Here is a 112,070-nt window from a genome sequence, read left to right as displayed (position 1 = left end):
GTGCAGCTTTTCGCGCGCGGAGTTGAGTTCCCGCGTCCGCGTGGCGTCCCGCTGGAGGCGGAAGCCGGCGTTGATCAGCTGCAGGCCGATCGCGACGGCGTCGTCGAGCGCGGTCGTCCGGTAGGCGGCCAGCTCGGCGACCGCCACGCTCGGCGGCGGCGGCGTGGCGGGGATGTCGCCTTGGAGCCCCGCCACGGCGATGTCCCGCAGCCGCCGCGACAGCCCGGAGGCCCATTCGGTGCCGGGTTCGGCCAGCGCGTACCGCCGCGCGGCGACGCGCACCAGCTCGGCGGCGTCCTCGGCGGTCCGCCGCTCGCGGTAGGCGGCGGCGATCCGCGCGTCGACCAGGCACCCGGGACCGCCGCGCAGGCCAAGGGCGGCGAGCGAGACCCGGGTGTCGCGCGCGCGGACCACGGCGTCGTTGTGCCGGGTCAGGTCGTCCAGCTCGGCGCTGATCGACTGGCTCATCACGGTGTTGACGACCTTGGCCATCGCGTTCGAAAGCAGCGGCGGGTTCGCGGAATCGCAGCCGGCGGCGTCGGTTTCGCCTTCGCCGGTGGGCACGACGTAGAGCAGCAGCCGCCGGACATCGGCGTGCGACGTGCGCTCGAAGATCTCGCGCAGGGCGGGCCGCAGCGGCTTGTTGAGCAGCACGCCGCCGTCGGTGAGCCAGTGCGAGCGGGTCAGCTCGGTGTACGGCGTCATGTCCGGGTGCAGCCGGTCGGTGCCCTCGGTGCCGATCGGCATCCGCGACAGCTCGAACGCACCGGGGAAGGACGCGGTGGAGCGGGCCGCCAGCGCCAGCGGCCCCTCCACGCCGACCGTCCACTGTGTACCACAGAACCGGAAGAGCATCCGGTGTTCGGTGTCCCGCACCAGGTTCCCGAGCGCGTCGTCGAACCGGGTGGTCTCGCCGTCGATCATGGTGCCGGTGAGCAGCACGGTGATGTCGGGATCGTCCTCCGGCGGCACGCCTGCGGCGGTGATCCGCCGCAGCGCTTTCTCGAGGTCGCCGAGCAGGACGCGGTCCCCGTCGAGCACCGATCGCGGGTGTGCCTCGTCGGCGTCCCGCACGAGGTTTTCCAGCGAGCCGGTGGTGATCCAGGTGTTCCGGAGGACCTGCGGAGTGGAGCCGAAGGCCTCGGCCAGGCCCAGGCAGGCGGCGTTGATGCCACCGGCGCTGGTCCCGGTGAGGACGTCGATCGAGACGCTCGCCCGCAGCAGGTCGAGCAGGGTGCGGTAGACCCCGCCGCCGCTCCGGTCCCGCGACTGCCGCAGCAGCTGCGACGTCTCGGTGGCGACCCCGCCCATCCAGATGGCCAGGCTGGCCCCGCCGACCATGGTCATCGCGAGCCGGATTTCCTGGTGCCACGGTTCCGCGGTCTCGGCCATGGGAGTCTCCCGGCGAATCGGTCTTCCTGACGCAAAGTAGAGGCGGCAGGTGACGACGGGGATACGTCCGCGGGTACGGCCGTTCGGGTGGACTTGTACGCCCGCTCGGCCGCCCGAGGCGGCCGCCACCTCGCCGAGGCGCGGCTTCGCCTAAGCCGCCAGGTGCTCCAGGACCAGCACCTGAGCCTCACCGACCGCGAAGCCCAGCACCGCGCCCGTCGCGATCAGGATCCACTCGTCCTGCTCGAACGCCGGGCGCAGCAGCCTCTCGAACTCCTTCGGGGACAGCTCCTTCATCTTCGACACCAGCACGTTCCGGATGTCCATCGCGTCCGTCGCGTAGTCCTCGATGTACCGCATCGTCTCTGGGAGGCGGGACATGATCTGGGACGCGATCGCCAGTTTCATGTCCTGGTACTTGCGGCTGCCCACCGCGAACACCAGCAGCGGCTTCACCCGGCGGCCCAGCTCCCGGTCCAGCTGGCGCTGGATCAGCGCCAGCACCCGGTCCGACAGCGGCCCGTGCAGGATCGCCTCGATCACGTTGTGCGGCGTGATGATCTCCTTCGCGATCAGCGACCCGTAGGCCTCCGCGACCTCCGCCCGCCGCTTCAGGAACAGCCCCTGCCACTGGACGCCGAAGTACCGGCGCGGCTCGATCGGGTAGAAGATCATCCGCAGGGCCAGCCAGTCCGTGAACCAGCCGGTGAACAGGCCGAACACCGGCATGATCGGCGGGAACTTGAACAGCACCCAGGCCACCATCTGGACCACGCCGATCGCACCGCCGAACACCAGGCCGGAGCGGGCGATGAACTTGAACTCCTCGGCGCCCGCCTCCTGGAAGATGCGGTTCAGCAGCCGCTTGTCCTTGACCAGGCTGGTGACCACCATGCCCTTCAGGTCGAACACGCTGTCCACATCGGACTTGATGAGGTCGAGCACCGCCGCGACCATCCGGGGTGACTCGTGCTGGACGCGCTCGATCACCAGCCGCTGGACGCGGACCGGGAGGGATTCCCACAGGCCCGGCTGGTAGTGGCCCGCCACCTCGCGGACGATGTCCTCAACGCCCGCCAGCAGCGGCTTCTCGATCTCCTTCGCGATCCGCCCGGCGTCCAGCCGCGCCACCACCTCGGCCGGCTTGATCAGCTGCTCGGTCATCGTGTCGCAGGCGATGCTCGCCATCCGGGCCGCGCGCTTCGGGACGATGCCCTGCCAGCCCAGGAACGGCTTGACGCCGACGAACTCCACCGGCTGGAACATCATCCGGATCGCGACCAGCTTGGTGCCGTAGCCGATCAGCGCCGCGACGACCGGGATCGAGACGTAGAGGGGCCAGTGCTGCGCGAAGTCGGCGACGATGCCGCCGAGGAAGGCCCCCATCCGGCTATCCGAGACTCGGGTCGCAGGCCTGCCAGAACTGCGCGCCGAGGCGCGAAACGTGGATCGTGCGCCGGACGAACTTCGCGCGCCGGACGTGCTTTTCCGCCTCGCGCACCGTCTCGTCGGTCAGCAGGATTTCGTACTGCGTCTCCAGCGACGGCACCTCTTCGTCGAGGTCGACCAGGCCGAGCCCGATCAGCCGGGTGACGTAGCCGGGCACCTGGTCGGGCAGGGACACCCCGGCCGCCTTGCCGACCGTCGAGGCGTTGCGCAGCACGACCCGGCCGTTGCCGCCGAGGCCGGTGCGCTCGACGACGTCGACAGCGGGGAACGGCGAGCCGTCCGACAGCGCGGAGAGGATCCGGGCTTCGTCCGGGGTCAGCTGGCGCAGGATGACCGCGTAGAAGTATTCGCGGGCGCGCTCGCGGCCGAAGCCGATGGAGTGGTTGAGCAGCTCGGCCATCGCCGCGCGCAGCGGCTCGGCGTGGTTGTCGCGCACCGGCACGAGCGTGACGCCCGCTTCGCGGGGTGCCGTCGCGCGGTGCATCGCGGACGCCGCGGTGAGCGCCGCGTGGTACGGGTCGTCGACCTCGTCGAGCCGGCGGCGCAGCTCGGTCAGCAGCTGGCGCTCGACCTCGCGCACCCCGCGTTCGGCGGTCTCGACGCCGGGGAGCTTGCGGCCGAGCGCGATGCCGGTGCGCGCGGCCCAGCCCGCCAGCTGACCGGCGCGGCGGGCCAGGCCGGCCACGTCGTCCACGGCCCCCCGGCCGTTCGGTCGCTCTGCGTCCACGGCCCTGCTCCCCTCTGCTTACGCGCCGATGCTACCTGCGGGTAGGCCGAATGGAGGTGTGACTTGCGTGTTGGATGGAGGCCATGAGTCCGACGCGCTGGGGCCCGCCGATCGACGTTCTCCCGTACTTCTCCAAGGAAGAACAGGCACTGATGACGCTGCTCGGCGCCCTCACCGACGAGGACTGGACGCGGCCGACCATGTGCGCCGGCTGGACGGTCAAGGACGTCGCCGCCCACCTTCTGGGTGACAAGGTCGGCCGGTTGTCCCGGGGCCGGGACGGGCACGCCGCGGATGCCCCCCGTCCGGGTGAAGCCTTCCCGCGGTTCATCGACCGGATCAACGAGGAGTGGGTCGTCGCGTGCCGCCGGCTCTCGACCGACGTCCTGCTCACGATGCTGTACGAGTTCATGGGCCAGACGACCGAGTACTGGGCGCAGCTGGACCTCGACGCCTTTGGCGGGCCCGTGAGCTGGGCCGGCGACGAGCCCGCGCCGCGCTGGCTCGACGCGGCCCGCGACTATTCGGAGTTCTGGGTGCACCACGTGCAGATCCGCGAGGCACTGGAGCACACGCCGCTGGAGGCGGAGTACGCCGAGCCGATCGCGGACACGTTCGTCCGCGCGCTGCCGCACACCCTGCGTGACGTCGATGCCCGCGTCGGCAAGCAGGTCGGCTACACGGTGACCGGCCAGGGCCGGTGGTACGCGCGCCGCGAGCGCGACGGCTGGGTCCTGGACCGCGGCGCGCCGCCGTCCCGCACCCCGCTGGCCACGGTGACGACGGACCTGGACACGTTCTGGCGCCTCTGCACCCGCAACACCACCAGCACCGACGGCGTCCGCACCACCGGCGACGAAAACGTTTGCGCCCAGCTGCTGACAATGACCGCCATCATCGTCTGACGGGCACTTTCACGTGAAAGTGACCCGGAGGTGGTTACTCCGGAACACTTTCACGTGAAAGTGGCGCGTCAGCGGCGGCGGGCTTGCTTTCGCAGCTGGAGGATGCGGGCGCCGCCGATCAGCGCGACCAGGGCCGCTCCGCCGATGGCCGAGAACAGCATGGCGATGGCCAGCGGCAGGCTGCCTTCGGCGCCGAAGAAGCGGACCGTCGCCGGGGCGAGGTTCTGCAGGATGAAGATCAGCAGCACGACCAGCACGAGCAGGCCGGCGATGACCGCGACCCAGGTGCCGCTGATCCGGGTCGGGCGGGCCTTGCCCGCCGGTTTGGCGGACGCCGGGCGCACCGGCGTCGCCTCCTCCGCGCCCGGCCGGACGTCGCCGGCGCGCAGCTCGGCGGGCTCCAGGGCGCCTTCGGGCAGGTCGTGGTGGGTGGGACCGGTGGGGCGGTCGGCCGCGCCCCCGCGCGCGTGCGTCATGTGCCCAGTGTCCGTCCGGTGCGCGGGGAGCGCCGCCTCAAACCCCCTAACGGGCGAAACCGTCGACCTCCCGCAGTACGCGCAGCGTGTTCCGGCCGGCCAGTTTCGCGCAGTCGTCCTCACTCCACCCGCGCTCGAGCAGCGCCGCGAACAGCACCGGGTACTTGGACGTGTCCTCCAGGCCCTCCGGCAGCGAGCCGACGCCGTCGTAGTCGCCGCCGAGGCCGATGTGGTCGATGCCGGCGACCTCGCGGGCGTGCTCGACGTGCGCGACGACGTCCTCGACGGTGGCCAGCGGCTTCGGCGGGCCGTCCCACTCCTGGACGAACTTCCCGCGCAGCGTCAGGTTCCGGTACTCCAGCCCGGCCTCGGCCATCGCGGCCTCGAGCTGTTCGTTCCAGGCGGCGACCTTCGGCGAGACGAACGCGGGCACGAAGGTGATCATCGCGACGCCGCCGTTGCCGGGCAGCATGGCCAGGACGTCGTCCGGGATGTTGCGGGGGTGGTCGTTCACCGCGATGCAGGAGGAGTGGCTGAAGATCACCGGCACCGAGCTGATCCCGATCGCCGCCCGCATCGTCGACGGCGCGACGTGCGAGAGGTCGACCATCATCCCGATCTTGTTCATCTCGCGCACGACGTCGCGGCCGAACTCGGTGAGCCCGCCGTGGGCCGGCTCGTCGGTGCCCGCGTCGGCCCAGGTGGTGTTGAAGTTGTGCGTCAGCGTCATGTACCGGACGCCGAGGCGGCGCAGGATCCGCAGCACGCCGATCGACTCGGCGATGCTGTGGCCGCCCTCGGCCCCGAGCAGCGACGCGATCCGGCCGTCGGCGAACGCGGCCTCGGCCTCGTCCGCGGTAGTGACCAGCCGTAGCCGGTCCGGGTAGCGCTCGACCAGCTGGTGGACGACCTCCACCTGCTCCAGAACGGCGGTGACGGCACTGTGGCCCTCGAACTCACAGGGCACGTACACCGACCAGAACTGCATGCCCAGCTTCCCGTCGGCGAGCTTCGGGAAGTCGGTGTGCAGCGCGGGCTGCCGCACGGTCAGGTCGAGCGACGCGACCGCCTCGACCGGGTTCGGGCCACCGTGCTGCCGCAGCTCCCACGGCAGGTCGTTGTGCCCGTCGGCGAGGATGACCGCGTCCAGCAGTTTCGTAGCACGCTGTAGTGCCTCGTTAGTCATCGCCCGATCGTAGGGTGGTCCGGTATACGGACCGTACAAACGCCGCGGCGGGCCCGACGGAACCTCTCGCCCGGAAGATACCGCGGTAGGCTGTCGCGGTGACTCCGGATCCGAAGACCGACGACGACGAGATCGTCACCTGGTGGGGCCTGGTCATCGAGGGCTACCTGGCCACGCAGGACAAGCTGATGGGCGAGATCGCCGACCGCTTCGGCCTCGCGCCCGCGTCGTTCGACATCCTCCTGCGGCTGGTCCGCTCGCCCGAGCACCGGATGCCGATGACCCGCCTGGCCACGGAGGCGGCGCTGTCCAGCGGCGGCTTCACGAAGGTGGCCGACCGCCTGGTCGCGGCCGACCTGATCTGCCGCGTCCCGAGCCCGGACGACCGCCGCGTGACGTTCGCGTCGCTGACCGACCACGGGCTCGAGGTGGCGAACAAGGCGCGGGCCGCGGCGGCGGACATCCTGCGCCGGATCGTGCTGGCCCCGCTGGGCGACGACGCGGCGCAGCTCGCCGGGGCGATGCGGACGCTGCGCGAGTTCAACGGCTGACCGAAGGGGCCCTCCGGAGGAGGGCCCCTTCGCGCTCAGCTCGCCGTCGGCTGCGCTTCCCGGACGACGGCGTCCCGCAGCCGCAGCAGCTTCTCCAACCGGGCCCTGGTCTCGGTGACCGGGCACGGCAGGTGCAGGAACAGCCGGATGCCGTCGGCGCCGTCGACGCGCCAGGTGTGCACGTCGAAGGTCAACCTGCCCACCTCCGGGTGGTCGATCTCCTTGCGCTTCAGCCGGGAATCCAGCACCTCGTGGCTGCGCCACAACGCGGCGAAGCGCTCGCTGCGCGAGCACAGCGAAGCGACCAGCCTGCTGAACCCCGGGTCGTTGTAGCGCGCCGCCGCGGCCGCGCGGAACTGCGCGACCGCCTCGCGCGCGACCCGGTCCGGGTCCGGGTAGCGCGACCACACCCGCTCGCTCGTGAAGAAGCTGACCAGCAGGTTGCGGTCGTCCTCCTCGATCCCGAAGGCCGCGCGCGCCGCGGCGTTGGAGTCGAGCAGGTTCCACAGGTCGTCGACGACCAGCGCCGGGTTCGGCAGCCATTCGTCGACGACCCGGCCGGTGTCCAGGCCCAGCGCCTCCGCGCCGGCGCGAGCGCCCGGTCCGTCCTGTCCCGGGCTGATCCCCAGCAGCTGGTACAGGTAGCGGACTTCGGAGCGGTCGAGGCGCAGCGCCCGCCCGATCGCGCGGGCGACGTTCTCCGAGACGTTGATGTCCCGGCCCTGTTCCAGCCAGGCGTACCAGGACGTCCCGATCCCGGCGACGACGGCGACCTCTTCCCGCCGCAGTCCCGGCGTCCGCCGCTTTCCGGACGAAACGGACAATCCAATGTCCGCGGGCGACAAACGTGATCTCCTCGTCCGCAGGAAATGCGCCAGTTCCATACGATTACGACTAGAACCCCCAGATTTAGTCATGGCCTCATGATAAGTGAGGCAATTCCCCTGTCAAGAAAAAGCGCGTGCGGTGACGGCGCACATACCGGAAGTAGAACAAATCGCACCGAAAGGTATTCACGCGATCGATACGTTTTGAAAGATCTTCCAACAAGAACCGCCGGAACCCACGAATCGTCAAATTTTGAATCAAATCACGCGACTGTGAATGATCTTCACCTTGTCCGGAGCGTCGTGACGCCCCAGAGCACCAGCGCGGCCGACGCGAAAACGGCGCCCGCCGCGCAGACCGCGAGCCAGCCACCCGCCGAATAGGCCGCGCCGGCGACCGCGGAACCCGCCGCGCCGCCGAGGAAGTAGGTGCCGGTGTAGGCCATCGTGATCCGGCTGCGCGCTTCCGGGCGCAGCGCGTAGACCGTGCTCAGGTTCACCACCTGCACGCCCTGCACGCCCAGGTCCAGCACGATCACCCCGGCCACCAGCGACCCGAGCGCGCCGCCGCCGTCGAGGGCCATCAGGCCCCACGCGAGCAGCACGGCCAGCAGCAGCGCCCCGGTCGTCCGGCGTTCCCAGCCCCGGTCGGTGAACCGGCCCGTGACGCGGGCGGCGTACGCCCCGACCGCGCCGAGCAACCCGAACGCGCCGATCATCGCCTCGCCGTAGTGGTACGGCGGGCCGGCGAGCAGGAACGCCGTCGTGGCCCAGAACGCGCTGAACCCGGCGAAGGTCAGGAACCCGTAGGCGCACCGCAGGCGCAGCAACGGTTCCTCGCGCACGATGGCCACGACCGAGTGCAGGAGCCTGCCGTAGCCGAGCCGGTCGCCGACCGGCACCGCGGGCAGTTTCCGGTGCAGCAGCACCGCCAGCACGACCATCAGCACCGCGGCGGCCGCGTAGACCGCGCGCCAGCTGCCCGTCCACTGCGCCACCAGTCCGCCGCCGGTGCGCGCCAGCAGGACACCCACCAGCACCCCGCTCATCACCCGCCCGGTCACGCCACCGCGCTGGTCCGGCGTGGCGAGCGTGGCGGCGAACGCGACCATGATCGGCGCGACCACCGCGCTGACCGCCAGCACCCCGGACACCACGGTCAGCACCGCGATCGAGGGAGCCACCGCCGACACCGCCTGGATCACCGCGACGATCGAGATCAGCACGACGATCAGCTTCCGGCGATCGGCGATGTCGGCCAGCGGGACCACGAACACGAGGCCGGCGGCGTAGCAGGCGGTCGTGACCGTGACGATCAGCGAAGCCGTGCCGCTGCTGCTGCGGAATTCGGCGGCGATGGCGGTGAGCAGCGGCTGGACGTAGTAGATGTTGGCCACCGCGAGCCCCGCGGCGACCGCGAACAGCGTGACCATCGCCCGCGGCATGCCGTCGCCGGGGCGCATCGCGGTGCGGGCGGACGGGCTCGGCGTGGCCACTACGGGCGACCTCCCGGTGTGTCGGCGGTTCCGGCGAGTCTTCCGCCGCGGCGGGGCGCGTGCCAGACCGCGTCCTTCCCCCGGACCGCCGGTACCAGTACCGGCAGGACCAGGCTCAGCGCGGCGCGCGCCGCGCCCGGCGGCTGATCGCGCAGGTCAGCCGGGCCGTGCAGGTGCGGCGGCCGGCGTCGTCGGTGATGACGATTTCGTAGGTGGCACTGGATCTTCCCTCGTGCAACGGCGTCGCGACCCCGCGCACCGTGCCCGAAGCGACCCAGCGGTGGTGGGTGCAGGACAGGTCCAGCCCGACCGCCTGGCCGTCCGGGCCGGCGTGCTGCCAGGCCGCGAACGAGCCCAGCGTCTCGGCGAACGCGGCGTTCGCGCCGCCGTGCATGATCCCGACCGGCTGGCGGTTGCCCGACACCGGCATGGTGCCGACCACCCGGCCCGGGCGGCACTCGCCGATCACGATCCCCAGTTTCGCGATCAGCTGACCGGCCTGGTCATCCGCGGGAATCGCGCGCACCGGGAATTCTGCGTTGCTCATGTGACCTCCGGGAAACTTTTGTGAAACCCATTCATCGACCGCTGCGACGCTTTTCAGGCTAAGCCGGTTCCCCGGCGGGACCGCCGGTTCCTGTCGGCCACATCACAGTGGTGGTGGCAGTACCCGCATACCCTTGTGCGTACCAAGCGACGCAGGCAAACCGGCGGCCTGCCGTGTTAGGTTTCCGGCATCCAGCCGCCGTTGATGTCGGTTCTCCCCCTCCGGCCACGCTGATCCTTTTCTTTCGCCACACTCTTTTCGATCGGACGTATCCATGACTGAAATCGCGCTGCGCGAAACCGTCGACGACTACCTGGGCCCCGGCGCCAAGCGGTTCTTCTCGGCCGGCTACCGGCGCGTCGGCTACACCTTCGGGCCCGTGGTGGCCGACGTGCGGAGCACGCACGACACGGCCGTCACCACGCACGTCGGGCTGTCCTACCCCGCCGACTGGTCGAAGAAGCTGACCGGCGCCGACCTGCGGCCGCACCTGAGCACGATCGACGCGATCCTGCTCGGTGTCCAGCTCGCGGAAGTGTGCGTGGTGCGGACGTTCCGCCTCGATGCCGCCGCGCACCGCGCGCTGTGGATCCGCAAGGTCCGGATCCGCGCCGGCCAGCGCCCGGAGGAGGACCTGACCGAGCTGCCGCTGGCCGGACGGCTGACCGGGACCGGCACGGGCACGGTGCTGCCCGCGGTGTCCGTGGTGGACGCCCAGGTCGGCGCGATGCGGGTGCGCTGCGAAGTCGAGCACGCCGGCGGCCCGGCGCACCCGGGGCACAGCCTGCTGCCGGGCGTCGACGCGCTGCTCGGCCCGGCCAAGAACCGGTACTACGGAACGGGATTCACCCGGGGTGACCACCGCATCGGCGAGCTGGCGCTGGACGGGCTGTCCGCGAACGCGCGCGTCGACCTGACCGACGCGGGGGCCACCCAGGGCGCCGAGGCCGCCTACGGCCCGGCCCCGACGATGGTCGACGCCTTCGCCACCGGCCTGCAGCTGGCCCAGATCCTGCTCTACGAGCTCGACGGCATGCACCGCCGGGACAGCAACACGCTCTGGATGCGCAGCACCACGCTGACCACCGACAGTCCACACCGGACGTTCCGGCCGGGGCTGCGGCTGCACACCCGGCTGGAGAACGCCCGGCTCGTCGAGATGAACGACGGCGTCTGGCGCACCGCGGACATCCACACCGAACTCGGCGGGGTCGCTTTCACCTGCGCCGTCACCCACGCGCTGCCGCACGGCAGCTGAACAGGAGATCCGATGAAACTGGCCATTTCCGGCACCTATTCGTCCGGCAAGACCCTCACCTCGTACGCGCTCGCGCACTACGTCGACATCCCGCGCACCCGCGCCCGCACGATGCGGGAGCTGCTGCCGGTCGCCGTGCCGGGCAAGACCCTCGAACAGTGCACCGGGGCCGAGCTGATCCAGCTCATCGTGCGCCGGCACGTCGAGCGCTGCGTGCACGAGAGCCACCTGACCAAGGGCTTCGTCTCCGACGGCTCGTCGCTGCAGGAATGGCTCTACGGCGCCGTGCGGGTGATCGTCGGCATCAACCCGAACGACTCGGTGCACCTGTCCGACGTCGAGGCCGTCGAGCGGACGCCCGAGATGGCCTTCTTCGACGAGGTCATGGGCGAGCTCGGCAAGGCGATCAAGGACCACGTCAAGCAGACCTACGACGCGTTCGTGCACCTGCCCAACGAGCTGGAGCTGGCCAAGGACGGCCACCGGCCGGTGAACGAGCGGTTCCGCCGGCTGGCCGACGAGGGCATCGCGGCGGCGATCGACGAGCTGGGCATCCCGCGGCACGTCGTCGGCGGCACGCTGCCGGAGCGGCTGAACCAGATCGTCGACCTGTTCGGCTTCGCGCCGGTGATGACGGTCGACGAGGCCATCGGACGGGCCCAGGAGGAGTATCGCGCGGTCGACATGACGATCGAGTCCGACCGCGCCTGGGCCGTCACCGCGGCGTCGTGAGCGCCACGACTCGCGCGGCCGTGCTGACCGGGCTCGGCTCGACCGTGCCGGACCAGGTGGTCACCAACGCGATGCTGGCGTCCCGGATGGACACCTCCGACGAGTGGATCCGGTCGCGGACCGGGATCCGGGAGCGCCGCGTCGTCGAGCCCGGCACGGCGACCGGCGACCTGGCCACCGAGGCCGGACGGCGGGCGCTGAAGTCGGCCGGGGTCGACGCGGTGGACGCGCTGGTGCTGGCCACCACGACCCCGGACCACACGTGCCCGGCGACGGGACCGGCGGTGGCCGACCGGCTCGGGCTGGGCACGATCCCCGCCTACGACGTCGCCGCGGTGTGCTCGGGCTTCCTGTACGCGCTGGCCACGGCGGCCGGGCTGATCGCGCTCGGCACCGCGGACCGGGTACTGGTGGTCGCGGCCGAGGCGTTCACCACGATCATCGACCCGGCCGACCGCACCACCGCGCCGATCTTCGGCGACGGTGCCGGCGCGGTGGTCCTGGAGGCAGGCGACGCGGCCCAGCGCGGCGCGTTGCTGGGCTTCGACCTCGGCAGCGACGGCGCACTGGCCGACCTGATCATCGTGCCGGCCGGCGGCTCGCGGCGGCGGACGTCGGCCGACCCGGCCGAGTACTTCATGAAGATGCGGGGCCGCACGGTGTTCACCAACGCCGTGCTGCGGATGGCGTCCTCGTCGCGGGCGGCGCTGGCCCGCACCGGCTGGAAGCCCGGCGACGTCGACCGGCTGGTCGGGCACCAGGCGAACGTCCGCATCCTGCGCGCGGTCGCCGAAGAGCTCGGCCTGCCCGCCGAACGCGCCTTCGTCGACGTCGACAAGTACGGCAACACCGCCGCCGCGTCCATCCCGCTCGCGCTGGACGACGCCGCGAGCTCCGGGCTGCTCACCGCGGGCGACCGCGTCCTGCTCACCGCGTTCGGCGGTGGTGCCAGCTGGGGCGCGGTGACGCTCGAGTGGCCCGACCTGTCCTGACCCACCGATACCGGAGGAACCCGTGGAAACCACCGTCAACGCCCGTGTCATCCAGCTGCTGGCCGACAAGGCCGAACTGCCGGTCGAGGAGCTGGCCGCCCACCGCACGCTCGAGGAGATCGGCCTGGATTCGCTGCACCTGATGGAGATCGCGCTCTGGGTGCAGCGCGAGTACGGCGCGGTCGTGCCGGAAGGCGACCTGCACCACGAACTGACCGTCGGCGAGGCGCTCGCTTACCTCGACGAGAAGACCGCTGCGGTTCGATGAACCACCGGCTGGCGTTCTTCGACGTCGACGGGACGCTCCTGACCGTCACGAGCCTGTTCCGGTTCCTCGCCTACGACTGCGCGGTGCGCGGTGAGCCGGAGTCCTACGTGGACTTCATGGCGGAGCTGGACCGGCTGAAGGCGGCGGGCGCGTCCCGCGTCGAGGCCAACCGGGCGTTCTTCGGGGCGTTCGCCGGCCGGTCGGTGGCCGACCTGGTCACCGGCGGCCGGCGCTGGTTCGAGCTCGAACGGTCGTTCGGCGGGCTGTTCGACCCGCGCGTGCTCACGATGCTGCGCGCGCACTCGGCCGGCGGCGACCTGGTCGTGCTGCTGTCCGGCTCGTTCGCGCCGTGCCTCGGCCCGATCGCCCGGCTCACCGGCGCGGACGTCGTGGTGTGCACCGAGCCCGAAATCCACGACGGCCGCTACACCGGGCGCGTGGCCGACCCGATGGTCGGCCCGCGCAAGGCCGAGGCCGCCGCGGCGATCGCCGCCGGGCACGGGATCGACCCGGCGGACTGCTTTTCCTACGGCGACGACGCCTCCGACCTGGCGGTGCTCGAGCTCACCGGCTGCCCGGTCGTCGTCGGCGACGACCCGGTGCTGGCCGAGCGGGCCCGGCGGCTGGGCTGGCGGCGGATCCCGTCGTTGCCGATCGCCGACCGCCCGCTCTTCGGGGGTCCGGGTGGCGAGGCCCCCGGCACCAGGGCGAAGCACCGAATGTCACAGCCGCTCTTCGGCGTTCCCGCACTCTCCAGGAGGTAGACCACTCATGAAGGTCGTGCAGACCACCGCCGCCGGCGAGCCGGACGTGCTCGTCCTGTCCGATATGGACAAACCGGCTCCCGTCCCGACCGAGGTGCTGGTGCGGGTGCACGCCGCCGGCGTCAACCCGGTGGACTGGAAGATCCGCGGCGGGATCTTCCCCACCGGCGCGCTCGGCGCGCACCCGTTCGTGCAGGGCTGGGACGTCGCCGGCGTCGTCGAAGCCGGTCCGCGCGTGACCCGGTTCGCCCCCGGTGACGAGGTCTTCGGGCTGCTCTGGTTCCCGCGCGAAGCCGGGGGCTACGGCGAGTACGTCACCGCACCCGCCCGGCAGTTCGCGCACAAGCCCGCGGGGCTGAGCTTCACCGAGGCCGCCGGCCTGCCGATGGCCGGCCTGACCGCCTGGCAGACGCTGGTCGACGTGGCCGGCGTCAAGGCGGGCGACCGGGTGCTGGTCACCGCCGCCGCGGGCGGGGTCGGCCACCTGGCCGCGCAGATCGCGCACGCGCGCGGCGCGGTCGTCACCGGCACGGCCACTGCGGCGAAGCACGAGTTCCTGGCCTCGGTCGGCGTCGACGAGGCCGTCGACTACACCGCCGTCGAGGTCCGTGCGGCCGTGCGCGACCAGGACGTCGTGCTCGACCTGCTCGGCGGCGACCACACGCTCGGCCTGCTCGACACGCTCCGGCCGGGCGGGTTGCTGATCCTCACCATCGGCCAGGTCAGCGCCGAGGTCACCGCGGCCGCCGCCGAGCGCGGCGTGCGCGTCAGCCCGTTCCTCGTCGAGCCCGACGGCGCCGGGCTGACCGAGCTGGCCCGTCTGGTGGACCGGGGCGAGCTGCGCGTGCACCTCGACCACGTGCTGCCGCTGTCCGACGCCGTCAAGGCGCACGAGCTCGGGGAAACCGGGCGCACCACCGGAAAGATCGTCCTGCAGGTCACCGAACCCGAGAAGGAGTTCTGACGTGTCAACCTCCGTGTCCGCGCGGCGGGCCAGTCCGGCGATCACGCTCGTCGCCGTCTGTGTCGCTTGTGGACTGCTGCCCGCGTCGCTGACCGGGACGTCGATCGCGCTGCCGGACATCGGCACCGACCTCGGCGTCTCGCTGGTCAGCGTCCAGTGGATCGTCAACGCCTACAACCTGACCTTCGCCAGCGTCATGCTCGCCACCGGCGCGCTCGCGGACCTGCTGGGCCGCAAGCGGATGTTCGGCATCGGGCTGGCCGGGTTCGTCGCCTGCACCGCGGCGGCCGGCGCCGTCTCGGACATCGTCGTGCTGGACGTCCTGCGCGGCGCCGCGGGCATCGCGGCCGCCATGGTGCTCACCGCCGCGTCCGCGATGCTGGCGCAGGCGTTCGACGGCCCCGCCCGGATGAAGGCGTTCGGCTGGCTCGGCTCGTCGTTCGGCCTCGGCCTGGCGCTGGGCCCGTCGACGTCCGGGATCCTGGTCGACCTGTGGGGCTGGCGTGCGGTGTTCTTCACGCACGCGCTCATCGCCGCCGCCGTCGCGCTCGCGCTGCCGAAGCTCGCCGAATCGCGCAACCCGGACGCCACCGGCGTCGACTGGCTCGGCACCACGACGTTCAGCGGCAGCCTGTTCGCGCTGACCCTGGCCCTGGTCGAAGGACCGCAGCTGGGCTGGGCCGCGCCCACCGTGCTGGCGCTCTACGCCGCCTGCGTGGTGCTGCTGATCGCGTTCGTGGTCGCCGAAAGCCGCCAGGAGCGGCCGATGTTCGACCTGAGCCTGTTCCGGCAGCCCCGGTTCGTCGCGGTCTGCCTGATGCCGGTGCTGCTGGCCTTCGGGTTCGTCTGCCTGCTCGTGTTCCTCCCGTCGTTCTTCATCGGCATCACCGGGATGAGCGCGCAGCGGGCCGGGTTGACCATGCTGCTGCTGACCGTGCCGGTGCTGGTGTTCCCGGTGGTGGCCGGCACGGTGAGCAAGACCGTGCCGCCGCGCGTGCTGCTCGGCGCCAGCCTGCTGCTGGTCGCCGGCGGGGCCGCGTGGCTGACCACGATCGACCGGACGTCGGGCGTCGGCACGCTGCTCGGCCCGCTGCTGGTGATCGGCACCGGCGTCGGCATCTCGTTCGGCCTGCTGGACGGCGCCGCGGTCAGCACCGTGCCCGCGTCCCGTGCCGGCATGGCCGCCGGGATGTTCAACACCATGCGGCTGACCGGCGAGGCCGTCGCCATCGCCGGGATGGGTTCCCTGCTGGTGACCCTGACCCGCGGTGGGCTGACCGGCGATCCCGGCCGGTACGCGGCCGCGGGTGACGCCGGCACCGTCGCCAACAAGGCCGCACAGGGGCAGATCGCCGAGCTGGCCACGGCCCTGCCCGCCGGCCAGCGCGCGGCCTTCACCGACTTCGTGTCCGGCTCCTACACCACGGCGTTCCACACCGTGCTGTGGCTGCTGGCCGCGGTCTGCGCGCTCGGCGCGCCCGCCATCGTGTGGATGCTGCGCGACCGTACGTCCACTGTGGACGAACTGGCCCCCGTGACCCCCTGACCCGAGGAGCGAACCATGGCAGAGGAACTGCCGGTCCTGATCGTCGGCGGCGGCCCGGTCGGGCTGACCGCCGCGGCCGAGCTGGCCCGGCGCGACATCCCGGTGCGGCTCGTCGACAAGGCGAGCGAGCCCAGCCCGCTCACCAAGGCCCTGATGGTGTGGCCGCGCACCCTGGAGGTGCTGCGGCTGCTGGGCGGCGGCGAGCACATCGAGACCTACGGCCTGCCCATCGACGCTTTCCGCTACTACTCCGAGAACAAGCAGATCTGCCGGATCGGCTTCGGCCCGCGGACCCGGCCGTCGGTCATCACCCAGCCCGACGTCGAGACGCTGCTGCGCAAGTCGCTGGCCGACGCGGGCGGCACCACCGAGTGGGCGACCACGCTCACCGGCCTGCGCCAGGACGGCGACGGCGTCGAGGTCACCCTGGCGGGGCCGGACGGCCGCGAGGAGCTCGCGCGGTTCTCCTACGTCCTGGGCACCGACGGCGCGACCAGCACGGTGCGCAAGCAGATCGGCCTGGAGTTCCAGGGCAGCACGTACGAGAACGTCTTCATCCTGGCCGACAGCTCCATCGAAGGCGACCTGCAGCGTGACGCCGTGCACTACTACTGCTCGTCGCGCGGGGTCATGGTGCTCGTCCCGCTCTACAACGGCCGGTTCCGGGTGTTCACCGCCGGGCCGCCCGGGATGCGCCCGGAGGACCTGACCCCGGCCGTGCTGCAGGACTTCCTGGACAAGCGCGGGCCCGGTGGCCTGCGGCTGTACGACATCGACTGGCTGACGACGTTCAGCATCCACGCCCGGCACGCCGAGAAGTTCCACGTGGGCCGGGTGTTCCTGGCCGGCGACTCGGCGCACGTGCACAGCCCGGCGGGTGGGCAGGGCCTCAACACCGGGGTCACCGACGCGCACAACCTGGCCTGGAAGCTGGCGCTGGTGCACCGCGGGCACGCCGGCCGGGGGCTGCTCGACAGCTACGGGGTGGAACGGGCGTCCGTCGCCTCGGCGGTCGTCAAGCAGGCCGAGGCGCAGACCAAGGCGTGGCTGCTGAAGAAGCGCTGGCAGATCGCCGCGCGCGACGTCTCGGCGGGGCTCGCCGAGCGGCTCGGCCTGTTCGACCGCTACTACGCGCCGTGGCTGGCCGGCCTGACCAACCACTACCCGGCCGGGGCCGCGGTGGCGGGCCCGGTCGACAAGCGCACCCGGCCCTCGTCCGTCCTCAGTGGACATCTGCTGCCGGACGAGCCGGTCCGGTACGAGGGCACGGTCTCCGCCCTGCGGTCCGTCATGCCCATCGACCGGTACACGCTGCTGGTCAGCCGGACCGAGGACACGCCGGAGCTCCGTGCCCTGCTGGCGTCCCACCGCGACCTGCTCACGCTGCGGGTGCTGCACGCGGACGGGTCGCTCACCGAGGACTTCACCCCTCCGCCCCCGGGTCCGGGCAAGCTGTGGCGTCCCAAACCCTTCACCGCCCTGGTGCGGCCCGACCACTACGTCGCCGCCGTCGGCGTGTCCACCGTGCGGGCCCACCTGTCCGCCATCACCACCTGAGGAGATCCCCTGTGTCCACCCCCACCACCGTCCGCGACACGGCGGCGACGATCGGCGAGTTCTTCACCCGCTTCGGCAACGGCGACCGGCCGGGCATGCTGGAGCTGTTCGCCGCGGACGTCGACTTCGTCGTCGCGGGCGCCGAAGAGATCGTGCCCTGGGCCGGGAAGCAGCCGTCCCTCGCCGGGGTCGAGGAGTTCCTGCGGATCGCGCTCGAGGACATCAGCACGGAGAAGTTCGACATCGCCAAGATCCTCGTCGACGGCGAGGACGGCGTGGTCCTGGGCGAGTTCGCGCACCGGATCCACCGCACGGGCAAGGTGTTCGCGAGCACGTTCGCGCTGCACGTCCGCGTCCGTGACGGGCTGATCGCGAAGTACCACATGTTCGAGGACAGCCACCGGGCCGCGCTCGCCTGGCAGGACTAGCCCGTCGTGAGTGGTGAGGGCGGTGGGAACCGCCCTTACCACTCACGACCGCTGGAATCAGGCTTCTTCGGACTTCACCCGATCGGGCTGTTCCGCCGAGGGCGCCGTCCACATCGCCAGCAGCTCCAGCGCCGAGGCCGCCGGGCTGGCCGGCTCGGGGCTGAACGCCACCAGCCGCTGGCCGGTCTCGCCGGGCAGGTCGAAGTTCTCGAAGCGCAGGGTCAGCTCGCCGACCACCGGGTGGCGGAACCGCTTGCTCCCGTGCGTCCGCTGCTTGACGTCCCGCCCGGCCCACAGCGTCCGGAACTGCTCGCTCTTCATCATCAGCTCGCCGAGCAGCGTCGCCAGCACCTCGTCGTCGTCGTGGTGGCTGGTCGCCAGGCGCAGGGTGCCGACCGTCGCGCGGGCGACGTCCTGCCAGTCGACGAACCGCTCCTTGCTGTCGGCGTCCAGGAACCCGAACCGGGCGAGGTTGCGCTCCCGCGGCGGCACGGCGGCGAAGTCGAAGAACAGCGCGGCGGCCAGCTGATTCCAGGCCAGCACGTCCATCCGGTGGTTGATGACCATCGCCGGCACCCGGTCCATCATGTCCAGCAGCTGGACCAGCTCGGTGCGGATCCGCTCGGGCCGCGGCGAGCGCGCGGACGGCCGCGGGCGGGCCAGCCCTTCGAGGTACCGGCGCTCGTCGCCGTCCAGCTGCAGCGCGCGGGCGAGCGCGTCGAGCACCGCCTCCGACGGCCGCGCCGCGCGTCCCTGCTCGAGCCGGACGTAGTACTCGACGCTGATCCCGGCGAGCGAAGCGACCTCCTCACGGCGCAGGCCGGCGACGCGGCGGCGGGGGCCGGCCTCGATGCCGGACCGGCCGGGATCGATCCTGGCCCGCCGCGACTTGAGGAACCGGCCCAGCTCGTTCTGCTCGCTCATCCCCCCAGTGTGCAGCACCGATGCGGTCCCGAGCGTGGTCCTGCGGGTACCAGTAACGCCGGTCCGGGGGTCGAACCGGGATCTGGCCGGGCCCGCCGGGCGCCGCCAGGCTGGGTCCAGCAGACCGACCAGACCTTCGAAAGGTGCACCCACCATGTGCCACAGCACGGACAGCCGCCCGCCCGCACTGGAGAACCCGGGCGAGGTCGCCCAGGACGGGATGCTCGAGCTCACCTCGGCGGACGGCACGGCGTTCTCCGCGTTCCAGGCGATCCCGGCCGAGCCCAACGGCGTCAACATCGTGATCCTGCCGGACATCCGCGGCACGCACCCGTACTACCAGGCGCTGGCCAACCGGTTCGCCCAGGCGGGCTACACCACCGCGGCCATCGACTACTACGGCCGGACCGCGGGCGTCGGCGTGCGCGACGACCAGTTCGACTGGAAGCAGTACCTGCCGTCGGTCCAGCCGGACGAGGTCGCCGCCGACGTCAAGGCGGCCGCCGAGCACCTCACGAAGTTCAACACCGGCCCGGTGTTCACCGTCGGCTTCTGCTTCGGCGGCGGCCAGTCCTGGCGGCTGTCCGCGAGCGACCTCGGCGTGACCGGCGTGATCGGCTTCTACGGCCTGCCGAAGCTGGTCAACGACGTCGTCGACGACATCTCCGCCCCCCTCCTGCTGCTGCTCGCCGGGTCCGACGTGGCGACGTCGCAGGAGGAGTTCGACGCCTTCGCCGCCTCCCTGGACAAGGCGGGCAAGACCTACGACATGCACGTCTACGAAGGCGCCCCGCACTCGTTCTTCGACGCGGCCTACGACGAGTGGCAGGAGGCGTGCGACGACGCCTGGAGCCGCATGGTGGGCTTCATCGAGAAGCACAGCGCGAAGGTCCCCGCCTGATGCAGCGGTCGGAGCGGTTCGAACGCGGGGCGGCGCGGCTGGCCGAGATGGGCGGCGACATCGAGGACATCGTCGCGCCGCTGGCCGACGTGGCCCCCGACCTGGCGACCTACGTCGGCGAGTTCGCGTTCGGCGACCTCTACACCCGTCCCGGCCTCGACCTGCGGCAGCGGCAGCTGGTCACCATCGCCGCGCTGGTCACGCTGGGTGACACCGAACGGCAGCTCCGGTTCCACACGAAGGCGGCGCTGAACGTCGGCGTCACGCCGTCGGAAATCGTCGAGACCGTGATCCACCTGCTCGCCTTCGCGGGCAACCCACGCGTGTTCAACGCCATGCTCACCGTCAAGGGCGTGTTCGCCGAACGCGGGCTGCTGCCCGTCGGGTGAGCGAAGGGGCTCCCGGCCGTCCCCTCGCGGGCGGGAGCCCCTTCCGTTGAAACACGGCACGAGGTCCTAGGCCAGGCCCGGCATCAGCTTGACCGCGTTGCCCCCGAGGACGCCGCTCAGGACGTCCTCGGGCAGGCCCAGCCCGAGCAGCGCCCGCACGTTCTTCGCCACGCCCGGCACGCCGGGCCAGTCCGTCCCGAAGACGAACTTCCCGGCCAGCCGCGGGAAGTCGAACCGCCGGTAGTACTCCGGCAGCTTCTTCGGCGGCAGCCCGGCGAGGTCGAGCCAGACGTTGTCGCGGGCCAGCGCGAGGAACGCAGCCACGTCGTACCACCAGCCGCGACCACCGTGGGCGAAGACGAACTGCAGGGCCGGGAAGTCCTCGACCACGTCCGACAGCAGTTCGGGGTTGCCGAAACTCGTGCGGGAGCCCGGGAAGCTGGACGTGCCGGAGTGGAGGATCACCGGCACCCCGCGTTCGAGGCACAGCTGGTAGACCGGGTACAGCTCCTTGTCCGCCGGCGAGAACGCGCCGTGCACCGGGTGGATCTTCAGCGCCACCGCCCCCAGATCCAGCTGCCGCGCCACCTCCGCCGCCGCCGGGTGGTGCAGGTACGGGTTGACGTTCGCCACGAGCCGGAACCGCGCCGGGTTGTGCTCGACCAGCGACAGGTTGTCCTCGATCGGCTGGATGCCGGTCGCCCGCGGGCTGTACTCGCAGAACAGCAGGACCCGGTCGACGCCTTCGGACTCCATCAGCTCGTCCATCGCCGCCGGGATCACTTCCCCCGCGGCGGAGTACACCGAACGCCACGGGTACGCCCCGGCGAAGTCGTGCGCCCACTGCAGCCACGCGGGTTTCAGCGTCGGCAGCCGCGGCGCGTGGACGTGGGCGTCGACCACGAAGTGCCCGTCGATCACGAGCTGGGCACCGTCCGCAGCACGTCGCGGACCTGCTCGCGGATCACGTTCCGGCGGATCTTGCCGGTCGCCGTCTTCGGCAGCTCGGCCAGCTCGACCACCCCGCGCGGGCGCTTGAACGCGGCGAGCCCCTCGCGGCAGAACTCGATCAGCTCGTCCCGGTCCACCGCGAACCCGGGGGCGGGCACCACGCAGGCGACGGGTTTGTCGAGGCCGTCGGCGTCCGGCGCGGCGACGACCGCCACCTCGGCCACCGCCGGGTGCTGCCGCAGCCGTTCCTCCACTTCGGACGGTGACACCCAGATCCCGCCGGCCTTCAGCATGTCCCCGAACCGGCCCAGGCAGCTGTAGGTGCCGTCCTCGTTGCGGACGTAGCTGTCGCCGGTCCGCAGCCACTCGCCCTGGAAGACGAGCTTCGTCGCGTCGTAGCGGGCCCAGTAGCCGGTCGCCGTCGACGGCCCGGCCACGAACAGCTCGCCCGGCTTTCCGGCGGCGGCGATCACCGCCCCGGCCTCGTCGCGGAGCTGCACCGAGTACCCGGGAACCGGGACGCCGGTGCTGCCCGGCCGCACCGAACCGGGCTGGTTCGACAGGAAGATGTGCAGCGCCTCGGTCGACCCGATGCCGTCGAGGATTTCCAGCCCGAAGCGGGCTCGGAACCGTTCGAACAGCGACGCGGGCAGCGGCTCGCCGGCCGAAACCGCGTGCCGCACCGAGGAAAACGAGTCGTCCGGGACATCGCTGGCGAGCAACGCCGCGTAGAACGTCGGGACCGCGAAGAACAGGGACGGCTGCTCCTCGCGAGCGCGTCTCGCGAACAGCGCGGGCGTCGGCCGCGAAGGCTCGAGCAGCGTCGTGCCGCCCGCGCCGAGCGGGAAGAAACACGAGTTTCCCAGCCCGTAGGCGAAGAACAGCTTCGGCACGGACAGGAACCGGTCCGCCGACGTCGTGGCCAACACACCACGCGCGTAGGTCTCGCAGACCGCGCGGATGCTCGCGTGCCGGTGCATCGCGCCCTTCGGCTGCCCGGTCGTCCCCGACGTGTACAGCCACAGCGCGGGCGAGTCCTCCCACGTCCGTCCGCCGGGGAACGCTCCGGCCAGCGACGCCCAGTCGTGCGTCCGGACACCGAACCCGGCGCCGTCGCAGCGGTCGAGCACGACGTCGGTGACCTCGGGCGCCAGCTCCAGCGCGGTCACCGCCTGCCCGGCGAACTCCCCGGACACGCACAGCACGCGGGCCCGCGAGTCGGCCAGCACCTGGCCCAGCTCCGGCCCGGTGACCATGGTCGACACCGGGACGGCGACCGCGCCGGCCAGCATCGCGCCGAGGATGCCGGTGAGCAGCTCGACGTCGTCGACCATGCAGAACATGACCCGTTCTTCGGGCCGCACGCCGAGTTCGAGCAGGCCGCCGGCGACGCGCCGGGACTCCGCCGCGAGCTCGGCGTAGGTGAGCGAGCGGCGGGGCGAGACGACCGCGGTCGCGTCCGGGCGCCCGGCCTGCAGCAGGTACTCCGCGGCATTGAACGCTGTCGCCACCAGGCCTCCTACGTGAGGTACACGTACTCGTAGTCGATGGGCTTCCCGTTGATGCCCTGCCGCGGCGGCGCCACCCAGCTCGCGATCTTCCCCCGCTCGTACACCGGGCGCATCAGCGAGCGGACGAACGTGAGGTCTTCGGTCGTGGGCAGCCACTTGCGTTTGCCCGCCTCCCAGGTCGCCTCGTCGACGATGGTGCCGTCGGGAGTGACGTGGTGGCCGGAGTTTATGCCCACTTCGCGGTTGAAGCCAGGGTGCGGCAAGCGGAACGCGAAGTCGATGCCGGCGTCGGAGAGGATCTTGTTCCAGCGCTTCACGCCGGTCTGGCAGTCGGCCACGTACTCGCTGCGCAGGTCGAGGTTCAGCAGCAGGATCGCCTGCATCTCCTCGGTGGTCCAGGTGCCGTCGCCGTTCGGCCGCTCCAGCGTGCGGGCGTCTTCGGTGAGCTTGTGGTCGTCCTTGCGGCGGGTCTCCTGCCAGCGGCCCTTGAGCCCGGCGGTGTAGTAGTTCGCCGCGTTCGTCGACGTCTCGCTGCCGAACAGGTCCAGGGACACCGTGTAGTGGAAGTTGATGTACTTCTGGATGACGTCCAGCGGGATGCCGCCGTGCGGGCCGATGTCGTACGTGTCGTGCTCGCGGATCAGCTCGGCGCTGCGGGTCACCACGCGGTCGACGCCGGTGGTGCCGACCATCATGTGGTGCGCTTCCTCCTTGAGCATGAACTCGCAGGTGCGCGAGAGCGGGTCGAAGGAGCTCTCCTTGAGCGTGCCGAGCTGGTACTTCCCGTCGCGGTCGGTGAAGTAGGTGAACATGTAGAACGCCAGCCAGTCGGCGGTTTCCTCGTTGAAGGCACCGAGGATGCGGGGCGCGTCCGGGCTGCCGGAGTTGCGCAGCAGGAGCCCTTCGGCCTCGTCCCGGCCTTCGCGGCCGAAGTAGGCGTGCAGCAGGTACACCATCGCCCACAGGTGCCGGCCTTCTTCGACGTTGACCTGGAAGAGGTTCCGCAGGTCGTACAGGCTCGGCGCGGTCAGGCCGAGGAGTTTCTGCTGCTCGACCGACGCCGGTTCGGTGTCGCCCTGGATGACGATCAGCCGCTGCAGGTCGGCGCGGTATTCGCCGGGCACCTGCTGCCAGACCGGCTCGCCCTGGTGCTCGCCGAAGGCGATCCGGCGGTCGGGGTCGCGTTCGGCGAGGAAGATGCCCCAGCGGTAGTCGGGGACGTTGACGTGGTCGAAGTGCGCCCAGCCCTCGCGGCCCACGCTGACGGCGGTGCGCAGGTAGACGCCCTGGGTCTCCAGCGTCGGGCCCATCTCGGCCCACCAGTGCATGAACTTCGGCTGCCAGCCCTCCAGGGCCCGCTGCAGCCTGCGGTCCTCGGAGAGGTTGACGTTGTTCGGGATCTTGGCGTCGTAGTCGATTTTCTCGGGCATTTTGCGCTAGACCCGCTTCCTGTCGAAGACGGCCTTCTGTCCCGTACCGTAGCGGCGCAGCGCGCCTTCCGGTCCGGATGCGTTCGGCCGGGTGAAAATCCAGTTCTGCCAAGCCGCCAGCCGGCCGAAGATCTTGGTCTCGATGGTCTCGGGACCGACGAACCGGTGGTTGGCCTCCATCCCGGTGAGCGCGTCCGGGGAGAGCGACGCGCGGCCTTCGAGGGCGATCCGGATCTCGTCCTCCCAGTCGAGGTCGTCCGGGGCGTCGGTGACCAGGCCGAGTTCGAGGGCTTCGGCGGGGCTGAGCTCGCGGTTCTTTTCGCGGGTGAGCCAGGCGAGGTGGTCGTCGTCGCCGTAGAAGCGCGCCTGGAGGCGGGTCAGGCCGTTGCCCATCGGGAAGGCGCCGAAGTTGGCGTCGGTGAGCTGAAGGGACGCTCGAAGCGGACTGTGCTCATTGTCGATCGGCGGGCCGTCCAGGATGTACTGGCGGTCCGCGGCCAGCGCGATTTCCAGCAGTGCGCCGGTGAAGCAGCTGCCCGGTTCGATGAGCGCGATCAGGCTGCGGCTGGTGACGTCGAGGCGCTTGAGGGTGCGCTTGAAGTAGTGCGTGATCTCGTTGGCGAGCCAGTCCTTCTGCCCCAGTACGGCCTGCTCGTGCGCCAGGACCTTCGCGGGGTCGCCCTGGGTGCGCAGGATCCACGTCCCGGCTTCGACCTCGTTGGTGCGCAGCCGCAGGATGGCGTCGTCGAGCTCGCGGGTCATGGCGAGGAACCAGCCGTCCGCGCCCTCTTCGTGCAGGTCGCCGGGGTCGTTCTCCGGGCCGTTGACGGTGATCGTGGCCTGATCCCCGGCCACGTCGATGTCGACATAGCGATGCTGGAGCGGCGTCAGCTCGATGCCCTGATCAGCCGGCTTTTCGGAGGCGTGCGCGAGGTCCCGCGCCTTCTCCAGGACCTTCTCGCGGAAGCCCTGGCGGGGCACCAGTTCGTCGACCAGGCGCCAGTCGACCGCCGTCCGGCCCTTGACGCCGTCCGGGCGCGTGGCGAAGACGTCGGCGAGGTCCCGGCGCACGCGGCGCTTGTCGACGACCCGGGTGAGGCCGCCGGTGCCGGGCAGCACGCCGAGCAGCGGAACCTCCGGCAGCGCGACGGTCGAGGAGTTGTCGTCGATCAGGAAGATCTTCTCGCAGGCCAGCGCGATCTCGTAGCCACCGCCGGCGCAGGTGCCGTTCACCGCGGCCACGTAGACTTGGCCGGAGTGCTCGGTGGCGTCCTCCATACCGTTGCGGGTCTCGTTGGTGAACTTGCAGAAGTTGACCTTCCAGTGGTGCTCCGACGCGGCGAGCATGCGGATGTTCGCTCCGGCGCAGAACACCTTCTCCTTCGCGCTGGTCACGATGACCACGCGGACCTCGGGGTGCTCGAACCGCAGCCGCTGCGTGGCGTCGTAGAGCTCGATGTCGACGCCGAGGTCGTAGGAGTTGAGCTTGAGCTCGTACCCCGGGACCAGCCCACCCTGCTCGTCGACGTCCAGCTCCAGCCAGGCCACCTCCTCGTCGATCCGCAGGCGCCAGTGGCGGTACTCGTCCGGACGGCGTTCGAAGACAACCGGTGTGGTGGTGGTCACTCTTCGAGTGTCTACACCAGTCAGACGGACGTCAATGTTGTGTAGAAACTTGATCTCGGCCGCTCACCCGGTTGAGCGTGGTCCACGCCCAGGTGAGGAACACCCACAGGGCCAGCCCGGCGGCGGCGTCGGTGAAGATCGTCGCGAACCAGAACGCGGGAATCTGCGGCACACCGGTCAGAAAATGGCCCAGCGTGACCATCCCGGCCAGCGAGTAGCCCAAGAGGAACGCCAGCGCCCGCTCGTACCGCCCCTGGGTGTACGCGCGGTAGCCGAGCCAGCCGAACGCCGTCAACACCACCCAGGTGACGGCCACGACGATGCCGCCGACGAGCGGCGTGATCCCCTCCAGCTGCGGATAGTCCGCGTACCGGACGGCGTTGTGGGCGTAGTGGATCCCCGTGCTGAGCAGCGAGAAGCCGAGGATCACGCGAAGCGGTGCCAGTCCCTTGTCCATCACGCCCCCCATTTGATAGATCGCTCTAGCGACCATACCTCCTGGGCACTTTCACGTGAAAGTGCCCACGGGGGCACTTTCACGTGAAAGTGACGGTCAGGCGAGGTCGATGCGGTGCTGGGTCACCGGGTAACCCGCCTTCGCGAAGGCTTTGGCCATCGGGACGTTGCCGACGTCGGTGCCCGCGACGATCCGGTCCGCGCCGTAGCCGACGAGGTCGTGCGTGGCCTCGACCAGGAGGTCGTACGCGTAACCGTGGCCTCGGTGCTCCGGCACCACGGCCACGTAGCCGACCACCGGGTCGTAGACGTTCCGGCTCGGCAGGACGAGGCCGACCAGCTCGCCTTCGCGCGTGTACGCCAGCCGCCACCAGTCCCGTGGCGCCGGCATCCACTTCATGATGTCGAGGTCCTCCTGCGCGGCCGCGTCGAGACCGTGCTCCTCGACGGCCTTCCGCACGTGCGCGTCGAGGCTGCCGACGTGCACGCGCTTGAAGACGTCGAGGATGACGCTGTCGTCGGGCTCCGGCCGGAACTCGAGCCGTCCGGGCTTCTCCGGCAGGCCGTTCTCCGGCGTCCAGCGGAAGCGGTAGCGCTCGACCAGCTTGCGGTAGCCCGCCCGCTCGGCCGCCTGGACCCGGCGGCCGACCTCGGCCGCGACGTCCGGATCGTCCTGCCACGCCGGTGGGGTGTGCAGCGAGTACTCGGCGCGCAGCGGCGCGGTCTTCAGCAGCTCGACGGCCGCGTCGAAGTCGGTGAAGTCGAACCAGTCCAGGGCGACCGGGTCTTCGTCGCCGGCCTTGGCCCACCAGGCGGCGCGGGCCACGACGACGTCGTCGCGCAGGGCGATCCAGACGCGCTCGGGCGGGTACTCGCCCCGCCTCGCCATCTCGACGAAGTCGTCACCGAGCAGCTTGCGGCCGACGAGACCGCGGTCGGGCAGGGAGGTGAACAGTGCTTCTTCGCCCGCTTCGAGCGGGCGCACGACCAGATCGGTCATGGAAATCCTTCCGGGAGTACGCGCTCCCGGTCAGGCAGCCGGCACCCTCGCTGCGAGGTGGGAGCGCGTGATCGGTTGCGTGATCATCGGTCCCACCTCCTTTCGCTGGTCAAGGTGCCTGCACGCGACCCTAGGGGTTGCACCCGCGGGGATCAACGTATTTTCCGCGGGCTCACGCCGCGGCGGTTGCCCCGCCGACCGGGAACCGCACGCCGGTGAGGTCTTCCGAGACGGCCCAAAGACGTTGCTGCGCGGTCAGGTCGTAGGAGTCCGGGCTGGAGGCGACCAGCTTCGGGTAGCCGCGCCGCTCGGCCAGACCGCTGGGCCCGTAGTACTGCCCGCCGAGAACCGACGGGTCGGTGGCGGCCCGCAGGGTGGGCAGCGCGCCCGCCGTCGCGGGCTGGGTGAGCACCGGAGCGAGCCAGGTGAGCAGCCGCCGGACGACGGCCGGGCTGTTGCGGGCCAGTTCGGTGTCGGAGATACCGGGGTGTGCGGCCACGGCGACGGTGGTGCCGTGCGCGGCGAGCCTGCGCTGCAGCTCGTAGGTGAACATCAGGTTGGCGAGTTTCGACTGGCCGTAGGCCGCGATCCGGCTGTAGGAACGCTCCCACTGCAGGTCGTCGAAGTGAATGGCGGCGTTGATGCGGTGGCCGGTGCTGCTGACCGTGACGACCCGGGAGCCGGGCACGGGCAGCAGCCGGTCGAGCAGCAGCCCGGTGAGCGCGAAGTGGCCCAGGTGGTTGGTGCCGAACTGCAGCTCGAAGCCGTCGCGGGTGGTCTGCTTCGGCGTGTACATCACGCCGGCGTTGTTGATCAGCAGGTCGATCCGCGGGTGGGCGGCACGCAGGGCGGCCGCGGCGGCCCGGATCGATTCCAGCGAGGTCAGGTCCAGCTCCCGCACGGAGACGTCGCCGTCGATCCGGGCCGCGGCCAGCCTGCCCTTTCCGGTGTCCCGCACGGCCAGCACGACCGTGGCCCCGCGCTCCGCGAGCCGCCGGGCGGTCTCGAACCCCAGCCCGGTGTTGGCGCCGGTGATCACGGCCACGCGGCCGTCCTGGCGCGGGATCTGCTGCTCGGTCCAGTTCATCGAAGGCTCCCTAATGTACCGCCGGTAACTTGTGCTCGGGACGGTAATGTACCGCCGGTACACTGTCAAGGTACCGGCGGTACACGAGCTAGGGTCGACGGCATGACGTTCCAGCGGGCGCGCACCGAAGAGCAGCGGGAGGTCCGGCGCCGGGCGATCCTGGAGACGACCTCCGCGATGCTCGACGAGATGCCGGTGGCCGAGGTGACCCTGAACGAGCTGAGCCGGCGGGTCGGCCTGGCCAAGACGGCGGTCCTGCGCTATTTCGAGTCCCGCGAGGCGGTGCTGCTCGACCTGATGGACGACCGGACGGCGACCTGGCTGGCCGGACTGGAACAGGAACTGGGCCGCGGCGTCGACCCCAGCCGTCCCCCGGAGGAACGAGCCGAACAGACGGCCGACGTGCTCAGCCGGTCGCTCGCCGCGCAGACGGTGCTCTGCGACCTCTACGGCGCACAGGGCGGCGTGCTCGAACACAACGTCTCGGTCGAAGTGGTCCGCCGGCACAAGCGGGCCTCGCTGCGCAACCTCGCGGTGATGGCCGGCCTCGTCCGGCGGTACCTGCCCGAGGTCGACGGCCACGCCGAGCAGCTCTGCCTGACCGCCCTGCTGGTGGCCGGCGCGCTGTCCGCCTACACCTCGCCGCCGCCGAGCCTGCTGGCCGTCTACGAGTCGGAGCCGGCACTGGCGGTCCACCGCATCGAGTTGCGGCCGGCGCTGCGGCTCGCGATCATCACGTCGCTCGTGGGGCTCCTGCCACGCCCTTGAGAGCGGGTCCGCGCGCGATGATCAACGTATCTTCTGCAGCACCACGCGCGTGCTCAGCCGCGGTTCGGCGTAGGAGTGCGACGCCGCCACGACGTACTCGCCCGCGATGTGCCGCCAGCCGTCGCGCCAGACTTCGGCCGACCGCGAGGCGATGGCGATGTCGGCCTCCACGACCTCACCGGGCCCGGCTTCGACGCTCGCGAAGCCGGCCAGCCAGCGGTGCGGCCGGTCGCCGCGCTCGGTCGGGGCGAGGTAGATCTGGACGACTTCGCGCCCCTTGCGCGTGCCCGTGTTGCGTACGCGGACCCGGACGCGTGCACCGCCTTCTTCGTCCGGGTCGACGTCGAGTTCTTCGTACTCCCACGTCGTGTAGCCCTGGCCCTCTCCGAACCAGTACGCGGGTTGCCGCCCTGCGCGGGCCCAAGCGCCGTAGCCGATGTACACGCCTTCGCCGTACTCGAGCACGCCTTCCTTCGGCGTCACGTCCGTGACCGGCGCGTCTTCCAGCTTCGCCGGCCAGGTCGTCGGCAGGCGGCCGCCGGGTTCTTCGCGGCCGAAGAGGACGTCGGCGAGCGCGTCGCCGCCGGCCTGGCCGGGGAACCAGGTGAGGAGCACCGCGGCGACGTCGTCACGCCACGGCATCTCGACCGGGGAGCCCGCGTTGACGACCACGACGGTGTTGCGGTTCGCCGCGGCGACCCGCGTGACGAGTTCGTCCTGGCGGCCGGGCAGGGCGAGCGACGTCCGGTCGAAGCCTTCGCTTTCGACCTCGGCGGTCGTGCCGACCACGACGACAGCGACCTCGGACTTCGCCGCCAGGGCCACGGCTTCTTCGAGGCCGGCGTCCGGGTCGAGGACCGGGCCGCGGTGGCCGAGCGCGAAGGTGACCCAGGCGAAGGTGCCCCTGGCGAACTCCGCCATCTCCGAGGGGATCCAGTAGGTCAGGCTGACGTCGACCGGTTCACCCGCGGTGAGTTCGACCTCCCGCCGCTGCTCGTGGACCTGCATGACGGACGTGAAGATGTCCCCGCCCTCCGGCAGGTTCACGCCGTCGAAGACGGTCTGGCCCGCGACGACGAGCCGGAGGTCGCCGGGACCGGTGACGCCGAAGGTGTGCGTGCCGCTGGCGTCCGGGAGGAACGTGCCGGCGATCTCGACCGACGCGAGCGTGCCGGCGTCGAGGCCGGCCGGCAGTTCACCGATCCAGTCGATCCTGGCGCTGCGCAAGGGAAATTCGGCCAGCCGGGTGCCGTCGGCGGCGCGGGCCGTCGCGCGGAGCCGGAAATTGTCGGTGGCGGCCGGTAACGTCGTGCGCGGATCGGCACCGGGGGCGTAGGCGAGTTCGGTGCCCGCGGGAACGGCCGCTTTCAGGCCGTCGAGAGGGGAGGCGATGTGGTCGGGGAACACGGTGGCACTGCCACCGCCGAGGATCTTCGGGTCCGCGGCGAGCGCGCCGATGAGCGCGATGCTCTGCGGGTTCCGCAGGGGCAGCACGCCGGTTTCGTTGCGGAGCAGCACGAACGACCGGTGCGCGACCTCGCGCGCGACCGCGTCACCGTCCACAGGGGACGTTGTCGGCGCGGGCCCGCCGCCGAGCGCGCCGGTCCGGTGCGCGAGCAGGAGCACGCGGCGGGCCATGGCGTCGACCACGGCTTCGTCGACCTCGCCGCCGCGAACGGCTTCGGCGAGCCGTTCGCCGAACACCGTGCGGGGGCCGGGCATGGCCACGTCGAGGCCGCCGTTGGCGGAGGCGACGGTGTCGCGCGCGGCCAGCCAGTCGGAGACGACGAAGCCGTCGAAGCCCCATTCGCCGCGGAGCACGCCGTTGACCAGTTCGGCGTGCTGGGTCATCGTGGTGCCGTTGACGCTGTTGTAGGCGGCCATGATCCCCCACGGCTTCGCCCGCCGGACGATGAGTTCGAACGGCGCGAGGTAGAGCTCGCGCAGGGCGCGCTCGCCGAGGCGCACGTCGACGGTGAAGCGTTCGGTCTCGAAGTCGTTGGCGACGAAGTGCTTGACCGTGACGGCGACCCCGCCGTCCTGCACGCCGGTGACGTAGCCGGCGCCGATCGACCCGGTGAGGAGGGGGTCTTCGGAGTAGCACTCGAAGTGCCGGCCGCCCAGTGGCGAGCGGTGGAGGTTGACCGTGGGGGCGAGCAGCACGTGCACGCCCTTGCGCCGGGCTTCCTGCGCGAGCAGCCGTCCGGCCTTGACGGCCAGGCGCGGGTCCCAGCTCGCGGCGAGCGCGGTCGGGCTGGGCAGGGTCACCGAGGGGTCGTCCGGGCTCCAATGCGTCCCGCGGACGCCGACCGGGCCGTCGGAGAGGACCAGCGACGCGAGCCCGATCCGCGGCAGCGCGGGGAGGGACCAGACGTCCTGGCCGGCGAGCAGGTTCACCTTGGCGTCCAGGTCGAGTTCGGCCAGCAGTGCCTCGACGTCGAAGCTCATGCGCATCCTCCGCGATCGGTCCTGCCGTCACCTTACCTGGCGACGAGTAGCGAACGTTATGTTTCCGTGACGCTCTCTGCCGTAGGCTCGGGATCATGACCCGGGCCAGGGGCGCCGACCGCCGAGCCAGCATCGTCCGAGCGGCGTTCGAGGTGATCGCCGAGCGCGGCTACCGAGGCACGTCCCTCGCCGCGGTCGCCGAGCGCGTCGGCCTGACGCAGCAGGGGCTGATGCACTACTTCCCCACCAAGGAAGACCTGCTGACGGCGGTGCTGGAAACCCGCGACGAGTGGGACCTGCTGCACTTCGGCCACGCCCGGCCGGGCGACCCCTCGGCCATTTCGGTGAGCCAGCTGGCCGACCTGGTCGACTACAACGCCACGCGGCCCGGGATCGTCCAGACGTACACGGTGCTGTCGGCGGACAGCGTCACGGAGGACCACCCGGCCCGCAAGTACTTCCAGGACCGCTACGCCCGGGTACGGGCGGGCATGGCCCAGATGCTGGAGCGCCACCGCGACGAGCTCCCTCCGGGAACCACCCCGGAGCAGCTGGCCCCCCTGGCCATCGCCACCCTGGACGGCCTCCAGCTGCAGTGGCTCCTCGACCCGGAGGAAGTCGACATGTCGGCCGGGTTCCGCACGTTCCTGGCCCTGCTGGGCGTGAAGCCGGACTGACGGTCAGCGCATCCCCACACTCTGCCGCTCGATCTCGATCAACGCGCCGCCGACCCGCGCGTGCCACCGACTCGCTCGGCAAGCCGCCGGCCCCCACCGCCCGCCCCCACGGCCGCAGGCCGGACTGACGGTCAGCGCATCCCCACACTCTGCCGCTCGACCTCGATCAACCCGACCACCCGCTCCTGCTCCCGCGGGTACGGCCCACCGGTGTACTTGGCCGCGATCCGGTCCACGATCTCCCAGGCGGCCTCACCCTCGATCCACTCGGCGACCCGGCCACGGATGATCACCGGCTCGAACGGGTTGTCCACGGGGGTCAGCGAAAGCGCGACACGCGGGTCGCGGCGCAGGTTGCGGGCCTTGCGGGAGTCCGGGCCGGTCAGGATGGCGATGCGGTCGCCCTCCGGGTCGACCCAGACCGGCACCGAATGCGGTGCGCCGTCGGGCAGGACCGTGGCCAGGTGAGCGGTGACCGTGGTGGCGAGGATGCGGCGGACGTCGGCGTCGAGCATGGTCGGCTCCTTGCTGGGGTTGGAGGTTCAGGCGACGGAGTAGTGGAGGTGGGTGACGCCGGGCGCGGCCACGGCCTCGACCAGGCTCAGCCGCACCTGCGAAGGCAACTCCCGGAAGAACGACCGGCCGCCGCCGAGCAGGACCGGGACCTGGTGGAGCACGATTTCGTCCACCAAGCCCGCCCGCAGCGCCGAAGCCAGGACGCCGCCGCCCATGAGGCCGACATCCTTGCCGCCGGCCGCTTCGCGGGCCGCCGCGATCGCGTCCTCGACGTTGCCGACGAGGGTCTGCCGCTCGGTCAGTTCCGGCGCGGGCCGGTGGCTGACCAGGAACAGCGGGACACCCGGGTGCGGGCTGCCGCCGCCGAAGTGCTCCGAGTCTTCGTAGGTGTTGCGGCCCGCCACGATCGCGCCCACGCGGCCGGCGAGCGAGTCGAAGACCCGGGCGCTCGGCTCGCTGAGCTTGAAGAAGTCGAAGACCCGGCTCGGGGTGTCCCCGTCGGAGTACCAGTCGAAGAGCGTCCCGCCGTCGCCGAGGCCCTGGCCGGGGCGGGCGCCGCGGCCGGTGATGTACCCGTCGACCGACACGGCGTGGGCACTGAAGACCTTGCTCATCACGGCTTTCCCTTCTGGGTTCCTTCAGGAGACTCCAGAACCGTAGCAGGTCAAGTTCCTTAAGGGAACCCTGACTGCTAAACTCGGCTCATGCAGCGCACGAACTTCAGCGAACTGGCCGCGTGCTCGATCGCGCGCACGCTCGACGTCATCGGCGAACCGTGGTCACCGCTGATCCTGCGGGACGTCTGGGTCGGGGTGAGCCGGTTCGAGCAGCTCCAAGCCGACCTCGGCATCTCGCGCAAGGTCCTCACCGAACGGCTGAACCACCTGGTCGACACCGGCATCCTCGAGCGCCGCCCGTACGACCGCCGTCCGCGCTACGAGTACGTGCTGACCGAGAAGGGCACCGATCTGGTCGACATGCTGATGGTGATGACGCGCTGGGGCGACAAGTGGCTGGCGGGCGAGGCGGGCCCGCCGGTGCTCTACCGCCACCACGCGTGCGGCGAAATCACCAGCGTCGACCTGCGCTGCACCCACTGCGGCGAGCCGATGCACGCCAACGACGTCGACACACTGGCCGGCCCCGGCGCCACCCGCTGACTACGACAGCCGCGGCTGAGCCACCACCGCACGCAAGCGCGACAACGTCCGCAGCGTCGTCTCCAGGTCCGCCACCGGCACCTCGGCCGCGATTTCCTCCGCCCACGCGACCTGCGCCTCCCCCAAGGCCCGCAGCGCCGCGCGCGCCCGGCGCGTCAACGACAGCAGCGGCGCCCGCGCGTCGGCCGGGTTCGGCAGGCGGTCCAGCATTCCGTTGCGCAACAAGCGGTTCACCGTCTCCTGCACGCTCTGCCGGCGCAACCCGCGGCGGCGCGCCACCTCGGCGGCCGTCGCCGGGCCGTCCTCGAGGAAGCCGAGGACCTGCCACTGCGCCGCGGTCAGCCCGACCGGCTCCGTCAGCGCGTCACCCGCGGCGAGGAACCCGCCGTTGCAGGCGAAAACCGCGTCGATCACGCGGGTGAACGTCTCGGCTCGGTGCGACCGCATGGGTGCTAGTCTCGCACATCGACAGGCACCTGTCGAAATGGAGACGACCATGGACATGCCCCGCCTCGGTCCCGCGCACGACGCGCTGCGGGCGTTCGTCGGTGACTGGACCGGCACCGAGGAGCTCGCCGCCTCGCCGTGGGCGCCGGCCTCCACCGCGCACGCGGACTGCGAATACCGGTTGGCGCTCAACGGTTTCGCCGTGGTCCAGCACTACCGGCAACGCCGCGCCGACGGGTCGGAGTTCCTCGGCCACAACGTCTTCACCGCCGATCCGGCCACCGGCGAGACGCTCTGGTACGGCTTCGACAGCTACGGTTTCCCGCCGGAGTCGCCCGCCCGCGGCGGCTGGACCGGCGCGACGCTGACCCTGGAGAAGCACACCGCGCGCGGGGTCGCCCGGCACCGGCTCACCCCGGAGGGCGCGGCGCTGACGCACGAGATCGACGTCCGGATGGGTGAAAACCCGGATTACCGCCCGTTTCTGCGCGCGCGGTACACCCGGAAGGACCAGTAACCGCGCCGAAACTGTCGGACCCCCGGAGTACAGCTGGGGGTGTGTCCGGAACCGCAGCTCCGCCCCCGCTGATCGGGGTCGAGAACGTCAAGATGCCCGAGTGGGCCCGCGTCGACGAACGCGTGGCCGCCGCGGGCTTCGGCCAAGCCGTGCGCACGCTGCCCACGGCGATCTCGGTCGTGCTGCGGCTGGCGTGGCGGACATCGCCGCGGCTGACGCTGCTGGCCGCCGTCGTGCACGTCGTTTCCGGCTGCGTCACGGCGTTCGGGCTGCTCGCCACCGCGAACGTCTTCACCGCGTTGCTCGAGCAAGGCCCGACGCCGGAACGCGTGCTGCAGTCGCTGCCGGCGATCGCGGTCGTCACCGGGTCGTACGCGGCGCGCGCGGTGCTGGACGCGGCGGTCGCCGCCGTCGAGGGCGCGCTGCGGCCGCGGGTCACCGCGGCGGCGGACGACGCGGTGACGGCCGCGGTCGTGCGCGTCGGGCTGATCGCGTTCGAGGACGCGGACTTCCGGGAACTGGCCCGGCAGGGTGCCCGGTTCGGGGTGCGGGCCATCGAGACGAGCCTGCGGCGGCTGGCCGACCTGACGTCGTCGGTGATCTCGCTGGCGGCGGCGATGATCACGGCGGGGCTGCTCAACCCGTGGCTGGCCCCGGTGCTGCTGCTCGCCGCGGCGGCCGACGGCTGGGCCGCCGCGCGCGTCGCGAAGCTGAACTACCGGCACTTCGTGGACACCGTGGGGCGCAACATCCGCAAGTCGGTCGTCGAAGAGGTGGCCACCTGGCGCTCGATGGCCCTCGAACGGCACGCGCTGACGCTGCAGGAGCCGTTGCTCGGCGAGTACCGGCGCATCTCGCGCAGCCTCACGCGCGAGGAGATCCGGCTGGCGCACCGCAGCAACCTGGTGCGCACCAGCGGGCGGGCGGCGGCCGGGCTCGGCACGGCCGTCGCGTACCTGGTGCTCGGCTGGCTGCTCTACACCGGCGGGATGGAGCTGGCGCTGGCCGGCACGGCGGTGCTGGCGATGCGCACGGCGTCGACGGCGTTGTCCAACACCATGCGCGCGGTCAACTCGCTGTACGAGGACTCCTTCTACATCGGGTTCTACAACCAGCTGCTGGCGGAGTCGCGCAAGCGGCAACCGCCGCCGTCGTCGGTGACCGCGCCCGCCGACCCGGCCGAGATCCGGCTGGACGGCGTCACGTTCACCTACCCGGGCCGCGACAGCCCGGCGCTGCGGGACATCTCGGTGACGATCCGGCGCGGCGAGGTGGTCGCGCTGGTCGGCGAGAACGGCTCGGGCAAGACCACCCTCGGCAAGCTGCTCACCGGGCTCTACCCGCCGGACGAGGGCACGGTCCGCTGGGACGACGTCGACCTGGCCCAGGCCGACCCGGCCTCGGTGCACGCGAACATCGCGGTGATCGCCCAGGAGCCGGCGGAGTGGCCGATGACCGCGGCGAACAACATCACGGTCGGCCGCCTCGGCCGCCCCGACCCCGGCGGGCAGGCGTGGCGCGAAGCCGTCGGCTACTCGGGCGCGGACGAGGTGATCGGCTCCCTGCCGGCCAAGGAGAACACGGTCCTGTCCAAGAAGTTCGACGAGGGCCACGACCTGTCGGGCGGCCAGTGGCAGCGCATGGGCATCGCCCGCGGCATCTACCGGGACGCCTCGGTACTGGTGGCCGACGAGCCGACGGCGGCCCTCGACGCCCGCGCGGAAGCCCGGGTGTTCGCCGGGCTCCAGCACGCGAGCCGTTCGGGCCGCGGCCGCCGCACGACGGTCCTGGTGACCCACCGCCTGGCCAACATCCGGTCGGCGGACCGCATCCTGGTGCTGGAGAAGGGAAGGCTGATCGAGCAAGGCACCCACGACGAGCTGATCCGCGCGGGCGGCGTCTACCACGAGCTGTACGAGATCCAGGCCCGCGCCTACCGAACCGACCCACCCTGATCGCGCCCACCCGCCCCTGCCCCCGGCGCCCGCGCCCGCGCCCCGCAGCAGTGAGCAGACGGTCGGCCCGCGCACCCGGCAGTCGGCCCGCGCACCCAGCAAGTCGGCCCGCCGACCCCGCAAGTACGCGAGTTCACCGGTCCGGTCCGCGTCACTCGCGTGATCAGAGGCGCATCTCACGTGATTGAAGGGTCAACTCGCGTGATCAGAGGGTCAACTCGCGTGACTGGAGGGTCAACTCGCGTGATCAGAGGGTCAACTCGCGTGACTGGAGGGGCATCTCGCGTGACTGGAGGGGCGGGACGTTAGGTGGCGAGGGTCAGGGAGCCCAGGTGGGAGAAGTGGGCGGCGACCCTGGAGCCGGGGTGGAGGGGGACCGCGTCCGTCATGCCGCCGGTCAGGACGAGCCAGCCCGGCTCCAAGGCCAGGCCCCGGGCCGAAAGGGCGTTCGCCGCCAGGGCCAGTGCCTCCGCCGGGTGGCCCTGGACCGCCGCGCCCGTGGCCGTGTCCACGATCTGGCCGTCGACCTCCAGGAGGGCCGCCTCGAGCGAAAGATCCAGCGCGGCCGGGGGAAGGCCCACCGGGCCCAGGCTGAAGTACGCCGACGAGCCGTTGTCCGCGACGGCGTCCGGGAGCGTGAAGCGGTAGTCCGCGTACCGGCTGTCGATGACCTCGATGCCGCCGTACACGTGGTCGACCGCGGCCAGTGCCGTCGCCGCCGTCACGCCCGGGCCCGCCAGGCGGCGGCCCAGCACGAAGACCAGTTCCGGCTCCGCGCGCGGGTGGATCAACGTCTCGTGCGGCACCGGCGCGCCCGCCGGCAGCACCATCGCGTCCGTCAGCCAGGCCAGCAACGGCGAGCCGATGCCCATCCGCTGCTGCTTGGCCCGGGACGTCAGGCCCAGCTTCACCCCGATCAGCGTCTCGCCGCGGGCCCGGCGCTGCCGCAGGGCCTCGTCCTGGATCGCGTACGCCGTGTCGACGTCCAACCCCGGCCAGTCGGCCGAGAGCGGTGCTCGCTCCGAAACCGTTCCCAACAGAGAGGCGGCTGCCTCGCGCACGTTCATGCGTCCTCCGGAGAAGCGGGAGCGAAGACCGCGGTGACACTGCCGACGCCGGCGATCGTCGTGACGATCGTGTCGCCCGGCGACACTGGGATCGCCCGGGTCATCGACCCCGGCAGCACGACGTGGCCGGGCTCCAGGGTGACGCCCAGGGGCCCCACCGTGTTCGCCAGCCAGACCAGCGAGTTCACCGGCGATCCGAGGACGGCGCCGCCCGCGCCCGTCGCCGCCACCGAACCGTTCCGGTAGAGCACGCAGCCGGCCAGCCGCAGATCCACCGAACCCGGCGAAGCCGGGCTGCTGCCCAGCACCACCCCGCCGGACGACGCGTTGTCCGCGATCGTGTCGAACAGGGAGATCTGCCAGTCCTGGATGCGGGAGTCGACGATCTCCAGCGACGGCAGCACGAACTCGACCGCCCGGACCGCGTCGGCGACCGTCACACCGGGGCCGCGCAGGGCCGAGCCCAGCACGAACGCGATCTCCGGCTCGATCCGCGGCTGCAGGAACGCCGACGTCGGGATCGGCTGGTGCTCCAGGTGGAACATGCTGCCGGTGAGGTGCCCGTAGTCGGGCTGGTCGACGCCCATCTGCCGCTGCATCGCCGCCGACGCGAGGCCGACCTTGTGCCCGCGGACGGCGTCCCCGCCCTCGACCCAGTGCCGCACCTGCTCCTGCTGGATCCGGTACGCGTCCTCGACGCCCGCGCCCGGGTACGTCTTGACCAGCGGCTCGATCGGCTCGCGCCGGGCGTAGGCCCGCGCCAGCGCGGCGGCGGCCTCCTGCACCTTGCTGACGTCCACCCCCGAGACTCTGCCGGGTGCGCTCCGCCCGCACAAGCACGAACGTTCCACCCAGCGGAACTCTCGCCCGACAATCTCTTGCGCGCGAGATAAACCGGGCGTAGCGTGGAGGACATCACCACGAAGGGACGTGAGGGACATGGCACCGACCCCCGCCGAGGTCGCCAAGCTCGCCGAGATCCGCGACGAACTGCGCGAGCGCCACCTGCGCCCGGCCGCCGAACGCCCGGCGACGAACGGGCGCGGCATCCACCACACCGCGCTGATCGCCAGTGACGTCGAGCGGACCATCGAGTTCTACCAGGACATCCTCGGCTTCCCGCTCACCGAGCTGATCGAAAACCGCGACTACCCCGGCTCCAGCCACTTCTTCTTCGACGTCGGCAACGGCAACGCGGTCGCCTTCTTCGACCTGCCCGGTCTGGACCTCGGCCCGTACGCGGAAGTCCTCGGTGGACTGCACCACCTGGCCCTCTCCGTCACCCCCGATCGGTGGAGCGCGATCAGGGACAAGCTGGACGAAGCCGGCGTGCAGTACCTGCTGGAGAGCGGGACCTCCCTCTACCTGTCCGATCCGGACGGTGCCCGCGTCGAGCTGATCTCCGACCCGCTCGGCGAGATGTACGGCGAGAAGATCGGCTGAAAGCGTGGTCCGGGCGTCGCGCGCCAACTAGCCTGTGCGCGACGCCTGGAGGTCCGATGTCCGACTGGTCCCTCTCCCGCGCGAAGGCGCGGCTCGATCACCGCGAGCGGCTCGACGAACTGACCGCGCGCACCCGGTTCGAGGTGCGGCTGCACCTGAACGAGCCGGTCACGAACGGCGCCTACGACGAGCTCACGAGCATCTTCGCGATCGGTCACGGCGAATGCGCCGCCCTCCTCCAGCACCACCGGCTGCTGCCGTGGTGGGAGCGCGCGCTGCTGTTCCGCTACGCGCGGCGCATGCACGGCAAGGCGATCACCCGCAGCGTCGGCGTGGTCCCGGCCGAGGTGGCGCCGCAGGCGGCCCGCGCGTTCGGCGCCGAAATCGCCGAGCTCGCCCCCGGCTCCGGCGACACCGGCGCGAAGTACGACCTGCAGGGCCGCGGCCTGCTGACCGTGTTCCGGATCGCCGTCGGCGCCAAGGGCGCGATCTGGGCCGACCGCCACGAGGTCGCGACGACGGCCGCGCGCAACATCCTGACCTGCGCCGCGACCTTCGCCCGGCGGAAGCCGTGGCACGTCCTGTGGCCGGTCTACCGCGTGCGCGGCCTGCGGCTCTGGAAGCTTTGACGCCCGCCCGGCGTTCCACCGGTATGAACGCAGAGGAGATCCTCGCCGGTGCGAACACCATCGCCGTCGTCGGACTGAGCCGCGATCCGGCCAAGGCCGCCCACGGCGTCCCCGCCGTCCTGCAGGCCCACGGCTTCCGGATCATCCCGGTGCACCCGACCGCGACCGAGCTGCTCGGCGAGAAGGTGTACCGGTCGCTGAAGGACATCCCGGAGCCGGTGGACCTCGTCGACGTCTTCCGGCCGTCCGCCGAGGCGCCGGGCATCGCCCGCGAAGCCGTCGAGATCGGCGCCAAAGCACTGTGGCTGCAGCAGGGCATCGTCTCCGCCGAAGCGCGCCGCATCGCCGAAGAAGGCGGCCTCGCCTACGTCGAGAACCGCTGCACCGCCGTCGTCCGCGCGACCGCCGCGATCTCGAAGAGCTAGCCGGACGCTCCGAAGTGGACGATGCGGTGGTTGCCGGTCTCGGCGACCCAGACCCCGCCCGTGCCGTCGTCGGCCATGTCCCGCGGTGAGCTGATCGGCTCGGCCGTGCCGGGCAGCGCGGCGCCCGTGCGGATGTCGAACCGGGCCACGCGCCCGGTGTCGTCGACCAGCAACCGGCCGGCCTGGTCCAGCGCGACCCCGCGGGGCCGGACCAGGCCGCCGAATTCGCGCACGAACCCGCCCCGCCACGAGAACTGCACCACGCGGCGGTTGCCGGTGTCGGCGACGTAGACGTTGCCCGCCGCGTCGACCGCCACCCCTTCGGGCGCCTTGAGCCGTCCGGCCAGGACGCGCACGAGCGCGCCGTCGCGGGTGAACGCCTGGACGCGGTCGTTGCCGGTGTCGGCCACCCACACGCGGCCGCGCGTGTCGACGGCGATCCCCGACGGCGCGCGGAACTGCCCCGGCCCGGCGCCGGGTCCGCCGAACGCCCGTGGGAGCGCGGCGACTTCACTGCTGGTCACGGCACCAGGATCACCGGCCGCGAACCGCGGCGGCCAGCTCCTGGACGAGTGTTCAGCGACTGTTCCGCCCCCGCTCACCAGCTCCACCGGGAGCACGCCCGCCGGTCGAGGAAGCTGTACGCGGGCAGCGGCCCGAGCCAGTCGGCCTGGACGCCGTCGCCGCGCGCGAGCCCGGCGACGGTGTCCCGGACGACGAGCAGGTCACCGAGCCCGACCAGGAACGCCCAGCGCTCGTCGGCGCTCTCGCCCGCCGGCAGCGCCACGGAGTCGCGCGCCCGCTCGGCGACCCGGGACAGCAGCACGTCCGAACGGGCCGCCCGCCACGCGGACCCGGGTTCGGTGAACCGCAGGCAGACGTGCACCTCGGCCAGGCCGTCCAGCCGGTCGAGGTCGGCGCGGTAGGTCTCGGCGGACGGCGCGAGCACCTCGGTGCGGACGGCATCCTCGTCCTCGGCCACGGTGCCGAACCGGACCGGCAGCACCGGGCCGCCCTCGACGAGCGCGGACACCACCGCGAGGTGCGCGGCCGGGTCGGGCTCGGGATCGCCGACGACCATCGCCAGGTCTTCCCAGCGGACCGTCCGCGGCGCCCGCGGGTGCCCGGCCCGGACGACGCCGTAGAGCTGCAGCGTCACGGCTGGTCGGCGGGGATGGCGGGCGTGTCGGCGGGGCCGCCACCGGTTTGTCCCGGTCTGGTCACTTCGCTCCTTCGGTCGGGCGATGTCGGCGAGGGAGATGACGTCCCCGGTGACGACGGGTGCCGGTGCGATGTCCCGAATGGACGGACGGTTGCGCTTCCGGTTCGGCGACGCGTGCCGCCAGGCCGGTGGTCCCCCGTTCGGCACGGGCGGCATCCGGGGCGAAGAAATATCGCCAACAAGTCGGACGAAGCGGTAAATCGTGTCGAACTTCCTTTCCGGAATCGGCGGCGCCCCGGGTGAACCCGTCGGCGGCGCGGAGCCGGGAAACGGATTTCCCGGCATCTTCCGAGGCAATTTTGTTTTGGGCAGGCAACGGCAGTGGCGATTCCGGCATCGCTTTCCTTGTCACGAGTGGGTGGCCCACGGTAGCAACAGGCCGGATCGCGTGCACCGGTGTCGAGTGAGCGTATTTTTCACCGGTTCGCGGGAACGATTGGGCGATCCGCGGCAACCGGCGGAGGCGAACGGCCCAGCACACGGACACCCAGCGGGACCAATTTCCGGAAAACGTGCGGTTGATTACGATCGAGTAACGTCCACGAGGCGGTATCCCACGCCCCGGACCGTCTCGATGGTGTGGTAGCCGAACGGCGCGTCGATCTTGCGCCGCAGGTAGCCGATGTACACCTCGACGACGTTCTCGTCGCCGTCGTAGTGCGCGTCCCAGACGTGGCTCAGTATCTCGTTCTTCGACAGCGCGGTTCCGGCCCGCCGCAGCAGGAACTCCAGCAACCCGAACTCCCGCGCGGTGAGCTCGATCCGATTTTGTCCTCTATGGACAGTACGGGCGGAGGGGTCGAGCCGCAGGTCGCCCGCCTCCAGCACGGCCGGCCGCGCCGGGGCGCCGCGCCGCAGGAGCGCGCGCAGCCGGGCGATGAGCACGACGAAGGAGAACGGCTTGGACAGGTAGTCGTCGGCGCCGAGGTCGAAGGCGTCGGCTTCGTCGTACTCGCCGTCCTTGGCCGTCAGCATCAGCACCGGCGTCCAGTTCTCCGCCGCCCGCAGCCGTTTGAGCACCTCGTAACCGGACAGCTCGGGCAGCATGATGTCGAGCACCACGACGTCGTAGGAGTGCTCGGTCGCCCGCCACAGCCCCTCGCGACCGGTGTGCGCGACGTCGGCGGTGAAGCCCTCGGCGACCAGCCCCCGCCGCAGCGTCTCCGCGAACTCGCGCTCGTCCTCCACGATCAACAGGCGCACTACTCCTCCTTCGGCAGTTCGATCACCGGCAGCTCGATGACGAACCGCGCGCCCGGCTCGCCGGACTCGGCGCAGCGCGCCCGGCCGCCGTGGCGCGCCGCGATGCCGGCCACGATCGGCAGGCCCAGCCCGGTGCCGCCGTGCCCGCGCTGCCGCGACGCGTCGAGCCGGACGAACCGCTCGAAGATCCGCTCCCGGTCGGCGGCCGCGACACCGGGACCGTCGTCACTCACCTCCACGACGGCGAGGTCGCCGCGCACCGCGCTGCTGACGCGGATGCGCGAGCGCGCGTGCCCGCGCGCGTTGTCGACCAGGTTGCGCACGGCCCGCCGCAGCTGGGCCTCGCTGCCGTGCACCTTCGCGGGCCCGGCGCGGACCTCGACGTCCACTGTGGTCTCGCCGCGGACCCGCTCGGCTTCGGCGCGGACGATGTCGTCGAGGTCGACCTCGGTGCGCTGCGGCCGGTCGGTCGCGTCGTCGGTGCGGGCCAGCATGAGCAGGTCGTCGACGAGTTCGCGCAGCCGAGCGGTCTCGCGGGCGATCACCGGCACCAGGTCGCCGGTGCTCTCCGGGTGCCGCCCGGACACGTCGAGCGCGGTGCTGATGGTCGACAGCGGCGAACGCAGCTCGTGGCTGGCGTCCGCGACGAACCGGCGTTGCGCGGCCTGGGCCGAGGCGAGCCTGGCCAGCATTTCGTTCAGCGTCACGGCCAGGCGGTGCACCTCGTCGCCGCCCGGCGGCAGCGGCACGCGCGCGGCGAGGTCGCGCGTCGAGATCTCCGCGACGGTCCGGCGCATCCGCTCGACCGGCCGCAGCGCCGAACCGACCGCGCGGTACACCGCGAGCCCGGCGATCGCCAGCAGCGGCACGGCGATCAGGCCGAACAGCAGCGTCAACCGCGTCGACGCCTCCGTCACCGGTTCCAGCGAGCGCGCGGAGATCACCGTGAACGGCCCGCCAGGTCCGGCCACCTCCTGCGACACGACGCGGTAGTCGTCGTTGTCGCCGTTCAGGCCGAGCGGGAGCGTCTCGACGATCTCGTGCCCGACCACCGGGCGGGCCGCGGTCAGCGCCGGGTGCCCGACGATGGCCGGGTCGCTCGCGATCGGCGTGCCCCGCGCATCCAGCACCTGCGTGACGGCTTCGGTGTCGCCGGTGCTGGCGACGTCGCTGGCGCTCAGGTCCCGCGCGCCCTCGCGGACGAGCTGGATGGCGACCTGCCGCCCGGTGCTGCGGGCACTCTCGGTGACGCTGCGGTCGAGCGACTCCTCCAGCAGCACCACCACGACCACGCCGGCGGCGGCGATGGCCAGCGCGAGCGCGAACACCGCCACGGCGGTGGTGCGCATCCGGACGCCGGTCGCGGCGATCACCCTGCCCAGTCCCACCAACGCAGCGTAACCACCGCCGCGCGCCCGGCCCGCCCCGATGTGGCCTCGGGGTGCCGGCGGGTGGCCGGCAGCGGTGGCCGGGGAACGGGGCTGGACCACGGGCTCACCGGCGCCGGCGCGGGACGGCGAGCCGCTCCCCGCGCAGCCGCTCGACCTCGGGCACGCGCAACGGGCCGAGCGGGTGCCCGACCGTCCAGGCCAGCAGCAGGTCGGCCAGCGCGGGGTTGCGGGCGAGCGCCGGGCCGTGCAGGTAGGTGCCGACGACCCGGTCGGTCACCGCGCCCTCGGTGCCGTCGCCGTTGCCGGTGCCGCGCACGACCTGCCCGAGCGGTTCGCTGCCGGCGCCGAGCTTGCTGACGCCGAGGTGGTTCTCGAACCCGGTCAGGGCGGCCCCGGCCAGGAGCCGGGACGGCGTCGCGACCAGCTCGGCGACCGCGCGCTGCTCGCCCGGTTCGGTGGTGACGTCGAGCAGGCCGAGGCCGTCGTGGTCGACGCCGTCGAGGCCGCGGAAGCGGGTGCCGAGCACCTGCAGGCCGGCGCACACGCCGAAGACCACCGCGCCGGCCGTGACGGCCCGCCGCAGGCCCGGGTACTTGCGCAGGTGCGCGGCGGCCAGCGCCTGCGCGCCGTCCTCGCCGCCACCGAGCAGGTAGAGGTCCAAAGCGGACGGAACGGCCTCGCCGAGCCCGACCGGCACCACCTCGGCGTCGAACCCGCGCCACTGCAGCCGCTTCCCGAGCACCTGGGCGTTGCCGGTGTCGCCGTAGGTGCCCAGCACCTCCGGCAGCAGGAGCCCGATCCGGACGATCGACTCAGCCACCCGGCAACCTGCCCACCAGCTCGCGGAACGCGGTGTAGTTGGCGACCAGCTCGACGGCGCCGGGCGGCAGCGTGTCGATCGCGGTGACCGGGTCCGGCTCGGCCCAGTGCGCGACCTCGGCGTAGCAGAGCCGCACGGAGAGGTCGGCGCCGCGCTCGCCGGTGACGACCACCGGGCGTCCGCGCAGCCGTTCGAAGTGCACGTCCCACAGCCAGGACAGGTCGCGGCCGTCGGCCTCCTGAGCGTTGACCGCGACGACGACCGGGGTGTCCTCGTCCAGCACGCGCAGGGTTTCCACCCAGCCGGCCGGGTTCTTGGCCAGCATCAGCCGCACGGAGTGCCGCGACCGGCGGATCGTCCGGTAGCGGCCGCCGATGTCGGTGATGGTCCGCAGCCGGGCCGCGGCGGTGTGCGGCGGCACGCCGAGCCGGTGCGCCGCGGCGAGCGCGAGCGCGGCGTTGGCGCGGTTGACCTCGCCGGGCAGCCGCAGGTCGAGGTCGACCTGGCGGCCGCCCGGCGTCCGGACGAACTCGCCGTCGAGCGTCCAGCCGGGTTCCGGCCGGGCGAGCCCGCACCCGCAGCTCCAGTGCCGGTCGTGGGTTGCGACGCGGCCTTCGCAGCGCGGGCACGCCGTCGAGTCACCGGTCCAGCGGCAGCCGGCGCTGACCCACACGGCCTTCGCGGCCGCGCTCGCCGCGGACGTCACCAGGACGTCGTCGCAGTTCGCGACGACGACCGTGCCCGGCAGTGTCCCGATCGCCGCCCGCAGGTCCCGCTCGGTGGCGCGCACCTCGCCGACCCGGTCGAGCTGGTCGCGGCTGAGGTTGAGCAGGACGAGGACGGCGGGCCGGACCTGGTCGGCCACCCAGGGCAGGTAGGTCTCGTCGACCTCGAGCACCGCGTAGGGCGCGTCGGGGCGGGCGGTCAGCGCCGCGAGGACGCCGTCGGGCATGTTGGCGCCATCGCTGTTGGCGGCGACCTCGGCCAGCGTTTCGAGCGCACGGGTGAGCATCAGCGACGTCGTGGTCTTGCCGTTGGTGCCGGTGACGAGCACGACCGTGCGTTCCCGGCCGAGGCGGCGCAGGGCGAGCGGATCGAGGGCCAGCGTGACGCGGCCGCCGATCATGCCGCCGCGGCCGAGCCCCGAGCTGCGGGACAGCCAGGCGGTCAGCCGCCCGGCGGCCACGGACGCGCGGGTGCGGAGGGGGTTTCGGACGGACACCGGCCGGATGCTGCCCCCCGGGCGCTGTGATTTTCCTGAGTCCGTGGCACGGGTCTCTACAGCGTGACGACGACCTTGCCGTGGACGTGCCGCGAAGCCTGCAACGCGACGGCGTCGCGGATCCGCTCGACGGGGAAGACGGCGGCGACGGGCACCCTGAGCCGTCCGGCGGCGACGGCGTCGGCGATCTGCGTCAAGGCACCGGGCTCGGCGTCGGCGCCCCCGGTGGCACGCACCCCGCCGGGCGGGGTGGGGCCCGCGGCGATCGTGGCGATCCGCTCGGGTGGGACGCCGAGCTTCAACGCGGCCTCCGCCGTCTCCGTGCCGAAGAGGTCGATCGCGGCGGTGATCTCACCGAGTTCGCGGACCCGGTCGGGCAGGCCGGGTCCGTAGGCGACGGGCTCGGCGCCGAGCTCGCGCAGGAAGGGGAAGGTGCCCTCGGCGGCGGTGCCGAGCACGGTCGCGCCGGCGAGTTTCGCGAGCTGGACGGCGAAGATGCCCACCCCGCCGGCGGCCCCGCCGACCAGGACGGTGTCCCCGGCCCGCAGCCCGACGGCGGCCAGTGCGGCGGCCGCGGAGGAGCCGGCCACCGGGAGGGTGCTCGCCACCTCGTCGCTGATGCCGTCCGGGGTGCGGAAGAGCGCGTCTCCCGCCCGGACGACCACGAAATCGGCGACGGCCCGGCCCAGCGCGCCGCCGTGGACGCGGTCGCCCACGGCGTATCCGGCGCCCGGCCCGGCTTCGTCGACCACGCCGGCGAAGTCGTACCCGAAGCCGGACGGCAGGGTGACGCCGAACCGCGCGGCGGCCTCGGGGCGCGCGACGAGGCCCCAGTCCATCGGGTTCAGCCCGGCGGCGGTGACGCGAACGCGCACCTCACCCGGGCCGGCGTGGGGTTCGGGGACGTCTCGCAGCTCCAGCACCTCGGGGCCACCGAACTTCTCGTAGACGACGGCTCGGCTCATCGGAACCTCCTGTTATGGGACTTGGTCCCATCACCGTACACCTGGCGACGGGACCAAGTGCCGTAAAGTGACCACCATGGCTCGCTGGGAACCGGACGCACCGAAGCGGCTGAGCAAGGCCGCCCTCGAACTGTTCGCCGAGCGCGGCTACGAGAACACGACGGTGGTCGACATCGCGGCGCGCGCGGGACTGACGAAGAGCACGTTCTTCCGGCACTTCCAGGACAAGCGGGAAGTGCTCTTCGGCGGAAGCGCACTGGCCGACCTGCTGGCGGAGGCCGTGGTCGCCGCACCGCCCGCGGCGACACCCGTCGAAGCGGTGATCTGCGCGATGGACGCGGCGGCCCGGGAGGCGTTCACCCCGGAGCTCCGGGAGTTCAGTGCCCAGCGGCGGTCGGTGATCGCCGCGCACCCGGAGCTGCAGGAGCGGGACGCGCTCAAGGGACTGGCGATCATCGCGGCGATGACCGACGCACTCCGGCGGCGGGGTGTTGCCGAGCTGACCGCGCGGGTGGTCGCGGAGCTGGGGGCACTGGCGATGAAGATCGGTTATGAGCGGTGGATCGAGGGCGACGCCGGGGACTTCGGGGAGGCTGCGCGGCGGGCTCTTGATGAGGTACAGGCGGCCGTCGCGCGCTGATCCGGCGAGGCTTCCTGGGTCGGCTGATCCGGCAGGAGCTTCCCGGGTCGGCTGATATGGCGAGGCTTCCCGGGCTGATCGTCCGCTGGGCTGCGACCGAAAACCCCGCCGTTGCCGAGGCGCTCCCAGAGTTCCGGCGGAGTCGATCTCCTGGGCGCCGCTTCGCCCTGGCGGCCCTTCGCAGGTGCCCCGGCGAGGGTGGCCGAGGGGCGTTGGGCCGCGCCGAACCCGGCCCCCCGCCGCGGGGGCGCCCCCCGGGTCCAGCATATCGGCGCGCACCGACAACAACGGCGAAAGAACGCGAGCCGCCGCCCGCTTGTCCACATTGCTTCCTGCCCGTGGACAACCCGCGCGCACATTCACGGATATGAACAACCGGCCGTCGAAGCCACCGCCCGCAGCTGGTCGCAGGGAGCGCAACCGCCATAGGTAGGAAACTTAACCATCGGATGTTGAACCAATTAGCATCCACAACTGCTCGCATTGTTGCGAGTCTTTCCAAGATCTACCGCAGATACATCGGAGGTGTTACCGTCCAACCCCAGCCAGCGGAAAGGCGTGCCGCTGAGCGGGAAATCGTCCAACGGAGGGCAGCGTGGGACCGGAGCGCGGGCTGGAACAAAGCGGGACTCTCGAACGCGGGCTCGCCGTGCTGGAGCACGTCGGGCGGCACCAGGAAATTTCCACCAACGCGATCGCGCGGCAGCTGGGGCTCTCCCGCAGCGCCGCCTACCGGATCGTCGGGACGCTCAAAAACCTCGAATACCTCGAAGCCGACCAGGTCACCGGGCGGGTGCGGCTCGGTACCCGGCTCGTCGAACTCGGGGCGCGGGCCATGGCCGCCACCGATCTGCACCGGTGTGCTCCGCGGTACCTCGCGTCGCTCGCCGAACGGTCCGGGGAGACCACCTACCTCGCCGTTCCCGACAACGACACCATGGTCTACGTCGCCACCGAACGCAGTGCCAGTGCCGTCACCCTCGCCTGCCGGCTCGGCACCCGGCGGCCGCAGCACGCGACGTCGCTCGGGAAGGCGTGGCTCGCCGCGCTGCCCGAGGCCGATCGGCTCGAACGCGTGCGGCGGATGAGGCTCGACTCGCTGACCCTCAAGACCATCGTCGACCCGCACCGGCTGCTCGACGAGCTCGCGAAGACCAGCCGGCGCGGGTGGGCCGTCGACGAGGTCGAGAACGAGCCGGACGTCGGCTGCGTCGCCGCGGCCGTGCGGGACCACTCGGGGCGGCCGATCGCCGCCATCAGCATCGCCGGGCCCGCGCCGCGCGTGCTGCGCCGCCTCGACGAACTCGGCGCCTCCGTGGCCGGGACCGCCGCCGCCCTGTCCCTGCGGCTCGGCTACGTCCGGAGCCGGCCGGCCTGAGCACCAACCCTGCGAAGGAGCCGACGTGACCTGGATCCAGGACTACCAGCCGGCGGGCGGGCTGTGGATCTCCGCGCTGCTCGCCGCGCTCCCGATCATCATGCTGCTGGTCTCGCTCGGGGTGCTCCGCTTCTCCGCGCACCTCTCCGCGGCACTGGCCTTGGTGACGGCGCTCGGCGTCGCCCTCCTGCTCTACCGGATGCCGGCCGCGCTGGCGTTCGACTCCGCGGCCATGGGTGTCGTGTTCGGCATGTGGTCGGTGGCGTGGATCGCCTTCCACGCCGTCTACTTCCACAACGTCACCGTCGCCACCGGCCGGTTCGACGCGATCAAGCGGGTGCTCGCCGGGTTCAGCGAAGACCGGCGGCTGCAGGCGCTGCTCATCGCGTTCGGCTTCGGCGCGCTGCTCGAAGGCGTCGCGGGCGGCGGGTCGCCGATCGCGATCACCGCGGCGATGATGGCCGCGCTCGGGTTCCCGCCGGTGAAGGCCGTCGTGCTGGCGTTGCTGGCGAACACCGCGCCCGTCGCGTTCGGCGGGCTCGGCAACCCGCTGATCGTGCTCGGCAGGCTGACCGCGCCGATCATGCACCTCAAGCAGGACCAGGCGACCGAGCTGTTCTCGGCGGCCGTCGGCCGCCAGGTTCCCGCACTGGCCCTGATCATCCCGGCCTTCCTGGTCGTGGTCCTGGCCGGCTGGAAGCGCATGCTCGAGGTGTGGCCGGCGGTGCTGACCGCCGGGCTCGCGTTCGCGGCCATGCAGTTCGTCGCCGCCAACTACATCAGCGCCAGCCTGGTCGACGTCCTCGCGGCGCTCACCGCGATGGCCGCGTTGTGGATCCTGACCCGCTTCTGGCAGCCGGCGACGGTGTGGCGCTTCGACGGCGAGGAAGCCACCCCGGCCAGAAGCCTCGGCGCCGCCCAGGCCGGGCGCGGTGCGCTGTACGCGTGGATGCCCTACCTCGTCCTGATCCTGGCGATCTTCCTGTCGCGGATCGGCACCATCTTCAAGCACCTCCCCACCTGGCTCGACCTGACGAAGCTGCTGCACCGGGCGGACTGGGTCTTCGCCTGGCCGGGACTGCACAACCACGTCGTCCAGCACCCGCCGATCACCGCGAAGAACGCGCCGTACGCGGCGACGCTGACCGTCGACTTCCTGTTCTCCCCCGGCACGGTCGCCCTGATCGCGGCCCTGCTCGCCGGGTTCGCGATGGGCGGGCGGCCGAAACTGCTGCTGACGACGTACCGGAAGACGCTGCACCAGATGCGCTGGGCGCTGGCCACGATCTTCACGATCCTGGCGATCGCGTTCGTGATGAACTACTCGGGCGCGACGCAGACGCTGGGCCTGGCCCTGGCCACGACGGGCGTGGTCTTCCCGCTGTTCTCGGCCTACATCGGCTGGCTGGGCGTGTTCCTGACCGGCTCGGACGCGTCGACGAACAGCCTGTTCGGCCCGATGCAGGTGATCTCGGCGCAGCAGCTGGACCTCAACCCGATCCTCGCCGGCGCGACGAACACCTCGGGCGGCGTGATGGGCAAGATGATCTCGCCGCAGAACCTCTCGATCGGCGCGACGGCGATCGGGCAGAGCGGCAAGGAGGGCTCGCTGCTGCGGCAGACGTTCCTGTGGTCGCTGCTGCTGACCGCGGTGGTCGGCGTGATTTCGCTCCTCCAGGCGACGATCCTGACGGCGATGATCCCGTCGCCCTAGGCTGGGCGGCATGAGTGAGGCACTGGCGTCCTTCGGCTACGAGCTCGGGCTCCTGAAGCGCATCAGGAGATCGGGCTGGTGGCACGCGGGCGTCCGCGACCCGGAGTCGGTCGGCGAGCACAGCCTGCGCGCGGCCCAGCTCGCGGCGTTGCTCGCGGCCGAGGAGGGCGCTTCCCCGGAGCGGGCGGCGTTCCTCGCGCTGTGGCACGACACGCAGGAGACGCGCACGGGCGACCTGCCGCTGACGGCGAACGACTACCTGCGCAAGCCCCAGCCGCGGCAGATCACCGCCGACCAGACGGCCGCCCTGCCCGATCGGTCCCGGGAGCTGGTGCGGTCGGCGGTGGACGAGTACGAAACGCGGGAGACGCCGGAAGCGTGGTGCGCCAAGGACGCGGACAAGCTCGAGATGCTGCTGCAGGCGCTGGAGTACCGGGACATCGGCGTCCGGCCGGTCGGCGAGTGGATCGAGTCCGCGCGGAAGGGACTCAAGACGGAGACGGCGCGGAAGGTCGCCGAGGCGGCGATGACGCTGTCTCCGCTTTCGTGGCGGGGGCGCTAGCCGCTGACGGCCTTCGCGCGGTTCAGCAGCAGTTCCCTCTCGCGGGCGTTCTCCGTCATCTCCGCCGCCCGGCGGAACTCCCGTTCGGCTTCTTCGCGGCGGCCGAGCTTCTCCAACAGGTCGCCGCGGACGCTGGGTAGCAGGTGGTAGTCCTTCAACGCCGGGTCGTCGGCGACCGCGTCGACCACTTCCAGGCCCGCGGACGGCCCGTACGCCATCGCCACCGCGACGCCGCGGTTCAGCTCGATCACCGGGGACGGCTGGAGCTTGCCGAGGCCTTCGTAGAGCGCCGCGATCCGGGCCCAGTCCGTCTCCTCGGCCGTCCGCGCCCGCGCGTGGCAGGCCGCGATCGCCGCCTGGGCGGAGTACGGGCCGTACGCGCCTTCGGCGATGTGCTCGGACAACGACAGCGCCGCGAGGCCGTGCTGGATGAGGAAGCGGTCCCAGCGGGAGCGGTCCTGGTCCAGCAGCAGCACCGGTTCGCCGTTCGGGCCGGTGCGGGCCTTCGCGCGGGACGCCTGGAGCTCCATCAGCGCGACCAGGCCGTGGACCTCCGACTCGCCCGGCATCAGGCCGGCGAGCACGCGGCCGAGCCGCATCGCCTCTTCGCAGAGCGCCGGGCGCATCCAGTCGTCGCCGCGGGTGGCCGAGTACCCCTCGTTGAACACGAGGTAGAGGACTTCCAGCACCGACGACAGCCGGGCGACGCGCTCGTCGCCCTCCGGCACTTCGAAGGGCACCTTCGCGGCCGACAGGGCCTTCTTCGCGCGGACGATCCGCTGGGCGATCGTCGATTCGCGGACGAGGAAGGCGCGCGCGATCTCGTCGGTGGTCAGCCCGCCGACCATGCGCAGCGTCAACGCCACTCTGGCCTGCGTGTTCAGCACCGGGTGGCAGGCGACGAACAGCAGGCGCAGGACGTCGTCCTCGATGTGGTCGTCGAGGGCGGCGTCGAAGTCGGGCAGGACGCCTTCGCCGAGCTGCTGGTCGCGCCCGACTTCTTCGAGCTTCTCCGCGTACCGCTCGTTGCGGCGGAACTGGTCGACCGCGCGGCGCTTGGCGATCGTCATCAGCCACGCGCCGGGGTTGCGCGGGACGCCGGAGTTCGGCCACTGCTCCAGCGCCGCGACCAGCGCGTCCTGCGCCAGTTCTTCGGCGAGACCGACATCGCCGCGGGCCATCCGGGCCAGGCCCGCGATGAGCCGCGGTGACTCGATCCGCCAGACCGTTTCGACCGTTTTCCGGGCGTCCGCAACCGTCACCCGGCCATCAGACAGGGTGATCCGGCGCGGTGCAACCCACTACTCGCTGATCCGGCGGATCTCCAGCACACCCCCGTCCGGGCCGAGGCTCGGAACCTGCTTCATCAGCTCGACGATCTCTTCGAGGGACTCGCCCCGCAGCACCCAGAACCCCGCGATCAGCTCCTTGGTCTCCGCGAACGGGCCGTCGATGACCTTGGGCTCCGCGTCGCCTTCGAACAGGACGCGCGAGCCGTCCGCGCTGGAGGTGAGCCCCTCGGCGCGTTCGAACCTGCCCTCGGCGGCCAGCCGTTCGTTGAACTTCGTCATTTCGGCCAGCTCTTCGGCGCCGGGCTGGAAGCCGGGCGCCTCGGAAGCGGAGCTGGCCTTCACGATCACGAGGAACCGCATGGGTCAGGCCTGCCCGGCGGACTTGGCCCGCAGCTCGCCTTCCAGCGCCTCGACCTCGGGGGTCATGTTCTCGAAGTCGGACGCCTCGGCGACCCGCCGGATCTCGACCTCGCCGGCCTCGCCGCCGGGGTTGGGCATCCGCTTGATCCACTCGACGCACTCTTCGCGGTCACGGCACTGCAGGATCCAGAAGCCGCCGACGAGCTCCTTGGTCTCGGTGAACGGACCGTCGACGACCTTGGGCTCCTCGGTGCCGGAGAAGACCACCCGCGCGCCCTCCGAGCTCGGCGCGAGCCCCTCGCCGGCGAGCAGGACGCCGGCCTTGACCAGCTCTTCGTTGAACTTCGCCATCTCCTCGAGCAGCTCGGCGCTCGGGCCACGGCCCGCCTCGGCGTCTTCGTTGCTCTTGACGATCACCATGAACCGCATCGCGGTCTCCTCTCGGTCGGTCCTGCCTACACGTCGAACGGCCCCGCCCCGGATCGACAGCTCCGGCGAAAAACTTTTCGCGCGGGCAAAGTAGCAGCTCAGGGCCGGGTCGGGGCGGCAATTCGGACAAGGGAGAATCGTCAGCCGTGGCGGTACTCCCCGACGATCTCTCCTCCGCGCTCGACGACGAGCTGGCCCGGCACCCGGTGGCCCGGCTGACCCAGTCCGTCGACCGGCTCAGCGCGCGCTACCGCCAAGGTGACGCCGCGGCTTCACCGATCCTCAGCTCCGACGTCGACGTCGCCGCGTACGCGGGCTACCGGATGCCGGCGACCTACGCCGCCGTACACGCTGCGCTCGCCGAAGCCGCCTCACGCGCGCCCGGCTTCGAGCCGCGTACGCAAATCGACGTCGGCGGAGGCACCGGCGCCGCGGTCTGGGCCGCGGCGGGGGTGTGGCCGTCGCTGGCGAAGTGCACGGTCCTGGAGCAGGTCGCCGGGGCCATCGGCCTCGGCAAGCGGCTCGCCGCGGGCGCCGGGCTCCCCGCGGTCCGGGACGCGGAGTGGCGGCGCGGGCTCGTCGACCCGGCCGCGCCCGCACCGGAGGCGGACCTCGTCACGCTGTCCTACGTGCTCGGCGAGCTGCCGGACGCGACGCGCGCCGGCGTCGTGCGCTGGCTGGCGGCGAAGGCCGGCGCGGTCGCGCTGATCGAGCCCGGCACACCGGCCGGCTACGAGCGGATCCGCGCCGCGCGCGCCGAGCTGATCGACCTCGGCCTGCACGTCGTCGCGCCGTGCCCGCACGACGCCGCGTGCCCGATCGCGCCCGGCCAGGACTGGTGCCACTTCGCCGCGCGGCTCCCGCGCTCGGGGCTGCACCGGCGGCTCAAGGCCGGCACGCTCGGGTTCGAGGACGAGAAGTTCGCCTACGTCGTCGCGTCGCGGACCGCGCCGGAGCGGCCGGACGCGCGGATCATCCGGCACCCGAAGAAGCACAAGGGCTGGGTCGCGCTCGACCTGTGCACGGCGTCCGAAGGGTTGAAGCCCGCGGTCGCTGTCTCGAAGAAGCAGGGCCAGCGGTACCGCGCCGCCCGGGACGCCGAATGGGGCGACGGCTGGCCGGTGGACTGACCCCGCCGTGGCGGGGGCGGCCGGCTACGGCATGTGAACCGTGCGGAGGAACTCCAGCAGCCGCCACGGGCGGCGGCCGCCGACGCGCACCTTGCCGCTGAGCACCGCGCGCGGCGGCGAGATCCGGCCGAACATCATCGGCACCAGCACCGCCGGGTCGAAGGTCAGGCGGACGTCCGCCGTGCCGTCGGGTTCCGCCACCCGCAGGCCGCCGTTGTGCAGCACCATGACCACCGGTGCGGTGTACGCCGACCGGAACTCCACCGTGATCCGGCGGGGCGACGGCTTGGCGTAGTCGAGCAGCCGCCCGACGTCGTTGCGGACCATGCCGACGAAGAACAGCTCCAGGAACATCCCCTCGTGCGCCGGCTCGATCCGCCACGGCCTGCCGCCCGCGCGGGCGATGTCCTGGCCGTGGATGCTCAGCTCGTTGACGAGGTGGGCGAGCAGGCCCGCGACCGGGACGCGGCTGCCGCCCAGCCACCAGATCGGTTTCTCCGGGTCGTAGTCGCGGCTGATCGCCAGCACTTCCGCGATGTCCGCGCGCAGCCGTTCGGCCAGCCGGCGCGGGTCGCGCTCCGGGTAGGCCGTCATCGCGACGTCGTTCATCGCGCCGACCGTCTCGATGTTCGCGGAAGCCATCGGCTCTTCCAGCTCCGGCAGCGGCAGCGGACCGCCGTCGCCCTTGACCATGGCCGTGTAGACGAGCGCGATCCAGCCGACGTGCGCCGCCGTCTCGACGACCGACCAGTCGCCGACGGCCTTCGCGTGCGGATCCGGCGCGTTCTCGACCTCGTCCGCGAACCGGCCGCCGACCTCCGAGAAGGCCGCGCGGACCGCCTGCCACTGCGAAAGTTCGATCGTCATGGGGTTTTACGGTAAGGCGCGATCCGGCGTCCCGAGTCTCCGAAGGTGCGATTATCTTCGCCGCATGGCCCGGTTCCTGCCCCGGTCGACCCGGTGGCGGGTCGCCCTCTTCGCCGCCCTCGCGTCGGCGCTCGTGCTCGGCCTCGGGTCGTACTGGTTCGTGCGATCGCTGCGAAGCGGCCTGGAGCTCGCCGCCGTCCGGGTCGCCAACGAAAAGGCCGCCGCCGTGGCGGGTCTGCTCGAAGCCGGGGTTTCGCCCGCCGAGGTGGCCGGGCAGCTCGACTACGGCGGTTACCAGATCAGCCTCGGCAAGGGGCGGGACAGCGGCTGCCCGGAACACCTGGACCGGGGTGGGACGGTCGTGGGGAAGGCACGGGTCCTGGGTCCGGGCTGTGTGGTGGGGATGCCGTTCCCCGTCGAAGGCGGCGTCGAATCGGTCACCGGGACCAAGGGCGGGAAGTACTTCGTCAGGGCGGAAACCGCGCTCGACCCGGTCGGCCTCGAGACCGTGGCCAACGCCGAGCGCGTCCTGTGGGGCGCGGTGCCCGCGGCCGCGCTGCTCATCGGCGCCGTCGCCTGGTTCGCCGTGCGGCGGTCGCTGCGCGCGGTCGGTGCCATCCGCGCGGAGGTCGACGGGATCCGCGCGCGGGACCTCGGCCGCCGCGTGCCGGTGCCCGACTCCGGTGACGAGATCACCGAGCTCGCCGTCACGATGAACGAAATGCTGGCCCGGCTCGACCGGTCGGTGCAGCGGCAGAGCCAGTTCACCGCGGACGCGTCGCACGAGCTGCGGACGCCGCTGGCCTCGATGCGCACCCAGCTCGAAGTCCAGCTCGCCCACCCCGACCGGCTCGACTGGCGCCGCAGCTTCGAAAACGCCGTGCTGGACGTGTCGCGGCTGGAGACGCTCGCCGGGGACCTGCTGCTGCTCAGCAAGCTGGACGCCGGCCGGCCGGCCCGGATCACCCGTGTCGCGCTGGCGGACCTCGTCCGCGAGCACGTCGCCGCGCGGCTCCCGCGTGACGGCGTCGACGTGCGCACGGAAATCCACGCCCACCCGGTGGTCCAGGGCCACGCGGGACGGCTGGAGCGCGTGCTGCGCAACCTCGCCGACAACGCCGAGCGGCACGCGAAGAACCGCGTGACGATCACGCTCGCCGAAACCGGCGGCCAGGCCGTGCTGACCGTCCGGGACGACGGCCCCGGCATCCCCCCTGACCAGCGCGAGCGCGTCTTCGACCGGTTCGTCCGGCTCGACGACGACCGCGCGCGCGAGGACGACGGCGGCTCGGGGCTCGGGCTGGCGATCGCCGCGGACATCGCCCGGACGCACGGCGGCACGCTGCGCGTCGCCGACAGCACGTCCGGTGCGTGCCTGGAGCTGCGCGTGCCGCTTGCCTGAAGACTTCTTCAGCTCGCTTAAGCTCCGGTTCAGCGTGGCCGCACGAGCATGCCGCCATGCTGATCGACTTCGCGCCGGCTCCGGCGCGCACGCGCGAAACCCGCGCGGTCCCCTACGTCGTCGCCGCGGTGGCCTTCGCGGGGTACGCCGCCTGGTCGCTGCAGCGGCTGCGCACGTTCGACGCGAGCGGCTTCGACCTGGGGATCTTCGAACAGGCCGTGCGGTCCTACGCGCACGGGCGCCTGCCGGTGTCGGACCTGCTCGGCGCGGGCTTCCCGACGCTCGGCGACCACTTCCACCCGATCCTGGCGCTGCTGGCGCCGGTCTACCTGCTGTGGCCGTCGCCGGGGTGCCTGCTGGTCGCCCAGGCCCTGCTGTTCGCGCTGTCCGCGGTGCCGGTGACGCGGTGCGCGATCCAGCTCCTCGGCGACCGGCGTGGCGCGCTCGCCGGCGCCGGGTACGTGCTGTCGTGGGGCCTGCTGTCCGCGGTGAACTTCGACTTCCACGAAGTCTGCTTCGCCGTCCCGATGCTGGCGTTCACCGCCGAACACCTGCTGCGCGGCCGGTGGCGGCCCGCGGTGTGGTGCGCGCTGCCGCTGGTGCTGGTCAAGGAGGACCTGCCGCTGACGCTCGCCGCCGTCGGCGTGGTCCTGGTGCTCAACCGGCAGCGGCGGCTCGGCTGGACGGTGATCGTCTTCGGTGTCGTCACGTCGGTGCTGCTGTTCGTGGTCGTCCTGCCCGCGCTGAACCCGGGAGGCGCCTACGCGCACGGCAGCGGCCTCAACCCGTTCGGCGGGGCGATCGTCAAGGTCTCGATGGTGCTGGCCCTGCTGGCGCCGACGGCGTTCGCGGCCCTGCGGTCGCCACTGCTCCTGCCGGCGGTGCCGACGCTGCTGTGGCGGCTGGTCTCGGCGAACGACCGCTACTGGGGCATGGGCTACCACTACAGCGCGGTGCTGATGCCGATCGTGTTCATCGCCGGCGTGCACGGCGCCCGCCGGTTCGGCGGGTTCAAGCGGTACCTGCCGGTGTGCGCGGTGATCGCCGGGCTGGCTTCGCTGGGCCTGCAGGCCGCGCACCTGACCAGCGGCGTCTGGACGCCGGCGCAGCGGGCCGGGATCGACGCGGTACTGGCCCGGATCCCCGACGGGGCGACGGTGCTGGCGTCGAACCGGCTGGCCCCGCGGCTGACGTCCCGCTGCACGGTGCTCTTCTTCGACGGCGGGACGGGCCGGCGGCCGGAGTGGGTGGTCGTCGCCCGGCCGGAACAGTCCTGGCCGACGACGCTCGCGACGAAGGCGGCGGCGCTGGCGAACCTGGAGGACACGGGGTACCGGCGCGTCGACGGGACGGACTCCGTCGTGCTGCTCCACCGTGAGTAGGGAACTCGCAGCGGTAACCGGCCAGTCGGGGGGCGTGCCGGCCGGTTACCGCCGCACCGAGGAAGAGGGAACCCCCGCCCCAGGCATGACGCGCGGCTCCGCGCTTCACTCGATCGAGTGACGCCGGGCCCGGGCGCGAGCCCGTCAGCTGCGGCCGAAGCAGACGAACGGCATCAGCGGTTCCGCCCGGGCCGCGTCCGCCAGGGCCCGCGCCGGGGGCGTGCCCACCGACAGCGCCCGGTGGAACGCCAGCATCACGCCGCCCGCGGTGCGGTCGTCCACGCGGGCCACGCTGGAAACCACCGTGCGGCTGCCGCCGTAGAGCAGCGCCGCCGTGAAGCCCAGGACCTCGTCGCCCGCCCGGACCACCGCCTGGCCGACGTCGCACGAAGACAGCACCACCTGCTCCGGGGCCGTCGCCAGCTGCTGGACGTCGTAGGCCATCAACGGCCCGTCGGCCAAGTTGAGGCGGGAAAACAGCACGTTCTCCCGCTCGTGGTGGCCGTGCGCGGCGAAGTGGGCCAGGCGGCAGCCGTCGAACGCCTTGAGCGTGGCCGCGACCGTGGCGTCCGGGCCGGTCAAGACCTCGGCGTCCGGGTACAGCGGCGCCAAGCGGGCGACCTCCGCCTCCGCGTGGGTCAGGTCCGAGCCCGCGACCAGCAGCGGCGCCCCGGTCGCCCGGCCGGACCGGCGGCCCGCGTCGAACCAGGCCGACGACGACGGCGTGACCGTCACCGGGCGGCCGTGCAGCGTCGGCAGCAGCCCCCACGGGATCGCCGACAACGCGCCGGTCGGCACGACGACGACGTCGAGGTCGCCGAGCCGGGACGCCAGCGGCGCCAGCAGGATCGCGTCCAGCGCGGTGACCTGCGTCCGCACCGACCGGCGGATGACCTGGTCCAGCCGGGGCGGCAGCTGGCGCCCGCACAACGCGTCGAGGTCGCTGTGCAGCCGCGCGACCGGCTCCGCCACCGCCGTCGCCGGGCCGAGCTCGACCAGCGCCACCCGGTGGTGCGCGATCACCTGGGCGCACAACGCGCCGCGGTCGGCCAGGAAGCAGACCATCGCGCTGCCGGTCTCCGCGAGCTCGTCGCCGACCTCGCGCAGCTTCGCCTCGGCGTGGCTGTTGTCCACCCCCTCGGCCTGCCAGCCCTTGGCGCGGATCTCCCGTTCCAGCGCGGCACACCGCTTCACGGCCTGGGTGTCCGGCTTCCCGGCCAGCTCGCCCGCGCGGATCTGCATCGAGAGGAACCGCAGCTCGGTGACGGCGTCGGCGGTCTCCGGGTGGGACGGCGGGCGCACCGGCCGGAACCGGAACGCCTGGGCGCGCGAGCGGTCGAGCCAGCGGAACACCACCCCCGGCGAACGCTGGGCGAGCGCCGCCGAGAGCCCCGCGTCGGCGAGTTCCTTGCCCAGTGACGTCGTCCCGGTCTGCAGGTCGACGCTGCCGAACCGGCCGCGGTGCCGCTGCAGCTGGGTCAGCCCGGCCCGCGCGTTCGCGAACGTGACGCGCCGGTGGCCGCTCGCGGCCCCGAGTTCGGCCAGCGCGAGCCGCCGGACCAGGCGGTTCTCCAGCGGCGCGGTCCGGCGGTCGCGCGGGGCGATCCCCGCGCGGGCGCCGTCGAGGTCGCCGAGCGCGATCCGGGCCCGCGCGGCCAGCAGGGCCGCGATTTCCGCGTCGTTGCGCAGGCCCAGTGCGGTCAGCCGGCCGGCCAGCGCGGTCGCCTCCGCGCCGATGCGGGCGATCCGCCGCCCGGCCGCGAAGTCCGCGCGCAGCACGGTCAGCCGCGCCACCGCCGCCCAGGTTTCGTTGCCCCGACGGCGAAAGCGGCGTTCGGCCCGGCCGGCCCAGCTCCGCGCCGCCGCCGGATCGCCGCTCGCCAGCGCGGCCAGCGCCCTGGTCAGCTCGGCCTCGGCGTGTTCCTGGTTCATCCGCAGCCGCGGGAACTGCTCGAGCGCCGCGTCCAGCTCGGCCGCGGCTTCGTGCGGCAGCCCGGCGGCCAGCAGCGCCCGCGCCTTGTCGACGGCCAGCACCGGCAGCATCCCGACGCTCTGCTCGGCGTAGAACCCGCTGGCCGCGTCGAAGTCGCGCAGGGCACCGGGGATGTCGCCGGTGAGCACCCGCGCCTGGCCGCGGCCGTGCGCGGCCTTGGCGAAGATCCGGGCCAAGCCGTCTTCTCCGGGGTGGCTCGCCCCGATCTGCTCGCACTGGTCGAGGTCGGCGAGCGCGAGCCGGACCCGCCCGGCGTACTGGTGCAGCATCGCGCGGTTGAGCAGCGTCCTGGCGAGCACGACGAACTCGCCGGCCTGCCGCAGCAGCGGAATCGCCTCGTCGAAGCAGACCAGGGCTTCGTCCATCCGGCCGATGAGGATGAGCACGAGACCGCGTTGCTGCCGCAGGATCCCGCGCCCGGCGTCCGACACGAGCGCGTCGGCCTCGTCGAGCAGGGCGAGCCCGCGGGCGCTGTTGCCGAGCGCGGTTTCGACAGCGGCGTACGTGCCGAGCACCCGCGTCGCGAGGTCGGGCCAGGCGGGCCACCCGGCCGGCGGTTCCGCGGCGGGCAGGCCGAGCAGCCGCGCGGCGGCGCGGATCAGGCGTCCCCCGACCACCGGCTGGCCGTTGTTCGTCGCCGCGACCGCCCGCCGGTGCAGCTCGCGGACCCGGTCTTCGACCCTCGGCGACGCGACCACGGGCTGCCCTTTCGGCCGGGGAAGGACGCCCCGGATCGTACCTCCGCGTCGGAGGTATCAGGCAGTTCTCGAAAACCCGCAAGTCCCCGCCCAACACACGTGATGCCCCGCCAGTCACGAGTGATGCCCCGCCAGTCACACGTGATGCCCGCCCAGGCACGCGAACCGACCGGTCCGGTACGCGAGCCGACCGGTCCGGTACGCGGGACTCGCGTGCCTCGGGAGGCATCACCTGTGATTGGCGGGGCACCTCGCGTGACCCGGGAGGCATCTCGCGTGATCAGGCGGGCATCTCGCGTGGCGGGTCAGAGTTCGATCGCCGGCGTGCTCACCGTCCTCGACCGGCCCGCCGTGCGCACCAGGACCTGCACCATCCCGTGGGAGACCCCGCTGACGGCGAACCGGCCCTCCGCGTCCGACGTCGTCGTCAGCGGGCCGGAGCTCGTGCGGACCTCGATCGGGTGCTCGGCCGGGGGTGTCAACCAGCCGTCCAAGCGGATCGTGCCGCCCGGCTCCGGGCTCACGTTGACCATGATCGTCAGGCTTTCGCTGTCGAACGTGATGAGCCTGCCCTGCTCGGCGGCACTGCGCGCGTCCGCGAGCCGCTCCTGCTCGCGGATGCGCATCACCTCGAGGTCGACGTCCTCCAGCTGGATCGCGAACCGGATCTGGTCCACCAGCGTGGCGGGCATCGGGTCGGCGTCTTCCCACAGCTCGCGCACGCCGGCCAGCAACCGGAGGTCGAGCTCGTCCAAGGGCTCGTTCGCGCCGGGTGGTTCGACGGTGGTCACAGCCAATCTCCTTCGCCGTTGGCGAGTAGCTGCTCGCGCAGGCGCGCGAGGCAGCGTCCCCTGGTCGGGCCGATACTCCCCCTCGGCATGCCCAGCCGGGCGCCGACTTCGGCGTAGTCCGGCCGGTGCACGAACGCCACGATCCGCAGCAGGCTGCGGCAGCGTTCGGGCAGGTTGTCCACCGCGCGCCACAACCGCACGCGCTGGTCCTCGCGCAGCACCCCCTCCTCGGGTGCCGGCGAAGCTTCGGCCAGCCGCTCCGGAAGCTCCGGCAGCGGCCGCTCGACCTGGCGCTTTTCCCCCGTGCGCCAGGCCTCCCGCTTGGTGACGGTGATCAGCCAGCCGGTCAGCGCGACCGGCGAGCGGATCTCCGCGAACGAGCCGAGCAGCCGCAGCCACGTCGTCTGCACGACGTCGGCCGCTTGGTCGGCGTCGAGTCCCTGGTCGCGCGCGACCTGCCAGAGCAACGGCGTGAGCAGGGAAACCAGCTCGTCCAGCGCCGCGCGGTCGCCCTCCCGCGCGGCTTCGAACAGGGTCGCCACGCGGGCGTGGTCGGTCTTGGCCACGTTCACAGCGAGCCCAGCGCGGTCCAGGCGCGCTTGACGACGGTCTCGCGGTCGACCGTCGCGAGGTCGCCGGACTGCAGCAGGGCCTTGCCGAGTTCGGCGGCGGCGAGCGGCGCCGCGAACGACGTCCCGTCCCAGACCGCGAAGCCGGCGCTGTAGTCGTCGGGGTCGAAGGAGCTGCGGCCGAAGCCGGGCACTTCGTGGTCGGCGGCCGCGGTGCCGCGCACGTCGGTCGGGTAGGTGCTGACGACGCCGGCGCCGGTCGCCCAGGCGCGCACCCACGGGCCTTCGTTGGAGAACAGCGCCTTGCTCCCGGCGAGGTCGGGGTTGAGCGCGCCGACGCTGATCACCTGCGGGCCGCTGCCACCGCCGAGCGGCTGGTCGGCGAAGGCGGCCGGGTAGAACCGGCGCGTGGAGGCGTCGTTGCCCGCCGCGGCGACGACGAGCACGCCGAGACCCAGCAGCTCGGCGATGGCCGCGCCGAACTGGCCGGTGTAGGCGATGTCCGCCGGGTTTTCCTCGTAGTAGCCCAGTGACAGCGAGACGATGTCGACCATGTCCTCCGGCCGGTTGTCCGCCTGCGCGGCCCGGACGCGGTCGGCCAGCAGGTGCAGCGCGAGCAGCACGTCGGCTTCGTACGCGACACCGTCGCTGTGCACCACGCGGATGGCGAGGGTGTCGGCCTCCGGGCAGGCCTGCCGGACGACGCCGGCGATGAACAGGCCGTGCCCGGTGTCGGTGTCGACGTCGCCGATCAGCGGCTGGCGGGTCGTCGGCGCGTCCCAGTAGTCGTGCAGCAGCTGCGTGGGCACGCTGCCGGAGGCGAGCTCGGCCTGCAGGATCGCCGCCTGGATGTCCGGTGCGACGGCGAGCCCGGAGCCGGACGGCGGCGGTCCGCCGCGGTCGGCCAGTCCGAACCACGGGTGCGGGCCGATGCCGGTGTCCAGCACGGCGATCACCGGCCGCCGATGCGCCGGCTTCTCGCTGCGGTACGGCGGCGCCGCGGCCAGGGTCACCGGGATCCGGTTGGCGCCGCGGGTGCGCCCGTAGGAACTGCCCGCGCCGAACCCGCTGGTCTCCCACGGCGTGCCGCCGAGTCCGCTGGTCTCCCACGGCACCCCGCCGAACACCGGCGCGCTGAACAGCAGGTGCTCCGGCGCGATCGTGGCGGCGACCCGGGGGTCGAGCTGCGGCCGCTCACCCAAGCCTGCGGACCGCAGCAGCTGGAGTGCTTTCCAGCAGTCGACGACGGCCGGATCGGCGCCTTCGCGGACGTGCAGCAGGACGCGGACGGGCAGGTCGTCGAGCTGCCGGGCGCGGGCCGTCTCCTTCGTGTCGCCGCCGGCCGGGGTGGCCTGCAGGCCGATGCGGGCCAGGACGTCGTTGATCGTGAGCAGCGTCTGCTGCTCACGGACGTACCGCTGCGGGACGAGGAACACGCCCGGCCGGTACACGGTCGTGCGCGGGGCCGGCTGCCCGGCCGCGACGACGGCCGTGGCCGGGTCGAGCACGCGGGCGCCGTGCCGGTCCAGCAACTGCCTTGGCGGGGCCGGGAGCTCGTTGAGCGTGCCCGCGTCCTCCACCGCTGCTTCCGCGGTCTCGTCCCGCACGAACCTGACGACCATCGGGTCCACCCTCCTGCTGCCTCTGCCCCCGCCACTGATCACCAACGGCACCCGGGAAAGACCCGTGGGCCGCTCCCGGGATACGACACCGGCATCACGAATCCGTAACGGCGACGGCAAACGGGTGACGACGTATCTGGCGCGCCCGGCTCACCCACTTGGCCCTCCGGAAGTCACGGATCCAGCGGGGAGATCACCATGGTTGTGCTCCGGTCGAGCACGCACGAAGCCGCCTTCACGCCGGAACCGGCGACCGGGGGCGGCTGCTTCACGGTGCCGCTCGACCTGCCGCCCGGTCCCGGCGGCAGCGCCCCCGCGCTCGCGCTGCGGTACTCGACCGGCGCGCCCAACGGCCCGTTCGGCGGCGGGTTCACCCTTCCGCTGCCCCACGTCGGGCCGGCCGGCGACCACCCGGCGCCCGAAGAGGCGGGCCGGCTCGCCCGGCGCGGCGACGGCTACCTGATCACCACCCGATCGGGGCTCCGGCACTTCCTCGGCCCCGGCGACGGCACCACCTGGTACCTCGACCGGACCGAAGACCCGTTCGGCACCACCACGACGTTCGGCTGGGCGCACCACAGCGGCCAGGCCTACCTCACCCGCGTCTCCTACGGCCCGTACGAAGTGGAGTTCGGCTACGAGCCGCGGCCGGACGTGCTGCGCCGGGGCCGCGGCGGCACCCTCGTCACGACGGCCCTGCGGTGCACGCGGATCGACCTGCGGGTGCCCGCCTCGGCGCGGCCGCTCGTGCGCCGCTGGGCCCTCGGTTACGACGTCGACGACGTCACCGGCGCGTCCCTGCTGACGTCGGTGGCGCTCACCGGGTTCGACACGCAGGGCACCGAGACCGCCGCTCCGGTGCTGCGCCTGGCCTACGCCGCACTGGACACCCCGGCCCCGCGGCGGGTCCGGGTGGCCGCGCGGGCGCGGTCCGGCGGCGGGGTGTCCGTGCTCGACGCCGTGCCGTACCACGTCTTCGACGACCTGCCCCGCACCGCACGGCTGTGCGAGATCGACAACGGGATGGGGCTGCGGACCGCGATCGACTACGCGACCGTCGAGTCGGTGCCGGTGGTCCGGCGGGTCTCGCTGCGCGAATCCGTCACCGGCCACGTGGGCGTGACGGAGTTCGAGTACCACGACAGCCGGCCGCCCGGGTTCGGCCGGGTGGTCCAGGACGACGTCGGCGACGAGTACGCGCCCACCCTGCGGACCGTGCGCTGGTTCGGCGGCGAAGGGCTGCTGGACAAGGAGGAGGTCTACGGCCTCGACGGCTCGACGGCGGCGGACCGGCCGTACCGCCGCGTCGAGCACCTCCGCCGTCCACAGTGGACGCGCACGGTGGCGACGGAGTTCGAACGCCGGGAGACGCCGGTTTCGGTCACCACTAAGGAAACGGCGTACGACGCGGACGGCAACCCGTCCCGCGAGGTGGAGACGACCGAACGGCCCGGCCGTGCGCCGGTCGTCCGCGAGACCCGGACGACCTACGCGGCCGACCCCGAACACCGGTTCGCCGCCCTCCCGGCCCGGGTCCGCGCGGTCGACGGCACCGGGAAGGTCCTGTCCGACACGATCTTCCGGTACGACGAAGAGCCCGACGGCTCGGCCGGTTCGCACGGCCTCCTCACCGCGCGGGAGGAGCTGGTGCTCACCGACGCGCTCGTCGCCGACGTCTACGGCTCGCGCCCGCCGGACCTGCGGCACCACGGCTACCACCGCCGTCCCGGCGAAGACGGCTGGTGGGCCACCACGTTCCACGGGCGGCTCGGCACCGTCGCCGGGCTGCGCACCACGACGACCGATCCGCTCGGCCACACCCGCGAGGTCCGGTATTCGGCCGACCACTGCTTCCCCGAGGTGGTCACCGATCCGGTGGGCAACGTGACGATCACGCGCCACGACGTCCGCACCGCGCAGGTGTGCGAGCTGACCGATCCGGCGGGCGCGGTGACCACGCTGACCCACGACCCGCTGGGCCGCCCCGAAACCGTCGTGCGGCCGGGCGACTCGGCGGAGCTGCCGACCGTCCGGTACCGCTACGACGGCCCCCGCGTCACCACCGAGCAGCGGGCGGTGTCCGGCGAGGCGGAGGTGCTCGTGACCGCCGAGCTGCGCGACGGCGCCGGGCGGCTGCTGGAGCGGCGGCACGCGGAACTGCTCGGCGACGTCGTCGACGAGCACCACGAGTACTGCGCGCGGGGCCTGGTGTGCCGGACGAGCCGGGCGTTCCGGGACGGCGATCCGCCGCCCCCGCCGGTCGAGTTCTCCTACGACGCACTGGGCCGGCCACTGGAGATCCGCGAAGACCACGTCGAGGCGGCCGGCGTGCCCGATCTGCTCGGCCGCGAACTGCGCGGCGCGGACGGCGTCGTGCACGTCCGGGACGCGGCCGGGAACGTCGTCGAGTCGCGGACCGCGGGCGGGCACACGGTGTTCCGGGTCCGCGACGCGGCCGGCCGGGTGGTCGCGGTGCTGGTCGACGACCCGCGCGGCACGCCGGTCACCACGTTCACCCACCACGACCGCGGGCTCGGGGTGCCGCACGGCGCGGGGCCGCACAGCTGCGGGCGGCTGGTGCGCGTCACCGACGAATGCGGCGTGACCCAGTTCGGCTACGACGCGCTCGGCCGGACGGCCGAAAAGCGCTGGCGCCCGGCGCACGTCGCCGTCGAGTACCGGCTCGACGTGACGTACCGGGCCGACGGGCGGGTGTCGGCGGTGAGCCACCCCGACGCCGGCGACGGACGGCTGACCGTGCAGCACCAGTACGACGAGGTCGGCCGGCTGGTGTGCGTGCCGGGCTTCGTCGACGCCGTCGGCTACGACCTGAGCGGCCGTCGCACGGCGGTGCACTACGCGAACGGCGTCAGTGAGCACTGGGCCGGCGGGCGGCACGTGCTCACCGGCCCGGGCGGGCTGGTGCGGGAAATCGAGCCCGGGCCGACGCCGGCGCTCCCCGGGCCGGGCAGCGAAATCCGCGACGCGTTCGGCCGGCTGCGCGGGGTACACGGCGACGACGGCGTCAACGCGCTGTACAGCTACGACCACACCGGCCGCCGCGTCCGCACGCTGATCACCAGCGGCGCGCACATCCACGAAGTCCTGAGCCCGGACGACCGGTACGTCATCGAAGACGGCGAACTGGTGGTCGTGGTGGCGGGCGCGGTGCGCCGCTACGCGGACGGCCGCACCCGCTACCTGCACTTCGACGACACCGGCGAAATCGCCCTGATCACCGACGAGCACGGCGCCGTCAGTCGATGACGGCGAGGTCCAGCCGGTCGAGGCGGCCGGGGTCGGCGAGGATGTCGATCTCGACGATCCGGCCACCCGCGACGGTGAAGCCCAGCACCGAGAACGGCCGGCCGTCGCGCGTCGCGACCACGCCCGCCGCGCCGTTGACCAGGGCCCGGTGCACGACACCGCCACCGGCGTTGAGGCGGGAGAACGTCAGCGCCTGGTTCGCGACGGCCGCCGCGCCGCGGACCTCGGTCGAGCCGCCCTGCGCCGCACCGCGGTCGGCGCGCAGCACGACCTCGGGGTCCAGGACCGAGACGAGTGCGTCGAAGTCACCACCGCGCGCGGCGGCCAGGAAGGCGTCGACGACCCGGCGCTGGCGGGCGAGGTCCGGGTCCGGCGCGACCGGCGCACCCTGGACCCGCCGCCGGGCGCGGCTGGCCAGCTGCCGGGTCGCCGCCTCGGACCGGCCGACGACCGAGGCGATCTCCTCGAACGGCATCGCGAACATGTCCCGCAGCACGAACGCCAGCCGTTCGGCCGGGGTGAGCGTGTCGAGCACGACCAGCAGCGCGAGGCCGACGGAGTCCGCCATCAGCGCCTCGTGCTCGGGGCCGTCGTCCTCCCGGCTGACGATCGGATCGGGCACCAGCACGTCCCACGGCTCCTCGCGCCGGGCCTTCCGGGACCGCAGCATGTCGAGGCAGACCCGCCCGACGACGGTGGTCAGCCACCCGGCCAGGTTCCCGACGGCCGCGGTGTCGGCCCGGCTGAGCTTCAGCCACGCTTCCTGGACGGCGTCCTCGGCCTCGGCCAGCGAACCCAGCATCCGGTAGGCGACGGACCGGAGGTGGTCGCGGTGGGTCTCGAAGCTGCGGGCCAGGAGCTCGTCGTTCACGGGGTCCGTCCTTTCGCGAGGCGATCACCACCTTGACGGATGTGGCCGTGCGTTCGTGACAGAGCAGAGGTGAAGGTCAGCGGCGCCGGGAACAACACCCCGGGCACCACTTCGGTCCCGGTGACGCCGACCGCGGGCGCCAGGACGATCCGCCTCGGCATCGACCGCGCCGGGGCTGCCGCGGTCGATGCGGGGACTTCCGTGTCCAGCATGCAGACATCCTTACCCTGCGGGTTGAGCAGCGAAAACGCGCCGCGGGAACGCCACCCGACCGGGACGCGGCGCGGGCCACGCAACCTATTGGTCCAGACAACTGTTATCGAAAAGTGATCGAAGTGCCGGTCATCGGGAGCTACTTTGTTGCGACTAGCAACAAATACCTCGTGGATCCCCAACGGCGGAGGTGTCACGGCGTGAACCGGACCTTGGACAAGCTTCGACGACGCGGCCCGGGGCTCGCGCTCGTCGCCTCGGCAGTGCTGGTGGCGGCCGGGCTGAGTGCCCCGGCCGCGCTGGCCGCGGACGACTACACCCAGAGCGCCAGCCAGCCGAGCTCCACACAGGTGCAGCTCAGCTTCACCCCGACGACCCCGGCGCTGTACGTGGACGTCCACTACACCGGCGTGCCGGGCTTGGGCCAGCAGAACCTCCGGATGACCAACGGCGGCGGCACCTGGCGCACCACCGTCAACGGCCTGAGCAGCGGGAACGTCCTCGACTACTGGTTCACCTACGAGAAGAACGGGCCGCAGTACGACACCCCGCACTTCAGCTACACCGTCGGCGGCGGCAGCTCGGCGGTCGCCGCGCCGACGTTCAGCCCGCCCGGCGGCACGTACTCGTCGGCTCAGACGGTGACCATCAGCAGCGCCACCGCGGGCGCGACCATCCGGTACACCGTGGACGGTTCGGCGCCCACCTCCTCCTCGCCGGTCTACAGTGGACCGATCAGCGTGCCGACGTCCCGCACGGTCAACGCGATCGCCACCAAATCGGGCTCGGCGGACTCGGCGGTGTCGAGCGCGAGCTACACGATCGGCACCCAGGCGGGCTGCCCGACGCAGTCCGACACCCCGAACTTCGGGCCGAACGTGCGGATCTTCGACCCGGGCATGTCCGCCGCGACCATCCAGGCGCAGCTGGACACGGACTTCAACAACCAGAAGGACACGCTCACCGCGCAGTTCGCCGAGCGCCGCGTCGCCCACCTCTTCAAGCCGGGCACCTACAACGGCGTGCACGACAACGTCGGCTTCTACACCTCGGTGGCCGGCCTCGGCCAGAACCCCGGGGACGTCCTGATCAACGGGGACGTCACCGTGGACGCCTTCAACGCCTCCGACAACGGCGTCGCGCTGCAGAACTTCTGGCGCTCGGCGGAGAACTTGGCGGTCAACCCCTCCGGCGGCCAGGAACGCTGGGCGGTCGCGCAGGCCGCGCCGTTCCGCCGGATGGACGTCCGCGGCGGGCTGCAGCTGTACCCGGCGAGCTACGGCTTCGCCAGCGGCGGCTACATCGCCGACACCAAGGTGGCCGGCCAGGCCGCGTCGGTTTCGCAGCAGCAGTGGTACACCCGCGACTCGGCGCTGGGCAGCTGGAACGGCGGCGTGTGGAACATGGTCTTCTCCGGCACCAGCGGCGCGCCGGCGACCACGTTCCCGAACCCGCCGGAGACCACCCTCGCCACGACCCCGGTCTCCCGGGACGTGCCGTACCTCTACGTCGACGGCACCGGCAAGTACCGCGTGTTCCTGCCGTCCCTGCGCACGAACGCGTCCGGCCCGAGCTGGGCGAACGGCAGCACCCCCGGTTCCTCGCTGCCGATGAGCCAGTTCTACGTCGTCAAATCCGGTGACACGGCCGCGTCGATCAACAACGCGCTCGCCGCGGGCTGCAACCTGTTCTTCACGCCGGGCATCTACCACCTGAACCAGACGCTCAACGTGACCCGCGCCAACACGACCATCCTCGGCATCGGCTACCCGACGCTGGTGCCCGACAACGGCGTCAACGCGATGCAGGTGTCCGATGTGGACGGCGTCCGGCTCAAGGGCCTGCTCTTCGACGCCGGCACGACGAACTCGCAGGCGCTGCTCACGGTCGGCCAGTCCGGGTCCACCGCGAGCCACGCGGCCAACCCGACGACGATCCAGGACGTCTTCTTCCGGATCGGCGGCCAGATCGCGGGCAAGGCGACCAACAGCCTGATCGTCAACAGCGCCAACACGATCATCGACCACATCTGGGCCTGGCGGGCCGACCACGGCAACGCGGGCACCTACGGCTGGACGACCAACACGGCCGACACCGGGCTCGTCGTCAACGGGGCGAACGTGCTGGCCACCGGCCTGTTCGTCGAGCACTACCAGAAGTACCAGGTGATCTGGAACGGCCAGGGCGGCCGGACGATCTTCTTCCAGAACGAGATGCCCTACGACGTGCCGAACCAGGCGTCGTGGAACGCGCCGTCGGGCGTCGCCGGGTATGCCGCGTACAAGGTCGGGGCGAACGTGACGACCCATGAGGCCTGGGGCCTCGGGAGTTACTGCTTCTTCGACACGAACCCGGCGGTGTCCAGCTACCACGCGTTCGAGGTGCCGAACACCAGCGGCGTGCGGTTCCACAGCCTGCTGACGGTGTCGCTCAACTACCGCGGCACGATCACGCACGTCATCAACGACACCGGCGGCGTCACGCCTTCGGGCACGGTGCCGGTCAACGTGGTCAGCTACCCCTGACCGCAGCTTTCACGTGAAAGTGACCCGGAGTGCGCGCTCCGGGTCACTTTCACGTGAAAGTGCCGGCCGCCGTTCTTCAGGCGAGGTGCCAGACCGCGGTGGCTCCGTCGAGCACGTCGGCGTCGAGGCCGAAGTAGCCGCGTTCGGGCTTGGTGTCGGTGCGCTTGCGGCCGACCGGGAGGTCGGCGGTCAGCTTCCAGGTCTTCGTGTCGCGTTGCAGGTGGCCTTCGTAGGTGTCCGGGTCCGGTTCGCCGAGGCCGAGGGCTTCGCTGTGGCCGAGGCTGCCGGCGACGAAGGCGTACCGGTCGCCGAGCAGGGCCGCGACGATCGCGCCCGCGCCGGCCCCCGAGCGTTGCAGGTGGCTGTTGTGCGCGAACACCAGCGTCGGGCCGCGGCGGGCCTCGATGGCGCGGATGTCCAGCAGGTTCTCGGCCATGAGCACCGCGCGCGTGCTCGCGAGGCGCGAGATCCTCGTGTCCCGTTCGCCGGGCCGGGCCGACGCCGCGTGGTAGCGGAGCAGGCCGCGCCCGGCGGTGGCGTGGACCTCGGCCCGCCACCAAGCAGCGTCCAGCCGCGGCGTTCGGGCGTGGAGGGCGACGATCAGGTCGTCGGCGATGACCCGCAGCTCGCGGGCCTCGGGTGACGCGCCGGGTGACTCGGCCGGGTCGAGGATCGCTTCGGCGCGGCTCCACCGTTCGTCGTCGCCGGCCAGGGCCGCGATGTCGACGTCGAGCCCGAGGTAGTCGCGGGCGTGTTCGAGGTAGGTGCGCGGGCTGGGCGCGCTGAACATCTCGGCCGGGGTGTCGAAGCCGTGGCAGGCCAGCGGTTCCTCGGCGCCCTCGTTGTACTCGCGCAGCCACGCGAGCAGCCGCCGGTTGGCGTCCACCTCGCCCAAACCGTGCGAGAAGCCACCGTCGAGTGCGGCGACGCGGTCGGTCTCCAGGGCGATCGACCGGAAGCCGTGCTCGGCGAGCTGGGCGAAGAGGTCGTTGCGGAGCCGCGCGCACGCCGGCTCGAAGTGGGTCGGCTCGCCCAGCGCGAGCAGTTCGGCGGTGAAGTCGGTCAGGTTCATGTGGTTGAATCGTATCCTTGAAGACTCGGTTGAAACCCGTGGATCTCGCCCGGGAGCACGGCATCTCCACGCAGGCGGTGCGCAACTACGAGCGCGAAGGCTTCCTCCCGCCGGCCGCGCGCACCGGGAACGGCTACCGCGTCTACACCGAGGTGCACGCGGCGGCCCTGCGTGCGTTCCTCGCGCTCGTCCCGGCGTACGGACACGCGACGGCCGGCGGGATCATGCACGCCGTCCACGACGACGACCTCGGCCGGGCACTGACTTTCGTCGACCGCGGTCACGAGCAGCTGCTCCGGGACCGCGAAACCCTCAACGCCGTCCGGAACGCGATCGGGCACCTGACGACCGGGGCGGCGCCCGGGACGGCCGCGAGCGGCTGGTCGATCGGCGAGCTGGCCCACCGCCTCGGCGTCACCGCGGCGACCGTCCGGGCGTGGGAACGCGCGGGCATCCTGGTGCCTCCGCGGAACCGCGCGACCGGCTACCGGGTCTTCGGCGCGGCGGACATCCGCGACGCCGAGCTGGCCCACCTGCTCCGGCGCGGCGGCTACCCCCTGGCCCACATCGCGACGGTGGTCGAGCAGGTCCGCACCGCGGGCGGCACCGAGTCACTGGCGCAGGCGCTCGAGATTTGGCAACAGCGGCTCACCGGCCGCGGCCTGGCGATGCTCGACGCGGCCGCGCGGCTCAGCGCTTATCTGGCGTCACGGCCGTGAGCCCGGGTGCAGCCGGTCGTACTCGTGCGCGGCCGAGCGCTGGGTGCGCACCGGCAGCAGCTTCTCCTCCTCTTCGTCGTCGACTTCGTTGAGCCCGAGCTGCACGGCCAGCCGGATCTGCTCGCGGTTCTCGCGGACCACCGTGGAGAAGAAGTCGTCGATCCGCGGGTCGAGGAGGACTTCGAGCAGCACGCGGAACGAGGTGTCGACGCAGGCGCGCACGATCTCGTCGTGGAACGGCAGCCGCCTGAGTTTCCCCAGCTGCGGGTCCGCGGCGATCTTCTCGGCGATGATCGAGCGCAGCTCGTCCTTGTGCGCTCCGAGCGACTTGGCCAGGTTCTCCGGGTAGTTGCCGGTTTCCAGCACCTTGACGACCTCGTCGAGCACCGCGACGGTGATCGGCTTCTTGATCGCCTTCACGATCGGTTCGGACAGCTTGTCCACGAGCCGGTAGGTGAACTGCTCCCCGACGGCCCGGTCCGCGGCCCGCCCGATCCGCACGAGCAGCAGCACGACGCTGACGAACTTGTGCGCGGCCATGGCGGGGTGGGCGACCGGGATCATCGCGAACAGCTCGTACCAGTTGCGCACCAGGAACTTCCGGGACCACCGCCGCTTGCGCCACCGCCACAGGAACTCGAGGAGGAAGATCCCGCAGATGCCGCAGTCGACGGCGAAGACGACGAGCCCGGCCTCCCGCGCCGGCGGACTGAGCACCATGAACCCCAGCAACCCCACCGACCCGGCGGCGAGCACGAGCATGACCCAGTCGTCGGCGCGCACATTCCCGGGCAGGACCCCGCTGTTGAGCTCGGGTTCACTGGTGACCATGCCCGATGATGGCACGGATGCCGCGGCCCAGCCGGTCCGGCACACGTCCGGTTGTTGTCCGGTTTTCGTCGCGTTCCGGCCCCGCCGGATAGGGCATCGTGGACAGTGGCGGTCACGGCGAGGAGGAGCATGGAGCGCACACCGCACCGCCGGTCCGCTCCGGCTCCGGGGAAAGCGGCGGCTGGCAGCTCAGGAAGCGGGCTGCCAGCCCACGCCGTAGGAGCGCGCGGGCCGCAGGTCGCGGAAACCGGTGCGCACCTCGCCCGCGTTGTCGAGGAACAACGGCTTGCGCGCGGGCAGCGGGTCCTGGGCGTCCTTGGAGAACTCACCGTCGATGCGCCAGACACGCTGCGGTGGCTTCCGCCGGTCGAACCGGACGTTGAGGTCAAAACTCTCGCACGGGAACTCCGGCGTGCAGCAGTAGAACGGCGACGGCAGCTCGTCCAGCCGGATGCGGAAGAAGAACTCGTGCTCGTCCCCGGCGTCCAGCGGCTGCGGCGGCCGCAGGCTGAACGCGACCCGCGACGAGCTGACCATCCGCACCGAATGCACCTCACCGCCCGCCACCACGTCGATCCCGAGCCCCGAAAGGTCCGGCTGGCCGGTGGTCCGGGCCGGCCCGGCCAGAGAGATCGCGTGCTCGACGTCGGCCAGCCCGGCGACGTGGCTGACCACCCGGCGGGTCTCGAACACCTCGGCCTGGGCCACCCCCGTCAGGGTCAGCCGGACCGCCAGCGCCGAGGTGTGCCAAGGGCCGTCACTGGCGGCCGCGGCCCCCGCGTACGGCCACGGCGCGCCGAACGCGGCCTCGGCGATCAGGTAGATGACGTCATCGGCGCGACGCTGCATCGTGCGCACGTTCCGGTCCGCGCCCGTACCCAGCCGTTCCAGACGCTGGGTGTAGCGCTCGTTCGCGCCGGTGCCGAAACCGAGGACGATCCGCGCCGTCCCCCGGTGCGATTCGGGCAGCTTTTCGATCAGCCGGCGCAGCGTTTCGACAACCTTGCCGCGAACCGTTCCCGGGCTGTCCTCTTCCTGGACACCACACACTTCGCGCAACTGTTCGCCGACGAGCGAAGGCAAGGTCTTCGCTTGGATGCCGAGCCCCTTGCGAAGCAGTTTCAGCTCTGCTGAGAGAGCCTTGATCTTCGCTTCGGCCGCCTCCTGAGCCAAGCCGTCACCTCCGTCTTGGGCGTTGTGCGGGAAGTCTACTCGGTCGGTGACTTGCCCACCGTTTCCCCGGTGTTTCCGGATCGGGAAACAGCGCAGGCTCAAGCGGTGTCCGCGATTCCTGCCGAGAGGCAACGGGAAACACCTGCCGTCCGGGGAAATGCCGGGTCAAGCTTACGTCGTCGAAATCCTTCGGCAACCAAGGAAGTCGCCGCGGCGGAAACCACGGCGACGACGATCCGGGAAAGGGGAACGCGATGCACACGCACTTCGTCATCGTGCTCGGCCAGCTGATCCCGCTGCTGGGCTGACCGGGTAACTGCCGGCGGGCCCGGGCCGCCGGCGGACCTTCCCCCCGTTCGCCTATTACAGGATGATCGAACCATGCCGGACTTTGGAGCGGAATTGAAACGTCGACGGATGTCGGTCGGCATGTCACTGACCGGGCTCGCCGCGTCCGTCCATTTCACCAAGGGCTACCTCAGCAAGGTGGAGAACGGCAAGGCCCGCGTGAACCGGGAGCTCGCCAAGGCGTGCGACCAGGCGCTGGGGGCCGGCGGGGAACTGCTCGCCCTCGTCGCCGAATCGGCGTTCCCCGCGCGCCGCAGCGCCGGCGGCATCGTCGGGCTGCCGGACGGCGGCCGGTACTTCGTCGGCCGCGAAACCGAACTCGAAACGCTGTCCGCGCTGCTGCTCGGCCCGGACGACGCCCGGGTCGGCGTGGTGCACGGGATGGCCGGAGCCGGCAAGACGGCACTGGCCGTCGCCGCCGCCCGGCGGGTCGCGGACACCTTCCCGGACGGCTGCCTCTTCTTCGACCTCCGCGGCCACACGCCCGGGGCCGTCGAGCTTTCGCCCGGCGAAGCCCTGCACCGGCTGCTGCGGCTGCTGGACGTCCCGGCCGATCAGCTCCCCGCCGACGAAGACGGCCTGGCCAACCTGGTCCGCGACCAGCTGCGCGGGCGGCGGATGATCCTCGTGCTCGACAACGTCCGCTCCGCCGAACAGATCCGGGCCATCACCGACGGCGAGACGTCGTCGCGGATCCTGGTGACCAGCCGCGGGCGGCTGCCCGCGCTCGACGACGCCTGGCACTTCCCGGTCGGGGTGCTGCCGCCGGCCGACGCCGTGCGGCTGCTGCGGTCCGTCGCCGGCGACCACGCACCGGACGAGGACGAGGTGGCGACCGAGATCGTCCGGCACTGCGGGCGGCTGCCGCTCGCGGTGCGGATCGTGGCCGCCCGGTTCGTCGCGGGCGGCTGGACGGCGGCGAAGCTGCGCGACCGGCTGGCCGACGAAACGACCCGGCTCGGCGCGCTGGAGGACGGCGAGCGCAGCGTCGCGAGCGCGTTCGCCGTCTCGTACGAAGCGCTGCCCGGCGACCAGCGGCGCTTGCTGGGGCTGCTGGCCCTGCACCCCGCGGCCGCCGCCGAGACCGGCTCCGTCGAAGCGCTCGCCGGGCTCGACGCGGGCGAAGCGGACAGGCTGGTCGACCGGCTGCACGACGCGCACCTGGTCGTCCGCGACGAACGCGGGTACGTCGAGCTCCACGACTTGATGCGCACCTTCGCGGCGAGGCACGCGTTGCCCCAGGTCGAGCCGGAAGACCGCGACATCGCCGTGCGCCGGCTGGTCGAGCACCTGGTCGCGATCACGGTGGCGGCCGACGAACTCGTCGAGCCCCACCGCTTCCGCCCACCCACCGGCTTGCCGGCCCCGGCCGCCGCGCCGTTCTCGGACGCCGACGGCGCCCTCGCCTGGCTGGGCGCGCAGTGGCCGGTGCTCGCCGACATCGTCGATTCCGCGGCCCGGCACGGGCTGTACGACCGCTGCTGGCAGCTGGCGTTCGTGCTCCGCGCGTTCTTCTTCCGCGAGAAGCTGTTCGAGCCTTGGATCCGGACGCACGAGCGCGCGCTGGAAGCGGCGCGCGCGGCGGCCGACCCGGGTGCGACGGGCATGATCCTCAACAACCTGGGCATGGCCCACATCGAGGCGGGCGACGCCGGCACGGCGGTCCGCTGCCACCAGCAGGCCCAGGAGCAGTTCGCGCTGGCCGGCGACGACCGCGGCTCGATCGACGCGCTGTCCAGCCTGGCGTGGGCCCGCCTGTACCGCGGCGAAGCCGAGCCCGCCCTGGCCGATCTGCGGACGGTCCTGGCCGTCTACCGCCGGACCGGCCGCACCCGCAACGTGGTGATCGCGCTGCGCGGGATCGCGCTGGCGGCGGTGGCGCTGGGCCGGTTCCCCGAGGCGCTGGCCGCCGCGGAGGAGGCGAGCGGGCTCGCGCAGCTGCCGGTCGACCGGGCGATGTCGGCCAGCTGCGAGGCGTGGGTGCACTTCCGCGCGGGCCGCTGGGAGGACGCTTCGCGCGGTTACCGCCGGGCCGCGGAGGTGGCCGACGACGCGGGCAGCGAGTACGAGCGAGCGAGGGCGTTGACCGGCTTGGGAAACGCGTCGGCCGCCCGTGGCAACCGGCCGGAGGCGGAGCGCTGGTGGGCGGAGGCGGACGCGTACCGGGTGACGTTGAACCCGGCCGTGCTCGGCGAGGCGGAATACCGGAGCCGGCCGGCCTTCGCGGAGTGACCGCCCACCGGAAGGACACCTATTGGCCGCCGGGTTTCCCGCCAGAACCGTTTTCAGGCAACAGGAAACGCCTTGTCGCCGCCGCTTACGGGGCGCACCATCGAAACAGACCGGATTTCGCGGACACCGCGAAATACATCGAATCCCGTAGACGGGGAATTCCGAGGAGCCTGCCATGATGGTCGTCTGTTCCGTTTCCGCCCTCTTCCGCGCGGCTTTGGGCATCGTCCTGCTCGCGCTGTTCGCCGGCCTGGCCCTGGCCGGCCCCGCCACGCCGGCGACCACCCCCGGCTCCGGCCCGGCCGTGTCCACGGCCACCGCCACCGCCACCGCCGAACCCGTCACGCACTAGTGGCTCCGCGCTACGATGCCGGACGTGGCGCTCGACCGGTTCGAAAACATTTCGGGGCTGGAGTACCGATTGTCGGACTCGCCCTATGTCGAGGGCGTATATCGGGTGGCGCCGGACGGTGGGCACGCCGGATTCGCGCCGGAGCGCATGGTGTCCGTCGTGAACTCGAACTGGGAGCTGCTGGTGTGGGCGTCGGACGGCGTCACCACCGTGTCGGTCCGCGGTCCCGAGACCCGGCCCACCGTGGTCCCGCTGGGTGGCGGGCTGGGCAGCACCTTCGGCGTGATCTTCCGGCACGGTGCCTTCCTGCGGAACCTGCCCGTGGGCGGGCTTGTGGACGGCAGCGTGTCGAGCCCGCACACGACGCCGCGCTCCTTCGTGCTGCAGGGCAGCGAGTGGGAGATCCCCACCTACGAGAACGCGGAGACGTTCGTGGAGCGCCTGGTCCGGGCGGGGTTGCTGGTGCGGGACCCGTTGGTGACCGACGTCGTCGCCGGGGAGCGGCCGGTGCTGGTCACACCGCGCTCGGTGCAGCGCCGGGTCGCCGCGGCCACGGGCCTGACGCAGGGCATGATCCGCCGGATCGAGCGGGCGCGGCAGGCCACGATGCTGCTGCGGCAGGGCGTGGCCGCGACCGAGGTCGTGCATCTGGTCGGATATCACGACCAGCCCCATCTGGCGCGGTCGCTCACCCGGTTCGTCGGCCGGACGGCGACCCAGCTGCGGCGGCCCACCACCGGCGAGATGGTGTCGCTGCTGTACAAGACCGACGTCGAGGTGCGGCCGTAGGTTCGCAGTCAGCCGGAAGGGCCGGCCACCAGAACCGAGGAGCACCAGTGGCTTTCACGCAGATCTACGTCAACCTGCCGGTCACCGACCTGGATGCGAGCACGTCGTTCTACCTGGCGCTGGGTGGCGTGCTCAACCCGCAGTTCACCGACGAGACCTCCGCGCAGGTCGCCCTCGGCGAGGTGGTGACCGTGCAGCTGATGACGCACGAGCAGTTCGGCCTGTTCACCTCGCGGCCGGTCGTCGCCTCCGGGGCGATCGAGGCGATCCTGGCGCTGCCCGCCGGGTCGAAGGAGGACGTCGACCGGCTGGCCGACGCCGCGGTGAAGGCGGGCGGGTCCGAGCCGCGCCCCGCTCAGGACATGGGCTGGCTGTACAACCGTGCGGTGGACGACCCGGACGGCCACAGCTGGGAACTGCTCTCGTTCGACGCGTCGGCGATGCCCGGCGCGCCCGCATGACTCGGAATGTCGCCGGCGCGGGCGGTTGATCCTCAGCGCCCGGCCGAGCCGGCAGGCGATCACCCGATCGAGGCGAACCTCAGCCTTCGAGGACCTCCCGCAGCTTCTTGGCGAAGGCCTCGGGCTGCCCGGCGTAACCGAACTCGCCACCCAGGAAGCCGCCGTGGTGGCTGGGGAACACCGTCGCTTCCTGGCCCAGCCGCTCGGCCGTGCCGATCGCGGCCCGGCCGGTGAAGACCTCCCGGGACTCCTCGCCGACGGCGACGACGATCCGGGTCGGTGCCGCGGTGAGTGCCTCGACGTCGAGCCGGTAGGTGCTCACCTCGAGCGAGCGGTCGCTCAGCAGCGGGTCGTCGCGGCGGCCGTCGTCTTCGGTGGGCAGGCCGAACTGGGCCGGGTCCGCCGGTGGCAGTGCGAAGTAGGCGTCGGTGAACTCGCCCGGCCACGACGTCAGGGCGATGAACGCCGCCATTCCGGCGCCGAACCCCTTGGCCAGGTAGACGTCCCGCATCGCCTCGCTGGCACGTGCGGCCGCGGCGGCGTCCGGCAGCGACCCGATGAGCGGCGGCTCGTGGGCGACGAACGTGCTCACGTCCCCCGGGTGGGCCGTGACCAGCGCGAACCCGGCGACCGCGCCGCCGCTGCTGCCGAACAGCTCGACGGCGCCGGCGCCCAGTGCCTGGATGACCGCGTGGATGTCCTCCGCCTGGACGGCGGGCACGTGGTCGTCACGCCCGTCCTTGCGGACGCTGCGCCCGAGCCCGCGCGGGTCGTAGGTGACCACGGTGCGGTCGGTGAAGTGCGACGCCAGCGTGCCGAACCCCTCGGCGGTCATCGGCTGCCCGATCATCAGCAGCGGTGGCCGCGGGCTCTCGGCGGGCGCCGGGCCGTGGACGTCGTAGACGATGCCGGCTTCGGGTGTTTCCAGTGTGTGCGTGGTCATCGGGCCTCCCCTGGTCTGGACTCATCCAAGAGGCTAGACCGGGGGACCGACAATTCCGCCGTGGCGAGGAAGGCGAACGGGCTGGACCGGTACAAGGTGAGAAGGAAGCCCGCTCATGGCCTCGCGTCGACGACGATATCGTGAAGATCAGGCCGGCACCAACCGGTTGAGCGTCTCCAGCGTGATCACCGTCGACCCCTCCGGCAGCCCCTCCGGCCGGTGCAGGCCGACGTAGGTGACCGGCTCCTCCGGCCGCATCCCCGGCTCCCACCCGCTGACCTCGGTGTCGCGCATCAGCCCGGCCAGGTACGCGACAGTCAGGTACTTCCGCTCCACCAGGCCGCGCACCAGCGCGCTCGTGCTCGCCTGGTTCGTCTCGAGCCGGTTGAACCGGGGCGAGCCGGACAGGTACAGGTGCAGCCAGGTCGCCGTCCACGCGCCGGCCCGGTCGCGGGCGAAGACCACCGGCAGGGCGACGCGGCCGCTGCCACGCAGGTCCGAGCGGGTCCGCACGGTGCGGGGCTCGAACGGCGCGCCGGCCTGCGCCCGGTCGCGGAGCATCCAGCCGAACATCGACTCGGCGACGTCGTTGAAGCCTTCCCCGGAGTAGACGTTGACCTGCGGCACCACGTACGCGGCATCGAGCGAGTCCAGCGGGATGTCGATGAACTCGGTCGCCCCGCGCGCTGCCTCGGTGACGTCGCCCGAGTACACCGCGCCGCCGTCGTGGTAGTTGGTCCACGAGACGTGCCCGGTGTACCGGAACCGGGAATCCAGCAGCAGCACCGACAGGTCGAAGTCGGTGGTCTCCCGCGCCTGCCGCCAGTAGGTGAAGAACCGCAGCACCTCGCCCTCCACGTGGGTCCGCGAACCGCGCGGCAGCACGGCGAACCCGTCCTCGCTCGCCTTCCCCGACAGCGGGAGCGCGGCGTCCAGCACGGCCGGGTCGACCACCAGCCGCCCGCCGGACGGCAGGCGGCCCGCCAGTTCGGCGTCGATCAGCTCGCTCACCCGCGCGATCACCGCGCGCGGCAGCGGCGGGCGCGTGTCGTCGGTGACCCACGCGCGACGGCTGCGCGTGGTGAACACGCGAGCGGCGTCCGGCGTGGCCCGGTTCACCAGGTGCTCGCGCACCGAGCACAGCACCCGTCCGGACACCGAGCCCAGCACCTCGCCGACGGCGGCGAGGACGTCGTCGACCGGATCGGCCTGCCGCAGCAGCCGGTCCAGCGACCGCATGAGCAGCCCCGGCGCGGCGGTCAGGACGCCGGCGGCGCGCGAGACGTCGCCGTCGGCGAACGCGCGCTCCGCACGGCCGGCCACCGACGACACCCTGCGGTCGCCGCGGGCGACGTCGAACACCTCGCGCGCGCCCGGGTACGCCGTGGTCTCGTAGGCGTGCAGGTAGCTGCCCAGCCGCTTGAAGCGCTCGGCGAAGCGGGACACGTCCCCGAGCTTGCCCGCATGGCCCGCGACGACCCGGTCGAGCGCGGCGAGCAGGACGCGGCGCTCACGGCGGGTGAAGCTGCGGAACCGGGTCGGTTCGGCCAGCGTGACGTCGCCACCGCTGGCCTGGCACGCGGCGCGCAGCACGTCGACGACGGTGTCGACCGCGACGAGCGGCCGTCCGTCGGCCAGCCGCGCGGCGTTGAGCACGGCCCGGTTTTCGCGCACCGGCACGGTTTCGAGCTCGACGTCGCCGCAGGTGACGGCCAGCTCGGCGAGCAGCAGCAGGTCCGCCTCCCCCAGCGGGGTGACCGACTCGGCCAGTGACCGGTACAGGGCGTGGGTTTCCTCCTCGAGCGTGCCACCCAGGTGGACGACGGTCACCCGGTCCTTGATCGACGGGATCAGCTCGTCGTGCGCGGCGAGCAGGTCGGCGAAGCTGTGCTGGTAGCGGCCGTAGCCCGGCAGCGTCAGCAGGTCGACCACCCCGCTACCGCCGGTGTGGCGCAGGCACGAGACCCAGAATTCGACGGTGTCCGGGACGCCTCGCGGGAACTTCTTGAAGTAGGCGTTGTGCCGCACGTGGTCGCCGACCAGGCCGCGGACGGCGTCGACGACGGCCACGGCGAGGTCCACCGCCGCCCCGGGCTCCACAGTGGACAGGTGGTCGAGCAGCGCGCGGTCGGCCTTGAACCCCACGCTGAGCAGGACGACGTCCAGCTGCCGGGCGACGGCGGACCCGTCGCCGGCCGGTGCGGCGGCGCGCGGGACGCGCAGGGTGTGGCGGATGATCGTCTGCAGCATGGGTTCCCCCGGGTCGGTGGTCGCGCGCCGTGGAGTCGAACCACGTCGGCGGAGCTTATGAGGCCCCGCTGGTTGCCGAACCGCGCGCGGTGGGTTGGCCGACCGGACTCGCACCGGTTTCGCCCGGGGTCACAGCCCGGGGCCTCGTCTCCTTCGGCTTCGGCCAACGTAGCGCGTCCGGGAGTCGAACCCGGGTCTCCCGGGTGAGAACCGGGGATCCGTACCGCTGGACCAACGCGCCGAGCGCGCCCGCGTCCGTGCACTGGTTGCGACGAAGACGAGCGCAGGGGAAATGAGCACCGGCGGAAGGAGTCGAACCCTCTGGCCGCGGTTTTGGAGGCCGCGCCGCTTCCCAAGCTCGCCGATACAAGAGAAAGCCGCCCGGATCGGTTTCCCGACGGGCGGCTCCTCAACCGTGACGTGCACTACGTCACGGCGAGGAGCCCGGAAGGCCATGGCATCGCGAGGAGACACCCGCGGCGGTGCGCCACGCTTCTCGCATCCGGATGCCCGTCATGATCACTCCCGAGTTTTCTTTCGTTGCGGCCATCCTGCGGCACGCATCCGTGCGCGGTCAACGCCTTTTCCCGGCGGGGCGAGCGGTGCCGTCGAGCAGCGCCGTCGAGCAGCGCCTCAAGCCGGTTCCTCCGGCAACGCCGCCAGCCACACGGTCAGGCACCGCTCCACCGCCTGCAGTTCCGTCGCCGAGCACTTCACCAGCACCGCCTCGGGCAGCCGGGACAACGCCTCCCGTGCGGTGGCCAGGTGGTCCGCGCCCGCCGGGGTGCACTCCACGAGGACCCGGCGCCGGTCGAAGCGGTCCTTGCGGCGGCGGACGCGGCCCGCGCGCTCCAGGCGGTCGAGCATTCCCGTCACCGCGCCCGTCGACAGCCCCGTCTCCACCGCGATGCGCCCCGCGGTGACCGGGCCGCCGCGCAGCGTCTCCAGGCACTGGTACTCGCGGAAGTTCAGCCCGAGCCGGCCGGTCACCACGTCGAACCGCGAACGCAGCGCCGTGCCGAGGCGGCCGCCCAGCTCGGCTATCCGCCGCGGGTCCGGTGCCGTGCGCATCGCCGCCTCACTTCCGCAGCAACGCGGTGCTGTGCCTGCCCGCGCGGAACACCGGCTCGGCCAGGACGTCCTGCAGCAGTTCGCTCGTGGTGCTGACGCCGGGGCCGTCGATGCGGAACTCGCCGAGCGCGCGGCGCATGCGGGCGATCGCCTGGTCGCGGTCCGGAGCCCAGACGATCACCTTCGCCAGCAGCGAGTCGTAGTACGGCGGAACCTGCCAGCCCGCGTACGCGTGCGTGTCCACCCGGACGAACTGACCACCCGGCGGGACGAACTCCGTCAGCAACCCCGGGCACGGCGCGAAGTCGCGGCGCGGGTCCTCGGCGTTCACCCGGCACTCGATCGCGACGCCGTTCGGGCGCACCTCGTCCTGCGTCAACGACACCGGCAGGCCCGCCGCGATCCGGATCTGCTCGCGGACCAGGTCGATGCCCGTCACCGCCTCGGTGACCGGGTGCTCCACCTGGATCCGGCAGTTCACCTCGATGAACGCCGCCTCGTCGCCCTCCACCAGGAACTCGAACGTGCCCGCCCCGGTGTAGCCGACCGCCGCCGCGCCGCGGACCGCCGCCTGCGTGAGCCGATCGCGCAACGCGGGCGGCAGCAACGGCGCCGGGCTCTCCTCGATCAGCTTCTGGTGCCGCCGCTGCACCGAGCAGTCCCGCTCGCCCAGGTGCAGCACCGTCCCGTGGTTGTCGGCGAGGACCTGGACCTCGATGTGCCGCGCGTTCTCCCAGTACCGCTCGAGGTAGACGCGGTCGTCGCCGAACACGCCGCGCGCGGTCGCGCGGGTCGTGCGGAACGCCGGGAGCAGCTCGTCCCAGTCGCGGACCACCGCCATGCCCCGCCCGCCGCCACCCGCGGCCGCCTTGATGATCACCGGCAGGCCGACGCGCTTGGTCGTCTCGACCAGCTCGCCCGGCGTGCTCACCGCCTCCGCCGAGCCCGGGACGACCGGCAGGCCGGCCGCGGCCATCAGCTCGCGCGCGGCCGCCTTGTCGCCCAGCCGGGCCATCACGTCCGGGTGCGGGCCGATGAAGACGATGCCGTTCTTGTCGCAGATCTCGGCGAAGTCCGGGTCCTCGGACAGGAACCCGTAGCCCGGGTGGATCGCCTCCGCGCCGGTGCGCAACGCGGCTTCGATGATCATCGCCGGGTAGAGGTAGCTCTTGCGGGGTGCCCCGGGCCCGATCTGCACCGCCTCGTCGGCCAGCCGCACGGCGGCCGAGTCGCGGTCGGCCGTGGAGTGCACGACGACCGTGCGGATACCCATCTCCCGGCACGTCCGCACGACGCGCAGCGCGATCTCGCCGCGGTTGGCGACCAGGATCTTCCGGAACGGCGGCTCGCTCATCGAGCTCACCCCTCGGTCCGCGGCCGGACCAGCAGCAACGGCTGGCCGTATTCGACGGACTCGGCGTCGCCCGCGACGATCTCGGCCACGACCCCGGCTTCCTCGGCGAGGATCGGGTTCATCAGCTTCATCGCCTCGACGATGCCGACCTGCGTGCCGACCTCGATCTCGTCGCCGACCTCGACGAACGGCCGCGCGCCCGGTTCCGGGGCCCGGTAGAAGGTGCCGACCACCGGGGCCACCACCGCCGCCAGGTCCTCGGCGGGCTCGGGCGGGGCCGCCGCCGGTGCGCTCTCGACGACGCGGGTGCCGACCGGCCACTCGACTTCGATGCTGGCGCAGCCGAAGCGCACCACCGCCCGGCTCGGCGTCTGCGGCGCCGCGCGAACCGCTTCGGCGAGGCTGTGGCCGAGGATCGCCATGGCGTCCTCCGCGCCGAGCCCGCCCAGCGTCGTGGCCTCTTCGGGCGTGATCTCGGGAAAAGTCCTGGTCATCGTCCCCACTCCGTTCCGAACCGGCGGAACTTCGCCCGCCGGGCCGCGGCCAGCCCGGCACCGTCCCGGCCGCGCAGTTCCCTGAGCGCGCACACGACGGCGTCGCGCACGAGCAGTCCCGCGCCGGCCGGGTCGCGGTGCGCACCGCCCGGTGGCTCGGGCACCACTCCGTCGATGATTCCCAGCTCCAGCAACGACGTCGCGTCCACGCGCAGCGCCTCCGCGGCGACCCCGGCCGCGGCCGGATCGCGCCAGAGGATCGCCGCGCAGCCCTCCGGGCTGATCACCGAGTAGGTCGCGTTCTCGCACAGCAGCACCTGGTCGCCGACGGCCAGCGCGAGCGCGCCGCCGCTGCCGCCTTCCCCGGTGACGACGCTGACCACCGGCACCCGCAGCCCGCCGAGCACCCGCAGGCACTCCGCGATGGCGCCGGCCTGCCCGGCGCGTTCGGCGTCGAGGCCCGGGTGGGCGCCCGGGGTGTCGATCAGCGTCACCACGGGCACGCCGAGCTTGCCCGCCAGCCGCATCAGCCGCGCCGCCTTGCGGTAGCCCGCGGGCGAGGGCATGCCGAAGTTGCGGCGCACCAGCTCGTCGGTCGCGTGGCCCTTCTGGTGGCCGATCAGCATCACCGGCAGCCCGTCGAGGACGGCGAGGCCGCCGACGATGGCCGGGCAGTCTTCGCCCGCGCGGTCGCCGTGCAGCTCGACGAACCCGTCGAGCCAGGTGATCGCGTGGTCCAGTGCGGTCGGCCGGTCCGGGTGCCGGGCCAGCTCGACGGTCCGGCGGATGTCCTTCGTGTCCAGCTCGGCGGCGTCGCGGATCACCGGGTCCGTGTCGCCCTTGCCCCAGTCCGGGTCGCCCGGCCGGGTCGCGGTGCACAGCGCGGCCAGCACGAACGGCAGCTCCGCACGGCCGCGGACGTCGTCGACGAGCCCGTGCTCCAGCAGGAACTCCGCCGACTGGAAGCCTTCGGGCAGCTGCTGCCGGATCGTCTGCTCGATGACGCGGGGGCCGGCGAAGCCCATGCGGGCGCCCGGTTCGGCGATGATCACGTCGGACAACGTCGCGAACGACGCGGCGACGCCGCCGAACGTCGGGTCGGTGACCAGCGTGATCGTCAGCAGCCCGGCTTCGTCCAGCTCGGCCATCGCGTTGCTGGTCTTGGCCATCTGCACCAGCGACAGCACGCCCTCCTGCATCCGGGCGCCGCCGGACGCGGTGACCAGCAGCAGCGGGACGCGGTCGGCGAGCGCGGTCTCGGCGGCGGTCGTGACGGCCTCGCCCGCGGCCGTGCCGAGGCTGCCGCCCAGGAACCCGAAGTCCATGACCGCGACCACCACCGGCGCACCGCGGACGGTGCCGCGCGCGACGAGCACCGCGTCCCGGCTGCCGGTCGCCGCACGCGCCTTGGCCAGCCGCCGCTCGTACGGCTGGAGGTCGGTGAACCCCAGCGGGTCGTGCACGGTCGCGCCGGGCTCGACGAACTCCGCCGAGCCCGGGTCGAGCAGCAGATCGAGCCGTTCCGCCGCGGTCAGCCGGAAGTAGCGGCCGCATTCGTAGCAGACCTTGGCGCCGCGCTCCAGGCGCTTGCGGTAGAGCAGCGACCGGCAGTCCGGGCAGGACAGCCACTCCTCCTCCACCGCCTCCTCCGGCGGGCGGTTCGTCACCGATGTCGTCATGCCGCACCGTCTTCCTCATCCATGGGCTCTTCCTCGTGCTCGGGGGCCGGGGTGAACGGCGGCTGCCCGGCCAGCGCGCTCCCGCACGCGATCAGCGCCTCGAGCACCGTGCGGCCCGCCGTCCGCCACCGGTCCTCCACCGAGGCACGCGGGTTCACGGCGCGCGGTGGGCCGCGGCGACGCGGTAGACGCCGAACGGCCGGGCCAGGGAAAGGTCGCGGTAGGGCCGCAGCGGCGCCGTCTGCTCCTTGTGCCCGGCGCCCTGCTCCCAGGCGTCGAACGCGGCCAGGTCCGTCCACGAACTGACCACCACGAACCCGTTCTCCGCGTGGACCGAGCGCAGCAGCTCGTCCGAGACCAGGCCCGGCACGCCCGCGAGCCGCCGGCTCGCCTCGTGGTAGGCGGCTTCGATGCCGGCGGCGTCGTCGGCCACGTGGTAGAGCAGGACGCGCACGCCGCCGTCGGTCACCGCGCCACCGCCCAGTCCGTGTGGGCGGCACCGGCCTCGGCGCTGCCGGGCAGGTGCGCGACCACGTGCATGGTCGTCATCGAACCGCCGGACCGGTAGGGGTGCAGCTTCTGCCGGTGCTCCAGGTGCCGCTCGCTGGTCTCGAACTCGCGGAACTTCGGCTCGTCGACCCAGTCGCTGACGATGTAGTAGACGCCTTCTTCGTCCGAACGCGACAGCCACTGGCCGAGGTTCGCCGGGTGCGACGTCACCGAGCCGCCGATCTCCGACCAGACGCGCTCGAACTCGCCGCCCATGCCCGGCTTGATCTCCATCCGCAGCATGACGCGGAACGCGGCGGCCATCACGCGATCCCGCCGTCGACCGGGATGACCGCGCCGGTGACGTACCGGGCGTAGTCGCTGCTGAGCCAGAGCACCGCGCCGGCGATGTCGTCGGGGGTGCCCAGGCGGCCGAGCGCCGTCTTGTCGCTGTAGCGCTGGATCATCTGCGCCCGCTGCTCGTCCGGCATCGCGTCGATGGCCTCGGTGTGGATCATGCCCAGCGCCAGGATGTTGAAGCGGATCCCCCGCGGGCCCAGTTCCCGGGCCACCGAGCGGTTGAGCCCGTGCAGGGCCGCCTTCGTCGTCGTGTAGTGCGCGCGCAGCGGGATGCCGACCTCGATGGACTTCGAGCTGAGGCTCATCACCGAACTTCCCTCGTGCAGCAGGGGAAGCGCGCCCTGGATGATCAGGTGCACCGCGGTGACGTTGGTGGTCAACGTCCGCTGCCAGTCGTCCAGCGACAGCTTCTCGTACGGGACGTGGTTGATGATCGCGGCGTTGTTGACGATGACGTCCAGCCGCCCGAAGTGCGCCCGGCACTCGTCGAGCAGCTCGGTGATCTGCGCCGGGTCGGCCAGGTCGGCCCGCACGACGTGGTGCTGGCCGCCGATCTCCTTCAGCTCGCGCTCCAGGGACTGCGCGGCCTCACCCTCCTGCCGGTAGCACGTGACGACGTCGACGCCCGCCCGGGCCAGCGCGAGCACGACACCGCGGCCGACCCCGCGCGTCCCGCCGGTCACGAGGGCCTTCTTGCCTGCCAAACCGAGATTCATCGCTTCCTCCGTGTTCTGGTGACGTGGTGTCGCGGTTCAGAGCGACAGGCCGAGCGCGAGGCAGTTGGCGACCAGGGCGAGCACCGCGAGCGCCGTGCGCGTCCGGTTCCACCGGCCCCACGCCGGCCGCGGGTCGCGGCCTGCGAAGTCGGCGGGCAGGTCGTCCGGGTCGAGGGCACGCACCCACTTGTTGACCGGGACGTTCTTGAGCAGGGAGATCGTGACCGTGGCGAGCGCGAGCGCGGTCGCGGCCAGGAACAGCGGCCGGGTGCCCGCCGCGTCCGCGAACACCGCGAGCACGACGTCGCCCAGCACGGTCACGATCAGGCAGACCGGCATGAACGGGTCGTAGCGCGTGGCGAAGAAGGCGTGCGCGTGCACGTACCGGTCGGCCGGCAGGCTCCGCAACAGCGGCCAGCCCCCGAGCTGGGTTCCCATCAGGACTCCCGCGGCGAGGCCGTTGGCCAGCAGCACGAGCGGGACGATGACCTGCAGCACCGCGCACCTCCTTCTTCGGTGTGTTCAGACCGCGGCGCGCGCGGCGGCCTCGACCTTGTCCTTGATCAGCCGCATCTGGACCGGGGTGTTGCGGTTGAGCCGGTCCTGCATGGCCTGGTCGCCGACCGGCGCCTGCGGCTTCATCTCGAAGTCCTGCACCCAGCGCATGCGGGTGCCCCCGGGGGTCTCGAAGTACTCCCAGAAGATCCACATGTACTTGAACGGGCCGGTCTCGACGCGCTGCGAGCGCACGGTGTGCGTGGCCTCGTCCGGGGTCCGCGCGGACACCCAGCTCCACACCTTGCCGTTCTCGTCGGGGTGCAGCGCGAGCCGGAACCGGATCGTGCCGTCCTTTTCGGACAGCACGGTCGCCTCGGAGTACTCGCTGAACAACGTCGTCCACGAGGGGATGTCGTTGGTCATCGCCCAGACGAGGTCGAGCGGGGCGTCGATGACGATTTCGTTGTCGGTGTGGCCCGCCATGTCAGACGGCCGCCTTCGCGAGCAGGTCGTTGACGAACGCGACGGCGTCACCGGGCGTGGTCGTCTCGGACACGGCGTCGTCGGGCAGGACCACGCCGTAGCGGCGCTCGACCTGGCTGCGCAGCTCCAGCAGGGCCAGGGAGTCGTAGCCGAGGTCCGAGAACTCGACGCCGGCGATGTCGCCGTCCAGCTCGACGCCTTCGTCGACCCCGGCGCTGGCCGTCATGATCTCCTTGAGCTCCAGCAGGGTGAACTCGCTCATCGGTTACTCCGTTTCTCGTTTCTCACGGGCGGCGCAGGACGAGAGCGGCGGTGAACCCGCCGTGACCGCGGGCCAGGACGAGCGCGGTGCGCAGGTCCGCGTCGCGCGGCCGGGTGACCAGGTCGATGTCGCAGCCGGGCGCGAGCCGCACCGGGCCGGTCGTGTGCGGGACGACGCCGGCCCGCAGGGCGAGCAGGGCGGTGGCGACGTCGAGCGCGGCGCCGCCGCCGTAGAGGCGCCCGGTGAGGGTCTTCGGCGCGGTGACCGGTACCGACCCTGGTCCGAACGTCTCGACGAGGGCTCGAGCCTCGATCAGGTCGGCGGACGGCACCCCGGCGGCGTCGGCGAACACGACGTCCACATCGGACGGACGGACGCCGGCGTCGGCCAGCGCGCGCTCGATCGTGCGCTTGAGCACCGGGGGCCGTTCCGAGCCGGGCGGCGGGTCGAACCCGGCGGCGTACCCGGCGACCACGCCGTACGGCTCCGCCCCGCGGTCCTTCGCGCCTTGTTCGCTCTCGAGGATCAGGATCGCGCCGCCCTCGCCGGGCAGGTACCCGGATGCCTCGACGTCGAAGGGGACGTAAGCGCGGGTCGGGTCGTCCATCGTGGACAGCTCGCCGGTGGACAGCTGGGCCACCAGGCCGTACGGGCAGAGGGAGGCGTCGGTGCCACCGCTGACGACGACCCGCGAGCCCCGGCGGATCAGCCGCCGGGCCTGGCCGAGGACGTCGAGACCGCCGGCCTGCTCGCAGGCGAGCACGCCGCACGGGCCGCGCATGCCGTGCCGGATCGAGATCTGCCCGGTGGTGGCGGCGTAGAACCACGCGATCGACTGGTAGGCGCCCACCCACGACGGTCCGTTCCGGTACAGCCGTTCCATCTCGTGCTGCCCGAACTCGGTGCCCCCGGACGAGCTGGCGGTCACCACGGCCATCTCGAACTCCGGCACCCCGGCCGGATCGAGCGCCGCATCGGCCAGCGCGTCCGCCGCGGCGGCGAGGCCGAGGTGCGTCCAGTGGTCGGTCTGGGGGATCAAGCGACCGGGAATCCGCTCCCTCGCCGAGAACCCGGGCACCTGGCCGGCGTACCGGACGGGGTAGCCGGAGGCGTCGAATCGGTCGATGCGGGCGATGCCCGACTTCCCGGCCAGCACCGCCTCCCAGTGCGCCGCCGCGCCGATCCCGGTCGGGGCGACCACGCCGATCCCGGTGACAACCGTGCTCATCCGTGCCCTCCACGAAAAAGGAATTGTATTTCCTGGCCAAGAATGCGGAGCACTGCTGAAGCCGGCCTGGAACGGGACTCGAAGCCCGGTTCCGCACTCACGCCGGCACCACCGCGGCCGCGTTGACGACCACGGCCAGCACCGCCAGGAACGTCCGCAGCAGGTGAAACCGCCGCCACAGCGGCCGCGGGTCCCGCCACCCCGCCGGAATCCGTTCCGGATCCAGTTTCTTCACCACCCGGTTGATCGGCACGTTGCAGAAATGCGAAACCACCGAAACCGCCAGCAGCAGCACCGCGCCGGCCACGAAAAGCGGCTTCCGCGAATCCGCCAGGAAAGCCAGCACGACGTCGATCGCCGTGGACGTGAGCACGATGATCGGCATCGTCGGGTCCCAGCGCCTGCCGATCAGCTGGTGGGCGTAGACGTACCGGTCGGCGGGCATCGCGATCAGGGCGGGCAGCACGCTCAGCGCCACCGCGAACAGCACTCCGGCCACGACGCCGCTGCCGGCCAGCACCGCGACGGACAACAGCCACGTGATCATGGCCGGACTGCCGCCCCGGTCAGCTCGACGACGGAGGACGCGTCGTCGTCGCCGCGGCCCAGCGACAGCAGCTCCTCGAACCGCTCCGCCGTCCGGGAAGTCAGCGGCAGCGAGGCGCCGTGCCGTTCCGCCTCGGTCGTCGCCAGCCGGAGGTCCTTGTGCATCAACGCCGTCCGGAACGCCGCCGGCCGGTAGGCGCGGCGCCGCATGAAGTCGGCGCGGAACGCCAGCACCGGCGACCGCCAGCCGCTGTTGTCGACCGCGTCCAGCAGCAGGTCCCGTTCCACGCCCATCGACTCCGCGAACGCGACCGCCTCGGCCAGACCGGCCGTCTGGACCCCCAGCAGGAGGTTGAACGCCAGCTTCAGCACCCCGGCGCTGCCCGGCCCGCCCAGGTAGCGGACGTCCTTGCCGAGCGCCGACAGCACGCCCGCCACCTCGTCCGCCCACGCGCGCTCCCCGGCCACGAACACCCGGAGCCCGCCGGAGGCCGCCATCTTCGGGTTGCCGATCACGCACGCCTCGACGCGGCGCACGCCCAAGGCGTCGAGCCGTTCGGTGATGTCCCGCGCGAAGGCGGGCGACACCGTCGAAGTGTCCACGATCGTCAGGCCCGGTCGCAGCCGGGTGGCCAGGCCCTCGAACACCACCTGCGTGACGGCGGCCTCGTCGGCCAGGCTGAGCAGCACCACGTCCGCGTCCGCCGCCTCGGCCGGTGACGTCACGATCCGCGCGCCCGCCTCGGCGAGCGGGGCCGCCTTGGCCGCCGTCCGGTTGTAGGCGGTGACCTCGAAGCCGGCCGCGAGCAGGGCGCGGGCCATGCCGCCGCCCATCATGCCGAGCCCGATCACGCCGATCCGGGAGAGCGTCATGACCTGCTCCCCGCCGGGTGCGTCTCCACCGACAGCTGGGAGACGCACCGCATGGTCGCGTTGCGGAAGTACTCGGCGAACCCGGCCGCGCTGTCGGTCTCGCGCTGCTCGGCCAGGTACGGCGCCAGCTCGTGCTCGACCGTGTGCACCCCCTGCTGGGCCGCCATGTGCTTGCCGATCGCCGAGAAGTCGCCTTCGAAGTGGATGAACCGCACGACGACGTCGTCCTTGACGAACACCGCCGTGCCGAGCAGCCGCCCGGCGGCCTCGCCGCCGTCACCGCGGAAGTCCGGGGTGTCGACCCGCTGGAACCGGGCGAAGACGTCGGCGATCTCGTCTTCGTGCCCGGGCTTGACCCGGTAGCTGATGGCTGCGTACGGCATCACACGTGTCCTTTCTGGACTTCGGAACCACTCGCCAGGGCGGCGCCCAGCGTGCGGCGGGACAGCAGGAAGACGACACCCACGACGACGGCCGTCCCGCCGAGAGCGGCGTAGTAGACCGGTTCGCTCATCGAGGCGCTGAGCCGCACGAGCATGCTGCCGAGCCCGCCGCCCAGCGCGGCGAACAGCCACAGCATCCCGAGCACGCGACCGACGAACTCGGGCCCGAGCACGTCGGCGGCCGAGGAGATGGCGACCGCGGCGATGATCACCTCGCCCGCGGCGTGCAGCAGGTAGACCAGCGCGAGCCACAGCAGCGACACGCGTTCGCCGTCCTCGGCGAACGACGACCCGAGGCACATCACGAGGAACCCGGCGCCCACCATGAGGAGCCCGGCACCGAGCTTCGCCGCGACGCCGCCGGCGTTGGGCAGCACCGCCGCGACCACCGGCGCCAGCAGCAGGATGAACGCCGGGGTCGCCGCCTGCAGCCAGCTGGCCGGGATGCCGAGGCCGAACACCGTCAGGTCGGTGTGGTCGCGCGCGAACAGCGTCAGCAGGGACGCCGAGTGCGCGATGATGATCCAGAACAGCGTCGCCCCGAGGCAGACGGCGAGGTAGCCACGCAGCCGTCGCCGCCGGGTCGTCGTGAGCGCCGGATTCCGGTACAGCGTCACGTACCCCGCCACCGGAAGGACGATGCTCAGCACGCTCGCCACCATGATCGCGGCGGTCGCGGACAGCCGTCCCGTCACGGCCAGCACGGCGACCAGCACCACGGCGGCGCCGAGCACCAGGCCCGCCCCGCGCAGGGCCCGGCGCCGTTCGACGGCGGACGCCGGCCGCCGCGGGCTCATCCCGGTGCCGCCGAACTGCCGCGCCGAGAACACCAGCAGCAACGCGGTCGCCAGGACGGCCGCCGACGCGACCGAGAACCCGAGGTGCCAGCTGACCTTCTCGCCGAGGTAGCCGGTGACCAGCGGCGCGGCCAGCGCCGACACCTGGACCCCGACGTACATCAGCGAGATGCCGGACTCGCGGCCGCGGCGGCCGTCGAACATCAGGTTGATCAGCGCCTGGTGGTTCGGCTTGAACAGCGCGCCGCCCGCGGCCAACAGGATGAGCCCGGCCGCGGTGGCCCAGCCGGTCGGCGCGGCCAGCGCGAGGTAGCCCGCGCCGCTGAGCACGCAGCCGCACAGCAGCGCCCGCCACTGCCCGAGCAGCCGGTCGCCGATCCAGCCACCCGGCAGCGACAGCAGGAACATCACGCTGATCCAGGCACCGAACAGCGCACCGGCGTCGGCCGTGCGCAGGCCGAGCCCGCCGCGGTCCGGCGGCGCCGCGGCGTACAGCACCAGAATCGCCTGCATGCCGTAGAACCCGAAGCGCTCCAGCGTGTCCGTGACGAACAGCGTCGTGTACCAGCGCGGCATCCGGCGCAGGGACACCGTGCCGTCGGCCTCCGCCGCCGTCCGCTCGATCTCCGGCGCGCTCACGCCGCACCCTCGGGCGGGAGGCCGCTGGCGCGGGTGAGCGCCGCGGCGAGCACGGTGTCCTGGTCGGCGACCTTGCCGGCCGAGCGCCACGCGACGAAGGCGTCCGGCCGCACGAGCACCGCGCCGTCCTCCGACACGCCGTAGGCCTGCGCCCAGTCGCGGTCGACGGCCGTCAGCTCGCGGCCGTCGACGACGTGGACGTCCAGCGGCAGGCCCGTCTGCTTGGCGACGCGTTCGGCCGCCTCGACCCACCCGTTGGTCCGCGACGCGGTGAGCAGCACGAACCTGTCCCAGAACAGGTCTATTGTGGACAATCGTCCGCCGTTGCGCTCCAGCCAGACGTGCGGAGCCCGGGTGCCGGGTTCGCCGGCCAGCTCCAGGCCGGGGCTGAGCGTCGGCGCGTCCGGCTGCCCGCCGGTGATCGCGTCGGAGTGGTAGCGGTAGCCGAGCGTGATGATGATGTCGTCCACCAGGGACGCCCGGGTCTCCTCGTCGGCGTACCCGTGCCGGATGCGGTTGCGCACCATGGCCTGGCGGGCCATCGCCCCGCCGACCCCGCGCCGCTCGGCGTCGTAGCTGTCCAGCAGCGGGTCACCGGCCTGGCCCGCCAGCACGGCGGCGATCTTCCAGGCCAGGTTGTGCGCGTCGTGGATGCCCGTGTTGGCGCCGAACCCACCGGCGGGCGGGTGGACGTGGGCGGCGTCGCCCGCAAGGAACACGCGGCCGCGGCGGAACGTCTCGGCCACCAGCTGCGCGCCCTGCCAGGGCACCTTCGCGACGATTTCGACGTCCATGTCCGGCACCCCGGCCGCCGTGCGCACGATCTCGACGCACCGCTCGTCCGGGTAGTCCGCGGGCGTCTCGCCCTTCTCCGGGAAGTACAGCGGCGCGGCCAGCCAGGGGTCGGCGCCGTGCAGCCGCGACAGGCCCAGCAGCGTGCCGGGCGCGGCGGTGGCGTAGCACAGGATGAACTTGCGGTCCTTGAGCACGCTCGTCAGCTGCGGCGCGCGGAAGTACACGCTCAGCGCGTTGAAGACGGTGCCGATGCCGGTGCGCTCGACACCGAGGGCGGCGCGGATCTTGCTGCCCGCGCCGTCCGCGCCGACGAGGTAGCCGGCCCGGACCGTGCTCTCCTCGCCGGTCGCCAGGTCCTTGATGCGGGCGGTGACGCCGTCTTCGTCCTGGGTGAACGACGTCAGCCGCGTACCGAACCGGATGTCGGCGCCGGCGTTGGACGCCAGCTCGGCCAGCACCCGCTCGTAGCGGTCCTGGCCGCAGCCCATCACGCGTTCCGGGCTGACGGTCGGGCCGTCCAGCGACGGCGCTTCGAGCACCTCGGCGTCGTCGATCTCGGCGAAGGTGCGGACCTGGATGATGCCGCCCTCGAAGTACGGGTGGGAGTCGCCGACCTCGAGGGCGCGGATCTCCTCGTTCACCCCGGCGGCGCGGAACAGCTCCATGGTCCGGGCCTGCAGCCCGGGCGCGCGCGGCAGCGTGGACGTGCCGTCGCGCTGCTCGACCAGCAGGGGCGCGACGCCGTGGCGCGCGAGGAACAGCGCGGTCGAGATGCCGACCGGGCCCGCCCCGACGACGAGCACCGGCACTTGGATGTCAGTCATGCGTTTTCCTTTGCTCGCGGCCGGTTACAGGCAGACCTTCGCCAGCTCCTCGAGCTGGTCCACGTCGGACGTGCAGGGGAAGAGCAGCAGTTCGTCGCAGCCTGCTTCGGCGTAGGCGTCGATAGCCTCGCGCAGGCGCGTCTCGTCGGAAATGACGCCGTTCGCGAGGAACTGCGCCTTCTCGCCCATGTAGGAGTAGTAGTCGAGCAGGTAGCGGCCGCCGGCCGCCTTGCGCTCCTCGCCGAGGGCGACGTAGGTGAGCGCCCCCATCTTGGGGGTGTCGGTGCGGCCCGCGGCGGCGAACGCCGCACGGACCTGGCCGGCCTGCTGCGGGTAGCGCGAAACGGGACCGCCGCCGGACACCCAGCCGATGCCGTGTTTCGCGGCGCGGCGCACGAACGCGGGCGAGTTGCCACCGGCCCAGATCGGGACGGCCTCGCCGTTCGCGGGCTTGGGGCCGATGCCGGGCACCGGGCCGCGGCCCGCCCAGATCTCCTTGAGCTCGTCGAGGAGCTGGTCGAGCCACTTGCCCCGGGTGTGGAAGTCGACGCCGGTGGCGAGGAAGTCGTCCTCGCGCCCCCCGGCGGCGACGCCCACGACCAGCCGCCCGCCGGAGAGCCGGTCGATGCTCGCCAGCTGCTTGGCCAGCAGCGCCGCGCTGGGCCAGTAGCCGGCCAGCAGGATGGTCGGGGCCAGGGTGATGCGGGTGGTCGCGGCGGCCGCCGCGGCCAGCGCCACCGTGGCGTCGTAGCTGTCGTAAACCAGCCGGTCGAGCACGGCCAGCGTGCTGAACCCGAGCTCGTCCGCACGGGCGGCGAACTCGACCAGCTGCCGTCCGTCCGTGCCGGGAACGGTGTTGGGCAGGCCAACTCCGATGTCCATGACTCGTCCCTCCTGTCCTTGGTCAGCCGGCCGCGTGCGCCGGGAGCACCGACTCGTCGAAATCGATCCGCTTCAGCGACCACTTGGCCACCTGCAGCGACATGGCGACCGCGTCCGTGGCGTAGCGGAGCATTTCGTCCTGGTACCGCTCGGCCGCCGCGGCGATCGGCTGCTCGCCGCGGTCGGCCGCGAGCAGTTCGCGGGTGAGCGTGGCCGCGTCGCGCACGGCCGTGTTGGCCCCGACCCCGCCGGACGGCGGCATCGCGTGGACGGCGTCGCCCAGCGGGATCACCGGGCCCGGTTCCCACGGCTCGATCGGCGCGGTCGCGCGGACGGCCACCGGGAACGTCTCGGGGATGTCGGCGTGCTCCAGCGCCGCCCGCAGGTGCGGGTGCCAGCCGGCCGTCCGCTCCTGGACCAGCCGCCACAGCTGCGCGCCGCTCAGCGAGAGGAACTGCTCGTCCGGCATCCCGGTCGCCGTGCGGTGCATGGAGAACACCGACATGAAGTAGTCCTCGGTGGACGGCAGGCTCAGCTCCGGCCAGAGCCGCGCGGCCGCCGTCGCCGGTTCGGTCCGGAAGACCATCGGCATCAGGCCGAGCTTGTGCTCGTCCGAGCCGATCACCCAGGTGAACCGGTCCTGCAGGATCTCCGGCAGCTCGACGCGCAGCCGGGCGGTCATCGGGATCCGGCCGAAGATCGTGCGGACGCCCAGGTCGCGCGGCTCGGCGAAGCCCTGGGCCCGGCGGATCACCGAGCCGGCGCCGTCCGCGGCGACGAGCACGTCCCCGGTGTCGACGCTCCCGTCGGCGAACCGCACGCCGACCGTCCCGTCGGCCAGCACCTCGTGGCGGAGGTAGCGCTTTCCGAAGTGGACAGCGTCCTCCAGCCCGGCGAGCAGGACCCGCCGCAGCGTGACGCGGTCGACGGCGTCGACCTTGTCGGCCGCTCCCGCCCGTGGATCGCTCATCTCCGGCGTCCACTGTGGAGCGAGCTGCTCGTCGTAGACCGCCATGCCGTAGCCGTAACGGCTGTTCGCCGTCGCCGTCAGCAGCGCCTGCACGCGCTCGGGCAGGCACTCGCGCAGCGCCCGTTCGCCGTCCGGGCTGATGTGCAGCCGGTAGCCCTGGTTGCGGCCGCGGACCGAGCCGTCGCGTTCGTGCACGGAGACTTCGATGCCGGCCTTGCGCAGGCCCTGGGCCAGGCACAGGCCGCCGACCCCGCCGCCGATGACGACGACCCGCAGGCCGCGCCGCCCGGTGGGCATCAGACCCCGCCGTCGACGTTGAGGGTGACCCCGCTGATGTACTTCGACGTGTCACCGGCGAGGAACAGCACGGCTCCGGCGACGTCGTCGGGCTGGCAGATCCGCCCGAGCGCGGTCATCCCGACGATCCGCTCGACGGCGTGCGGCGGCAGGCCGGCGCCCGGCTCGGTCTCGGTGAGGCCGGGGGCGACGGTGTTGACGCGGATGCCGCGCGGACCGAGTTCCTTGCACAGGCCGCGGGTGAAGCCGATCAGGGCCGCCTTCGACGCGGTGTAGTGCACGCCGTTGACGCGGCCGCGCAACGCGACCGACGAGCCGACGTTGACCACCGAAGCGCCGTCGGCCAGCAGGTCCAGCACCGCCTGGGTGACCAGGTAGGCCGACGTCACGTTGTGGTCGATGAGCCGGTCCCACTCGGCGTCGCTGATCTCGCCGAAGGGGACACCGCCGTCGACGCCGACGTTGTTGACGACGACGTCGAGCCCGCCCCACTCGGCGCGCACGGTCTCCGCCAGCTGCGCGACGTCGGCGCGGCGCGTCACGTCGGCCTGCACCAGCTTGTGGTCCTCGCCGAGCGCTTTCAGTTCGCGCGCCAGGCTTTCCGCCGCCTCGTCGCCGGTCCGGTGGCCGGCGAGCACCCGGGCCCCGGCCCGGGCGAAGGCGAGCACCGTGGCCCGCCCGATCCCCTTGGTTCCCCCGGTCACCAGTACCCGTTTGCCCCGCAGTCCATGCTCCACGCCGCACCTTCCTCCCGGATCAGCAACTTGGCGGTGAGCCTGGCAAGGCGCGCTGAACCGCAACTCGAACCCGGGTGGAGGCGGCCGTTCCAAGCCGGTTCGAGTTGCGCTCCACCTCGCGGTGGAACGGTGGCACGAGATCCGGCCTGGTCACTGGCCGAGCGAATTCTCCAGAAGGGAACCCGGCATGACGAGTACCGCACCGGACGTCAGTACCCCGGCAGGCATCATCCGGCTCTGCAACGCTTTCTGCGATGCCAAGGCGTTGCTCACCGCGGTGGAACTCGACCTGTTCACCACCCTGCACCCGGGGCCGGCGACCGAAGAGGAGATCAAGGAGAAGCTGGCGCTGCACGGCCGCGGGCTCGGCGACTTCCTGAACCTGCTGACCGCGCTGGGCCTGCTGGAGAAGGAGAACGGCAGGTACCGCAACGCGCCGGGGGCCGACCGCCATCTGGTGACGCACCTCCCGGAGTACGTCGGCGGCTTCATGCACCGCGCGAACAACAACCTGTACCCGGCGTGGGGCAGGCTCACCGAGGCGCTGCGCACGGGCAAGCCCACCGCCGAAGGCGACTTCGAACAGGTCATCGCGAACCCGAAGGTGCTGGGCCAGTTCATCCGCATGATGGACGCGCTCACCCAGGTGCTCGGCCCGCAGCTGATCGAGGCGTTCGAGTGGTCGCGGTTCAAGACCATGCTCGACGTCGGCGGCTGCCGCGGCAACATGGCGAGCCAGATCGTCAAGGCGAACCCGGGCCTGTACGGGCACGTGTTCGACCTGCCGCCGATGGAGCCGTTCTTCGACGAGCACATGGCGAACCTGGGCCTGACCGAGCGCCTGGAGTTCCACGGCGGCAACGTCTTCCACGACGACCTGCCCACGGCCGACCTGGTGGTGCTGGGCCACATCCTGCACGACTTCGACCGCGACCACCGCCGCCGCATCCTGCACAAGGCCGCGGCGGCGGTGAACCCGGGCGGCACGCTCCTGGTGTACGACCGCATGCTGGACGAGGACCCGCGGCACGTGGAGAACCTGGTGATCAGCATCGACATGCTGCTGGTCAGCGACGGCGGTTCGGAGTACCCGGCCTCGGAGGTCCGCGAGCACGCCGCGGAGGTCGGCTTCACGGAGTTCTTCTCCAAGCCACTGGGCGACTACGACACCCTGGTGTGGTTGCGCAAGCCCTGACGCTGCCCCGGCTCGACCCCCTGGCCACCCAGGTCAGGGGGTCGAGTCGTACCCGGAAAAGGTGCGCGCACGCGCGAAGCGGGCCGGGATCCGAAGATCCCGGCCCGCTCCCGTGCCGGCTCAGGCCGCCCGTGGCACCGCGAACTGCGTGATGCACCGCAGCATGCTCGCCCGGAACGTCCGGACGAAGCCTTCCACCGTCCCGGTGTCCCGCGGGTTGTTCAGGAACGGCGCCAGCTTCCGCTCCACCTCCCGCACCCCCGGCTGCATCGCCATGAACCGCGCCACGGCGTCCAGATCGCCTTCGTACTCGATGAACCGGACCAGCGTCGCGTCCCGGATGAACACCGCCGTCGCCAGGATGCGGCCCCCGTCCGGGACCACCGCGGACTTCGGCCGCTGGAAGTCCGCGAAGACCTCCGCGACCTCGTCCTCGCAGCCGCTCTTGATGTCGTAGGTGATCGCGACGTACGGCATCAGCGGGCCTTCCGGCAGACGACCGCGGTCTCGAGGCCGTCGAACAGCGGGACCGTCGTCGTCGACGCGAAGCCGGCGTCGGAGGCGTACTTGCGGCAGTCCGCGATCGTGTACTCCGAGCCGCCCGGGGTCACCACCAGCAGGTTCAGGCAGCCCAGCAGCCCGACCTTGTTGACGCGGCGGTCGTCGTCGATCATCCGGTCGTAGATCACCACGATGCCGCCGGGGTTGACGGCCTCGTACGCGCGGCGCACCAGCGTCGCGCGCTCCTCGTCGTTCCAGTCGTGCAGGATGTGCCCGAAGATCAGCACGTCCGCCGGCGGGATCGGCTCGGTGAAGAAGTCGCCGACGACGAACCCGACGCGGCCGGTCGTGCCCTTGGCCGCCATGTGCTCGTGGAACAGTTCCGCGATCTCCGGGCGGTCGAACACGACGCCGTCCAGGTGGGGCTGGGCCTTCACCAGCGACGCCGACAGGTTGCCGCGTGCGCCGCCGACGTCGACGAACGTCTTGTGCTCGGCCCAGTTGATGCCCTCGGCCAGCTCGGTCGCGATGTGCGTGGTCCACGCGTCCATCGCGGCGATGAAGCTGCGCCGCTCCTCCATGTCCTCGTACAGCCGCTCGAAGTAGTCCGCGGTGTCCCAGCCGATGTACGGCTTGCCCGACCGCAGGCTCTCGGTGAGCCCGCCCCAGGCGCGGAACAGGTGCTTGCTGGCCTGCCGCATCCAGCCGCCGAGGAAGGTTTCCTTGTTCTCGTCGAGGAAGTAGCCGGTGGTGGCGGTGTTGCGGTACAGCCCGTCCTCGCGCTCCAGCAGGTCGAGGGCGACCAGCGCGTCCAGGAAGTCCCGCGACGACCGCGGGTGCAGCCGCAGCTTCTCCCGCAGCTGTTCCTCGGACGCCGAGCCGGCCCCGAGCGTGGTGAACAGGCCGATCTCGACGGCGGTCAGCAGCGTCTTGGCGGCCCAGAACGACGTTCCGAGCTCGATCAGCGGCCGCGCGTTGATCGCGGAGACCGTGCCCTGGTCAGCAGTGGTGGTCATGAACGGTGGTCCTTCCCTTGCGTGGAGTGATCAACAGGGGTCACCACTGCAGTGGCAGGGTGTCCGGCCGGGTGAAGGCACGGTTCGCGCTCCACCCGAGTTCGGCTGGCGGAACCGGCCCGACCCGGAACTCGCCGAAGTGGGTCAGCATCCGGTCCAGTGCGACGGTCAGCTCGACCCGGCCCAGGTGCGCGCCGAGGCAGTGGTGGATGCCGTGCCCGAAGGCCAGGTGCGGGTTGGGGGTGCGGGTCAGGTCGACCTCTCCGGCGGCGGCGAAGACGCTCTCGTCGCGGTTGGCGGAGTTGATGCACGGCAGCACCGCGTCGCCCGCCTTGATCCCGACACCGCCGATCTCCATGTCCTCCAGTGCGATCCGGATCGGCCCGACCCCGCCGCCCGCCTGCGAGTAGCGCAGCAGCTCGTCGACGGCGGCGGGCAGTTCGCCGCGGTGCTCGGCCAGCCGCCGGACCGCACCCGGCTGCTCGGTCAGCGTGAGCACGCCGTGCGCGATCTCCGACGTCGTCGCGTGGTAGCCCGCCATCAGCATGGTCTCGGCGAAGGCGAGCAGCTCCTCGGTGCTGAGCGAGTCGTCCTCGTCCCGCGCGGTGATGAGCACGGTCAGCAGGTCGTCGGCCGGGTTCCGCTGCTTGGCCGCGATGAGGTCCTCGAGGTACCGCCGCAGCTTCCCGGCGGCCGCGCCGACCTGCCCGGACGACCGGTGCCCGACGCTCAGCATGACGTCGGTCCAGCCGCGGAAGAGGTCGTGGTCGTCCTGCGGGACGCCGAGCATCTCGCAGATGACGGTGATCGGCAGCGGCTGCGCGAGGTGCTCGATCAGGTCGGCACCGGGCCCGGCCTCGACCATGCCGGTGACCATTTCCTCGGCCAGCTCCTCGACCCGCGGCCGCAGGTTCTCGACCTGCCGCGTCGTGAACACGCGCCCGACGAGCTTGCGCAGCCGGGTGTGCTCGGGCGGGTCCATCACGAAGATCGACTTGGACCCGGCCGCGACCGGCAGCAGCCGGGGCGCGTCCGGCCGGGTGATGGCCTCGCGGCTGAACCGCGGGTCGGCCAGCACCTTGCGGACGTCGGCGTGCTTGGTGACCAGCCAGACGGCGTGCCCGTTGGGCAGGGTCGCCCGCGCGACCGGCTCCTCGGCCCGCAGCCGCGCGTACTCCTCGGGCGGCAGGAGCGGATGGCTGCTGGTGAACGGGAACCGCAGCGTCTCGACGGCTTCTTGGGTCATCGGCGTCTCCAATAGAGGGTCCATTAAGGACGGTTGAGGACCGGCCCGGTCAGGGTTTCCAGCGCGGTGGCGACCTGCGACGGCGACGGCTGCGCCCGCATCTCCGCGGCGACCTCGCGGGCCGCGGTCCGCTGCGGCGCACCGGGTGCGACGAGCCGGGCGATGTGCTCACGCAGGACGTCGACGGTCGCGTCGGCCAGGCCGACGACGACCCCGGCGCCGCGCGCCCCGACCCGCGCCGAGTGCCCGGCGTGGTCGGGCAGCTGCGGCACCAGCAGCAGCGGGACGCCTTCGTGCAGCGAAGTGAGGATGCTGCTCGCGCCGCCGTGGCCGACCAGGAGGTCGCAGCCGGCCAGGATCGGCTGCAGCGGCTCGTCGACGAGCACGCGCACGTGCTTCGGCAGCGACCCGAGCAGCGGGCGCTGTGCCCGCGATACGGCGAGCACGACGTCGACGTCCAGGCCGGCGGTGGCCGCGACGACGCGGTCGACGAGGAACCGGCGCGGGTCGACCTTCGCGATCGTGTGGCCCCAGCTGACGCAGACCCGTGGCCGGTCGCGGCCGGTGCGGAACCCGCGCGGCGGCCGGGCGGGGCCGTTGACCGGGACGTACCGGATCGGCAGCCGCGGCGGCGTCCCCGGCACCTGCACGCTCGGCGGCACCGGGTCGACCGTCGCGCTGCCGCAGGCGTCGAAGGGCAGCCCGCCGAACCGGACGGCCAGCGGCGCGAACGCCTCGGCCAGCACCCCGCTCACGCGGCTGAGCAGGTCGGCGCCGTAGAGGTGCCGTACCGCGGGGATCCCGGCGGCCGCCGCGGCGAGCGGGCCGGCCAGCGCGGTCGGGTCGTAGACGACGACGTCGGCACGCCAGTCCCGGACCAGGTCGGTCAGATCGTCCACCATGGACTCGGCGTGCTCCAGCAGCAGCCGCACGGCACGCGGCTTCCCGCCGCGCGCCGGTACCGCGGCTCCGGGTACGGCCGGCAGCAGGTACTCCCGCACGATGCCCGCCGTGTCGACGTCGACGCCGACCCGCGCGGCGGTCAGCCCGGCCCGCCGGATGTCCCGCGCCAGGCCCGGCTGGCTGGCGAACAGCACTTCGTGGCCCGCGGCCCGGCACGCCCAGGCCAGCGGCGCCAGCGCGTACAGGTGCGTCGGCCAGGCCCACGTCGTGAACACCACCCGCATGTCCGTTCCTCCTCGCCGTCTCGGCGACGACCGTGGCACCGCGCGCTGAAGGCTCACTCGAACGACCGGTTCCCCAGCACGGATCGAGGCGCGGCGGCGACCATCGCGGCGGACCGGACCACCCACCAGACCGTGCTCGTCATCGGAGGAACGCCGTGCCACACACCGCACTGATCACCGGGGCCAACCGCGGGCTCGGCCTGGCCGTCGCCGCCGAGCTGGCCGATCGGGGACTCGACGTCGTCCTGACCGCGCGGGACTTCGACGCGGCCGCCAAGGCCGCGGCCGAGATCGGCACCGCCGCGCGGCCCTGCGAGCTGGACGTGACCGATCCGGCGAGCGTCGCGCGGGCCGCCGCCGAACTGACCGAAGTGGATGTCCTGGTGTGCAACGCCGGCGTCCTGCTCGATGGCGGCCACGAGCCGCTCACCGTGCCGCTGGAGCTGGTCGAGCGGACGCTGTCGGTGAACCTGCTCGGCGGCTGGCGGACCGCGCAGGCGTTCGTGCCCGCGATGGTGCGGCGTGGCTGGGGCCGCGTCGTGTTCCTCTCCAGCGCGACCGGGTCGTTCGAGCTGGGGCTATGGCTGGGCGCGCCGGCGTACTCGCTGTCGAAGACCGCGGTGAACGGCCTGACCACCATGCTGGCGCGGCAGACCGAAGGCACCGGCGTGCTGGTCAACGCCGTCAACCCCGGGCAGGTGCGCACCCGCATGGTGCCGAACGCGCCGCGCGGTCCCGAAGAGGCCGCCGTCGACATCGCCGACGTCGCGACCCTGCCGGACAACGGGCCGACGGGCGCGTTCCTGCGCTCGGGACAACGGATTCCGTGGTGAACCCCGAGGCTGGTTCGAGCCGCGCTACACCGGCGGCCCGGAGCATGAGCCGACCCGTACGACCACGTTGCCAGGAGGCGAGAACGTGCACCGCACCCTGATCGTCGCGAAGCTCAAGACCGACTCACCCGAACGGATCGCGGACGTCTTCGCCGAGTCCGACGCCACCGAACTGCCGCACATGGTCGGCGTCTCGCGGCGGACCCTGTTCAGCTTCCACGACCTGTACTTCCACCTCGTCGAGGCGGACCAGGACATCAACCCGAGCCTGTACCGGGCCCGCAGCAGCGCGCTCTACAACGACATCAACACCAAGCTCGCCGAGCTCGTCTCGCCGTACGACCCCGGCTGGAAGGAACCGAAGGACGCGATGGCGTCCCCCTTCTACGTCTGGACTCCCGAGGAAGGCCGCGTGCGATGACCACAGTGGACAAGGTGAAGGTCAACGTCTCCGAAGCCGTGCCGAACACCCGCCGCGGCGGGGACATCCGCGTGACGCTGAGCCCGAAGACGGTCGGCTCGACGTCCGGCTTCGGCGGGTTCCTCATCCTGGGGGCCGGCGAGCACGTCACCGAGCACTACCACCCGTACTCCGAGGAGTTCCTGCACGTCGTCGCGGGCGAGCTGGAGATGACGCTGGACGGCGTCGCGGTGCGGCTCGGGCCCGGCGACTCGCTGATCGTCCCGATCGGGACGCGGCACCGGCTGGTCAACGTCGGCGACGTCGAGGCGCGCGGGGTGTTCCACCTGTCGCCGCTGGCGCCGCGGCCGGAGCTGGGCCACGTCGACACCGAGCAGGTGCGGCAGCCCGACGCGCCGAACCCGGCGGTCGGGGGTGCTTCATGAGCCGGAGCGTCTCCATCACCGGGATCGGTGTGGTGGCGCCGGGCGGGGTCGGCCGGGAAGCGTTCTGGGACCTGCTGAGCGCCGGCCGCACGGCGACCCGCCGGATCAGCCTGTTCGACCCCTCGGGCTTCCGCTCGAAGATCGCGGCCGAAGTGGACTTCGACCCGAAGGCCGCGGGCCTGTCCGCCCAGCAGATCCGGCGGATGGACCGCGCGGCGCAGTTCGCCACGGTGTGCACGCGCGAGGCGGTGGCCGACAGCGGTGTCGACCTCTCGGCACTGGACCCGGGCCGGATCGCGGTGAGCATCGGCAGCGCGGTCGGCTGCACGATGGGGCTGGAGGAGGAGTACGCGGTCCTCGCCGACGAGGGCCGGAAGTGGCTGGTCGACCACACCTACGGCGTCCCGCACCTCTACGGCTACATGGTGCCGAGCACGCTGGCCGTCGAGGTGGCGTGGGAGGTCGCGGCCGAGGGCCCGACGGCGCTGGTGTCGACGGGCTGCACGTCCGGCCTGGACGCGGTCGGCCACGGCGTGGCCCTGATCGAGGAGGGCACGGCGGACGTCGTCCTCGCCGGCGCCACGGACGCGCCGCTGTCCCCGATCACCTCGGCGTGCTTCGACGCGATCCGCGCGACGTCGGCGAACAACGACGACGCCGAGCACGCGTCCCGGCCGTTCGACGCGCGGCGCGACGGGTTCGTGCTGGGTGAGGGGTCGGCGGTCCTGGTGCTCGAGGAGACGGGCGCGGCGCTGCGGCGCGGGGCCCGTGAGTACGCGCGGATCCTGGGCTTCGCCGGACGCAGCAACGCGTTCCACATGACCGGGCTGAAGCCGGACGGCCGCGAGATGGCGGAGGCGATCCGGGTGGCGCTGGACTCCGCCCGGGTGGCCCCCTCCGATGTGGACTACATCAACGCCCACGGCTCGGGCACGAAGCAGAACGACCGCCACGAGACGGCGGCGTTCAAGCGGAGCCTCGGGCAGCGGGCGTACGAGGTGCCGGTGAGTTCGATCAAGTCGATGATCGGCCATTCCCTGGGCGCGATCGGCTCGCTGGAGGTGGCCGCGTGCGCGCTGGCGATCGACCGCCAGGTGGTCCCGCCGACGGCGAACCTGCACGAAGCGGACCCGGAGTGCGACCTGGACTACGTCCCGCTGACCGCCCGCGACCACGAGATGGACGTGGTCTTGTCGGTGGGAAGCGGCTTCGGCGGCTTCCAGAGCGCGATGGTCCTGGGGCGGCCGGCCGCCTGAGGTGCCGGGGACGGGCGGTGGTGCGTGGGCGCCACCGCTCGTTCCCGTGCCCGCCGCCCGTGTCGTGCATTTCCGGCATCGGATGCGACTGAGGCCCCTTCGGTACCCCCTGGCCGCCCGGCCGGTGACCGGCCGCCCCTGCGGCAGGTTGGGCATTTCCCGCCCGGCGGCAATTCCCGTGCGGGTATCACCCGCGCGGGTCGACTTTCTGACGGCGTCCGGTCAGTCCCGCTCGGGATTCAGGTGCTCGATCAGGCGGGCGAGCTGGTCGGCGTAGTGCCTGACGAACTCCGGCGAGCCCGGATCCGTCTGCGCCAGGCCCTCGATGACGTGCGGCAGGGTCACCGGCGCCATCGCGGCCGCCATCAGCATGACCGTCAAACAGGCCGGATCCACCCATTCCGGTATCTTCCCGGACTTCTGCAGCTCGGCGACCTGCTCCACCGTGCCGCCGAGGCTGGCCGACCGGCGTGCGTGGTCCGGGTCGGTGTCCGGGCCGCCGTACTCGAGGCCCGACCACGCCATCAGGCGCATGCCTTCGCGGGAGCTCAGGACCTCCAGCACCATCCGGCGAAGCTGTTCCGACAGCGGGGTGCCCGGGGCGGCCAGCTCGATCTCGCGCTGGCCCCAGCCCTCCGAGATCGCCTGGTACAGGCCCTCTTTGCCGTCGAAGTAGTACGAGATCAACTGCTGGTTCACGCCCGCGCGCGCCGCGATCGCGGCGATCCGCGTGCCCGCGTAGCCGTGCGCCGCGAACTCCGCCACCGCCGCTTCCAGGATCAGCCGGCGGGTGCGGTCCGGGTCCCGCTGCCGTTCCTGCGGCTTAGGCGAACGACGGGGTTTCGACGACGCGGTCACACCAGCGACTATACATGCGCTCAACCGCCTCAACCGGCTGATCGACTTAATGAAACAGGTGGTTGACACAGTGAGGCAAGTCCCTGACTATGGTAGGTGACAGGAGGAGAGCAGCCCGGCAGCGGCGAAGCCCCAGCCCGGCAAGCGATCTTCCCGGCACCGTCCCACCGAGCAGTCCACACCGGAGCGTCCGACAAGGACGCTGCGCGGCGATCCCGAAGCGGAGAGCGCTTTCTTCGCGGCGTCGTGAATTGCTCTCCGGCATCGCGCAACACCGCCCCGAACGGCGAAGACGCCATTACGGGAAATCGATCCTCGCAGCCGCTCCGCGACATTTTCGCGTCGAGCTCCGTCCGCCGCGAGGTCTATTCTGCATTCACCTGGCGCCTCGCCGGGAAAACGTATGCACATTCCCGACGACGATCATCGCCTCACGACGGCGTGAACGTCATCGCTGGTCAGAATACTACAGGACGATCAGGTGAATTTTCCGGGAGCGAAAGCCGCCGTTCGGCACCTTCCCCCGTGCCCGGTTCGGCCAAAATGTGACCCGCGGTCACTAGAATGCACCTGGAGCTACGAAATCCTTGCGCGACAGGGCGACATTCCCAGCACGGCGTCAGCGCTCTGCTATTGTTCGTCCAGCGCACCAAGTCAAGGTGACTCCAGCTCGCTCCCGCTGTTTTACCCAGCACGGGGAGCCGGCAAACCTGGGGACTGGGGAAGCGGTGGCCATCCGACGGGGAGCGGACCTCGCCGCATTGAGACTTGGAGGATGCAGATGTTGTGCGTCAAGGTTCTCGGCCCGTTGGAGGTCATCCGCGACGGCGTCCCGATCACGCCGTCCGCGCCGAAGCTGCAGCGGGTGTTCAGCCTGCTCGCCGTGTCCGCCAACCACATCGTCCGGACCGAACAGCTCATCGAGGAGCTCTGGGAGGAGAACCCGCCGACCAGCGTCAAGACCACCCTGCAGACCTACGTCTACCAGCTGCGGAAGCTGCTGGAGCTGGACGCGGCACAGCGGCCGTCGGCCCGCGTGGGCCGCGAGGACGGGCAGCCCGTGCTGCTCACCCTCTCCGGCGGCTACATGCTCGCCGTGGACCGCGAAGCCCTGGACTCGAGCCACTTCGAGCGCCAGGCCACCCAGGGCTGGACCGAACTCGACGCCGGCGACCCCGAGGCCGCCTTCCACACGCTGGACGCGGCGCTGAAGCTGTGGCGCGGCTCGGCGCTGGCCGACCTCAACCCCGGTCCGGTGCTGCAGGCCGAGGTGCTGCGGCTCGACGAGATGCGCAAGAACGCGCTGGAACACCGCATCGACGCCGCCTTGCAGCTCGACCGGCACCAGGAGGTGCTGGGCGAGCTGACCCGGCTGGCGGCGCGGCAGCTGACGCACGAGGGCTTCCAGGCCAAGCTCATGCTGGCGCTCTACCGGTCCGGACGGCGGTCCGAGGCGCTGGGCGTCTACCAGCGCACGCGAACCGCCCTCGCGGACGAACTGGGCCTCGACCCGGGCGCGGAGCTACAGCGCATCCACCGCGCGGTACTGGCCGCGAACGGCAGCCTCGACGCCGACCCGGCCCGTGCCCGCCGCCGTCCGGCGCGGCGGGAGCCGCCGCGCCAGCTGCCGCCGGCGGGTCCCGGCCTGGTCGGCGTCGAGACGGAGCTGCACACGATCGTCACGGCCGTGACGACGCCCGGGCGGCGCGGCCCGGCGGTCGTCACGGTCGACGGGCCGCCGGGATCGGGAAAGACGGCCCTGTGCGTGCACGCCGGCCACGAGGTGCGCGAGGCGTACCCGGACGGGCAGTTCCACGCGAGCCTCGCCGACGCGGCCGGCCAGCCGGTCGACCCGGGCGCGGTGCTGGCCGGGTTCCTGCGCGCGATCGGCGTCCCGGACCACGGTATCGCCGGTTCGCTGGCGGAGCGCAGCACGCAGTTCCGCACGTGGACGGCCGAACGCCGCGTGCTGGTGGTGCTGGACGACGTCCTGGAGGAAAGCCAGCTGGCGCCGCTGCTGCCGGCCGGCCGCGAGTGCGGCGTCGTCGTGGCGAGCCGGGTGCAGCTGGCCCACCCGGCCGTGACGACGGTGGTGAGCCTGAGCCCGCTGGACGGCGCGGACAGCGTCCGGGTGCTGATGGACCTGGTCGGCCCGGAGCGGCTCAAGCAGGACCCGGAGGGGACGCGCACGCTGGCCGGCCGCTGCGACGGCCTCCCGCTGGCCCTGCACGCGGCGGCGAACCGGCTGAGGCAGCGTCCGCACTGGCCGGTCCGCCGGGCGGTCGACTGGGCCGAGACGGGCACGGACGACCCGTTCGACCTGCGCGCGAGCGTCTCGCTGACGTACAGCATCGCGACGCCGAAGGTCCGCTGGGCGTTCCGCGCGCTGAGCCTGTCCGACGCGCGGAGCCTGTCGCTCACGGACGCGTCGGCGGTGCTGAACCTCGACGGCTGCCTGGCGGAAACACTGCTGGACGACCTGGTGGGCCTGCACCTGCTGGAGTTCGAGCACGCGGCACGGCCCACCGACGAGCACCGCTACCGCATGCTGCCGAGCTTCCGGGCGATCGGCCGCCAGCTGCACCTGGAGGCGGAACTGCTGGGAGCGGACCGCGAGAACGACGAAACGGCCATGGCCACGACCGGCTGCCCGTCCCCCATCCGGGTCCCGGTCGCTCCCAACCGGGGTTGACCCCCAGCCTCCCCGGTAAAGAGCGCGCACCGCACCGAAGACCCCCCGGTGCGGTGCGCGCTCCGTTGTCCGGCCACGGCGAAGGCCGCCTTCCCCGAGCCGGGAAAGGCGGCCGCCGTGCGCGGACTCAGTCGATCCGCATCGAACCCCGCGCCATCCGGATCGACTCCTCCACCGCCGCCGTCCCGCGCCGGACGAGGTCGGCCTGGTACACCGCCAACCCCTCCGACAGCAACCCCGGCGCCGTCAGCGCCCGGCACAACGCCGCGGCATCCTGGGCGGCGACGTTCGCGCCCGCCCCGCCCGACAGCGGCATCGTGTGGACCGCGTCGCCGAGCGGCACCACCGGTCCCTGTCCCCACGGCCGGACCGGTACCGAAGCGCGCAACGCCAGCGCGTACGTCTCCGACGGCTCCACGTGCGCGAACAACCCGTGGAGGTCCGGGTGCCAGTCCGCCGTCCGGTTCCGCAGCACCTCCCGCAGCGCCGGCCCCGGCAGCTCGAACAGCACGTCGTCGGGCACGCCGAGGTCGTCGCGGTGCATGTTGAACACCGCCATGTAGTAGTCCTCCGCGCCGGCATCCGGCCGGAACTCCATCGGCAGCAACCCGAAGCTGACGTCCGCGCTGACGACCGACGTGAACCGGTCCCGCATGAACTCCGGCAGCCCGCCCTTGATCGCCCGCACCATCGGGATCCGCGTGACGATCGCGCGGACACCGAGATCCCGCGGCACGTCGGCCGGACGCCACGCCGCCCGGACCGCCGAGTCCGCCCCGTCCGCCGCCACCAGGACGTCGCCGTCGTCGGACGTCCCGTCGCGGAACCGCACCCGCACCCCGCCCGAAGACGTGAGCGAAACCGCGGCGAACTCCTTGCCGTACCGGACGAAGTCCACCCCGGCGAGGAGCACTTCGCGCAGGGTCCGGTGGTCGACGGCGTCGACGCGGTCGAGATCGCCGTCGTCCACGTCGTTGTGCTCCCACAGCCGCACCAGGTGCTCGTCGTAGGCGGCCATGCCCTTCGTGTACCGCATCGACGTCGCCACCAGTGCGTCGGACACCGGCGCCGGCAGGCATTCCCGGAACGCCCGCTCGCCCTCCGGCGTGATCCGCAGCCGGTGACGGCGGGCCGGGGACGCGTCGCGCTCGTACACCACGACGTCGACGCCCGCCTGCCGCAGCCCGTGCGCCAGGCACAGCCCGCCGATCCCGGCTCCGATGACGAGCACGCGCCGCGTCATCGGACGCCCGGTCCGGTGTACGCGCCGATGCTCGGGTCCACCCGTGGCACGCGGTAGCCGAAGTAGTCCCGCACGCCCGGGTTGGGCGCGCCGGCCGACAGCGCGGGCGAGCCGGTGCGCAACCGGTAGTCCCGGCCCGGCGCCGCGAAGCGCGGGTCGCCGATGACCGCGTGCGCGTCACCGGCCGGCACGCCGATGATGTTCTGGTACAGGTTGTGGTCGTAGACGCCGTACTGATCGCTGAACTGCGATCCGCCCGCGCGGCCGGCGAAGATGTTGTCGCTGAACTCCAGCGCGTTGGTCGTGTAGTTCATCAGCATCCGCTCGGCGTTGGGCGCGTGGATGGTGTTGCCGTACACCCGCATGTGCCCGGTCTCCAGGCAGATCGCCGTGATCACGCCGATCGGCGACGTCCCGCCGGAGAAGTCCGGGTAGTAGCCGTTGGAGAAGTCGTTCTCGCTGACGTTGTACCGGATCGTCGTGCGGTCCGTCGGCCGCCCGGCGTCGGCGCAGACCACCAGCATGCCGCCCTGGTTCTCGCGGCTGAGGTTGTACTCGAACACCGTGTCGAGGTTCGCGTGTTCGGTCATGAACGCGGCCGAAGGCAGCGGGCCGGAACCGTGGCCGTAGGAGACCTCGTTGTGGCGGAACACCGTGCCGTCGGAGTTGA

The 112,070-nt window shown here is 72.2% G+C and carries 112 protein-coding genes and 1 tRNA gene (2 of these 113 cut by a window edge); 41 read left to right on the top strand and 72 right to left on the bottom strand.

The genetic code is table 11. From position 1 onward, the window contains the following. The 3 genes from DV20_RS20755 to DV20_RS20745 form a co-directional block, all read right to left on the bottom strand. Positions 1 to 1,392 carry the beginning of a patatin-like protein gene (locus DV20_RS20755; protein ID WP_043782673.1) on the bottom strand. The gene continues 1,650 nt to the left of window position 1, outside the view, so the window shows 1,392 of its 3,042 coding nt (coding positions 1-1,392); its start codon is at positions 1,390 to 1,392; the stop codon falls past the left edge of the window. A 150-nt stretch (positions 1,393 to 1,542) separates the two neighbouring features. After that, positions 1,543 to 2,778: a DUF445 domain-containing protein gene (locus DV20_RS20750; protein ID WP_043782671.1), complete on the bottom strand. Its 1,236-nt coding sequence runs from the start codon at positions 2,776 to 2,778 to the stop codon at positions 1,543 to 1,545. 4 nt (positions 2,779 to 2,782) lie between these two features. Beyond that, positions 2,783 to 3,568, bottom strand: coding sequence for an Abi-alpha family protein (locus DV20_RS20745; RefSeq protein ID WP_043782668.1), 786 nt, complete (start codon positions 3,566 to 3,568; stop codon positions 2,783 to 2,785). Between the two features lie 83 nt (positions 3,569 to 3,651). Here DV20_RS20745 and DV20_RS20740 point away from each other — a divergent pair, with 83 nt between their 5' ends. Then, positions 3,652 to 4,473, top strand: coding sequence for a maleylpyruvate isomerase family mycothiol-dependent enzyme (locus DV20_RS20740; RefSeq protein ID WP_043782795.1), 822 nt, complete (start codon positions 3,652 to 3,654; stop codon positions 4,471 to 4,473). Between the two features lie 68 nt (positions 4,474 to 4,541). On the opposite strand, the gene DV20_RS20735 is transcribed toward DV20_RS20740, so the two are convergent. After that, a complete protein-coding gene (locus DV20_RS20735; RefSeq protein ID WP_043782667.1) occupies positions 4,542 to 4,949 on the bottom strand; it encodes a LapA family protein in 408 nt (135 codons plus the stop codon). Between the two features lie 46 nt (positions 4,950 to 4,995). Further along, positions 4,996 to 6,135 (bottom strand): dipeptidase, encoded by a 1,140-nt coding sequence (locus DV20_RS20730; protein WP_043782665.1) that lies wholly within the window; start codon positions 6,133 to 6,135, stop codon positions 4,996 to 4,998. Between the two features lie 98 nt (positions 6,136 to 6,233). On the opposite strand from DV20_RS20730, the gene DV20_RS20725 reads away from it, so the two are divergent. Then, positions 6,234 to 6,686 carry a MarR family winged helix-turn-helix transcriptional regulator gene (locus DV20_RS20725; protein WP_043782664.1) on the top strand — a complete coding sequence of 151 codons (453 nt, stop codon included), beginning with the start codon at positions 6,234 to 6,236 and terminating at the stop codon, positions 6,684 to 6,686. 35 nt (positions 6,687 to 6,721) lie between these two features. Here DV20_RS20725 and DV20_RS20720 read toward each other — a convergent pair whose 3' ends face one another. From DV20_RS20720 to DV20_RS20710, 3 genes are all read right to left on the bottom strand, one after another. Then, positions 6,722 to 7,570: a helix-turn-helix transcriptional regulator gene (locus DV20_RS20720; protein WP_268747436.1), complete on the bottom strand. Its 849-nt coding sequence runs from the start codon at positions 7,568 to 7,570 to the stop codon at positions 6,722 to 6,724. A gap of 227 nt (positions 7,571 to 7,797) precedes the next feature. Beyond that, positions 7,798 to 9,009, bottom strand: a complete 1,212-nt coding sequence (locus DV20_RS20715; RefSeq protein WP_084093577.1) for an MFS transporter — start codon at positions 9,007 to 9,009, stop codon at positions 7,798 to 7,800. A 115-nt stretch (positions 9,010 to 9,124) separates the two neighbouring features. Continuing rightward, positions 9,125 to 9,556: a hotdog fold thioesterase gene (locus DV20_RS20710; protein ID WP_043782660.1), complete on the bottom strand. Its 432-nt coding sequence runs from the start codon at positions 9,554 to 9,556 to the stop codon at positions 9,125 to 9,127. A 274-nt stretch (positions 9,557 to 9,830) separates the two neighbouring features. On the opposite strand from DV20_RS20710, the gene DV20_RS20705 reads away from it, so the two are divergent. The 9 genes from DV20_RS20705 to DV20_RS20665 are packed head-to-tail and all read left to right on the top strand — an operon-like array spanning position 9,831 to position 18,065. Beyond that, positions 9,831 to 10,814 (top strand): AvrD family protein, encoded by a 984-nt coding sequence (locus tag DV20_RS20705; RefSeq protein WP_051736067.1) that lies wholly within the window; start codon positions 9,831 to 9,833, stop codon positions 10,812 to 10,814. A gap of 12 nt (positions 10,815 to 10,826) precedes the next feature. Further along, positions 10,827 to 11,546 carry an AAA family ATPase gene (locus DV20_RS46230; protein ID WP_043782657.1) on the top strand — a complete coding sequence of 240 codons (720 nt, stop codon included), beginning with the start codon at positions 10,827 to 10,829 and terminating at the stop codon, positions 11,544 to 11,546. Next, positions 11,543 to 12,538, top strand: coding sequence for a beta-ketoacyl-ACP synthase III (locus DV20_RS20695; protein WP_043782655.1), 996 nt, complete (start codon positions 11,543 to 11,545; stop codon positions 12,536 to 12,538). Before DV20_RS46230 ends, DV20_RS20695 begins: the two co-directional genes overlap by 4 nt. Positions 12,539 to 12,560: 22 nt before the next feature. After that, the gene (locus DV20_RS20690) at positions 12,561 to 12,806 is read left to right on the top strand and encodes an acyl carrier protein (RefSeq protein WP_043782654.1); all 246 of its coding nucleotides are present in this window, start codon (positions 12,561 to 12,563) and stop codon (positions 12,804 to 12,806) included. Next, positions 12,803 to 13,570 carry an HAD family hydrolase gene (locus DV20_RS20685; RefSeq protein ID WP_051736066.1) on the top strand — a complete coding sequence of 256 codons (768 nt, stop codon included), beginning with the start codon at positions 12,803 to 12,805 and terminating at the stop codon, positions 13,568 to 13,570. Before DV20_RS20690 ends, DV20_RS20685 begins: the two co-directional genes overlap by 4 nt. Positions 13,571 to 13,577: 7 nt before the next feature. Further along, positions 13,578 to 14,534, top strand: coding sequence for an NADP-dependent oxidoreductase (locus DV20_RS20680; RefSeq protein ID WP_043782652.1), 957 nt, complete (start codon positions 13,578 to 13,580; stop codon positions 14,532 to 14,534). Position 14,535: 1 nt separating this feature from the next. After that, the gene (locus DV20_RS20675; RefSeq protein WP_051736065.1) at positions 14,536 to 16,080 is read left to right on the top strand and encodes an MFS transporter; all 1,545 of its coding nucleotides are present in this window, start codon (positions 14,536 to 14,538) and stop codon (positions 16,078 to 16,080) included. 15 nt (positions 16,081 to 16,095) lie between these two features. Next, positions 16,096 to 17,637 carry an FAD-dependent monooxygenase gene (locus DV20_RS20670; RefSeq protein ID WP_051736064.1) on the top strand — a complete coding sequence of 514 codons (1,542 nt, stop codon included), beginning with the start codon at positions 16,096 to 16,098 and terminating at the stop codon, positions 17,635 to 17,637. Positions 17,638 to 17,648: 11 nt separating this feature from the next. Then, the gene (locus DV20_RS20665; protein ID WP_043782651.1) at positions 17,649 to 18,065 is read left to right on the top strand and encodes a nuclear transport factor 2 family protein; all 417 of its coding nucleotides are present in this window, start codon (positions 17,649 to 17,651) and stop codon (positions 18,063 to 18,065) included. A gap of 57 nt (positions 18,066 to 18,122) precedes the next feature. Here the strand turns inward: DV20_RS20665 and DV20_RS20660 are convergent, their stop codons facing one another. Continuing rightward, positions 18,123 to 18,989, bottom strand: a complete 867-nt coding sequence (locus tag DV20_RS20660; protein ID WP_043782649.1) for a helix-turn-helix transcriptional regulator — start codon at positions 18,987 to 18,989, stop codon at positions 18,123 to 18,125. A gap of 154 nt (positions 18,990 to 19,143) precedes the next feature. On the opposite strand from DV20_RS20660, the gene DV20_RS20655 reads away from it, so the two are divergent. Together DV20_RS20655 and DV20_RS20650 are read left to right on the top strand one after the other, a co-directional pair. Beyond that, complete coding sequence (locus tag DV20_RS20655) at positions 19,144 to 19,890, top strand: dienelactone hydrolase family protein (protein WP_043782647.1); 747 nt, start codon at positions 19,144 to 19,146, stop codon at positions 19,888 to 19,890. Continuing rightward, complete coding sequence (locus DV20_RS20650) at positions 19,890 to 20,279, top strand: carboxymuconolactone decarboxylase family protein (RefSeq protein ID WP_043782646.1); 390 nt, start codon at positions 19,890 to 19,892, stop codon at positions 20,277 to 20,279. Before DV20_RS20655 ends, DV20_RS20650 begins: the two co-directional genes overlap by 1 nt. Before the next feature lie 66 nt (positions 20,280 to 20,345). On the opposite strand, the gene DV20_RS20645 is transcribed toward DV20_RS20650, so the two are convergent. From DV20_RS20645 to DV20_RS20615, 7 genes are all read right to left on the bottom strand, one after another. Further along, positions 20,346 to 21,200 (bottom strand): amidohydrolase family protein, encoded by an 855-nt coding sequence (locus DV20_RS20645; RefSeq protein WP_043782644.1) that lies wholly within the window; start codon positions 21,198 to 21,200, stop codon positions 20,346 to 20,348. Then, positions 21,197 to 22,741, bottom strand: coding sequence for a benzoate-CoA ligase family protein (locus tag DV20_RS20640; protein ID WP_043782643.1), 1,545 nt, complete (start codon positions 22,739 to 22,741; stop codon positions 21,197 to 21,199). Before DV20_RS20640 ends, DV20_RS20645 begins: the two co-directional genes overlap by 4 nt. An 8-nt stretch (positions 22,742 to 22,749) precedes the next feature. After that, a complete protein-coding gene (gene boxB / locus DV20_RS20635; protein ID WP_043782640.1) occupies positions 22,750 to 24,171 on the bottom strand; it encodes a benzoyl-CoA 2,3-epoxidase subunit BoxB in 1,422 nt (473 codons plus the stop codon). 6 nt (positions 24,172 to 24,177) lie between these two features. Beyond that, on the bottom strand, positions 24,178 to 25,797 hold the full coding sequence (gene boxC / locus DV20_RS20630; RefSeq protein ID WP_043782638.1) for a 2,3-epoxybenzoyl-CoA dihydrolase: 1,620 nt from the start codon (positions 25,795 to 25,797) through the stop codon (positions 24,178 to 24,180). A gap of 31 nt (positions 25,798 to 25,828) precedes the next feature. Further along, a complete protein-coding gene (locus tag DV20_RS20625) occupies positions 25,829 to 26,254 on the bottom strand; it encodes a hypothetical protein (protein ID WP_235190897.1) in 426 nt (141 codons plus the stop codon). Between the two features lie 96 nt (positions 26,255 to 26,350). Then, positions 26,351 to 27,253, bottom strand: a complete 903-nt coding sequence (locus DV20_RS20620) for a GNAT family N-acetyltransferase (RefSeq protein WP_043782636.1) — start codon at positions 27,251 to 27,253, stop codon at positions 26,351 to 26,353. Positions 27,254 to 27,425: 172 nt separating this feature from the next. After that, a complete protein-coding gene (locus DV20_RS20615) occupies positions 27,426 to 28,340 on the bottom strand; it encodes an SDR family NAD(P)-dependent oxidoreductase (RefSeq protein ID WP_043782635.1) in 915 nt (304 codons plus the stop codon). A 102-nt stretch (positions 28,341 to 28,442) separates the two neighbouring features. Between DV20_RS20615 and DV20_RS20610 the strand changes: the two genes are divergently transcribed. Further along, positions 28,443 to 29,108: a TetR/AcrR family transcriptional regulator gene (locus DV20_RS20610; RefSeq protein ID WP_043782633.1), complete on the top strand. Its 666-nt coding sequence runs from the start codon at positions 28,443 to 28,445 to the stop codon at positions 29,106 to 29,108. 21 nt (positions 29,109 to 29,129) lie between these two features. Here DV20_RS20610 and DV20_RS20605 read toward each other — a convergent pair whose 3' ends face one another. Further along, on the bottom strand, positions 29,130 to 31,556 hold the full coding sequence (locus tag DV20_RS20605; protein WP_043782631.1) for a glycoside hydrolase family 3 C-terminal domain-containing protein: 2,427 nt from the start codon (positions 31,554 to 31,556) through the stop codon (positions 29,130 to 29,132). Positions 31,557 to 31,651: 95 nt separating this feature from the next. On the opposite strand from DV20_RS20605, the gene DV20_RS20600 reads away from it, so the two are divergent. Next, positions 31,652 to 32,233 carry a TetR/AcrR family transcriptional regulator gene (locus tag DV20_RS20600; protein WP_043782630.1) on the top strand — a complete coding sequence of 194 codons (582 nt, stop codon included), beginning with the start codon at positions 31,652 to 31,654 and terminating at the stop codon, positions 32,231 to 32,233. A gap of 131 nt (positions 32,234 to 32,364) precedes the next feature. On the opposite strand, the gene DV20_RS20595 is transcribed toward DV20_RS20600, so the two are convergent. Then, entirely contained in the window at positions 32,365 to 32,748 is a 384-nt protein-coding gene (locus tag DV20_RS20595; RefSeq protein WP_043782627.1) for a PPOX class F420-dependent oxidoreductase, read from the bottom strand. A 27-nt stretch (positions 32,749 to 32,775) separates the two neighbouring features. After that, complete coding sequence (locus DV20_RS20590; RefSeq protein ID WP_043782624.1) at positions 32,776 to 33,363, bottom strand: dihydrofolate reductase family protein; 588 nt, start codon at positions 33,361 to 33,363, stop codon at positions 32,776 to 32,778. Between the two features lie 90 nt (positions 33,364 to 33,453). Here DV20_RS20590 and DV20_RS20585 point away from each other — a divergent pair, with 90 nt between their 5' ends. Then, complete coding sequence (locus DV20_RS20585) at positions 33,454 to 33,909, top strand: winged helix-turn-helix transcriptional regulator (RefSeq protein WP_043782621.1); 456 nt, start codon at positions 33,454 to 33,456, stop codon at positions 33,907 to 33,909. On the opposite strand, the gene DV20_RS20580 is transcribed toward DV20_RS20585, so the two are convergent. Beyond that, positions 33,910 to 34,356, bottom strand: a complete 447-nt coding sequence (locus DV20_RS20580) for a MarR family winged helix-turn-helix transcriptional regulator (protein WP_043782620.1) — start codon at positions 34,354 to 34,356, stop codon at positions 33,910 to 33,912. Between the two features lie 49 nt (positions 34,357 to 34,405). On the opposite strand from DV20_RS20580, the gene DV20_RS20575 reads away from it, so the two are divergent. Next, positions 34,406 to 34,873, top strand: a complete 468-nt coding sequence (locus tag DV20_RS20575) for a DUF1579 family protein (protein ID WP_235190896.1) — start codon at positions 34,406 to 34,408, stop codon at positions 34,871 to 34,873. A 41-nt stretch (positions 34,874 to 34,914) separates the two neighbouring features. Beyond that, the gene (locus DV20_RS20570) at positions 34,915 to 36,828 is read left to right on the top strand and encodes an ABC transporter ATP-binding protein (RefSeq protein WP_043782618.1); all 1,914 of its coding nucleotides are present in this window, start codon (positions 34,915 to 34,917) and stop codon (positions 36,826 to 36,828) included. A gap of 305 nt (positions 36,829 to 37,133) precedes the next feature. Here DV20_RS20570 and DV20_RS20565 read toward each other — a convergent pair whose 3' ends face one another. Both DV20_RS20565 and DV20_RS20560 read right to left on the bottom strand, forming a co-directional pair. Then, positions 37,134 to 37,895: a 2-keto-4-pentenoate hydratase gene (locus DV20_RS20565; RefSeq protein WP_200876464.1), complete on the bottom strand. Its 762-nt coding sequence runs from the start codon at positions 37,893 to 37,895 to the stop codon at positions 37,134 to 37,136. After that, positions 37,892 to 38,695 carry a 2-keto-4-pentenoate hydratase gene (locus tag DV20_RS20560; RefSeq protein ID WP_043782616.1) on the bottom strand — a complete coding sequence of 268 codons (804 nt, stop codon included), beginning with the start codon at positions 38,693 to 38,695 and terminating at the stop codon, positions 37,892 to 37,894. The genes DV20_RS20565 and DV20_RS20560 overlap by 4 nt, the downstream gene beginning before the upstream one ends. A gap of 139 nt (positions 38,696 to 38,834) precedes the next feature. Between DV20_RS20560 and DV20_RS20555 the strand changes: the two genes are divergently transcribed. Genes DV20_RS20555 through DV20_RS20545 form a run of 3 tightly spaced genes read left to right on the top strand, consistent with a single transcriptional unit; the run spans position 38,835 to position 40,392 of the window. After that, entirely contained in the window at positions 38,835 to 39,338 is a 504-nt protein-coding gene (locus tag DV20_RS20555; protein ID WP_043782615.1) for a VOC family protein, read from the top strand. 56 nt (positions 39,339 to 39,394) lie between these two features. Further along, positions 39,395 to 39,967 (top strand): hypothetical protein, encoded by a 573-nt coding sequence (locus DV20_RS20550; protein ID WP_043782614.1) that lies wholly within the window; start codon positions 39,395 to 39,397, stop codon positions 39,965 to 39,967. A 23-nt stretch (positions 39,968 to 39,990) separates the two neighbouring features. Beyond that, a complete protein-coding gene (locus DV20_RS20545) occupies positions 39,991 to 40,392 on the top strand; it encodes a CoA-binding protein (RefSeq protein ID WP_043782613.1) in 402 nt (133 codons plus the stop codon). On the opposite strand, the gene DV20_RS20540 is transcribed toward DV20_RS20545, so the two are convergent. The 7 genes from DV20_RS20540 to DV20_RS20510 all read right to left on the bottom strand — a co-directional run bounded on the left by DV20_RS20540 (position 40,389) and on the right by DV20_RS20510 (position 47,215). Beyond that, positions 40,389 to 40,916, bottom strand: coding sequence for an NHL repeat-containing protein (locus DV20_RS20540; protein ID WP_043782610.1), 528 nt, complete (start codon positions 40,914 to 40,916; stop codon positions 40,389 to 40,391). The two genes, DV20_RS20545 and DV20_RS20540, sit on opposite strands and share 4 nt — an antisense overlap. Positions 40,917 to 40,990: 74 nt before the next feature. Next, positions 40,991 to 41,551 (bottom strand): GvpL/GvpF family gas vesicle protein, encoded by a 561-nt coding sequence (locus DV20_RS20535; protein WP_043782608.1) that lies wholly within the window; start codon positions 41,549 to 41,551, stop codon positions 40,991 to 40,993. A gap of 585 nt (positions 41,552 to 42,136) precedes the next feature. Further along, on the bottom strand, positions 42,137 to 42,817 hold the full coding sequence (locus DV20_RS20530) for a response regulator transcription factor (RefSeq protein ID WP_043782606.1): 681 nt from the start codon (positions 42,815 to 42,817) through the stop codon (positions 42,137 to 42,139). Further along, positions 42,817 to 44,205 (bottom strand): sensor histidine kinase, encoded by a 1,389-nt coding sequence (locus DV20_RS20525; RefSeq protein WP_235190895.1) that lies wholly within the window; start codon positions 44,203 to 44,205, stop codon positions 42,817 to 42,819. Before DV20_RS20525 ends, DV20_RS20530 begins: the two co-directional genes overlap by 1 nt. 106 nt (positions 44,206 to 44,311) lie before the next feature. Continuing rightward, entirely contained in the window at positions 44,312 to 45,028 is a 717-nt protein-coding gene (locus DV20_RS20520; RefSeq protein ID WP_043782601.1) for a type 1 glutamine amidotransferase, read from the bottom strand. After that, a complete protein-coding gene (locus DV20_RS20515) occupies positions 45,021 to 46,214 on the bottom strand; it encodes a MurT ligase domain-containing protein (RefSeq protein ID WP_043782777.1) in 1,194 nt (397 codons plus the stop codon). Before DV20_RS20515 ends, DV20_RS20520 begins: the two co-directional genes overlap by 8 nt. Before the next feature lie 92 nt (positions 46,215 to 46,306). Further along, positions 46,307 to 47,215, bottom strand: coding sequence for an NADP-dependent oxidoreductase (locus tag DV20_RS20510; RefSeq protein ID WP_043782598.1), 909 nt, complete (start codon positions 47,213 to 47,215; stop codon positions 46,307 to 46,309). Positions 47,216 to 47,291: 76 nt separating this feature from the next. Here DV20_RS20510 and DV20_RS20505 point away from each other — a divergent pair, with 76 nt between their 5' ends. From DV20_RS20505 to DV20_RS20490, 4 genes are all read left to right on the top strand, one after another. Continuing rightward, positions 47,292 to 47,855 carry a TetR/AcrR family transcriptional regulator gene (locus tag DV20_RS20505; protein ID WP_043782595.1) on the top strand — a complete coding sequence of 188 codons (564 nt, stop codon included), beginning with the start codon at positions 47,292 to 47,294 and terminating at the stop codon, positions 47,853 to 47,855. 595 nt (positions 47,856 to 48,450) lie between these two features. Continuing rightward, on the top strand, positions 48,451 to 49,233 hold the full coding sequence (locus tag DV20_RS20500) for an IclR family transcriptional regulator (RefSeq protein ID WP_043782593.1): 783 nt from the start codon (positions 48,451 to 48,453) through the stop codon (positions 49,231 to 49,233). A gap of 25 nt (positions 49,234 to 49,258) precedes the next feature. Continuing rightward, positions 49,259 to 50,947, top strand: coding sequence for an L-lactate permease (locus DV20_RS20495; RefSeq protein WP_043782592.1), 1,689 nt, complete (start codon positions 49,259 to 49,261; stop codon positions 50,945 to 50,947). Between the two features lie 10 nt (positions 50,948 to 50,957). Further along, positions 50,958 to 51,509: an HD domain-containing protein gene (locus DV20_RS20490; RefSeq protein ID WP_043782589.1), complete on the top strand. Its 552-nt coding sequence runs from the start codon at positions 50,958 to 50,960 to the stop codon at positions 51,507 to 51,509. Here the strand turns inward: DV20_RS20490 and DV20_RS20485 are convergent. The 3 genes from DV20_RS20485 to DV20_RS20475 are packed head-to-tail and all read right to left on the bottom strand — an operon-like array spanning position 51,506 to position 53,590. Beyond that, positions 51,506 to 52,771: an RNA polymerase sigma factor gene (locus tag DV20_RS20485; RefSeq protein WP_043782587.1), complete on the bottom strand. Its 1,266-nt coding sequence runs from the start codon at positions 52,769 to 52,771 to the stop codon at positions 51,506 to 51,508. The two genes, DV20_RS20490 and DV20_RS20485, sit on opposite strands and share 4 nt — an antisense overlap. Positions 52,772 to 52,810: 39 nt before the next feature. Beyond that, positions 52,811 to 53,161, bottom strand: a complete 351-nt coding sequence (locus tag DV20_RS20480) for a YciI family protein (protein WP_043782584.1) — start codon at positions 53,159 to 53,161, stop codon at positions 52,811 to 52,813. A gap of 3 nt (positions 53,162 to 53,164) precedes the next feature. Next, positions 53,165 to 53,590, bottom strand: a complete 426-nt coding sequence (locus tag DV20_RS20475) for a YciI family protein (RefSeq protein WP_043782582.1) — start codon at positions 53,588 to 53,590, stop codon at positions 53,165 to 53,167. Positions 53,591 to 53,736: 146 nt separating this feature from the next. Between DV20_RS20475 and DV20_RS20470 the strand changes: the two genes are divergently transcribed. Continuing rightward, the gene (locus tag DV20_RS20470) at positions 53,737 to 54,720 is read left to right on the top strand and encodes a small ribosomal subunit Rsm22 family protein (protein ID WP_043782581.1); all 984 of its coding nucleotides are present in this window, start codon (positions 53,737 to 53,739) and stop codon (positions 54,718 to 54,720) included. A 24-nt stretch (positions 54,721 to 54,744) separates the two neighbouring features. Here the strand turns inward: DV20_RS20470 and DV20_RS20465 are convergent, their stop codons facing one another. Then, complete coding sequence (locus tag DV20_RS20465; RefSeq protein ID WP_043782577.1) at positions 54,745 to 55,587, bottom strand: maleylpyruvate isomerase N-terminal domain-containing protein; 843 nt, start codon at positions 55,585 to 55,587, stop codon at positions 54,745 to 54,747. 64 nt (positions 55,588 to 55,651) lie between these two features. Here DV20_RS20465 and DV20_RS20460 point away from each other — a divergent pair, with 64 nt between their 5' ends. Together DV20_RS20460 and DV20_RS20455 are read left to right on the top strand one after the other, a co-directional pair. Further along, positions 55,652 to 56,989 (top strand): sensor histidine kinase, encoded by a 1,338-nt coding sequence (locus DV20_RS20460; protein ID WP_043782575.1) that lies wholly within the window; start codon positions 55,652 to 55,654, stop codon positions 56,987 to 56,989. Between the two features lie 56 nt (positions 56,990 to 57,045). Then, a complete protein-coding gene (locus DV20_RS20455; RefSeq protein WP_043782574.1) occupies positions 57,046 to 58,371 on the top strand; it encodes a DUF2079 domain-containing protein in 1,326 nt (441 codons plus the stop codon). A 144-nt stretch (positions 58,372 to 58,515) separates the two neighbouring features. Here the strand turns inward: DV20_RS20455 and DV20_RS20450 are convergent, their stop codons facing one another. The 4 genes from DV20_RS20450 to DV20_RS20435 form a co-directional block, all read right to left on the bottom strand. Continuing rightward, positions 58,516 to 61,062, bottom strand: a complete 2,547-nt coding sequence (locus DV20_RS20450) for a CHAT domain-containing protein (RefSeq protein WP_043782571.1) — start codon at positions 61,060 to 61,062, stop codon at positions 58,516 to 58,518. A gap of 305 nt (positions 61,063 to 61,367) precedes the next feature. After that, entirely contained in the window at positions 61,368 to 61,853 is a 486-nt protein-coding gene (locus tag DV20_RS20445) for a hypothetical protein (RefSeq protein WP_043782570.1), read from the bottom strand. Further along, the gene (locus tag DV20_RS20440) at positions 61,850 to 62,425 is read right to left on the bottom strand and encodes an RNA polymerase sigma factor (protein ID WP_043782569.1); all 576 of its coding nucleotides are present in this window, start codon (positions 62,423 to 62,425) and stop codon (positions 61,850 to 61,852) included. The genes DV20_RS20445 and DV20_RS20440 overlap by 4 nt, the downstream gene beginning before the upstream one ends. Then, entirely contained in the window at positions 62,422 to 64,044 is a 1,623-nt protein-coding gene (locus tag DV20_RS20435; protein WP_043782568.1) for a S8 family serine peptidase, read from the bottom strand. Before DV20_RS20435 ends, DV20_RS20440 begins: the two co-directional genes overlap by 4 nt. Positions 64,045 to 64,242: 198 nt before the next feature. On the opposite strand from DV20_RS20435, the gene DV20_RS20430 reads away from it, so the two are divergent. Then, positions 64,243 to 67,311: an RHS repeat domain-containing protein gene (locus DV20_RS20430; protein WP_043782567.1), complete on the top strand. Its 3,069-nt coding sequence runs from the start codon at positions 64,243 to 64,245 to the stop codon at positions 67,309 to 67,311. Here the strand turns inward: DV20_RS20430 and sigJ are convergent. Continuing rightward, a complete protein-coding gene (gene sigJ, locus DV20_RS20425; protein ID WP_043782566.1) occupies positions 67,301 to 68,182 on the bottom strand; it encodes an RNA polymerase sigma factor SigJ in 882 nt (293 codons plus the stop codon). The genes DV20_RS20430 and sigJ overlap by 11 nt on opposite strands. Then, the gene (locus DV20_RS45575) at positions 68,179 to 68,394 is read right to left on the bottom strand and encodes a hypothetical protein (RefSeq protein ID WP_160169745.1); all 216 of its coding nucleotides are present in this window, start codon (positions 68,392 to 68,394) and stop codon (positions 68,179 to 68,181) included. Before DV20_RS45575 ends, sigJ begins: the two co-directional genes overlap by 4 nt. Before the next feature lie 201 nt (positions 68,395 to 68,595). On the opposite strand from DV20_RS45575, the gene DV20_RS20420 reads away from it, so the two are divergent. Next, positions 68,596 to 70,920 carry a chitobiase/beta-hexosaminidase C-terminal domain-containing protein gene (locus tag DV20_RS20420; RefSeq protein WP_051736063.1) on the top strand — a complete coding sequence of 775 codons (2,325 nt, stop codon included), beginning with the start codon at positions 68,596 to 68,598 and terminating at the stop codon, positions 70,918 to 70,920. Positions 70,921 to 70,996: 76 nt separating this feature from the next. Here DV20_RS20420 and DV20_RS20415 read toward each other — a convergent pair whose 3' ends face one another. Then, positions 70,997 to 71,992 (bottom strand): erythromycin esterase family protein, encoded by a 996-nt coding sequence (locus DV20_RS20415; protein ID WP_043782562.1) that lies wholly within the window; start codon positions 71,990 to 71,992, stop codon positions 70,997 to 70,999. A 29-nt stretch (positions 71,993 to 72,021) separates the two neighbouring features. Here DV20_RS20415 and DV20_RS20410 point away from each other — a divergent pair, with 29 nt between their 5' ends. Then, positions 72,022 to 72,711, top strand: a complete 690-nt coding sequence (locus tag DV20_RS20410; protein ID WP_200876469.1) for a TioE family transcriptional regulator — start codon at positions 72,022 to 72,024, stop codon at positions 72,709 to 72,711. Here DV20_RS20410 and DV20_RS20405 read toward each other — a convergent pair. Next, positions 72,700 to 73,542 (bottom strand): hypothetical protein, encoded by an 843-nt coding sequence (locus DV20_RS20405; protein WP_043782557.1) that lies wholly within the window; start codon positions 73,540 to 73,542, stop codon positions 72,700 to 72,702. The genes DV20_RS20410 and DV20_RS20405 overlap by 12 nt on opposite strands. Positions 73,543 to 73,731: 189 nt before the next feature. Continuing rightward, positions 73,732 to 74,817 (bottom strand): hypothetical protein, encoded by a 1,086-nt coding sequence (locus tag DV20_RS43140; RefSeq protein WP_152603740.1) that lies wholly within the window; start codon positions 74,815 to 74,817, stop codon positions 73,732 to 73,734. A gap of 279 nt (positions 74,818 to 75,096) precedes the next feature. Between DV20_RS43140 and DV20_RS20395 the strand changes: the two genes are divergently transcribed. The 4 genes from DV20_RS20395 (at position 75,097) to DV20_RS20385 (ending at position 78,897) form a co-directional block, all read left to right on the top strand. After that, positions 75,097 to 77,295, top strand: a complete 2,199-nt coding sequence (locus tag DV20_RS20395; RefSeq protein WP_043782555.1) for a helix-turn-helix domain-containing protein — start codon at positions 75,097 to 75,099, stop codon at positions 77,293 to 77,295. A gap of 175 nt (positions 77,296 to 77,470) precedes the next feature. Then, positions 77,471 to 77,647, top strand: a complete 177-nt coding sequence (locus DV20_RS45570) for a hypothetical protein (protein ID WP_160169744.1) — start codon at positions 77,471 to 77,473, stop codon at positions 77,645 to 77,647. A 24-nt stretch (positions 77,648 to 77,671) separates the two neighbouring features. After that, complete coding sequence (locus DV20_RS20390) at positions 77,672 to 78,436, top strand: helix-turn-helix domain-containing protein (protein WP_326938498.1); 765 nt, start codon at positions 77,672 to 77,674, stop codon at positions 78,434 to 78,436. A 47-nt stretch (positions 78,437 to 78,483) separates the two neighbouring features. Next, on the top strand, positions 78,484 to 78,897 hold the full coding sequence (locus DV20_RS20385; RefSeq protein ID WP_043782553.1) for a VOC family protein: 414 nt from the start codon (positions 78,484 to 78,486) through the stop codon (positions 78,895 to 78,897). Between the two features lie 79 nt (positions 78,898 to 78,976). Here DV20_RS20385 and DV20_RS20380 read toward each other — a convergent pair whose 3' ends face one another. From DV20_RS20380 to DV20_RS20275, 23 genes are all read right to left on the bottom strand, one after another. After that, complete coding sequence (locus DV20_RS20380; protein WP_043782552.1) at positions 78,977 to 79,840, bottom strand: alpha/beta fold hydrolase; 864 nt, start codon at positions 79,838 to 79,840, stop codon at positions 78,977 to 78,979. A 147-nt stretch (positions 79,841 to 79,987) separates the two neighbouring features. Further along, complete coding sequence (locus DV20_RS20375) at positions 79,988 to 82,090, bottom strand: TerD family protein (RefSeq protein ID WP_043782549.1); 2,103 nt, start codon at positions 82,088 to 82,090, stop codon at positions 79,988 to 79,990. 169 nt (positions 82,091 to 82,259) lie between these two features. Then, positions 82,260 to 82,331, bottom strand: a tRNA-Glu gene (locus DV20_RS20370). Between the two features lie 392 nt (positions 82,332 to 82,723). After that, positions 82,724 to 83,161: a MarR family winged helix-turn-helix transcriptional regulator gene (locus tag DV20_RS47025; RefSeq protein ID WP_043782547.1), complete on the bottom strand. Its 438-nt coding sequence runs from the start codon at positions 83,159 to 83,161 to the stop codon at positions 82,724 to 82,726. A 7-nt stretch (positions 83,162 to 83,168) separates the two neighbouring features. Beyond that, positions 83,169 to 84,515: an acetyl-CoA carboxylase biotin carboxylase subunit gene (locus DV20_RS20360; protein ID WP_043782545.1), complete on the bottom strand. Its 1,347-nt coding sequence runs from the start codon at positions 84,513 to 84,515 to the stop codon at positions 83,169 to 83,171. Positions 84,516 to 84,520: 5 nt separating this feature from the next. Then, positions 84,521 to 85,009: an acetyl-CoA carboxylase biotin carboxyl carrier protein gene (locus tag DV20_RS20355; protein ID WP_051736060.1), complete on the bottom strand. Its 489-nt coding sequence runs from the start codon at positions 85,007 to 85,009 to the stop codon at positions 84,521 to 84,523. Continuing rightward, complete coding sequence (locus tag DV20_RS20350; RefSeq protein ID WP_043782543.1) at positions 85,006 to 86,688, bottom strand: acetyl-CoA carboxylase carboxyl transferase subunit; 1,683 nt, start codon at positions 86,686 to 86,688, stop codon at positions 85,006 to 85,008. Before DV20_RS20350 ends, DV20_RS20355 begins: the two co-directional genes overlap by 4 nt. Next, positions 86,685 to 86,828, bottom strand: coding sequence for a hypothetical protein (locus tag DV20_RS45565; RefSeq protein WP_160169743.1), 144 nt, complete (start codon positions 86,826 to 86,828; stop codon positions 86,685 to 86,687). Before DV20_RS45565 ends, DV20_RS20350 begins: the two co-directional genes overlap by 4 nt. A gap of 14 nt (positions 86,829 to 86,842) precedes the next feature. Beyond that, positions 86,843 to 87,157, bottom strand: coding sequence for an antibiotic biosynthesis monooxygenase family protein (locus DV20_RS20345; RefSeq protein WP_063607819.1), 315 nt, complete (start codon positions 87,155 to 87,157; stop codon positions 86,843 to 86,845). After that, positions 87,154 to 87,501, bottom strand: coding sequence for an antibiotic biosynthesis monooxygenase family protein (locus DV20_RS20340; RefSeq protein WP_043782542.1), 348 nt, complete (start codon positions 87,499 to 87,501; stop codon positions 87,154 to 87,156). Before DV20_RS20340 ends, DV20_RS20345 begins: the two co-directional genes overlap by 4 nt. Beyond that, a complete protein-coding gene (locus DV20_RS20335) occupies positions 87,501 to 88,253 on the bottom strand; it encodes an SDR family NAD(P)-dependent oxidoreductase (RefSeq protein ID WP_043782541.1) in 753 nt (250 codons plus the stop codon). Before DV20_RS20335 ends, DV20_RS20340 begins: the two co-directional genes overlap by 1 nt. Positions 88,254 to 88,289: 36 nt before the next feature. Further along, entirely contained in the window at positions 88,290 to 88,751 is a 462-nt protein-coding gene (locus DV20_RS20330; RefSeq protein ID WP_043782538.1) for a DUF1772 domain-containing protein, read from the bottom strand. A 24-nt stretch (positions 88,752 to 88,775) separates the two neighbouring features. Further along, positions 88,776 to 89,234 carry an SRPBCC family protein gene (locus DV20_RS20325; protein WP_043782536.1) on the bottom strand — a complete coding sequence of 153 codons (459 nt, stop codon included), beginning with the start codon at positions 89,232 to 89,234 and terminating at the stop codon, positions 88,776 to 88,778. A 1-nt stretch (position 89,235) separates the two neighbouring features. Continuing rightward, entirely contained in the window at positions 89,236 to 89,496 is a 261-nt protein-coding gene (locus DV20_RS20320; protein ID WP_043782534.1) for an acyl carrier protein, read from the bottom strand. 22 nt (positions 89,497 to 89,518) lie between these two features. Then, positions 89,519 to 90,724 (bottom strand): ketosynthase chain-length factor, encoded by a 1,206-nt coding sequence (locus DV20_RS20315; protein WP_043782532.1) that lies wholly within the window; start codon positions 90,722 to 90,724, stop codon positions 89,519 to 89,521. A gap of 97 nt (positions 90,725 to 90,821) precedes the next feature. Next, positions 90,822 to 91,271, bottom strand: a complete 450-nt coding sequence (locus DV20_RS20310) for an anthrone oxygenase family protein (RefSeq protein WP_043782530.1) — start codon at positions 91,269 to 91,271, stop codon at positions 90,822 to 90,824. Further along, positions 91,268 to 92,143 (bottom strand): NAD(P)-dependent oxidoreductase, encoded by an 876-nt coding sequence (locus DV20_RS20305; RefSeq protein ID WP_043782528.1) that lies wholly within the window; start codon positions 92,141 to 92,143, stop codon positions 91,268 to 91,270. The genes DV20_RS20310 and DV20_RS20305 overlap by 4 nt, the downstream gene beginning before the upstream one ends. Continuing rightward, positions 92,140 to 92,526 carry a SchA/CurD-like domain-containing protein gene (locus tag DV20_RS20300; RefSeq protein WP_043782526.1) on the bottom strand — a complete coding sequence of 129 codons (387 nt, stop codon included), beginning with the start codon at positions 92,524 to 92,526 and terminating at the stop codon, positions 92,140 to 92,142. The genes DV20_RS20305 and DV20_RS20300 overlap by 4 nt, the downstream gene beginning before the upstream one ends. Further along, a complete protein-coding gene (locus DV20_RS20295; protein WP_051736059.1) occupies positions 92,526 to 94,022 on the bottom strand; it encodes a peptide MFS transporter in 1,497 nt (498 codons plus the stop codon). Before DV20_RS20295 ends, DV20_RS20300 begins: the two co-directional genes overlap by 1 nt. Then, a complete protein-coding gene (locus DV20_RS20290; protein WP_043782525.1) occupies positions 94,019 to 95,641 on the bottom strand; it encodes an FAD-dependent oxidoreductase in 1,623 nt (540 codons plus the stop codon). The genes DV20_RS20295 and DV20_RS20290 overlap by 4 nt, the downstream gene beginning before the upstream one ends. 24 nt (positions 95,642 to 95,665) lie before the next feature. After that, entirely contained in the window at positions 95,666 to 96,523 is an 858-nt protein-coding gene (locus tag DV20_RS20285) for an LLM class flavin-dependent oxidoreductase (RefSeq protein WP_043782524.1), read from the bottom strand. Between the two features lie 22 nt (positions 96,524 to 96,545). After that, a complete protein-coding gene (locus DV20_RS20280; RefSeq protein ID WP_043782523.1) occupies positions 96,546 to 97,790 on the bottom strand; it encodes an FAD-dependent oxidoreductase in 1,245 nt (414 codons plus the stop codon). Further along, on the bottom strand, positions 97,790 to 98,527 hold the full coding sequence (locus DV20_RS20275; protein ID WP_043782522.1) for an SDR family NAD(P)-dependent oxidoreductase: 738 nt from the start codon (positions 98,525 to 98,527) through the stop codon (positions 97,790 to 97,792). The genes DV20_RS20280 and DV20_RS20275 overlap by 1 nt, the downstream gene beginning before the upstream one ends. A gap of 187 nt (positions 98,528 to 98,714) precedes the next feature. On the opposite strand from DV20_RS20275, the gene DV20_RS20270 reads away from it, so the two are divergent. Next, positions 98,715 to 99,722: a methyltransferase gene (locus DV20_RS20270; RefSeq protein ID WP_043782520.1), complete on the top strand. Its 1,008-nt coding sequence runs from the start codon at positions 98,715 to 98,717 to the stop codon at positions 99,720 to 99,722. 120 nt (positions 99,723 to 99,842) lie between these two features. On the opposite strand, the gene DV20_RS20265 is transcribed toward DV20_RS20270, so the two are convergent. From DV20_RS20265 to DV20_RS20250, 4 genes are read right to left on the bottom strand one after another with little or no spacing between them, the layout of a single operon-like run. Then, entirely contained in the window at positions 99,843 to 100,199 is a 357-nt protein-coding gene (locus DV20_RS20265) for a SchA/CurD-like domain-containing protein (RefSeq protein WP_043782518.1), read from the bottom strand. After that, positions 100,199 to 101,239, bottom strand: coding sequence for a methyltransferase (locus DV20_RS20260; RefSeq protein WP_043782516.1), 1,041 nt, complete (start codon positions 101,237 to 101,239; stop codon positions 100,199 to 100,201). The genes DV20_RS20265 and DV20_RS20260 overlap by 1 nt, the downstream gene beginning before the upstream one ends. Before the next feature lie 40 nt (positions 101,240 to 101,279). Further along, positions 101,280 to 102,485: a cytochrome P450 gene (locus tag DV20_RS20255; protein ID WP_043782514.1), complete on the bottom strand. Its 1,206-nt coding sequence runs from the start codon at positions 102,483 to 102,485 to the stop codon at positions 101,280 to 101,282. Between the two features lie 23 nt (positions 102,486 to 102,508). Then, positions 102,509 to 103,672 carry a nucleotide disphospho-sugar-binding domain-containing protein gene (locus DV20_RS20250; protein ID WP_043782513.1) on the bottom strand — a complete coding sequence of 388 codons (1,164 nt, stop codon included), beginning with the start codon at positions 103,670 to 103,672 and terminating at the stop codon, positions 102,509 to 102,511. Between the two features lie 155 nt (positions 103,673 to 103,827). Here DV20_RS20250 and DV20_RS20245 point away from each other — a divergent pair, with 155 nt between their 5' ends. The 4 genes from DV20_RS20245 to DV20_RS20230 all read left to right on the top strand — a co-directional run bounded on the left by DV20_RS20245 (position 103,828) and on the right by DV20_RS20230 (position 106,607). Beyond that, a complete protein-coding gene (locus DV20_RS20245; RefSeq protein WP_043782511.1) occupies positions 103,828 to 104,505 on the top strand; it encodes an SDR family NAD(P)-dependent oxidoreductase in 678 nt (225 codons plus the stop codon). Between the two features lie 85 nt (positions 104,506 to 104,590). Continuing rightward, positions 104,591 to 104,926: a TcmI family type II polyketide cyclase gene (locus tag DV20_RS20240; protein WP_043782508.1), complete on the top strand. Its 336-nt coding sequence runs from the start codon at positions 104,591 to 104,593 to the stop codon at positions 104,924 to 104,926. Further along, on the top strand, positions 104,923 to 105,351 hold the full coding sequence (locus DV20_RS20235; RefSeq protein WP_043782507.1) for a cupin domain-containing protein: 429 nt from the start codon (positions 104,923 to 104,925) through the stop codon (positions 105,349 to 105,351). The genes DV20_RS20240 and DV20_RS20235 overlap by 4 nt, the downstream gene beginning before the upstream one ends. Continuing rightward, on the top strand, positions 105,348 to 106,607 hold the full coding sequence (locus DV20_RS20230; protein ID WP_043782506.1) for a beta-ketoacyl-[acyl-carrier-protein] synthase family protein: 1,260 nt from the start codon (positions 105,348 to 105,350) through the stop codon (positions 106,605 to 106,607). The genes DV20_RS20235 and DV20_RS20230 overlap by 4 nt, the downstream gene beginning before the upstream one ends. A 222-nt stretch (positions 106,608 to 106,829) precedes the next feature. On the opposite strand, the gene DV20_RS20225 is transcribed toward DV20_RS20230, so the two are convergent. Next, complete coding sequence (locus tag DV20_RS20225) at positions 106,830 to 107,465, bottom strand: TetR/AcrR family transcriptional regulator (protein WP_043782503.1); 636 nt, start codon at positions 107,463 to 107,465, stop codon at positions 106,830 to 106,832. 775 nt (positions 107,466 to 108,240) lie between these two features. Between DV20_RS20225 and DV20_RS20220 the strand changes: the two genes are divergently transcribed. After that, positions 108,241 to 110,157, top strand: coding sequence for an AfsR/SARP family transcriptional regulator (locus DV20_RS20220; protein WP_084093574.1), 1,917 nt, complete (start codon positions 108,241 to 108,243; stop codon positions 110,155 to 110,157). Between the two features lie 127 nt (positions 110,158 to 110,284). On the opposite strand, the gene DV20_RS20215 is transcribed toward DV20_RS20220, so the two are convergent. Then, entirely contained in the window at positions 110,285 to 111,400 is a 1,116-nt protein-coding gene (locus DV20_RS20215) for an FAD-dependent oxidoreductase (protein ID WP_043782502.1), read from the bottom strand. Further along, positions 111,397 to 112,070 carry the 3' end of a right-handed parallel beta-helix repeat-containing protein gene (locus tag DV20_RS20210; protein WP_043782499.1) on the bottom strand. Its footprint extends 886 nt past the window's final position, so only the last 674 of its 1,560 coding nucleotides appear in the window; the start codon falls outside the window, past its right edge; the stop codon is at positions 111,397 to 111,399. Before DV20_RS20210 ends, DV20_RS20215 begins: the two co-directional genes overlap by 4 nt.

Origin of the sequence: Amycolatopsis rifamycinica, from assembly GCF_000695625.1 — a bacterium.
In the GTDB taxonomy this organism is placed as follows: domain Bacteria; phylum Actinomycetota; class Actinomycetes; order Mycobacteriales; family Pseudonocardiaceae; genus Amycolatopsis; species Amycolatopsis rifamycinica.
The sequence above is the reverse complement of the archived record's forward strand: the minus strand, read 5'-3'. Positions and strand labels throughout refer to the sequence as shown.

Bases quoted from the DNA above. Each gene is read 5' to 3' on its own strand.
- DV20_RS20750 (WP_043782671.1), bottom strand. From the start codon at position 2,778: ATGGGGGCCTTCCTCGGCGGCATCGTCGCCGACTTCGCGCAGCACTGG.
- DV20_RS20740 (WP_043782795.1), top strand. From the start codon at position 3,652: ATGAGTCCGACGCGCTGGGGCCCGCCGATCGACGTTCTCCCGTACTTC.
- DV20_RS20735 (WP_043782667.1), bottom strand. From the start codon at position 4,949: ATGACGCACGCGCGCGGGGGCGCGGCCGACCGCCCCACCGGTCCCACC.
- DV20_RS20730 (WP_043782665.1), bottom strand. From the start codon at position 6,135: ATGACTAACGAGGCACTACAGCGTGCTACGAAACTGCTGGACGCGGTC.
- DV20_RS20720 (WP_268747436.1), bottom strand. From the start codon at position 7,570: ATGGAACTGGCGCATTTCCTGCGGACGAGGAGATCACGTTTGTCGCCC.
- DV20_RS20710 (WP_043782660.1), bottom strand. From the start codon at position 9,556: ATGAGCAACGCAGAATTCCCGGTGCGCGCGATTCCCGCGGATGACCAG.
- DV20_RS20705 (WP_051736067.1), top strand. From the start codon at position 9,831: ATGACTGAAATCGCGCTGCGCGAAACCGTCGACGACTACCTGGGCCCC.
- DV20_RS46230 (WP_043782657.1), top strand. From the start codon at position 10,827: ATGAAACTGGCCATTTCCGGCACCTATTCGTCCGGCAAGACCCTCACC.
- DV20_RS20685 (WP_051736066.1), top strand. From the start codon at position 12,803: ATGAACCACCGGCTGGCGTTCTTCGACGTCGACGGGACGCTCCTGACC.
- DV20_RS20680 (WP_043782652.1), top strand. From the start codon at position 13,578: ATGAAGGTCGTGCAGACCACCGCCGCCGGCGAGCCGGACGTGCTCGTC.
- DV20_RS20670 (WP_051736064.1), top strand. From the start codon at position 16,096: ATGGCAGAGGAACTGCCGGTCCTGATCGTCGGCGGCGGCCCGGTCGGG.
- DV20_RS20660 (WP_043782649.1), bottom strand. From the start codon at position 18,989: ATGAGCGAGCAGAACGAGCTGGGCCGGTTCCTCAAGTCGCGGCGGGCC.
- DV20_RS20655 (WP_043782647.1), top strand. From the start codon at position 19,144: ATGTGCCACAGCACGGACAGCCGCCCGCCCGCACTGGAGAACCCGGGC.
- DV20_RS20650 (WP_043782646.1), top strand. From the start codon at position 19,890: ATGCAGCGGTCGGAGCGGTTCGAACGCGGGGCGGCGCGGCTGGCCGAG.
- boxB (WP_043782640.1), bottom strand. From the start codon at position 24,171: ATGCCCGAGAAAATCGACTACGACGCCAAGATCCCGAACAACGTCAAC.
- DV20_RS20625 (WP_235190897.1), bottom strand. From the start codon at position 26,254: ATGGACAAGGGACTGGCACCGCTTCGCGTGATCCTCGGCTTCTCGCTG.
- DV20_RS20620 (WP_043782636.1), bottom strand. From the start codon at position 27,253: ATGACCGATCTGGTCGTGCGCCCGCTCGAAGCGGGCGAAGAAGCACTG.
- DV20_RS20615 (WP_043782635.1), bottom strand. From the start codon at position 28,340: ATGAACTGGACCGAGCAGCAGATCCCGCGCCAGGACGGCCGCGTGGCC.
- DV20_RS20610 (WP_043782633.1), top strand. From the start codon at position 28,443: ATGACGTTCCAGCGGGCGCGCACCGAAGAGCAGCGGGAGGTCCGGCGC.
- DV20_RS20605 (WP_043782631.1), bottom strand. From the start codon at position 31,556: ATGAGCTTCGACGTCGAGGCACTGCTGGCCGAACTCGACCTGGACGCC.
- DV20_RS20600 (WP_043782630.1), top strand. From the start codon at position 31,652: ATGACCCGGGCCAGGGGCGCCGACCGCCGAGCCAGCATCGTCCGAGCG.
- DV20_RS20595 (WP_043782627.1), bottom strand. From the start codon at position 32,748: ATGCTCGACGCCGACGTCCGCCGCATCCTCGCCACCACGGTCACCGCT.
- DV20_RS20590 (WP_043782624.1), bottom strand. From the start codon at position 33,363: ATGAGCAAGGTCTTCAGTGCCCACGCCGTGTCGGTCGACGGGTACATC.
- DV20_RS20585 (WP_043782621.1), top strand. From the start codon at position 33,454: ATGCAGCGCACGAACTTCAGCGAACTGGCCGCGTGCTCGATCGCGCGC.
- DV20_RS20580 (WP_043782620.1), bottom strand. From the start codon at position 34,356: ATGCGGTCGCACCGAGCCGAGACGTTCACCCGCGTGATCGACGCGGTT.
- DV20_RS20575 (WP_235190896.1), top strand. From the start codon at position 34,406: ATGGACATGCCCCGCCTCGGTCCCGCGCACGACGCGCTGCGGGCGTTC.
- DV20_RS20565 (WP_200876464.1), bottom strand. From the start codon at position 37,895: ATGAACGTGCGCGAGGCAGCCGCCTCTCTGTTGGGAACGGTTTCGGAG.
- DV20_RS20555 (WP_043782615.1), top strand. From the start codon at position 38,835: ATGGCACCGACCCCCGCCGAGGTCGCCAAGCTCGCCGAGATCCGCGAC.
- DV20_RS20550 (WP_043782614.1), top strand. From the start codon at position 39,395: ATGTCCGACTGGTCCCTCTCCCGCGCGAAGGCGCGGCTCGATCACCGC.
- DV20_RS20545 (WP_043782613.1), top strand. From the start codon at position 39,991: ATGAACGCAGAGGAGATCCTCGCCGGTGCGAACACCATCGCCGTCGTC.
- DV20_RS20510 (WP_043782598.1), bottom strand. From the start codon at position 47,215: ATGAGCCGAGCCGTCGTCTACGAGAAGTTCGGTGGCCCCGAGGTGCTG.
- DV20_RS20505 (WP_043782595.1), top strand. From the start codon at position 47,292: ATGGCTCGCTGGGAACCGGACGCACCGAAGCGGCTGAGCAAGGCCGCC.
- DV20_RS20490 (WP_043782589.1), top strand. From the start codon at position 50,958: ATGAGTGAGGCACTGGCGTCCTTCGGCTACGAGCTCGGGCTCCTGAAG.
- DV20_RS20480 (WP_043782584.1), bottom strand. From the start codon at position 53,161: ATGCGGTTCCTCGTGATCGTGAAGGCCAGCTCCGCTTCCGAGGCGCCC.
- DV20_RS20475 (WP_043782582.1), bottom strand. From the start codon at position 53,590: ATGCGGTTCATGGTGATCGTCAAGAGCAACGAAGACGCCGAGGCGGGC.
- DV20_RS20465 (WP_043782577.1), bottom strand. From the start codon at position 55,587: ATGACGATCGAACTTTCGCAGTGGCAGGCGGTCCGCGCGGCCTTCTCG.
- DV20_RS20460 (WP_043782575.1), top strand. From the start codon at position 55,652: ATGGCCCGGTTCCTGCCCCGGTCGACCCGGTGGCGGGTCGCCCTCTTC.
- DV20_RS20455 (WP_043782574.1), top strand. From the start codon at position 57,046: ATGCTGATCGACTTCGCGCCGGCTCCGGCGCGCACGCGCGAAACCCGC.
- DV20_RS20435 (WP_043782568.1), bottom strand. From the start codon at position 64,044: ATGGTCGTCAGGTTCGTGCGGGACGAGACCGCGGAAGCAGCGGTGGAG.
- DV20_RS20430 (WP_043782567.1), top strand. From the start codon at position 64,243: ATGGTTGTGCTCCGGTCGAGCACGCACGAAGCCGCCTTCACGCCGGAA.
- DV20_RS45575 (WP_160169745.1), bottom strand. From the start codon at position 68,394: ATGCTGGACACGGAAGTCCCCGCATCGACCGCGGCAGCCCCGGCGCGG.
- DV20_RS20415 (WP_043782562.1), bottom strand. From the start codon at position 71,992: ATGAACCTGACCGACTTCACCGCCGAACTGCTCGCGCTGGGCGAGCCG.
- DV20_RS20405 (WP_043782557.1), bottom strand. From the start codon at position 73,542: ATGGTCACCAGTGAACCCGAGCTCAACAGCGGGGTCCTGCCCGGGAAT.
- DV20_RS20395 (WP_043782555.1), top strand. From the start codon at position 75,097: ATGCCGGACTTTGGAGCGGAATTGAAACGTCGACGGATGTCGGTCGGC.
- DV20_RS45570 (WP_160169744.1), top strand. From the start codon at position 77,471: ATGATGGTCGTCTGTTCCGTTTCCGCCCTCTTCCGCGCGGCTTTGGGC.
- DV20_RS20380 (WP_043782552.1), bottom strand. From the start codon at position 79,840: ATGACCACGCACACACTGGAAACACCCGAAGCCGGCATCGTCTACGAC.
- DV20_RS20375 (WP_043782549.1), bottom strand. From the start codon at position 82,090: ATGCTGCAGACGATCATCCGCCACACCCTGCGCGTCCCGCGCGCCGCC.
- DV20_RS47025 (WP_043782547.1), bottom strand. From the start codon at position 83,161: ATGCGCACGGCACCGGACCCGCGGCGGATAGCCGAGCTGGGCGGCCGC.
- DV20_RS20360 (WP_043782545.1), bottom strand. From the start codon at position 84,515: ATGAGCGAGCCGCCGTTCCGGAAGATCCTGGTCGCCAACCGCGGCGAG.
- DV20_RS20355 (WP_051736060.1), bottom strand. From the start codon at position 85,009: ATGACCAGGACTTTTCCCGAGATCACGCCCGAAGAGGCCACGACGCTG.
- DV20_RS20350 (WP_043782543.1), bottom strand. From the start codon at position 86,688: ATGACGACATCGGTGACGAACCGCCCGCCGGAGGAGGCGGTGGAGGAG.
- DV20_RS20340 (WP_043782542.1), bottom strand. From the start codon at position 87,501: ATGGCCGCCGCGTTCCGCGTCATGCTGCGGATGGAGATCAAGCCGGGC.
- DV20_RS20335 (WP_043782541.1), bottom strand. From the start codon at position 88,253: ATGAATCTCGGTTTGGCAGGCAAGAAGGCCCTCGTGACCGGCGGGACG.
- DV20_RS20325 (WP_043782536.1), bottom strand. From the start codon at position 89,234: ATGGCGGGCCACACCGACAACGAAATCGTCATCGACGCCCCGCTCGAC.
- DV20_RS20320 (WP_043782534.1), bottom strand. From the start codon at position 89,496: ATGAGCGAGTTCACCCTGCTGGAGCTCAAGGAGATCATGACGGCCAGC.
- DV20_RS20315 (WP_043782532.1), bottom strand. From the start codon at position 90,724: ATGAGCACGGTTGTCACCGGGATCGGCGTGGTCGCCCCGACCGGGATC.
- DV20_RS20310 (WP_043782530.1), bottom strand. From the start codon at position 91,271: ATGATCACGTGGCTGTTGTCCGTCGCGGTGCTGGCCGGCAGCGGCGTC.
- DV20_RS20305 (WP_043782528.1), bottom strand. From the start codon at position 92,143: ATGACGCTCTCCCGGATCGGCGTGATCGGGCTCGGCATGATGGGCGGC.
- DV20_RS20300 (WP_043782526.1), bottom strand. From the start codon at position 92,526: ATGCCGTACGCAGCCATCAGCTACCGGGTCAAGCCCGGGCACGAAGAC.
- DV20_RS20290 (WP_043782525.1), bottom strand. From the start codon at position 95,641: ATGACTGACATCCAAGTGCCGGTGCTCGTCGTCGGGGCGGGCCCGGTC.
- DV20_RS20285 (WP_043782524.1), bottom strand. From the start codon at position 96,523: ATGGACATCGGAGTTGGCCTGCCCAACACCGTTCCCGGCACGGACGGA.
- DV20_RS20280 (WP_043782523.1), bottom strand. From the start codon at position 97,790: ATGCCCACCGGGCGGCGCGGCCTGCGGGTCGTCGTCATCGGCGGCGGG.
- DV20_RS20270 (WP_043782520.1), top strand. From the start codon at position 98,715: ATGACGAGTACCGCACCGGACGTCAGTACCCCGGCAGGCATCATCCGG.
- DV20_RS20265 (WP_043782518.1), bottom strand. From the start codon at position 100,199: ATGCCGTACGTCGCGATCACCTACGACATCAAGAGCGGCTGCGAGGAC.
- DV20_RS20260 (WP_043782516.1), bottom strand. From the start codon at position 101,239: ATGACCACCACTGCTGACCAGGGCACGGTCTCCGCGATCAACGCGCGG.
- DV20_RS20255 (WP_043782514.1), bottom strand. From the start codon at position 102,485: ATGACCCAAGAAGCCGTCGAGACGCTGCGGTTCCCGTTCACCAGCAGC.
- DV20_RS20250 (WP_043782513.1), bottom strand. From the start codon at position 103,672: ATGCGGGTGGTGTTCACGACGTGGGCCTGGCCGACGCACCTGTACGCG.
- DV20_RS20235 (WP_043782507.1), top strand. From the start codon at position 104,923: ATGACCACAGTGGACAAGGTGAAGGTCAACGTCTCCGAAGCCGTGCCG.
- DV20_RS20230 (WP_043782506.1), top strand. From the start codon at position 105,348: ATGAGCCGGAGCGTCTCCATCACCGGGATCGGTGTGGTGGCGCCGGGC.
- DV20_RS20220 (WP_084093574.1), top strand. From the start codon at position 108,241: ATGCAGATGTTGTGCGTCAAGGTTCTCGGCCCGTTGGAGGTCATCCGC.
- DV20_RS20215 (WP_043782502.1), bottom strand. From the start codon at position 111,400: ATGACGCGGCGCGTGCTCGTCATCGGAGCCGGGATCGGCGGGCTGTGC.